The 115,343-nt window shown below is 59.0% G+C and carries 81 protein-coding genes, 1 tRNA gene and 1 riboswitch (2 of these 83 cut by a window edge); of the genes, 47 read left to right on the top strand and 35 right to left on the bottom strand.

All coding sequences use genetic code 11. The annotated features are described in order from the left end of the window. The 3 genes from DNI29_RS20195 to DNI29_RS20185 form a co-directional block, all read right to left on the bottom strand. On the bottom strand, positions 1-937 hold the 5' portion of the coding sequence (locus DNI29_RS20195; RefSeq protein ID WP_110979945.1) for a T9SS type A sorting domain-containing protein. 935 nt of this gene lie to the left of the window's left edge; only the first 937 of its 1,872 coding nucleotides appear in the window; its start codon is at positions 935-937; the stop codon falls past the left edge of the window. Between the two features lie 117 nt (positions 938-1,054). Further along, the gene (locus DNI29_RS20190) at positions 1,055-1,840 is read right to left on the bottom strand and encodes a PASTA domain-containing protein (protein WP_110979944.1); all 786 of its coding nucleotides are present in this window, start codon (positions 1,838-1,840) and stop codon (positions 1,055-1,057) included. Positions 1,841-2,035: 195 nt separating this feature from the next. Beyond that, the gene (locus DNI29_RS20185) at positions 2,036-4,810 is read right to left on the bottom strand and encodes a D-alanine--D-alanine ligase family protein (RefSeq protein ID WP_110979943.1); all 2,775 of its coding nucleotides are present in this window, start codon (positions 4,808-4,810) and stop codon (positions 2,036-2,038) included. Positions 4,811-5,018: 208 nt separating this feature from the next. Between DNI29_RS20185 and DNI29_RS20180 the strand changes: the two genes are divergently transcribed. Beyond that, the gene (locus tag DNI29_RS20180; protein WP_110979942.1) at positions 5,019-6,203 is read left to right on the top strand and encodes a phosphoglycerate kinase; all 1,185 of its coding nucleotides are present in this window, start codon (positions 5,019-5,021) and stop codon (positions 6,201-6,203) included. 63 nt (positions 6,204-6,266) lie between these two features. Here the strand turns inward: DNI29_RS20180 and DNI29_RS20175 are convergent, their stop codons facing one another. The 4 genes from DNI29_RS20175 to DNI29_RS20160 all read right to left on the bottom strand — a co-directional run bounded on the left by DNI29_RS20175 (position 6,267) and on the right by DNI29_RS20160 (position 9,524). Further along, entirely contained in the window at positions 6,267-6,920 is a 654-nt protein-coding gene (locus tag DNI29_RS20175; protein ID WP_110979941.1) for a hypothetical protein, read from the bottom strand. Positions 6,921-6,950: 30 nt separating this feature from the next. Next, a complete protein-coding gene (locus DNI29_RS20170) occupies positions 6,951-7,547 on the bottom strand; it encodes a hypothetical protein (protein ID WP_110979940.1) in 597 nt (198 codons plus the stop codon). 101 nt (positions 7,548-7,648) lie between these two features. Beyond that, a complete protein-coding gene (locus DNI29_RS20165; protein ID WP_238388158.1) occupies positions 7,649-8,902 on the bottom strand; it encodes a site-2 protease family protein in 1,254 nt (417 codons plus the stop codon). After that, positions 8,862-9,524: an HAD family hydrolase gene (locus DNI29_RS20160; protein ID WP_110979939.1), complete on the bottom strand. Its 663-nt coding sequence runs from the start codon at positions 9,522-9,524 to the stop codon at positions 8,862-8,864. Before DNI29_RS20160 ends, DNI29_RS20165 begins: the two co-directional genes overlap by 41 nt. A gap of 117 nt (positions 9,525-9,641) precedes the next feature. Between DNI29_RS20160 and DNI29_RS20155 the strand changes: the two genes are divergently transcribed. Then, positions 9,642-9,715 (top strand) — tRNA-Ile (locus DNI29_RS20155). A gap of 290 nt (positions 9,716-10,005) precedes the next feature. Next, positions 10,006-10,566 carry a hypothetical protein gene (locus DNI29_RS20150; RefSeq protein WP_110979938.1) on the top strand — a complete coding sequence of 187 codons (561 nt, stop codon included), beginning with the start codon at positions 10,006-10,008 and terminating at the stop codon, positions 10,564-10,566. A 213-nt stretch (positions 10,567-10,779) separates the two neighbouring features. Here the strand turns inward: DNI29_RS20150 and DNI29_RS20145 are convergent, their stop codons facing one another. The 4 genes from DNI29_RS20145 to DNI29_RS20130 form a co-directional block, all read right to left on the bottom strand. Continuing rightward, positions 10,780-12,198 (bottom strand): alpha-amylase family glycosyl hydrolase, encoded by a 1,419-nt coding sequence (locus DNI29_RS20145; protein ID WP_110979937.1) that lies wholly within the window; start codon positions 12,196-12,198, stop codon positions 10,780-10,782. Positions 12,199-12,274: 76 nt separating this feature from the next. Next, a complete protein-coding gene (locus DNI29_RS20140) occupies positions 12,275-14,386 on the bottom strand; it encodes a glycoside hydrolase family 97 protein (protein WP_110979936.1) in 2,112 nt (703 codons plus the stop codon). 1,218 nt (positions 14,387-15,604) lie between these two features. Continuing rightward, on the bottom strand, positions 15,605-17,230 hold the full coding sequence (gene susR, locus DNI29_RS20135) for a SusR family glycan utilization regulator (protein WP_110979935.1): 1,626 nt from the start codon (positions 17,228-17,230) through the stop codon (positions 15,605-15,607). A gap of 224 nt (positions 17,231-17,454) precedes the next feature. Continuing rightward, entirely contained in the window at positions 17,455-18,435 is a 981-nt protein-coding gene (locus tag DNI29_RS20130) for a Na/Pi cotransporter family protein (RefSeq protein ID WP_110979934.1), read from the bottom strand. A 527-nt stretch (positions 18,436-18,962) separates the two neighbouring features. Between DNI29_RS20130 and DNI29_RS20125 the strand changes: the two genes are divergently transcribed. Further along, the gene (locus DNI29_RS20125) at positions 18,963-19,319 is read left to right on the top strand and encodes a hypothetical protein (RefSeq protein ID WP_110979933.1); all 357 of its coding nucleotides are present in this window, start codon (positions 18,963-18,965) and stop codon (positions 19,317-19,319) included. 27 nt (positions 19,320-19,346) lie between these two features. Here the strand turns inward: DNI29_RS20125 and DNI29_RS20120 are convergent, their stop codons facing one another. The 3 genes from DNI29_RS20120 to DNI29_RS20110 form a co-directional block, all read right to left on the bottom strand. Next, complete coding sequence (locus DNI29_RS20120; RefSeq protein ID WP_123823342.1) at positions 19,347-19,769, bottom strand: hypothetical protein; 423 nt, start codon at positions 19,767-19,769, stop codon at positions 19,347-19,349. Positions 19,770-20,411: 642 nt separating this feature from the next. Continuing rightward, positions 20,412-21,437, bottom strand: coding sequence for an LLM class flavin-dependent oxidoreductase (locus DNI29_RS20115; protein WP_110979931.1), 1,026 nt, complete (start codon positions 21,435-21,437; stop codon positions 20,412-20,414). A 3-nt stretch (positions 21,438-21,440) separates the two neighbouring features. After that, a complete protein-coding gene (locus tag DNI29_RS20110) occupies positions 21,441-22,472 on the bottom strand; it encodes an ATP-grasp domain-containing protein (RefSeq protein ID WP_110979930.1) in 1,032 nt (343 codons plus the stop codon). 397 nt (positions 22,473-22,869) lie between these two features. Next, a riboswitch (SAM riboswitch) is annotated at positions 22,870-22,964 on the bottom strand. 839 nt (positions 22,965-23,803) lie between these two features. On the opposite strand from DNI29_RS20110, the gene DNI29_RS20105 reads away from it, so the two are divergent. The 9 genes from DNI29_RS20105 to DNI29_RS20060 all read left to right on the top strand — a co-directional run bounded on the left by DNI29_RS20105 (position 23,804) and on the right by DNI29_RS20060 (position 34,946). Next, on the top strand, positions 23,804-25,207 hold the full coding sequence (locus tag DNI29_RS20105) for an exopolysaccharide biosynthesis polyprenyl glycosylphosphotransferase (RefSeq protein WP_110979929.1): 1,404 nt from the start codon (positions 23,804-23,806) through the stop codon (positions 25,205-25,207). A 97-nt stretch (positions 25,208-25,304) separates the two neighbouring features. Then, complete coding sequence (locus DNI29_RS20100) at positions 25,305-26,087, top strand: WecB/TagA/CpsF family glycosyltransferase (RefSeq protein ID WP_110979928.1); 783 nt, start codon at positions 25,305-25,307, stop codon at positions 26,085-26,087. Between the two features lie 249 nt (positions 26,088-26,336). Then, positions 26,337-27,227, top strand: coding sequence for a glucose-1-phosphate cytidylyltransferase (gene rfbF / locus DNI29_RS20095; RefSeq protein ID WP_110979927.1), 891 nt, complete (start codon positions 26,337-26,339; stop codon positions 27,225-27,227). A gap of 116 nt (positions 27,228-27,343) precedes the next feature. Next, positions 27,344-28,435 carry an NAD-dependent epimerase/dehydratase family protein gene (locus tag DNI29_RS20090; protein WP_110979926.1) on the top strand — a complete coding sequence of 364 codons (1,092 nt, stop codon included), beginning with the start codon at positions 27,344-27,346 and terminating at the stop codon, positions 28,433-28,435. Positions 28,436-28,479: 44 nt separating this feature from the next. Continuing rightward, entirely contained in the window at positions 28,480-29,034 is a 555-nt protein-coding gene (rfbC, locus tag DNI29_RS20085) for a dTDP-4-dehydrorhamnose 3,5-epimerase (protein WP_110979925.1), read from the top strand. Positions 29,035-29,147: 113 nt separating this feature from the next. After that, positions 29,148-30,494, top strand: coding sequence for an NAD(P)H-dependent oxidoreductase (locus DNI29_RS20080; protein WP_110979924.1), 1,347 nt, complete (start codon positions 29,148-29,150; stop codon positions 30,492-30,494). A 47-nt stretch (positions 30,495-30,541) separates the two neighbouring features. Next, entirely contained in the window at positions 30,542-31,876 is a 1,335-nt protein-coding gene (locus DNI29_RS20075) for a class I SAM-dependent methyltransferase (protein WP_110979923.1), read from the top strand. A 354-nt stretch (positions 31,877-32,230) separates the two neighbouring features. Beyond that, on the top strand, positions 32,231-33,553 hold the full coding sequence (locus tag DNI29_RS20065) for a DUF4910 domain-containing protein (RefSeq protein WP_110979921.1): 1,323 nt from the start codon (positions 32,231-32,233) through the stop codon (positions 33,551-33,553). Between the two features lie 31 nt (positions 33,554-33,584). Further along, entirely contained in the window at positions 33,585-34,946 is a 1,362-nt protein-coding gene (locus tag DNI29_RS20060) for a glutamate-1-semialdehyde 2,1-aminomutase (protein WP_110979920.1), read from the top strand. Between the two features lie 343 nt (positions 34,947-35,289). Here DNI29_RS20060 and DNI29_RS20055 read toward each other — a convergent pair whose 3' ends face one another. From DNI29_RS20055 to DNI29_RS19990, 14 genes are all read right to left on the bottom strand, one after another. Then, entirely contained in the window at positions 35,290-37,254 is a 1,965-nt protein-coding gene (locus DNI29_RS20055) for a glycosyltransferase family 2 protein (RefSeq protein ID WP_110979919.1), read from the bottom strand. A gap of 35 nt (positions 37,255-37,289) precedes the next feature. After that, positions 37,290-38,525, bottom strand: coding sequence for a glycosyltransferase family 61 protein (locus tag DNI29_RS20050; RefSeq protein WP_110979918.1), 1,236 nt, complete (start codon positions 38,523-38,525; stop codon positions 37,290-37,292). 44 nt (positions 38,526-38,569) lie between these two features. Beyond that, positions 38,570-39,520, bottom strand: a complete 951-nt coding sequence (locus tag DNI29_RS20045) for a GDP-L-fucose synthase family protein (protein WP_110979917.1) — start codon at positions 39,518-39,520, stop codon at positions 38,570-38,572. Positions 39,521-39,637: 117 nt separating this feature from the next. After that, on the bottom strand, positions 39,638-40,750 hold the full coding sequence (gmd, locus tag DNI29_RS20040) for a GDP-mannose 4,6-dehydratase (protein ID WP_110979916.1): 1,113 nt from the start codon (positions 40,748-40,750) through the stop codon (positions 39,638-39,640). A 271-nt stretch (positions 40,751-41,021) separates the two neighbouring features. Next, on the bottom strand, positions 41,022-43,682 hold the full coding sequence (locus DNI29_RS20035; RefSeq protein ID WP_110979915.1) for an Ig-like domain-containing protein: 2,661 nt from the start codon (positions 43,680-43,682) through the stop codon (positions 41,022-41,024). Between the two features lie 864 nt (positions 43,683-44,546). Then, positions 44,547-45,686: a hypothetical protein gene (locus DNI29_RS20030; protein WP_123823341.1), complete on the bottom strand. Its 1,140-nt coding sequence runs from the start codon at positions 45,684-45,686 to the stop codon at positions 44,547-44,549. A gap of 126 nt (positions 45,687-45,812) precedes the next feature. After that, positions 45,813-46,685 carry an O-fucosyltransferase family protein gene (locus tag DNI29_RS20025; protein ID WP_162303679.1) on the bottom strand — a complete coding sequence of 291 codons (873 nt, stop codon included), beginning with the start codon at positions 46,683-46,685 and terminating at the stop codon, positions 45,813-45,815. Between the two features lie 47 nt (positions 46,686-46,732). Further along, a complete protein-coding gene (locus DNI29_RS20020; RefSeq protein ID WP_110980006.1) occupies positions 46,733-47,572 on the bottom strand; it encodes a glycosyltransferase family 2 protein in 840 nt (279 codons plus the stop codon). Positions 47,573-47,617: 45 nt separating this feature from the next. After that, positions 47,618-48,934, bottom strand: a complete 1,317-nt coding sequence (locus DNI29_RS20015) for a glycosyltransferase family 4 protein (protein ID WP_110979912.1) — start codon at positions 48,932-48,934, stop codon at positions 47,618-47,620. Beyond that, a complete protein-coding gene (locus DNI29_RS20010; RefSeq protein WP_110979911.1) occupies positions 48,931-49,986 on the bottom strand; it encodes a nucleotide-diphospho-sugar transferase in 1,056 nt (351 codons plus the stop codon). Before DNI29_RS20010 ends, DNI29_RS20015 begins: the two co-directional genes overlap by 4 nt. Further along, the gene (locus DNI29_RS20005) at positions 49,973-51,271 is read right to left on the bottom strand and encodes an O-antigen ligase family protein (protein ID WP_110979910.1); all 1,299 of its coding nucleotides are present in this window, start codon (positions 51,269-51,271) and stop codon (positions 49,973-49,975) included. The genes DNI29_RS20010 and DNI29_RS20005 overlap by 14 nt, the downstream gene beginning before the upstream one ends. Positions 51,272-51,284: 13 nt before the next feature. Continuing rightward, entirely contained in the window at positions 51,285-52,835 is a 1,551-nt protein-coding gene (locus DNI29_RS20000) for a lipopolysaccharide biosynthesis protein (protein ID WP_110979909.1), read from the bottom strand. A gap of 48 nt (positions 52,836-52,883) precedes the next feature. Continuing rightward, the gene (locus tag DNI29_RS19995) at positions 52,884-55,274 is read right to left on the bottom strand and encodes a polysaccharide biosynthesis tyrosine autokinase (protein ID WP_110979908.1); all 2,391 of its coding nucleotides are present in this window, start codon (positions 55,272-55,274) and stop codon (positions 52,884-52,886) included. Positions 55,275-55,330: 56 nt separating this feature from the next. Then, positions 55,331-56,125 (bottom strand): polysaccharide biosynthesis/export family protein, encoded by a 795-nt coding sequence (locus tag DNI29_RS19990; RefSeq protein ID WP_110979907.1) that lies wholly within the window; start codon positions 56,123-56,125, stop codon positions 55,331-55,333. A 281-nt stretch (positions 56,126-56,406) separates the two neighbouring features. On the opposite strand from DNI29_RS19990, the gene DNI29_RS19985 reads away from it, so the two are divergent. The 4 genes from DNI29_RS19985 (at position 56,407) to DNI29_RS19970 (ending at position 61,267) form a co-directional block, all read left to right on the top strand. Continuing rightward, positions 56,407-57,084, top strand: coding sequence for a response regulator (locus DNI29_RS19985; RefSeq protein WP_110979906.1), 678 nt, complete (start codon positions 56,407-56,409; stop codon positions 57,082-57,084). 118 nt (positions 57,085-57,202) lie between these two features. Continuing rightward, on the top strand, positions 57,203-58,609 hold the full coding sequence (locus tag DNI29_RS19980) for a sensor histidine kinase (protein ID WP_110979905.1): 1,407 nt from the start codon (positions 57,203-57,205) through the stop codon (positions 58,607-58,609). 180 nt (positions 58,610-58,789) lie between these two features. Then, on the top strand, positions 58,790-60,397 hold the full coding sequence (locus DNI29_RS19975) for a SulP family inorganic anion transporter (protein ID WP_110979904.1): 1,608 nt from the start codon (positions 58,790-58,792) through the stop codon (positions 60,395-60,397). Between the two features lie 96 nt (positions 60,398-60,493). Further along, the gene (locus tag DNI29_RS19970) at positions 60,494-61,267 is read left to right on the top strand and encodes a carbonic anhydrase (protein ID WP_202910543.1); all 774 of its coding nucleotides are present in this window, start codon (positions 60,494-60,496) and stop codon (positions 61,265-61,267) included. A gap of 229 nt (positions 61,268-61,496) precedes the next feature. Here the strand turns inward: DNI29_RS19970 and DNI29_RS19965 are convergent, their stop codons facing one another. Then, positions 61,497-62,330 (bottom strand): hypothetical protein, encoded by an 834-nt coding sequence (locus DNI29_RS19965; protein ID WP_110979903.1) that lies wholly within the window; start codon positions 62,328-62,330, stop codon positions 61,497-61,499. Further along, positions 62,315-62,821 carry a glycine-rich domain-containing protein gene (locus tag DNI29_RS19960; protein WP_202910541.1) on the bottom strand — a complete coding sequence of 169 codons (507 nt, stop codon included), beginning with the start codon at positions 62,819-62,821 and terminating at the stop codon, positions 62,315-62,317. The genes DNI29_RS19965 and DNI29_RS19960 overlap by 16 nt, the downstream gene beginning before the upstream one ends. 130 nt (positions 62,822-62,951) lie before the next feature. Between DNI29_RS19960 and DNI29_RS19955 the strand changes: the two genes are divergently transcribed. Continuing rightward, complete coding sequence (locus DNI29_RS19955; RefSeq protein WP_110979902.1) at positions 62,952-63,899, top strand: NAD(P)-dependent alcohol dehydrogenase; 948 nt, start codon at positions 62,952-62,954, stop codon at positions 63,897-63,899. Positions 63,900-64,106: 207 nt separating this feature from the next. Here the strand turns inward: DNI29_RS19955 and DNI29_RS19950 are convergent, their stop codons facing one another. Then, positions 64,107-64,535 (bottom strand): EamA family transporter, encoded by a 429-nt coding sequence (locus DNI29_RS19950; RefSeq protein ID WP_110979901.1) that lies wholly within the window; start codon positions 64,533-64,535, stop codon positions 64,107-64,109. A 163-nt stretch (positions 64,536-64,698) separates the two neighbouring features. Here DNI29_RS19950 and DNI29_RS19945 point away from each other — a divergent pair, with 163 nt between their 5' ends. Further along, positions 64,699-65,667: a formylglycine-generating enzyme family protein gene (locus DNI29_RS19945; RefSeq protein WP_110979900.1), complete on the top strand. Its 969-nt coding sequence runs from the start codon at positions 64,699-64,701 to the stop codon at positions 65,665-65,667. Positions 65,668-65,954: 287 nt separating this feature from the next. Here DNI29_RS19945 and DNI29_RS19940 read toward each other — a convergent pair whose 3' ends face one another. Beyond that, a complete protein-coding gene (locus DNI29_RS19940; RefSeq protein ID WP_110979899.1) occupies positions 65,955-66,785 on the bottom strand; it encodes a DUF1206 domain-containing protein in 831 nt (276 codons plus the stop codon). A 456-nt stretch (positions 66,786-67,241) separates the two neighbouring features. Between DNI29_RS19940 and DNI29_RS19935 the strand changes: the two genes are divergently transcribed. The 9 genes from DNI29_RS19935 (at position 67,242) to DNI29_RS19895 (ending at position 83,440) form a co-directional block, all read left to right on the top strand. After that, positions 67,242-68,240, top strand: a complete 999-nt coding sequence (locus DNI29_RS19935) for a hypothetical protein (RefSeq protein ID WP_110979898.1) — start codon at positions 67,242-67,244, stop codon at positions 68,238-68,240. A 117-nt stretch (positions 68,241-68,357) separates the two neighbouring features. Beyond that, the gene (locus DNI29_RS19930) at positions 68,358-70,892 is read left to right on the top strand and encodes a type IA DNA topoisomerase (protein WP_110979897.1); all 2,535 of its coding nucleotides are present in this window, start codon (positions 68,358-68,360) and stop codon (positions 70,890-70,892) included. Between the two features lie 89 nt (positions 70,893-70,981). Further along, a complete protein-coding gene (locus DNI29_RS24265) occupies positions 70,982-71,965 on the top strand; it encodes a DUF6438 domain-containing protein (protein WP_123823340.1) in 984 nt (327 codons plus the stop codon). Then, positions 71,962-72,189, top strand: coding sequence for a DUF2905 domain-containing protein (locus DNI29_RS19920; RefSeq protein ID WP_110979895.1), 228 nt, complete (start codon positions 71,962-71,964; stop codon positions 72,187-72,189). Before DNI29_RS24265 ends, DNI29_RS19920 begins: the two co-directional genes overlap by 4 nt. Positions 72,190-72,450: 261 nt before the next feature. Then, positions 72,451-75,417, top strand: a complete 2,967-nt coding sequence (locus DNI29_RS19915) for a SusC/RagA family TonB-linked outer membrane protein (RefSeq protein ID WP_110979894.1) — start codon at positions 72,451-72,453, stop codon at positions 75,415-75,417. 33 nt (positions 75,418-75,450) lie between these two features. Further along, positions 75,451-77,106: a RagB/SusD family nutrient uptake outer membrane protein gene (locus tag DNI29_RS19910; protein ID WP_110979893.1), complete on the top strand. Its 1,656-nt coding sequence runs from the start codon at positions 75,451-75,453 to the stop codon at positions 77,104-77,106. Between the two features lie 57 nt (positions 77,107-77,163). Continuing rightward, complete coding sequence (locus tag DNI29_RS19905) at positions 77,164-79,500, top strand: glycosyl hydrolase family 28 protein (protein ID WP_110979892.1); 2,337 nt, start codon at positions 77,164-77,166, stop codon at positions 79,498-79,500. 200 nt (positions 79,501-79,700) lie between these two features. Continuing rightward, a complete protein-coding gene (locus tag DNI29_RS19900; protein WP_110979891.1) occupies positions 79,701-81,641 on the top strand; it encodes a DUF4350 domain-containing protein in 1,941 nt (646 codons plus the stop codon). A 176-nt stretch (positions 81,642-81,817) separates the two neighbouring features. Further along, complete coding sequence (locus DNI29_RS19895; protein ID WP_110979890.1) at positions 81,818-83,440, top strand: glycoside hydrolase family 43 protein; 1,623 nt, start codon at positions 81,818-81,820, stop codon at positions 83,438-83,440. An 84-nt stretch (positions 83,441-83,524) separates the two neighbouring features. Here the strand turns inward: DNI29_RS19895 and DNI29_RS19890 are convergent, their stop codons facing one another. Beyond that, on the bottom strand, positions 83,525-84,574 hold the full coding sequence (locus DNI29_RS19890; RefSeq protein WP_110980003.1) for a LacI family DNA-binding transcriptional regulator: 1,050 nt from the start codon (positions 84,572-84,574) through the stop codon (positions 83,525-83,527). Between the two features lie 312 nt (positions 84,575-84,886). Here DNI29_RS19890 and kduD point away from each other — a divergent pair, with 312 nt between their 5' ends. From kduD to DNI29_RS19805, 16 genes are all read left to right on the top strand, one after another. Then, entirely contained in the window at positions 84,887-85,657 is a 771-nt protein-coding gene (kduD, locus tag DNI29_RS19885; protein WP_110979889.1) for a 2-dehydro-3-deoxy-D-gluconate 5-dehydrogenase KduD, read from the top strand. A 92-nt stretch (positions 85,658-85,749) separates the two neighbouring features. Continuing rightward, positions 85,750-86,580: a 5-dehydro-4-deoxy-D-glucuronate isomerase gene (gene kduI / locus DNI29_RS19880; RefSeq protein ID WP_110979888.1), complete on the top strand. Its 831-nt coding sequence runs from the start codon at positions 85,750-85,752 to the stop codon at positions 86,578-86,580. Positions 86,581-86,624: 44 nt separating this feature from the next. Then, positions 86,625-89,882: a SusC/RagA family TonB-linked outer membrane protein gene (locus tag DNI29_RS19875; RefSeq protein WP_110979887.1), complete on the top strand. Its 3,258-nt coding sequence runs from the start codon at positions 86,625-86,627 to the stop codon at positions 89,880-89,882. Positions 89,883-89,912: 30 nt separating this feature from the next. Then, positions 89,913-91,763 carry a RagB/SusD family nutrient uptake outer membrane protein gene (locus tag DNI29_RS19870; RefSeq protein WP_110979886.1) on the top strand — a complete coding sequence of 617 codons (1,851 nt, stop codon included), beginning with the start codon at positions 89,913-89,915 and terminating at the stop codon, positions 91,761-91,763. 89 nt (positions 91,764-91,852) lie between these two features. Next, positions 91,853-92,191: a cupin domain-containing protein gene (locus tag DNI29_RS19865; RefSeq protein WP_110979885.1), complete on the top strand. Its 339-nt coding sequence runs from the start codon at positions 91,853-91,855 to the stop codon at positions 92,189-92,191. 28 nt (positions 92,192-92,219) lie between these two features. Further along, entirely contained in the window at positions 92,220-94,379 is a 2,160-nt protein-coding gene (pelA, locus tag DNI29_RS24985; protein ID WP_238388157.1) for a pectate lyase, read from the top strand. 12 nt (positions 94,380-94,391) lie between these two features. Continuing rightward, positions 94,392-95,924, top strand: a complete 1,533-nt coding sequence (locus DNI29_RS19850; RefSeq protein ID WP_110979884.1) for a tagaturonate reductase — start codon at positions 94,392-94,394, stop codon at positions 95,922-95,924. Between the two features lie 58 nt (positions 95,925-95,982). Then, on the top strand, positions 95,983-97,635 hold the full coding sequence (locus DNI29_RS19845) for a UxaA family hydrolase (RefSeq protein WP_110979883.1): 1,653 nt from the start codon (positions 95,983-95,985) through the stop codon (positions 97,633-97,635). Positions 97,636-97,906: 271 nt separating this feature from the next. Continuing rightward, a complete protein-coding gene (gene uxaC, locus DNI29_RS19840; RefSeq protein WP_110979882.1) occupies positions 97,907-99,343 on the top strand; it encodes a glucuronate isomerase in 1,437 nt (478 codons plus the stop codon). Positions 99,344-99,543: 200 nt separating this feature from the next. Beyond that, a complete protein-coding gene (locus tag DNI29_RS19835) occupies positions 99,544-100,554 on the top strand; it encodes a sugar kinase (RefSeq protein ID WP_110979881.1) in 1,011 nt (336 codons plus the stop codon). Between the two features lie 144 nt (positions 100,555-100,698). Further along, positions 100,699-101,355 (top strand): beta/alpha barrel domain-containing protein, encoded by a 657-nt coding sequence (locus DNI29_RS19830; protein ID WP_110980001.1) that lies wholly within the window; start codon positions 100,699-100,701, stop codon positions 101,353-101,355. 75 nt (positions 101,356-101,430) lie between these two features. After that, positions 101,431-102,798 (top strand): MFS transporter, encoded by a 1,368-nt coding sequence (locus tag DNI29_RS19825; protein ID WP_110979880.1) that lies wholly within the window; start codon positions 101,431-101,433, stop codon positions 102,796-102,798. A gap of 19 nt (positions 102,799-102,817) precedes the next feature. Then, entirely contained in the window at positions 102,818-103,291 is a 474-nt protein-coding gene (locus DNI29_RS19820; protein ID WP_238388156.1) for a nuclear transport factor 2 family protein, read from the top strand. 265 nt (positions 103,292-103,556) lie between these two features. Further along, positions 103,557-104,597 carry a class 1 fructose-bisphosphatase gene (fbp, locus tag DNI29_RS19815; protein WP_110979879.1) on the top strand — a complete coding sequence of 347 codons (1,041 nt, stop codon included), beginning with the start codon at positions 103,557-103,559 and terminating at the stop codon, positions 104,595-104,597. A gap of 117 nt (positions 104,598-104,714) precedes the next feature. Continuing rightward, positions 104,715-106,256 (top strand): aldehyde dehydrogenase family protein, encoded by a 1,542-nt coding sequence (locus DNI29_RS19810; RefSeq protein WP_110979878.1) that lies wholly within the window; start codon positions 104,715-104,717, stop codon positions 106,254-106,256. Between the two features lie 84 nt (positions 106,257-106,340). Further along, the gene (locus DNI29_RS19805; protein ID WP_110979877.1) at positions 106,341-108,314 is read left to right on the top strand and encodes an alpha/beta hydrolase family protein; all 1,974 of its coding nucleotides are present in this window, start codon (positions 106,341-106,343) and stop codon (positions 108,312-108,314) included. Between the two features lie 10 nt (positions 108,315-108,324). Here the strand turns inward: DNI29_RS19805 and DNI29_RS19800 are convergent, their stop codons facing one another. Then, positions 108,325-110,148 carry a prolipoprotein diacylglyceryl transferase family protein gene (locus DNI29_RS19800; protein ID WP_110979876.1) on the bottom strand — a complete coding sequence of 608 codons (1,824 nt, stop codon included), beginning with the start codon at positions 110,146-110,148 and terminating at the stop codon, positions 108,325-108,327. Between the two features lie 539 nt (positions 110,149-110,687). On the opposite strand from DNI29_RS19800, the gene DNI29_RS19795 reads away from it, so the two are divergent. Further along, a complete protein-coding gene (locus tag DNI29_RS19795; protein ID WP_438834632.1) occupies positions 110,688-112,955 on the top strand; it encodes a TonB-dependent receptor in 2,268 nt (755 codons plus the stop codon). A gap of 82 nt (positions 112,956-113,037) precedes the next feature. On the opposite strand, the gene DNI29_RS19790 is transcribed toward DNI29_RS19795, so the two are convergent. Next, positions 113,038-113,640, bottom strand: coding sequence for a sce7726 family protein (locus DNI29_RS19790; protein WP_123823339.1), 603 nt, complete (start codon positions 113,638-113,640; stop codon positions 113,038-113,040). Positions 113,641-113,834: 194 nt separating this feature from the next. Between DNI29_RS19790 and DNI29_RS19785 the strand changes: the two genes are divergently transcribed. Next, positions 113,835-114,026 (top strand): hypothetical protein, encoded by a 192-nt coding sequence (locus DNI29_RS19785; protein ID WP_110979873.1) that lies wholly within the window; start codon positions 113,835-113,837, stop codon positions 114,024-114,026. A gap of 78 nt (positions 114,027-114,104) precedes the next feature. Next, positions 114,105-115,343, top strand: the 5' portion of a protein-coding gene (locus DNI29_RS19780) for an ArnT family glycosyltransferase (RefSeq protein ID WP_162303678.1). It continues 402 nt past the right edge of the window; the window shows 1,239 of its 1,641 coding nt (coding positions 1-1,239); it begins with the start codon at positions 114,105-114,107; its stop codon lies off the right edge, out of view.

The raw sequence follows: 115,343 nt of genomic DNA, 5'->3' as shown, positions 1-115,343 counted from the left end.
TGGAAGCCCCACCGCTCAGGAACTGGCTGGTGGGGCCACCGGGCAGCACTTCCAGGGTTCCGGTCCAGCGGATAGGGGTAGGGGCTGGCCCTACATCAAAGTTGTTGGCAGTAGTGCTGGTGCGGTCTGTGAGCTCCTGGGTAGCATTTTGATTGAACTGGGCCACAGGCATAGCCGTGTAGCGCTTCAGAGCACTGGGCAGGGCCCGGCTGGTAGCAATGTCGCGGAAGGTAGAATCAGTAGCGGTGCGGTTGCGGTCCAGGCGCACATAGTCCACGCTCCAGGCGTCGCGGTTGTTGTACACGCTCCCATTCACCCGAAACCGAAACCGAAATTTGCCGTGCAGGTATTGGGCCTGATTGAGGGGTAGGGATTTAAACCGGAAGATGGAGGTGTCGCCGGGGCTGTTGAGCTGCCATACCTGCTGCCATAATTCGTCCCGATTCATGAAATCAACATACAACGCAATGGGCCGGGAACCACTGGCCTCCGGCGGTCCGATGATGGAGCCGGCCTGCCAGAAAAAGCTTAAAAATACGTTGTCGGCTGCCGTCAGGGCGCTTAGGTCCAGGGGCTGGGAGGTTAGTGTGTCACCGGCCCCGATAAACGAAATAGGCCCCCGCGAGGTGCCCAGCTCGTTCAACCCATCGAGGGTGGCTACCCCCTTGGTGGGCGGGCGCCGTGGGAAGCGGTTGTTAATCAGGGCACCCCCAGTCGTTTGCCAGCGCTGCTCGTCCGGGCGACCCTCGGGCTGGCGCGAGAAATCATCGAAAAAGGGCAGACTCAGCACGGCCGGCCGGCGAGCTGCCGGAGCCGCGGGGGCCGCGTGCGCTGGTTCTGAACCGAGCGGCTGAATTACGGCCTGCCCCCGACTAACCTGGGGTAGCAAGCTCAGCAGTAGGGTTGCGCCGGCAAGAAGGGGTAGTAAACGAATCATCAGAACAAAGTAAGGGAAACCAGCCGGAGTAAAACGCCCGTGCTGCTCTCACGGACAGAAACAGAAAAAGGTTCGCTGCTAACACAACGAACCTTTTTCGCGGGTATTTCAACCTGACTATTGAACTGCCTTCACGGGCTCCTGGCCAGCCACCCAGAGGTCAACCAACTGGCCCATCCGGATGGTAGTGCCGGGGGTGGCCACGGGACGTTGCTTTACTACGGTGCCTTCCGTCTGGCCTTCTTCGGGTTCCTGATAGAAAATTTCGCCTACCTGCAGGCCCTGGCCCACGAGTAGGGTAGTAGCTTCATCGACGGGCATGTTCACCAGGTTCGGCATGGGGAATTCCTGATTGCCCAGGCCGTCGCCCACCTCCAGATCTACGCGGGTGCCTTTGGTGATGGCCGCGCCCGGTGCTACCTCCTTGCCGCCCACAAACTGCCGCAGTACGGCATCTTTCTGGATGTTGGGCACGAGCTTAATCTGGCCCACAATCAGGTCATAGCTTTTCAGAATGAGCTGGGCGTTTTTCAGGGAGCCGTCCGTCAGTTTGGGCATCTTGATGACGGGCGGGTTCTTCATGGCCACCGAAATATAAATCTTACGGCCTTCCTTCACCTTTTCGCCTGCCTTGGGCTCCTGGGTCAGCACAGTGCCGGGTCGGATGCTGGCGTCGTAGGTGCTGTCATCCACGAAATAGGCCAGGTCCCGCTCGTCGAGGTAGTCCTCCAGTTCGGCCTGACTCATGCCCGTTACCTTGGGTACCACAATGGTTTCGCCGTGGTTGGTGGTGATGGGCAGATACACGTAAAAGAACCCGAACACCAAGATACCCGTCGCCAGCAAAATCACCAGCACATGCTTGAGCAGGTCGGCGGGAGTATCGGATTTAAAGAAAGACATCAGGGGAAAGATTAATAACTGAAGGCTAGAAGCAACAAAGCTAGAAATTAGAAGGCTAGTGCTAGTTTCTGTCCTCAGATGAGGAAGGGCTAGGGGTAGTTGACCGAAGCATTGAACGAATACTAGTTCTAGTTTTAGCTCTAGTCCTTCAACCACCCCTAACCCCTCCTCAGCTGAGGAGGGGGAACTAGTATGCTAACTCTGCACGGCAGTGGCCTTCTCGGTCCGCTGCTTGCCGAACTCTAGAATCCGGTCGATGAAGTCGTAGGGGGTGTAGCCGGCCAGGGCGGTTTGGTGGAAGATGCAGGTGGCGGGCGTCATGCCGGGTAGGGAGTTCACCTCAATGATAATCACCTCCACGGCCCCGTTCTGGCGCACCCGCACAAACGCATCAATGCGGGCATAGCCCTGAATATTCAGGATTTCAGCCACCCGGCGCAGCTCCTTCTTCACTTCCTCCGACACGCGCTGGCGCTCCGTGAGGTCCGTAGCGTAGCGGGCCGGGGTAATATTCTGGCCTTCGCCGGCCAGGAATTTTTCCTCCAGGCTCAGCACCTCGCCGGTGGCCAGGGCCTCGGAGGCTTCAAACACTTCAATCTGCAACTCACCGCCGTCAGTCCAGTGAGTGAGCAGACCGCCCGTAATTTCCAGGAAGTGCGCGGCGCCGTCGCGGTCAATCAGGGTTTCTACCAGGAAAGCATCCTTCTGCGGGAATTCCTCCTTGAAGCCCAGGCTGAGGGTAGTAGCTTCGGCCTCGCTGAGCGCCTCCTGGTCGCGGAAGATGAGGCGGGTGAAGGCCTCCAACTCCTGGCGGTTCTTGATTTTCTTCACGGCCGAAGAGCAGCCGTCGTCGGCAGGCTTGGCAATGAAGGGGTAGGGGAACTGGGTTTCCAGGCTGCGGTAGAAGCCTTCGTGGTCAGCGTCCCACTCCAGGCGGTTAGCCATGCGGTGCTCGGCCACGCGCATGCCGGCTTCGCGCAGGCGGCGGTTGGTCTCGAACTTATTGATGGTAATGCTGGAGCTTTCCACGCCCGAGCCGTTGTAGGGCAGGCCATATTTTTCCAGCTCCCGCTGCAGGGCGCCATCCTCGCCGGGGCGGCCGTGCAGGGCAATAAACACCTCATCCACCATCTGTGCCAACTCATCGAAGGATACGCGGCTGGGCTGGGCCGTGGGCTGCCCGGCGTAGGTGCTAGTAATAGCCGAAGCCTCACGACGAATGCGCTCCAAGATGGGGTGCAGGCCGTGGCCGGCCTCCATGTGCTCCACTTTCTCCCGAATGTCGTCGGCGTTGTCTTTGAGCATCACGTTGATGGGCAGCACGTAAAGCCGGAACTCCTGGCTGCTACCCGTCAGAAACACCGGAACCGGCTCGTACTTCACCGAGGAGCTGAGCTTCTCGTAGATGTTGCGGCCGCTTTCCACCGAAATGTGCCGCTCCGAGGAGTAACCGCCCATAATCACGGCCACTTTGGTGCGGGTGCGCTCCTCCGAGGCTCGGGCCGCTACGGCTGCATCCAGTTGGGTGAGCAGGCCGGCCAGCTTCACGGGCCGCAGCCCTGCCCGGCGCCGCGCCGCCAGGGAGGTCCGAATCAGGTAAGTCAGGAACTGCGAAGGGTTCAGCCCAATTTCAGCGGCCTGGTGGAAAAAGAACGAGGCCGGCAGCATACCCGAGGTCGTATTCGGGTCATTGAGGAACAGCTTGCCGTCGGCGCCAATGAAGCCGTCGAGGCGGGCGTACACCTGGAAGCCGAAGGTGCGGAACATCTCCTCACAGGCTTCGCGGATGCGCTGAATATCAGCTTCGGGCAGATCAATGGGGGTGACTTTACGCGAGAGGCCAGGCAGGTATTTCGAGCGGTAGTCGAACATTTCCTCGCCCTTTACAATCTCCGTGGGGGGTAGGGCCAGGGGCTGCCCGGTGGGGTCTTCCACCACAATGCACGAAAACTCGCGGCCCTGCACGAAGCTTTCTACCAGCACCTGGGTTTCGCCTTCCACGCTGGTCAGGCGTACCGCTTCGGCGGTTTGCAGCTGCTCGTTTAGCGTGTTCAGGAGTTGCTCGGGCTGATAAATCAGTTGCGAGTTAGCAGTTGCCGGTTGCCAGTTGCTGGCAGTGCTGTCGTTGCTTGCACCTGACAGCTGAGAACTGCTAACAGGCAACTCCACCACTACCGGCAGGCCAATCCCCTCGCGGATATCCACCAGCTGCTGCAGCCACACCGTTTTCTTTTGCTCCGATAGGCCCTGCCACTCCTGGCGCGTTACGGTTTTGCGGAACAGGCTGCGCTCCACGGCCGTGGCGAATTTTGCTACGTTGGCTTCGCGCAGAATGCTCACGCCAATGCTGCTACCCTGGCGCGGGGCCTTAAACACTATCGGCAAGCCCAACTCGCGCACCAGGTAGTCGAGGGTAGCCTGTGCGTCGGCGGCGTCCCACTCTTCAGCCGTGATGAGGCGGAAGTCGGGGGTAGGGCGATTCAGGGCTTTTAGGAGCTTTTTCTGGGCAATCTTATCGATGCCGAAGGCCGAGGGCAGAATGCCGGAGCCCGAGTACGGAATGCCGTACCATTCCAGCAAGCCCTGAATGGCGCCGTCTTCGCCCGCCGGTCCGTGCAGAGCCAGGAAAGCAAAGTCCATGAGGCTGCTCAGCTCTTGGGGCTGAATGCGGCGGCCCACTTCAGAAATGATGCGGTCCTGCTCCTCCAGGCTTAGTTCGCCCAAGCTCTCGAAGTACATCTGCACCGGCAGCTCCGTGCGCGGCAGCGCCGATACGGGCGGGTAAAAGTCCCGGATGGTGCCTTTATAGATATACTCCCAGTTGAGCTGAATGAAGTTGCCGCGGCTGTCCACAAACACGGGAACGGCCTCAAACAAGGACTTATCCAGGTTATCGTACACGGTGCGGCCGCCCGCGAAGCTGATTTCCCGCTCACGCGACGGGCCGCCGAAGAAGATGCCTATTTTCATACGTAGGGGCAAAGGTAGTATTTCGGGAGGTGAGGACGTAACGGATACGCAACGCTTGCTACTGCGCACCAACAAAGAGCCTAGGCAGAATGTGTCAAGTAGAATCCGTGAACCGTAATCTTCCTGCTTTTCGCGTATGCGTTTTCCGACTACCCCCTCATTGTCTCAAAATCTTACCTTCGCCCCAGCCAAACCCATTTCCTTTTCCATGAAAACCCTCGATCAGTACAACTTCGCCGGCAAGCGTGCCGTGGTGCGCGTGGACTTCAACGTGCCGCTGGATAAGAGCTTCGCCATTACCGATGACACCCGCATCCGGGCCGCTACCCCTACCATCAAGAAAATCCTGCAGGATGGTGGCTCCGTGGTGCTGCTCTCGCACCTGGGCCGGCCCAAGGGCGGACCGGAAGAAAAATACTCCCTGAAGCACATTGTCGCCCGTCTGGGCCAGGAGTACGGCCAGGAAGTGCAGTTTGCCGATGACGCCCTGCAGGCTGAGGAAAAAGCCCAGGCCCTGCAGCCCGGCCAGATTCTGCTGGTAGAAAACGTGCGCTTCTACGGCGAAGAAGAAAAAGGCAACGCGGAGTTTGCCGCCAAGCTGGCTAAACTCGGTCAGGTGTACGTGAACGATGCCTTCGGGGCCGCGCACCGCAAGCACGCCTCCACCGCGGTTATTGCTGAGAGCTTTGCGCCCGAAGACCGGGTAGGCGGCTACCTGCTGCAGGGCGAGCTGGACAACGCCAAAAAGGTGCTGGAACAAGCTGAGCGCCCCTTCACCGCCATCATGGGCGGCGCCAAGATTTCCGACAAAATTCTCATCATCGAGAAGCTGCTCGACAAGGTAGATAACCTGCTCATCGGGGGTGGCATGGCCTACACCTTTGCCAAGGCCCAGGGTGGCCAAATCGGCAATTCCCTGCTGGAAGCCGATAAGATGGACCTGGCCCTGGAGCTGATCGAGAAGGCTAAAGCCAAAGGCGTAAACCTAGTGCTGCCCACCGACAGCGTCATTGCCGACAAGTTTGCCAACGACGCGGAAACCAAAGTGGCCCCCAACAACCAGATTCCGGATGGCTGGCTGGGCCTCGACCTCGGCCCGGAGTCTATCAAGGCTTTCTCCGACATCGTGCGCCAGTCGAAGACCATCCTGTGGAACGGCCCCATGGGCGTGTTCGAAATGAGCAGCTTTGCCAAAGGCACCGAGTCCGTAGCCCAGGCCATTGCCGATGCTACCCAGGGCGGCGCCTTCAGCCTCATCGGCGGCGGCGACTCGGCAGCGGCCGTAAACCAACTGGGCTTCTCGGAGCAGGTTTCCTACATCAGCACCGGCGGCGGCGCCCTGCTGGAGTACATGGAAGGCAAGGAGCTGCCCGGCGTTACGGCGCTTGGGTAAGCAGGTAGCTATCTAGCATAACAAAGAACCCGCTGGCAGCACTGTCAGCGGGTTCTTTGTTATTTAATTTTCCGATGGTGCCAGCCCGTGCTCACTACCGAGAATATTTTCGCTCCCATAAAAACGTCCAATCAACCGAGTTTTTAGGTTGTGGAATTGGCTTTCAGTAAGAACACCCAATGAATGTAGCCATTGCAGGCGGCTGAGCTGAGGCTCAGCAGGCAGTAAGGCATCAATGATAGCATAGCGGTTGAGCAGGGCCGCATGAGTATGATCACGCAAGGTGGTCACAAAGGATTCGAGAGCCACACGGTTCCGCCGGCTATCAAAGAGGATGATGTTACCTCGTCCGGTAGTCAGCAGAAAATCGTGCCGCCAAAGCTGCAGGGCTTGATAAACTACTACCGCTAACACTCCTAGCAAAAGTAGCAAAAGCCACCCAGCCGACTCGCGATGATTAGGCTGCATAATCAGCATATACACTGCCTTCAAGCAGCCAAACCCAACGAAGAGGGCCGCTAGTGTAAGTCGGAAAGGGAAATTGTGGTGCCGGCCCCTGCCAATAGGAAGTAGATCTTCATATGGAATCAGGAGTTCGGTGCGGTTGAAGAAGCGGGTCTGCTCCACGGATAAGCCTGCCTCTCCCAAGGTAAGATGAGTATAGCCAACGAGAGGGTATGATTGTCTGAGTTCCTGGTGGACAAGGCTATTAGGCATAGAAGAACAGGATAAGAACGCAGTAATAACTTAGTTTACATAGGGTGTTTCCAACTCCTGGCCCATGAGCGTAAGCGGGTCGAGCGAGAGGCGGCCGGTAAGGCGAGTGCTGAGGCTCTTAAGCTCGGCGGCAGAAAGAACCTCCAGGTGATGCAACCACTTGAGGCGGTGAAGCTGCAATTCTATGGGGCCCAGAGGGTTAATTTGAGCGTACTCTTCGCGCAGATAACCGTGAGCCCGTTGGCGGAGCTCCTCCGTAAAGGCCTCCAGAGCCGCGCGCTGGTTTTTCTGGTCGCGGAGGGTAATACGGATGCGGTTGGTGCCCAGCGTAACGGTACGCTGCAGGTAGCGCCGCACCAAGTAAACTGCACTAAGGCCAAGCACAAACCCTATGGCTCCTACCCATACCAGCTCCTCAGATAGTTGAGGCTGAGTTTTCAGGAGTTGCACCAGCACCTGCAGCACCACCCAAATGCCTACCCAGCTCCCGAGGGAGGGTGCGCGGAGCGGACCGGGCGCGGCGTACTCAAGCCCTACTGGTAGCAGCTCTTCGTAAGGAATTTCAGTTTCCAGCCACGCAACCCCGCGTCGGTTGCGCTGGCTTACATACAGTCCGTGCTGGCGCATGAGCAACAGCGTGGAGCCTCGGAAAAAGTGAGATTGAGAAAACTGAAGAAATGTCATTCGCAAAGCCGGCACTAGCCACGCGGCCTATCCGGCAAATAGCTTTAGCGGATAATAAAAGGGAAAGGCGTAAAGCAGAGCACAAAAATAACCAGCATTAACCAGCCCAACACTTTTCGGCCCGTAGAAAGTGGGCGCTCATCAGGAGCTGGCGGGTGAAAAATGCCGGTTAGCCGGGCCAGCATCAGCCCAAACAACAACCAGCCAGGGTTGCCCTCCAAGCCCGGAAACAACGACGCCAAAGCTATCTGAGCCGCCCACACACCAGCCCCCAGCAGCAGCGCACGCCTCAGGGTGGGCACTACCCGCCGGAATACCGCCACCAGATACGCACCGTAGGGTAGCGCCCCATACAGCCACACATCGGAGTCGGAGAAGGTGGAGAAAAGCCCTAGCCCAGCGTAAAAGATAAAGGCCGTGAACAGCACCACCGACACCCGTGCTGCACGCTGAGGGCCTAACAGACCATACACAATGTGTCCCCCATCAAGCTGACCAATGGGCAATAGATTCAGAGCCGTAAAAAACAACGACAACACTCCAGCTACCAACAAGGGGTAGTGCAGCAGTTCGTTGGGGTGGGGCATCAGGGTAGGGTCGGCCAACAGGGAGGCCATGCCTTGAAACAGCAACGGCTGCGACAACACGTAGCCCACCGGTTGCCCCGGCTGGTAGGCGTGCTGGGCATACGCCGCACCGTAGAAACGGTACTCCGGGTGTATGCCATACAGGTACTCCAGCGGCGGCAGGTGGGTAAGCCCGTAGGCCAATATACCCACCGCTACTACCAAGCCCGCCAGCGGACCGGCTATGCCCACGTCAAAAAACTCCCGCCGCGAAAAAATTCGGTCCTTGATTCGGATAACGGCCCCGAACGTGCCGAAGCCCATCGGGAAGGGGATGAAATAAGGCAGCGTCGTCCGGATTCGGTTGTAGCGGGCCGTGAAGTAGTGCCCAAACTCATGTACGGCCAGCACCCCCAGAAAGGGCACTGAGTACCAAAGCCCTGGCTCCAGAAACTGAGGCCATTGCGCTACCGGAACTCGCCAGAAAAGCTGCACCGGTATAAAGTCAACAGTACCCGTTTGCAGAGAAAAGCCGGCAAGGGTAGCTGTCAGGAGCGTAACAAGGAACAGCAGCAGGTGCAGGCCGTAGCGCCACCAGCGGGGGCGGGCTGGCCGCTCGTAGCGGGTAAAGGCTGCCTCAGCTTCGCGGGCAGCCAGGGCAGCATGGGTAAGCGGAAACGGGACCTCGCGCTCAGGCGGGGGTAGGGGCGGAGTATTCTCGGGGAAAGGCACGAAGGGCAGCGGGCAAAGCGTCTTGCAGCGTGAGCGGCGGAGTCAGAAATAAGGTGCGCAGCCCCAGCCGGCGAGCCGTTTCAATGTGCTGGGGGCTGTCTTCAATGAATAACGTTTCTTCGGCCTTCCAGTTCATCTGCTCCAGGGCGTGCCGGAAAATTTCCTCACCAGGCTTGCGCCATCCTACCTCCTGGGAGTAAAATACCCGATCCAGGGCATCGGCAATGCCGTGCTCGAAGCTGTACTGCTCGCGCAGGCGCCGGTTAATCTCCTCAATATGAATCTGGTTGGTGTTGGAGAGCAGGGCGGTCTGGTGACCCTGGGCACGTAGCTCCGCAATCAGGGCTAGGCGCTCGGCGGGCACATCCAGCAGCATGGCGTTCCAGGCAGCATCCAATTCGGCATCGGTAGCCGTTAGTTGGTAGTGTTCCCGCAGTCCCTTCCGGAACTCCTCCGGAGTGAGACGGCCAGTTTCCATCAGGTCAAATAGTTCGGCCTGGGCCGCCTGAGTAAACTCAATGCTGGCGCCGTATCGGCGCATGGCCTCGCGGGTCAGGGCGTAATCGATGTTGATAATAACGCCTCCAAAATCGAAGAGCAGGTTAGGCAGTTTGGTTGACATAGCAGAAGGGGGCAACGAACGGTTTGCGGGAAGTCAGGGGGTAGGCTTTGCAAATCTGCCGACAAAAGTCGAAGTTTGCACAGCTGGAACCAACCACTTGATGGTTGCGCAAAGCAAGGGCCTATAGCTCAATCGGTTAGAGCAACTGACTCATAATCAGTAGGTCGCTGGTTCGATTCCAGCTGGGCCCACTTTTAATAGCAGCAAAATTCTGATGTTCAGAGTTTTGCTGCTATTTTTTTGTTGTGCTGGGGCGTTTTATGGGACAAGATTTCCACATTACTGCCTCAACAAATCATTTGGTTGGATTAAGTCCGTTAAACAGGAATCTGGCACACAGGTCAGTCGCCTAGTTGATGTACACGAGCATTTAAACCGTGCCAGGGTAGAAAAAACAATCCTAACAAGACCAACAAAGTGCACACAAGTGATACAGTGAGCTTTGTACTTACTATCCCACGGTGCCTTCCTATCTCTTAAGATGCAAAAACGTTATACCCTGTTTTATCTCTTGCTGCTATGCGTAGCAGCCTCTTCATTCCGTATTGCTGATTGGAATTCTTTTGCTGTGGATGAACGTCTGTCCGTACGCCTGCCGGCACAGCCTCAGCAACAAGAAATGCCGTCCCCCGTCAAGATGTTCACCACGAACGACGTCAACGGGAAGTATGTCATCGTCCGGACAGAACTGGGCCCTGCTCCTTCCGGAAAAGAACAAGATTGGTCATCTCCTGACAGGTACTATGATGCTATTCTCGATGGCTTTGGTGAGCGGAGCGGTGCTGTCGTCTTAAACCGTTCAACATTTACCCTAGGTGGATTCAACGGGATTGAATTTGATTCCAAAGCTATTACGCCTACTTACACGGGAAGGCCAGCGTATATCTGTGTTCGGTGCTTACTCGTGAATGATGTGGTATATATGCTTCAATTTATACCAACTGATGCCACTGGCAAGACTAGCAAGATCCAGCGCGCACCGTTCTTCAACTCTCTTGTATTAAAGCCGGGTAGTGCGCCCGGAAAGCAGCCTACCCACTAAGCCAGTTGCTTAGTGGGTAGGCTGCTTACTTAAGTAATTTCCTGAGGAGAGTAGGTATGCTCCTACACGTACGTACTGCTGGACAATCTAGCTGGCGTCTGGATAGGTGCAGCAGTATCAGGGCGTAGACTCATAGGCTTTGTACTCCCTTAACTAATCCTAGTCTCAAGCCTCTTTCCACACCGAAAAGAGGGTTGAGACTAGGATTTGCTTTTATTTTTTCAGGACCAAGTAGCCGTAAGGAGAGAGGGAAACTTGGCTACCCAGCGTGATAGTACCACCCTGCAGCGCGTTGGTCCAAGTACCGGCTAACGCCGTAGGGACGGTATACGTCTGGGAGGTATTGCGCACGTTCACTAGCACCAAGGCTTGCTCAGAGCCAGCCGTTTTAGTGAAGGCGCACACGTTGGTGGTGCTGTAAGCGGTGGGCGTGCCCGTGCGTAGGGCGGCGCTGCCGGCGCGGGCCGCTAGCAACTGCTTGTAGGCTCGCTTTACGTCAGGATTGGCGCCCCAGGCTACTTTCACCCCGGTAAAAGGGAAAGGAATGCGCTGACTCATGCCTGCTTCCTGCCCATTGTAGATCATGGGCACGCCCTTGTAGAGGGCCGTTATTACAAAGGCCGACATAGCCCCCGCCTTCCCGCCGAACAGCTCGACTGGTGTACCGTCGGAGCCGTTTACGTCGTGGTTGGTGATGTAGCGCACCACGTTCTGGGTACCGGTAGCGCCATTGTACTCAGTGGTGTTCAGCCCATCGAAGGCGGTAGCGGCTGCCCCGTTTTTATACACTTGGTAGATGCCGCCATACCAGTTGAAGCCGAAATTGTAGTCGAAGCCGGAAGCGAAGTTGGAGGAACGGCTGCTCTCGGCCAAAAGCAGCAGCTTGTGCGACTTAACATTGCGCAGCGTGTCAATGGCTTGTTTCCAGAAGTCGTTGGGCTGGAAATCGGCGTAGTCGAAGCGGAACCCGTCTACGTTGGCCGTGTATACCCACGATTTCAGGGCCGAAATCATTTCCAGCCGCATAGCCGCGTTGCTGAAGTTGAGCTGGGCCACATCGTTATAGGTAGTGCCGTTGTTGGATACGGAGGTAATGGCGCCGGCCGCATTTTTCTGGTACCAGTCGGGGTGCTGGGTTATCCAGGGGTGGTCCCAGCTGGTGTGGTTGGCTACCCAGTCGAGCATCACGGCCATGCCGCGCTGGTGGGCCCCATCTACCAACGTGCGCAAGTCCGTGAGGGAACCAAACTCAGAGTTTACCGCGCGGTAATCCTTCACGGCATACGGCGAGTTTACTGATTTGCTGTCGGTGCCGATGGGGTAAATCGGCATCAGATAAAGCACGTTCACGCCTAGGTCCCGGATGGAGTCGAGGCGAGCCGTAACGCCGGCAAAGTTGCCTCTCTGGCTAAAGGCGCGCATGTTTACTTGGTACATCACGGCATCCTCGCGGGCGGGCACGCCCGTGAATGGGGTGCCATATTGGGTGGGCGTGGGCGAGGTAGGAGTAGTGGGCGGCGGAGTTGGGTTTGGGGCAGGTGCTGCCGGAGTATCCGATTTGCAGGCGCCTAGCAGCCCGGCAGCCAGTACAAACGCTAACCCATTGTTGTATGCAGTTTGAAGCAAAGACATTACAGAAGAAGATAGGGAGTATGGGAAGTTGAAAACGAAGCAGAAGCGTTGAAGCGCCCGCTCGGTTACACTGTTCTTATTTATTAACCGGCTTGAGGCTGATGGCCGCGCCTCCCCCGGCAGCGAGTTGCAGTTTCAGCGTGGACTTGTTACTGACTTTCTGACGGCGGATTTGGTAAGCCTGTGGGTTCTTGTCCCAGCTGGCACCTTTGCCATCGGCGTAGATAGTGGCTTCGTAGGTAGTGCCAGGCGTGAGGAAATCGAGCGTAATGGTTTGGGTACGGGCCTTTTCATCCGTGATGGAGCCCACGTACCACTCTTCAGTGCCTTTGGCTTTGCGGGCCGTGGTGAGGTAGTCGCCGGGCTCAGCCAGCAGAATGCGCGTATCGTCCCAGTCTACGGCTACGTCCTTGATGAACTGGAAGGCATCCAGGTGCTGCTCGTAGGCCTCGGGCAGATCGGCGGCCATCTGCACGGGGCTGTACATGGTCACGTACAGGGCCAGCTGCTTGGCCAGCGTGGTGTGCACTTGCTTGCCCTGGTTGCGCTCAGGGTTCCAGCCTTCCAGCTTGATCTGAAAGATGCCGGGTGTGTAGTCCATGGGGCCGCCCATCAGGCGGGTGAAGGGCAAAATGGTTTCGTGCTCGGGTGGGTTGCCCGTGCTCCAGGCGTTAAACTCATTGCCGCGTGCTGCTTCCGAGGCCAGCCAGTTGGGATAAGTGCGGTGCAAACCCGTCGGGCGCACCGACTCGTGCATGTCCACCATCAGCTGGTTTTCGCCGGTTTTCTGGGCCGTGCGGTTGTAATGATTTACCATCCACTGGCCATCGTGGTGCTCCCCGCGCGGGATGATGCGGCCCACATAGCCGGTTTTCACGGCGTCGTAGCCGTACTGCTTCATGAAGCGGTAGGCGGCATCCTGGCGGCGCTCATAGTTCGTGACCGAAGAGCTGGTTTCGTGGTGCATCATCAGCTTCACGCCCTTGCTGGCGGCGTAAGTCTGAAGCTCCTGCACGTTGAAATCGGGGTAGGGCGTCACGAAGTCGAATACCTCTTCCTTCCAGTTGTTGGCCCAGTCTTCCCAGCCCACATTCCAGCCTTCTACCAGCACGCTTTGCAGGCCATGCTTAGCGGCGAAGTCGATGTAGCGCTTTACGTTGGCGGTGTTGGCGCCGTGGTGGCCGTTGGCTTTCAGCTTGCTCCAGTCGGTGCCAACCAGCTTGATGTTGCTGGTGTCGGCGTAGTTCCAGCTGGCTTTATTCACGTGCATTTCCCACCACACGCCCACAAATTTCTGGGGCTTAATCCAGTCGGTAGTCGGGAACTTGGTGGGCTCGTTCAAGTTGAGGATGAGCTTGCTGCCCAGCACCTCGGGGGCTTTGTCGCTGACGATGATGGTGCGCCAGGGCGTGTGCTCAGGTGCTTGCAGGTAAGCCGCTGCACCGGTGGCCGAGGGCACCAGCTGGCTGCTCAGGCTGAAGCTCTTGGTGTTCACGTTCAGCATCATGGCCGGATAGTTGACCAGCGCCGCCTCATGGATGTTCACGTACAGTCCGTCGTCGGACTTGAGCATGAGTGGGGTTTGGATGCGCTGGGCCGCGGCCTTTAGCTGAATAGGCTCAATCGGCGTGGTATTTACCTCGCTCAGGCGGGTGGTGCTGTAGGTATACTCGTTGGAGTCGTAGTCGCCGGGTATCCAGAAGGCTTTGTGGTTGGCCGGCAGGTTGAACTCCGTTTTCTCCTGCTGCACCACGAAATAAGTGAGATTGGGCTGCTGCGGAAACTCGTAGCGGAAGCCTACCCCATCGGCAAACACCCGGAACACTACATCGAGGCGGCGGCCGGGAGCCTGGGGCTGACGCAAGTGCACCGTGAGCTGCTGGTAGTGGTTGCGGATGGTTTTCACCTCTCCCCACACCGGGTTCCAGCTTTCATCTACGTTCTTGGTCTCGGAGCCGGTCACTTCCAGGGGGCCATCGAAGCCTTTGCCATCGGCCAGCTCCAGGCCCAGGCGGGAGGTGTTGATGACGGGTTTCGGGCCTAACTGCACGGCGTAGGTAGGCCGCCCGTCGGGGGACAAAGCAAACGTCAGGCTGACTTTATCGAGGCGGGCGGTAAGCGGGGCCGTGTTCTGAGCGAGGGCGGGTAGGCCAGCCGCCAGCAACACAACAATTAACGAATTTTTCATTCAGGTAAGTATCGGGGAGCGGAGCCGCTACGGTTGGTTAGCGACCGGACTTCCCGGGTTGGGTTTGCAGAATAAGGTACTGGTAGGGCTGCAGCGATACGGTACCCTGCACCGGCGTTGCTCAACCGTTCAGGGCATTTATCCAGGTAGTATGGTTCAGGGCGGACTGCACGGGGTATAGGCGCGCCCAGTAAGTAGAAAAAAGAGTGGCTGGGTTGAAAGCGTGGGATACTGGCCGCGCTTCTGGCCCGGCTTCTGCTCCGGGAATCATTAGCGGGTTACAGCCAGACGGCGCGTGGCTAGCTTATTGCCTACCTGCACTTGGCAAGAAAAGGTGTAGCTGCCTTGGGTTGGGTTTGGAAACACGCTCATAGCGAACACCGCGTCCTAGGGGTAGCAATAAGCCTCAGGCCGTTTGCTAACGGCGAGGTAGGGGTAGTAAGGGTACCGACATAGGAGTGGGATTGATGGCGGGAACAATGGGTTGATGTGTTACCCAAGTGCTGGCGGAAGTAGCCATTGTGGCCGGCTACCCCTCTCGTTCAGCACCTAGCTCAAGACAAATGAATGGCCCCTTGGTGGTACCCAAAACTTATCAAAACCAGATCTAGAAAATATTAAGGTGTGTAGCTTATATGTTGATGATATACAGGTGCTTGTGCTAAATAAAGTATTGATAAATATGAAAGAAATATGACCTGTATTTTCTGCTTTTATGACTGCAGACGTTCCGGTAGCAGGGCATTTACAGGTTGAGTAACTCAGTATTACGATTAATAGTAACAACTCACTTCTTTGGTGAACCAACCAGCAAGGGGCAGGAACAGCCAGCCATATTTCAGCTTAAGTCAAGGCCAGAAACAGGGTGCTGTTTACCCGAATGTGCCGCTCAATAGGGAGGAGCCCGGCTGAGAAAACAACGGCCTGTGGGACGGAGCGACGGAGCTACGCATGCGAGTATGCGTGGCATCCGCCAGTTGTGGTAGCCCTGCCACCTTTACTGTTGAGTTAGTGGAAAGGTGCACATGGGCCAGAACGCCCAGCCACAGGGGTAGCGCTACGGATAGAGGGTCACAGGAAAGCAGGGTGCTGGCAGCCGACTTGTAAACTGGGCGCAGCCGGTATAAAGGGCCGCCACCGCTCAGAGCAGGAGCCTAGTTATTTTGGGTAGGCGGAACCTGAGCCAGCCACCGTAGCTGGCCCTATTGCCACGGAACCTCAGATTGCGTTGATGGCTAAAATCCGGGCCTCGAACTCTTCGTTGGGAATAATGGAGCGGTTTTTTACCCGCGTTTTGTAGGTATAGATGGTGTTGATAGAGTAGCCCAGCATGCGGCTGATCTGCTCGCTGTCGGTGATGCCTAGCCGGATGAGGGCAAAGATGCGCAGCTCCGTTGGCAGCAGCTGCTCTTCCGATACATGATACTGGTCTTCCTGCTTAAACAAGCTGTTGAACTGCTCTATAAAGTGAGGAAACAGCCGCAGAAAGACAGTGTCAAACCCTTTGAATAGCTCATTGCGCTGCTGCTTGATGTTGATAGCATCAACCAGCTTCCGGACGGCCCCATACTGCTTGTTTTCCAGTTGCGTGTCCAGCGCCTTGCGTAGCACATCCAGCTTGTCAATCAGCTGGGAGTTGTTGTGGAAGTAGTAGGCAATGTATTCTTCCTTGATCTTGTTGGCCTCGTTCAACCCCGTGTTAAGCTGGCGCAGCTCGTGGTTGCGCTCCTGCAGCTCCCGGTTGGTCACTGAAATCAGCTGGCCGGCTTTCTGCAGCTTGCGGAGTTGCTGGAAGATAATAATCACAAACCCAATGGCGAACAATACGAGCACCGTCACGGCCACCGCATAAATCTTCAGGGAGCGGCGCTGGTTTTCAATAATGTTGATCTTCTGGGCTTCAATGACGGAAGAAATATGGCTTATCTCTATCTGGCGCTGGCGAGCCTTGTAAAACGCTGCCTGGGCCCGGGCCTCCTTAATGTAGGCGTACGCGTTTTCCAGGTCGCCGTGGCGGTAGCAATAGTCTGAAAGCTGAAAGATGGCTACTGTTTCCTTGGTTGCCGACTTCACATCAGCCGTGGCCGATACCAGCAGTAACTCATAGGCTTTCTCCTCCTGCTGCAAGAGCGTGTAGATATACGCAGTGGTACTGGCGCTGACGGCTAGTTGGTGAAGCGTCAGGTTAGGAAGCGCGCGAATCTGACGGTACAAGTCAACGCCCTCCTGTAAGGCACCGGATTTTACTGCCTGGAATTGCCGGATGGCCAGATTATCGTAGGTGCCAGGCTGGCTAAACTGCAAGGCCGTATCGGCATAGGCCTGAGCCTTAGTATTATAAGCCGGTTGGTAGACTTGGTCTTGATTGAAGACCCCCAGGTCGCTGTAGGCCCGGGCTTTCAGAAAGTAATAGTCCAACTTATCGGCCGAGCTCAGCCGATTGGGCCGGATAGCGTCGATAGTTTCAAACGTTTCTTTGAACATCCCCGACGAGAGTAGAATAAAAGCCAGCTTGAGCTTGGCTATTTCCGTTTTTTCGGGGTTGTTTAGGCGGTGGGCTACTTGCGTTATCTTCTGGCTATAGGCGAAAGCCGAGTCGTACTTAAAGGCCTTATACTCGTCGTAGATGCGAAGACCAAGGTCAAACTTCGCCTCGTTGTCTTTCTTGTTGGATGCATACGCGGCCGTCAGAATGGCAATGCGGTTCCTCCGCTGGGCATCATACTCCTGCTTGTGCTGCAGGGCCTGCTTCAACTCCTGGTGCAGCTGGCCGCGGCTTCTAGAGTCGGCCACAGAGGAGTGCAGGCTGAGCAGGAAAATACCAAACAGGAAAAAGAACTTCACTAGGAAAACCGGAGCGTGAGAACAGGAAATATCAAAAATAGTGATTAGTTAAGTAAGCCACCTGCGTAAGCTGGAGTGTTTGGAAAAGGGTATAAATCGCCCCGTTATACTATGCACTATACGCTTGCTCACTTCCCTGTTAGCTGGCACAGGAGCAGTGCTCATCAGTAAGATGTTCATTACAATATGATAAAGACGACACAGTTTGACTGACCTAAAACGGCTTAAGCTGACTGCACGCTCAGTTGTGGCCGCAGCGGGCTAGCTTCGGGTAGCCAGGCATCGAGCAAGCGCTGACAAAGCGGTAGCAGAGGCGCAAAGAGCAGCACCCCGGTTACGTTGAACAGCACGTGGGCGTGGGCCAGCTGGCGGGCTACGTCGGCTTGGCCTGCCAGCCGCAGCACAAGCGCCGTGAAGGGCTCAAGCAGTAGCAGACCCAGGGCAATAGAAATGGTGTTGAAGCCCAAGTGGAAAAGACCCGTCTTCAGCGCGGCCCGGCCCCGGCCCAGCGTAGCCAGCAGCGTATCAGAACAGGTGCCCAGCTCGGCCCCGAGCATGACTGCAATTCCGGCCGGTAAGGTCACCAGCCCCTTGGCGGCCAATTTGATGACCATGCCCAGCGTGGCGGAGGAAGACTGAATGAGCAAGGTCACGATAGCGCCTACCCCCGCTCCGCGTATGGGATTCTCCAACCGGAGCAGCCACGCTTGCACCCCCGCGTAGTTGCGGAGGGGGGCGGCGGCTTCCCCGATCAGAAATAAGCTGAAAAACAGCAGCCCAAAGCAGAATAGGGCCCGCCCCGCGGTGCGCCCCGCTCGCTTCTTACTCAGCAGCAGCAACAGTAACCCAGGTAGCATGGCGACAATAGCGTAGCGGCCTATATCAAAGGCAAAAAGCTGACTGGAAATGGTGGTGCCAATGTTAGCTCCCAGTACGATGCCCAGCGAGTTGCGGAAGGGGAGGGCGCCCGCGCTGACCAGCGCAATAGCCAGAATAATAACAACGGAAGAAGAATCCAGTAAGGTTGTAACAATTGTGCCCGTGAGAATAGCTAGGGGAATGGTGTGGGTAAACCGATGCAGCACGTCCTGTACCCGTTTTCCCGCTACGTGTCGTAACGCCAGTGCCAGGCGGCTTACGGCGTATAGAAACAGGACCAGCCCGCTACTGGCCAGCAACACAATTGATACCAGAGAGGACGCCATAGAAAGAGTAGCCACCAAATAGCAGCCTAGTCTTCAACGCTCTACCCGCCAGATCCATCGCCTGGGGCAGGTGAAGAAATTGTTACTACAGCGCTTTGTGCTCCCTGGCTTGCGGTTTTGCGCAACCTGGATGAAGAAAACGGCTGTTGGGCCCATAGCGGTAGCTGCCGTGCTAGGCATAGTAGCAGAAGAAACAGACATGGTCAGACAGAGAGGTAAACCATCAATGTCGGGCTTCTCCTCCAGCCAGACTGACAAGATGAATTAGTATGGTTCGTTAAGCACCCAGCAGGCCCGTTGCTAGGGCTGCTTTCGCATTAGGTCGCTGGCGTTATCTCCCCAATGGAGGGCCGAGTCAAGCCGACGTATCCTATTTCCAGCTTGAGTGCCTCTCACATTGATTTTGTGCTAGTATTAATACGTGTTTTTCTTGTGCGAATACGAGAATACTCGGAGGCGTTTACAGCAAATTTGATCGGACCTTTGCCCGGTGAAAGCTTCGCGCTAGATAAGCCACCTCCCGCCTCATGAACACGCCTTTTACTCTTCAGCTGGAGCACCACCAGGGAGCCACCGGCCTTCGCCTGCGGGGCAATTGTTGCAGTTCGGCGGAGGCTACCGCGTTAGTCGAGGCCATTCAGCATCTGATCCAGGCTGGCACCCGCATCCTGTGGCTGGATTGCCACCAGATCAGCAACCTGGCCCCAGCCGGCCAGCACGCCGTGTTGCAAATCGAGCAGCTAGCTGCCTTCCACCAACTTGTGGTCTATTGGTGTGGCTTTAGTGGCCGGGTGATTCAGCAGCTCTCAGCCTCGGGCCTGTACTTGTTGCTACGCAACCTGCCTGCCAGTTCCTACTGGGCCGGCAACGACAACCCGGCGTGAGCGGTTGGCTTCTCTGGTGAGCGGCCATCAGGGAGCCGTTTCCACTGCGCTGGGCTTTTCCAGCCATTGTCTGGCCTGCTCGGGGGTAGCAAAAAACTGACTTTTGATGCCGTAACGCCGCCGCCCTTCCGTGCACACATCCACGGCCTGCAGCCGCAGATCAAGGGGCAGAGCGGCCACAACGGCTACGTGTGTCAGCAGCCGGTTACTACCCACCTGGGTAAGCCAGTCCGAGAGCAGCCAGCCTATATACTCTTCGGTGGCTGTGGCCCGTAGGCGCTGGTCAGTCAGCAGCTTGCGATAGCCGGTAGCTTGGAGAAGGTGCAATACCTGAGTGAACACCGCTTGTGCTGCTGCCGAATCTCGGGAGCCAGGTCCCCAGACCAGGTGCAGGTAGCCTTCCGGTCGGATCCACAACTCCCCCGCAGGCAAACAATAGTACGTAGTCATTGAGTGCGTGCAAAAAATGAGTGGCGAAAGATAGGGCACTTCCGCCCAATAGCCAGTGCGTAAGGCAAGCAGTAGGTCACTACCCGCTGGAACCGGTGCTGCACGGACATAGAAAAGAGTCTCTTCCCGCGACGAGTATGGTAACCCGACGCGTTGAACTCGTAGACAATCCTTTAAGCGGATCCCGTTAATCCAACAACCAATAAAAGGTCATCATATTCCCATCGAGCAGGGGGTAGCGTTTTCTAACCATCTCGACTACTAGCTCTTTCGGCTTTTACTCTGCCGAGCATGGCTATAAATAGCGTACCTATTCTTTTTCAGCTGCGGTGGCGCGCTCAAATTTCTCTTAAACCTAGGCCAATTCGGACCTAGTGCCAGCGTAGCAGTAGCACTGTTGGTAGTAGGGCTGGGTGTAGCCAGAGTTGGCCGGCCCTTGCTTAGAAGCGAGGAAAGTTTCCCGAGGTTTTCTAAGTAGTACTCGCGGTAGTGAATAGGCAGAGTTGGATGACAGTGGAGCGCGGGGTAGTGGATTAATGGCACGGAGTAGGCATAAGGAAAATCATCTGCTTTCCTTATGCCAAAAGCGAAGGCCCCGCTAACGTAACCGCTAGCGGGGCCTTTTAACGACTATCGGCGCTTCTACGCCAGCACCTGGATGACGGCTTCTGAGAAGCGCTCCATCTCCTCTAGCTGCGGGCTACACTGCAGGAGGAACAGATCTACACCTACGGCTTCGAACTCACCGATGCGGTCAGCAACTTGTTGGGGCGTACCCGTGAGGCCGGAGCGCAGGCCCCGGTTAGAAACCGAGTAGTCCTGCAGGGAAACCTGGTTTTCGAGCTGGGTGCCGGCCAGCCACTGCTGGTAGTTTTTGTAGCCGGCCGCCGAGCCCTGCACGTTGGTAATGCGCTCTAACTCCTTCTTTACCTCTGCTTCGGTGTTGCGCACCACAGAGTAGGCAGCTACCCCAAACTTCATGGGTGGCAGGCCCAGCCGGTCGCGGCGCTCCTGAAGGTCCCGGATGCGGCGGCCAATGGCGGCGGGCTCGTCGCCGTGCATCACGTAGCCGTCGCACTGAGCCGCAATCAGGTTCTTGGCCGCTTCCGATTCGCCGCCGGCGTAGATGAACGGCCGTGGGCGCGATATGGGCTTGGGCTGCAGAATAGAGTCGGTTACCTTATAGAACTTGCCTTCAAATGTGAAGTGGTCCTGCTTCCAGAGGTTGTCTACTACGTACAGCCACTCGGCGGTGCGGGCGTAGCGGTCATCGTGTTGCTCGAAGTGCACGCCGTACTTCTTGGCCTCATCCTGCCACCACGACGACACCACGTTCAGGGAAATTCTACCCCCGCTGATGTGGTCAATGTTAGCAGCTTGCTTGGCGAGCAGGGCCGGTGAGTGGAAGGTAGGGCGCACGGCTACCATCAGCTCAATTTTCTTCGTGACGGCGGCCAGGGCAGCGGCCGTGCTCCAGGCATCCAGCGAGGGGGCTTCCTCTCCCTTGATGTCGTTGAGGTTTAGCTCAGCAATCAAGGACAAGTCGTAGCCCAGGTCTTCGCTGCGCTGGGCTAGCGTCTTCACGTAGTCCCAGTCGGCGCGCATGTTTTCGTCTTCTACGTTGCGCAGCCACCCGCCAAAAACGGGCATCCAATATCCGTACCGCATGGCTTAGTGGATTGAAGCCGCTACCGGCTGTTGGATGGAGGACGCAGAAACGGAAGCAGCCAGCGGCTCAGCTGAGGTGGTACCTATCTGGGTTTCGAGGTAGTCCACAAAGCGGGCGTAGGGGTCGAAGCCCACTACGTTCACGGCATCGGCCACGAAGTTGGACAGGGCATTGATGTCGTAGAATAGCACGTCGCCAGTGCGGTCATCAATCAGGTATTCGATGCCGCCCACATCAATTTTGGCGGCGGCCACGATGCGCTCTACGGCTTCTACTACCTCCGCGGGAGGCGTGAAGGCTTCCACCTGAATACCTTTCTTAGGCGCTTCCGTGAGGCAAAAGTCGCCGGCGGCCGGCTCCTCCGGAATCTGGCAGATTTCGGCGGGGCACAGGTTGAAGCTTTCCCCAGTGGTGTACACCTTCATGGCGTAGAGGAACTTGCCGTTGAGGGTTTCCACGCGGTGAATGTTGCCGCCACGAGGCGTTACATATTCCTGTACCAAGGCGGTCTGGTCGATGCCCAGGTCAATCTGCCCGGCAGCTACAGCGGCTTCTACCCCTTCTATGGTATCAAAACGGATGATACCCGCACCGCTACCCCCGATGTTTACTTTCACTACAATGGGGAATTGCAGTTGTCGGGCTGCATCAGGCACCCGCGAAGCGTGGTTTATCACGAAGGACTTCGGGAATTTCAGGCCCAGAGATGCAAACAGGCTGAGCTGGCGAGCCTTGTTGGTTTCGATGGCCGTGGCCGCTGAGCCGTTGATGATGCGCGTGCCGATGCGCTCCAGGTGGGTGGCGTAGCCGGCCGTGTGGAAGATACCTTGGCCGTGTCCGCGGAGGTAGGCCGAGGAGCTCATCCGGTTAACAACCAGGGAGTAGCGGCTTTCGGTTTCGGAGGGGTCGAAGAGATGGTGAGCGGCGTCGATTTTCTCGTAGGGAAGGCCCCGGCGGTCCAGCTCGGCAAACAGCGGCTTAAACCATTCGGGGTGCTCGAAATAAATGCCAATTGGCTTTGAAGGCTGCGACATGAGAAGGGAAGAAGAAATAGAAAGTTAAAGTCGATGGGAAAGGCTACCCCCTATAACAGCCAGAACCTCTAGGAGTTGGCCCAAGATTCAGGTAAGCAACGCAGCCGCGTAAGCCCGAACAGGTTTCGGGTTGAGCACGCATGAGGGGGTAGGGAGGGGGCCAGTTAAGGCGGAGGAGAGCTAGCGCGTCAGGCCGCAACTATTGCCCCGCCTTGGCAGCGGTGGCAGCACCTCCAGAACTCAGAATTGCCCCGGCTAGGGCCAGTGAACCGACGGGTTCTTACGCGGCCAGCGGCGTACAGACGGCCCAACACCACATGCCACAACAGCCATGCTGTACGGGAGCAGGGGTGGCAGAAGCTGGGGCGAAGTGCAGGAAGCGGTTCACGATGCGTTGTTTTTATATGGTCAGGAGTTGGCACCGTTTCCGTACTGCTACGGAAGGTTGCCGGCGTTTCGTCGAGCCTGTCTCTCCACGCCTCTGTATAAAAACAATCCTTTCAGGTAAAGAATTGAGTGCGGCAAAGGTAAAGCGCCTTCCCCCAGACCGCCAAATTTTCTTTGTCAGCTAGGGTAGCTGGCTATTTACCTAGCTGAGGAGCACCCTCAATAACCTAGGGCTGTATATAGCTACCAGAGGCTACACTGAGTATGTGACTCCGCCGACTTTCGCCAACAGTGGGGCAACAGTAACGACGCGTGCATATCCAAGGTGCCGTTGGCAACATTAGTGGCGTGCTGCAAATGGGCAACAGCAACACCACTATCGTGCGGCAGAACCGCTAATTTCTTTTGGCTCTGCCGGCCAGCAAAGCCTGCTTCCTAACTAAGAGGCGGGGTTTGTGATGGTGAGCTTTTATTCGGCGCCAACGGAGCTTAAGCTGAAAGTCTCAAAGAAGCAGTCCTAGCTAGGCATACAAAAAGCCCCGGCTCATGAGTCGGGGCTTGTGTAGCAATAGGCGCAGCTCTTGCCGACTGACACACACCTGTAACAGTCGGCAGGCAAACCTACGAATTTAATCGGGGTAGGGTTACAGTTGAACCCGCACTTTCTACGCTTCATCGAATTACTACCCTCTTGCTCAAGCTCAACCCTGCTTAAAGTTCAGGATACTGCTACCTCCTAAAGACAGCTTACCGGGCAACTTTTGTATATCAGCTGCGGTGTAAGGTACTGAACCATTCAAAGTTGGTTTTTACTTATTTTAAAAATAAGTTATATTTATTATTGATTAAAGAATAAATATTGTTTCTTTGTTTATACAGGTCCAGCCTAGCTTTCAGCCTATTTCCAAGGTTTAGTTTCCTCCGCTCCTCTCTTTCCCACCCCTATGGAACGCTACAGGCATTACGCTGACACATCCCGGTTTATTCTGCCCGCTACTGACGTTCTGCTCATCTTCGCGGCCTTTCGCGCGGCTGGTTATTTATACCTGGGCAACTGGTCCTTTACGGGGTATTACCCTTTCTTCTACGCCATCTTCGCGCTGCTCTGGTGGATTCTGTCCGGACAGTTTGCCAACCTCTACCGCACCGACCGGCTAATTACTTACCCCGAAAAGCTGCTATACCTGATGCGCACCTTTCTGCTGCACGCGGGGGTAGTGCTGGTGGGGGTGGTGGCCATGCGGATGTATTGGCTGCCGGCGCGCTACCTATTTGCTGTGTACAGCTTCTCGATGACAGCTGTGGTGGCCGGGCGCTTTCTGATTACGTTTTTCTACCGCGCCTACCACACCCACTTGGCCCGACCGCACAGCCGCTTCGTGATAGTGGGGGCGGGGCCCAGCGGCCAGGAGCTCTACCGCTTCCTGGAGTCGCACGACCCGATTGCCAACCAGTTTATGGGCTTTTTCGCCGATAGCACGGAGCCCGTGCCGGCGGGCATCAAGCCCTTGGTACGGGGCCGGCTGGCCGAGTTGAAAAACTACTGTCTGCGGGCCCAGATTGATGAAATCTACTTCGCTATGCCCCTTGACCGGCGGCAGTTGATTGAAGACCTCTCCCGCTTCGCCGACGAGCATTTCCTCTCCTTTCGTATCGTTCCTGATTTCCGCGGCACCGTCCGTAAAGATGTGAATGTATATTTCTACGACCACCTCCCCATCCTGACCATCCGGCACGCGCCCCTGGGCATTCGCACCAATCAGGTGCTGAAGCGTCTGTTCGATATTGCCTTTTCGCTGATCATTATTCTGGGCGTGTTCCCGATTGTGCTGACCGCGCTGGCCATTCTGATTAAGCTGGACTCGCCGGGGCCGGTGTTCTTTAAGCAGCTACGGCCCGGCAAGCGCAACCAGCTGTTCCCGTGCTATAAGCTGCGCACCATGCGCGCTAACCACGGCCAAACGGAGCTGCAGGCTACCAAAGGCGACTGCCGGGTGACGCGGGTGGGGCAGTATCTGCGCAAGTATAACCTCGATGAGCTGCCGCAATTCTTCAATGTGCTGCTCGGGCACATGTCGGTGGTAGGGCCCCGGCCCAACATGATTTCGCAGCTGGAAGAATATAGCAAGCACATCCGTACCTACCAGATGCGCCACGCCGTAACGCCCGGCATTACAGGCTACGCCCAAGTGAACGGCTACCGCGGCGAAACCCGCGAGGCCGGCACTATGGAAAAGCGGGTGGAGTACGATCTGAAATACGTGGAAAACTGGTCGTTCGGGCTCGACATGAAAATCATCGGCCTCACCGTCTGGAACATGGTCAAAGGCGAAAAAAACGCCTACTAGGGGTGAAAGAGTGGTTTGCTTTCAAGGCTCTCATGAACCTGATACTATAAAAGAGCACCACCCATCCTGCACGCAAGCCGAATAATAAACTGACCATATGCTGCCAAAGCTACCCGTATTGGATTCCTGGATTTCAACCGGCTCGGTAGCTGATTTTGTGGCTACGATACTGAAGCTGGGAGCGGCCCGAACGTCGGCTTACGTGTGCTTCGCCAACGTGCACATGGTGGTAGAAGCCCAGCGCGACGCCGAGTTTCGGCAGATTTTGCGCGGCGCGGCTGTGGTGGCCCCCGATGGCAGCCCGGTAGCCGCCGCCGTGCACTGGCTGAACCCGGCTACAGCGCCCCAAACGCGGGTAGCCGGCATGGACCTGCTGCCTACCCTGCTGGAGGCTGCCGCCCGCAGTAGGCAGTCGGTTTATTTTTACGGTACTACTGAGGAAGTGCTAAGTGCCATGGTGGCCCGCGCCCGGCGCGAACTGCCGGAGCTGCGTATAGCCGGCACCCACTCACCGCCTTTCCGCACGCTTACTCCCGAGGAGGACGCCGCCGAAGTAGCCGCCATCAACGCCGCCGACCCTGATCTGGTGTTCGTGGCGCTGGGCTGCCCGCGCCAGGAAAAGTGGATGGCGGCTCACCAGGGGCGCATTCAGGCCTGCATGCTGGGGGTAGGGCAAGCCTTTCCGGTGTACGCGGGTCTGGAGCCTCGCCTACCCCTCTGGGCCCGCCGGCTCTGGCTGGAGTGGGCGTATCGGCTGTGGCTGGAGCCTCGTCGGCTCTGGCGCCGCTATCTGGTTACTAATACCCGGTTTGTATATCTGCTTGCTCGGCGTGCTGCCGCTCAGCTTGCCGGTCGTCATGCGCCCCAGCAGTTAGCATAATTACAGCAAAGCCCGTCCCTAAAATGCAGTTTCCTGCGAATAGCTGCAGGACGGGACGATATAAACTATAGACAGGATTAAATCTATCTTTACTTTACTTTTATTTAAAAATATTGATAAAGAATATTGACAACATTATAAATAAGGGTATATTTCAACAACCTTAGCTCACTATAGCCAGTGCATCAACTGCGGGTTGAGCTCTTCTCTTTGTCTTCTCTCCCGATTTCTTATTTCAACCCGAAGCATATGAAAGCTGTGATTCTGGCGGGTGGCTACGGTACCCGAATCAGCGAGGAAAGTGGCGTGCGGCCCAAGCCTATGGTAGAAATCGGGGGTAGGCCGATTCTGTGGCATATCATGAAGATTTATGCCCACCACGGCATCCGCGACTTTGTGATTTGCTGCGGCTACAAGGGCCACATGATCAAGCAGTACTTCTCGGATTACTTTCTGCACAACTCCGATGTAACGTTCCGCATGGACCGCAACGAGATGCAGATTCATCGTAACCACGCCGAGCCCTGGACTGTGACCCTGGTAGATACCGGCCAGGAAACCATGACCGGCGGGCGCCTACGCCGGGTACGCGAGTACGTGGAAAACGAAACCTTCTGCCTGACCTACGGCGACGGGGTAGGGGACGTGAACATCCGGGAGGCCGTGCGCTACCATCGCCAGCAAGGCGCATTGGCTACCCTTACCGCCGTGCGCCAGCCGGGCCGCTTTGGGGTGTTTAACCTGCAAGACACCAGCAGCTTGGTTTCGGGGTTCACTGAGAAGCCCGAGGGTGGCGAAACGCCCTGGATCAACGGGGGCTTTTTTGTACTGGAGCCAGCCATTTTCGATTACATAGACGGCGACGATACGGTGTGGGAAAAGGCCCCACTGGAGCGTCTTGCCAACGAAGGCCGCTTGGCTGCCTTCCGTCACACGGGTTTCTGGCAGCCCATGGACACCCTGCGCGACAAGAACATGCTGGAGGAAATGTGGCAACAGGGAAAAGCGCAGTGGAAGGTGTGGAGCAACACCCCCGAATCGGCGGAGCCCGACCCCGTGCTAGCCGACATCCTGGCTACCCCGGTAGTGGCTTCACTCAATGAGCGAGTAGCTGCTCCCACCATCATGCCCGCCGATTGATGGCGAAATAGTGAGGTGGTGAAATGGTGAGTTTGATGGTCAGACCACGCCACTTGCACTACCTGAATAATTCGTGCCGCAGGCACTGCAAACCCACCATTTCACTGCTCTACTATATGCGTATTCTCATTACTGGTAACATGGGCTACGTGGGCCCGGGTGTGGTTCGTCATCTGCGGCAGCAATTTCCGCAGGCCGAGCTGATTGGGTATGACATGGGCTACTTTGCGCATTGCCTGACAGGTGCACGCCGCCTGCCTGAGTCGCGGCTGGATCAGCAGATTTTCGGCGACATCCGCCACCTGCCCGAGGGCCTGCTGGAAGGCGTGGACGCGGTAGTGAACCTAGCGGCCATCAGCAACGACCCCATGGGCCAGACCTACGAGCAAGTGACGCTGGATGTCAACTACCTGGCCGGGATTGAACTGGCTCGTAAGGCCAAGGCGGCGGGGGTAGGCAGCTTCGTGTTTGCCTCGTCGTGCAGCATGTATGGGGCCGGCGGCGAAGGTGCGAAAACGGAAACCTCCGACCTAAACCCCCTTACGGCCTACGCCCGCTCCAAGGTGATGACCGAGCTGGACCTGCGCCCCCTGGCCGACGACAACTTCGTGGTGACTTGCCTGCGCTTTGCTACCGCCTGCGGCTGGAGCGACCGGCTGCGGCTGGACTTGGTAGTAAATGACTTTGTGGCCGGGGCCGTGGCCGCCGGTGAAATCAGCATTCTGAGCGACGGAACGCCCTGGCGCCCCCTGATTCATGTGCAGGATATGGCGCGGGCTATTGAGTGGGCCTTGGGCCGTACCCCCGAGGTAGGCGGCAACTTCCTGGCCATCAACACTGGCTCGGAGCAGTGGAATTACCAGGTGCGCGAGCTGGCCTACGCCGTGGCTGACTCCCTGCCCGGCACCAAGGTTAGCCTGAACCCCAGCGCCCCCCCCGACAAACGCTCCTACCGGGTCGATTTCAGCCTGTACCGCGAGCTGGCCCCGGCCCATCAGCCCCGCCGCACCCTTGCAGACACCATTGACGAGCTGCGCGACGGACTGCTGAGCATGAACTTCCGCGATGCAGCTTTCCGCTCCTCGGAGCTAATGCGCCTGCGGGTGCTCACGAGCCTGCGCGACACCCACGAGCTAGCCGACGACCTGAGCTGGGCGCGCACCGCAGTAGCCCGCCCCGTAGCGGCACCTCAGCCGGTAGTAGCGTAAGCGCGCCTGCCTTCTTCTGCCAACCAACTCCAACACCTGAACCTATGATTTTCACTGAAACCGAGCTGCCCGGTGCCTTCATTATTGATGTGGACCGCATGGCCGATGAGCGCGGCTTTTTTGCCCGCTCCTGGTGCGCCGATGAGTTTGCGGCCCATGGCATTCTGATGCCGCCGCTGCAAGCCAACGTATCGTCTAACCCGAAGCGTGGTACCCTGCGCGGCATGCACTTACAGTTGGCCCCCCACGAGGAAACCAAGCTGGTGCGCTGTACCCGCGGCGCCATCTACGACGTGATAGTGGACCTGCGTGAAGAATCGCCTACCTACGGGCAGTGGCTGGGCGTGGAGCTAACCGCCGATTCGTTCCGGATGCTGTTTGTGCCCGGAGGCTTCGCGCACGGCTTCATTACCCTTCAGGATAATACCGATGTGTGCTATCAGGTATCGGCTAAGTACGCGCCCGGCTTCGAGCGGGGCCTGCGCTGGAATGACCCCGCCATCGGGATTCAGTGGCCCATTGAGCCTACCCTTGTATCGGAGAAAGATCAGAGCCACCCCGACTTTCAGTTGCGGGTTCCAGAGGTAGTAGGGGGGTAGGTAGCCGCAACCAGAACGGACGCACGGGAAGTTGGAGCAGTAGGTGATGAGCAGGTTTCTGGCTGCGCAAGAGGCAAACAATCAGTCAACTGTACTTATTAAAGTAAAACAATATGCTCATCATCGATACCGCATTGCAACAGCGCCAGCGCGAAGGGCGGCCCATCCGGGTGGCCATGGTGGGGGCAGGGTTTATGGCCCGGGGCGTGGCCCGGCAGATTTGCTGCTACGTGCCCGGCATGGAGCTGGTGGCCATTGCCAACCGCACGCCCGAAAAAGCCCGCGCTATTTACGCCGAAGCAGGGGTAGCCGATGTAACGGAAGTAAGCTCGGTGGCCCAGTTGGAAGCCTGCGTAGCCCAGGGCCGCCCCGCCATCACCGACGATGCTTTGCTGCTTAGCCGGGCCGCTGGTATTGAGGCAATTATTGAGGTGACGGGAGCCGTGGAGCACGGGGCGCATGTAGTGCTGGAAGCAATTCGGCACGGCAAGCACATCATCCTGCTAAATGCCGAGCTTGATGGTACCGTGGGGCCCATTCTGAAAGTGTACGCCGACCGCGCCGGGGTAGTGTACTCCGTAGCCGACGGCGACCAGCCGGGTGTAACCCTAAACTTAGCCCGCTTCGTGAAGGGGCTGGGCGTAACGCCAGTGCTCTGCGGCAACATCAAAGGCCTCCACGACCCCTACCGCAACCCTACTACCCAGGAGGGCTTTGCCCGGCAGTGGGGCCAAAACCCTAGCATGGTGACCAGCTTTGCCGATGGCAGCAAAATCAGCTTTGAGCAGGCCGTAGTTGCCAATGCCCTGGGCATGCGCGTGGCCCGCCGGGGCATGCTGGGCCCCACCGTTGAAACCGGTACGCCCATCACGAAAGCCGCTGAATGGTACCCCCACGAGCTGCTGCTAGGCGGTGGCCCCGGCATTGTAGACTACGTAGTGGGCGCGGAGCCCGGACCCGGCGTGTTTGTGCTGGGCACCATTGATGACCCCGTGCAGCAGCACTACCTCAAGCTCTACAAGCTGGGTCCGGGCCCCCTGTACTGCTTCTACACGCCCTACCACCTCTGCCACTTTGAAACCCCCACCACGGTAGCGCGGGCCGTTCTGTTCCAGGATGCGGCGCTGGCTCCGGCCGGACCCATGTGCGTGGAGGTGGTAACCGCCGCCAAGGTACCCCTGCTGGCCGGGCAGGTGCTGGACGGCATCGGGCATTACCACACCTACGGCCTGGCCGAAAACGCCGACGTAGCGGAGCGCGAAAACCTGCTACCCATTGGGGTGGCCGAAGGCTGCATTCTGCGCCACGATGTGCCCAAGGACCAAGTACTTACTTATGATGACGTGCTAGTGCCCGAAGGCCGGCTGATTGACCAGCTGCGCCAAGAGCAAGCCGCTTATTTCCAGAAAACCAGTCAACAGGTAAGCCCGTCGGCGGCTTCTACCCCCTTCGCGGTGTAAAAGCCCGAAAACCGCCCCGCCCTATCTGCCCTTTCCTCCCCTCTAGTATGGAACAGCTTTCCTCATTCGTTCTCAGCGGGGCATTAGCTGCCGAGTGCCCGTCACTTCCCGAACCGTTTGGTCTGGCCCCTCAGCCCCTGGAACCACCTGCCAGCCCGTGCCGGTTCTGCGGGGCGCCGCTCGATTATACGTTCGTGAACCTGGGCACCTCGCCGCTGTGCCAGAACCATGTGCGCACCCACGAGTTCAACCGGGCCGAGGCCTTCTACCCCCTGCATGCCCGCGTGTGCCGCAGCTGCTTTCTGGTGCAGCTCGATGAGTTTGTGACCTCCGAGGAAATCTTCCAGAACGACTACGCCTACTTCTCATCGTACTCGGCCTCCTGGCTGCGCCACGCCCGCCGCTACACCGATATGGCCACCGAGCGGTTTAAGTTGAACAGCAACAGCCTGGTAGTAGAAGTGGCCTCCAACGACGGTTACCTGCTGCAGTACTTCGTGGAGAAAGACATTCCGGTGCTGGGCATTGAGCCGGCCACCAACGTGGCCGGCCACGCCCAGGCCAAGGGCATCAACACGCTGGTGCGCTTTTTCGGGACGGAAACGGCCCGGTACGTGGCGGGGCTGTCGGGGCAGGCCGATTTGCTGCTGGGCAACAATGTGCTGGCCCACGTTCCCAACATCAACGACTTCGTGGCTGGGATGCGCATTCTGCTCAAGCCGGAGGGTGTCATTACCATGGAGTTTCCGCACCTGCTGCGCCTGATGGAGGGCAACCAGTTCGATACCATCTACCACGAGCACTTCAGCTACCTGTCGTTCTACACGGTGGAGCGCATTTTTGCCCACCACAGCCTTACTCTGTTTGATGTAGAAGAGCTGCCAACCCACGGGGGCTCCCTGCGCATTTTCGCCCGCCATGCTGCCAACCCGGCCTGGCCCGTAACGAAGCAGGTTGAGGCCCTGCGAAGCCGGGAGCTAGCCGCCGGCATCACGGATCTGGTGTACTACAGCGACTTCGAGGAAAAGGCCAAGGAAACCAAGCGCAAGCTCTTGGAATTTCTGATTGATGCCAAACGCGCCGGCAAAACCGTGGTGGGCTACGGGGCTCCCGGTAAGGGCAACACGCTGTTGAATTACTGCGGCATCCGAACTGATTTTCTGGACTATACCGTGGATGTCAGCCCGCACAAGCAGGGCAACTTCCTGCCCGGCACGCGCATTCCCATCTGCCACCCCGACCGTATCCGTCAGACCCAGCCCGATTATGTGCTGATTCTGCCCTGGAACTTACGCGAGGAAATTATGGAGCAGATGCAGGACATCCGGGCCTGGGGCGGCCGCTTTGTGGTGCCCATTCCGGAAGTACAGATTTACGAATAGCGCGGGTAGCCCCGGCTGCCGCGGCGGTTGGGGCTACACATAAGGGTAGGGGCAGCCGGGGCTGCCAGCACGATTTGCACCAGGACTACCGTCTGGTTTCGGAGCTGACCTGGAATACGAGGTTCCGAAGTACAACGGCGATTTGGGCAACCCAGCGGCTTTCGTGGAGCTGTCCGCCGAGGTGCTCAGCCAGAAGCTACAGCTGCTGCGGAAAGGCTTCCCGGCCCATGCCGCCAGGCACTGGTACGACGACGAAGCCTTCAGGGCCTTGCCTTCCAGAGTGCTACCGCCTACGCTGAGGCTTTTCACGTTCGCAAGCTCCTGCTTGGCTAGTTTTTCCTACCCCCGCCGCTGATGCCAACCGCTGCCCTACCTGCTACTCCGCCCCAAACGCTGGCTACTCCCGGAGCTGCTATGCATGCCCTCATGGCCCGGCTGTATCCTATTTGCCGCAGCATCACGGGCAACGGGGTGCGCGAAACGCTGGCTGTGGTACAAGAGCATCTGCCGGAATTACAGGTGCACGAGGTACCTAGTGGCACTCCCGCTCTCGACTGGACCGTGCCCTCCGAGTGGAATATCCGCGACGCCTGGGTGAAAAACGCGGCCGGCGAGCGGGTCATCGACTTCCAGAAGCACAACCTGCATGTGCTGCAATACAGTACGCCGGTGCGGGGCTGGTTTTCGAGGGCCGAGCTGGAAGAGCACCTGTTTTCCCTGCCCCAGCAGCCCGACCTGATTCCCTACCGCACCAGCTACTACCAACCCAACTGGGGCTTCTGCCTGAACCAAAACCAGCGCGAGCAATTGCAGGATGAGTATTACGAAGTCTGCATTGATAGCACCCTGGACGAGGCCGGCTCCCTAACCTACGGGGAATTGGTGCTGCCCGGCACTACCGAGGAAGAGGTGTTGCTTTCCTGCCACTGCTGTCACCCGTCCCTGGCCAATGACAATCTTTCGGGGCTGGCAGTGGCGGTATTTTTGATGCAGGAACTGGCCCGGCAGCCGCGCCGCTACACCTACCGGCTGGTGCTGGGGCCGGGCACTATTGGCTCTATTGTGTGGCTGAGCCGCAACCCTGAAGCTGTGCAGCACATCCGGCACGGTCTGGTGCTCACGCTATTGGGCGGCCCCGGTGCTTTTACCTACAAGCAAAGCCGCCGCGCTACCGCCGAGGTGGACCGCGCCGCCTGGCTGGTACTACGCGAGTTTGGCGCGCCGCATGAGATAAGACCCTGGTTGCCCTACGGCTACGATGAGCGCCAGTACTGCTCGCCGGGGTTTAACCTGCCGGTGGGTTGCCTTTCGCGCACGCCCTTCGGGGAGTTTGCCGAGTACCACACCTCCGCCGATAACCTAGACTTTGTGCGGCCCGAACAGCTCACCGAAAGTCTGCAGCTGGCTGAAGCATTGTGCGCCGCCCTGGAAGCCAACCGCACCTACCGCAACCTTAGCCCCTACGGCGAGCCGCAGCTGGGCCGTCGGGGGTTATACAAGGGGGTAGGCGGCGGGCAAGAAGGCGCCGACTGGCAGATGGCGCTGCTCTGGCTGCTCAACCTCGCCGACGGTAGCCACAGCCTGCTGGACGTAGCCGAGCAGTCGGGGCTGGCGCTACCCCTGCTGCACCGCGCCGCCCGCGCCCTGGAAACCGCCGCACTGCTGCAACCGCTCTAACCTCTTACCACCGGCTTTGGCCGCTCCCCTCATGGAATCAATCCTGACCTCTGCCGCCCTGCCTACCCCTGCTCCGGCCGCAAATCCTTCTTTCGAGCGCTCAGAGGCGCTGCGCCAGCGGTTTCACGCGGTTATTCCGGGCGGGGCGCACACCTACGCCAAAGGCGACGACCAGTTTCCGGAGCGCATGGCACCCTACATCGTGCGGGGCAAAGGGTGCCGGGTGTGGGACGCGGATGGTAACGAGTTCATAGAGTTTGGGGCTGGACTCCGCTCCGTGGCGCTGGGGCACGCCTACCCCCCCGTGGTAGCGGCAGCCGCGCAGGAGCTAAGCCGTGGCTGCAACTTTGGGCGGCCAGCCATACTAGAGCTGGAAACCGCCGAGGAGTTTCTGGACTTCACCGCAGCCGGCGACATGGTGAAATTCGCCAAAAACGGCTCCGACGTGACGAGCGCCGCCGTGAAGCTGGCCCGTGCCTACACCGGCCGCAATCTGGTGGCCATTTGCCAGGACCACCCGTTTTTCTCTGTCGATGATTGGTTTATTGGTACCACGGCAATAGGGGCCGGTATTCCGCAGGCCGTGCGCGAGCTGACAGTGGGTTTTCGGTACAACGACCTGAGCAGCCTGGAAAACTTGCTGAGCACCTACCCCGGCCAGGTAGCCTGTGTGCTGATGGAAGTAGAAAAAGAGGTGCCCCCGGCTCCGGGCTTTCTGGCGGGCGTGCAGGCCTTGTGCCGCCGAGAGGGGGGAGTGCTCATTTTCGATGAAATCATTACCGGCTTCCGGTGGCACAATCAGGGCGCGCAGGGTTTCTACGGCATTCGGCCCGACCTCAGCACGTTCGGAAAAGCTCTGGGCAATGGGTTCAGCGTGGCCGCCCTGGCCGGTCGGCGAGAATTGATGGAGCGTGGCGGGCTGCATCATTCGCACGAGCGGGTATTCCTGCTTTCCACCACCTATGGGGCCGAAACGCACGCCCTGGCCGCCGCCCGCGCCGTAATGCAAGCGTACCGCCAGGAGCCTGTAACGGACTACCTGCGCCACATCGGGCAGCTCTTGGTCGATGGGCTGCACCAGTCGGCAGGGGAGCATGGGCTCAGCCAACAGGTGCGGGCACTGGGCCAACCCTGCTGCCTCATCTACACTACCCGCGATGCTGAGGGACAGCACTCCGCCGCCCTCCGGACTTTGTTTCTGCAGGAAACCATGCGCCGCGGCCTGCTCATGCCGTCCCTCATCGTTAACTACTCCCACACCGAAGCCATTATTGGGCAAGTACTGGAGCAACTGCATGAGGTGCTGGGCGTGTACCGCCGGGCCCTGGACGAAGGGGTAGAGAAATACCTGCAGGGTGCGCCCGTGAAGTCGGTGTATCGGCGCTACAATTGATACGGTAAAGTGTGTGAACAATAGACAAAGGCCGGTCATGTCGAGCCTGTCGAGACATCTCGCGTGCTTTTCCAGAACGTCATGCTGAGCTTAGTCGAAACATCCCTCCCTCTGGCTAATCAATGGCGCCTCAACGAAGCGGTAGAACTACTTCAACTGTGCTGAGCATGACAGTTGTCTTGGCGACGCCAGCCGGGCGAAATGTCTCAACCAATTTGATATAACGACCTTATACCGGTTACTCATTTCACCTAAGATCAGCAGGCAGCCATCGAAAGCCGCAAGGCCGCATCCTTCATGTGAGAAAGGATGCGGCCTTGCGGCTTTGAAAAGCTGAGTGGAGCTACGTGGTGGGAACAACCCAACTGGTATTGGTAGGTAGTGGGGGAGTAAGGTTCAGGCGGGCCAGGGTGCTGAGCCCTACCCGCACCGGGAGCCAGCGGGCGGGTATAGGCAAGTGACGAAGGGCAGGCAACTCCAGCAGTTTTAGGGTGCGGCGCGCGGAAGCGGCATCGTGGTGTTGCAGGGCCCGGTAGGCGCCAGCCAGCACAAACTGGTGGAAAAATTGCGCTTCGGCCCGCCGCAGCCGCGTTTCAGGCAACAAGCGCTGAGCGCGGGCTTTCTGGAAGATGCGCTGTAACAGCCGGATGTTCTGCTCGTGAAAAACGCCGGTGGTCAGGGCCCCATCATGCACGGAGTAGGCAGCCGTGAGCGTGGGTACCTGGTTGAGGCCGGCATAGGCAAACACCCGCAGCCACAGGTCGGTGTCGTCGGTGTCGTGCTGGGCGGGGTCGGGGCCGCCGGTGTGCTGGTACGCTTCGCGGCTTACCACCAGGCCCGGAATCCGGATCATAGAGGAGTTGGTAAGCAAAGCTTCCACAGCTGCTTCGGGGTTGAGATAAGCGGCGCGGGTAGGCACTTGGCGGCGCAGCTCCCGGCCCTGACCATCTACCACGCTCACCCCAAACAATACCGCATGTTGCTGGCCCTGAGTTTGGCGCAGCGTCTGGAGCATAGCGGACAGGCCACCCGGCACGAGGTAATCGTCATCGTGCAGCATGAGCACATAGCGGCCCCGAGCGCGCTCCAGGCAGGCCACCCAATTGGTGGCGGCGTTGCCGCCGGGCGGGTTGCGGTGGTAGCGCCAGCGGGCCGGCGGCTGATTGCCCAGCGCCTGCCAGGTTGCGTGCTCACTATCAGTATTGCGAGTTGAGTTATCCGACACAATGACCTCCACGTCCGGGGGGAGCTCGCCAAGGGAGCGTAGGGCGCGGGTCAGCAACTCAGGGCGGTGGTAAGTCGGGACGCAAATGCTTAGCAGTGGAGTTGCATCTGAAGTTGGCTCCGGCGGGGCCGGCTGCCAGCCCTGCCGGGCCCGCGCCTGCACCAGCTTGCGCGTAGCCAGTACTTCGCGCCAATGCTGCCACAGATAGCGCACAGCCCGCAGTGAGGCCCGCTCCGCCAGCAGGGCGTAGGCCACGATGCCCACTTGGCGGGGTAGGGCGCGCAGTAGAAGGCTTGGCGCTTGGTCAGGGGTAGTATTTTTCAGCAGCAGCAGCCACTGGTTTTTCACGGCATCGGCCTTGATAGCGCCATTCAGGCGGCGGCGCAGGCGCAGATTGGCAGGCAGAAACTGACGCGGATGCAGGGCCCGGCAAGCCGGCTCGAACACGGTGTGCCACCCGTAGAGGCGGCCCCGCCAGGCAATGTCCCAGTCTTCTTTATGGGCGAAGAAACGAGAATCAAAGAACTCTCCTTGTACCCGCAAATCATCAATAAACCGCCGCCGAAACAAGGGCAGGGCCCCATCGGCCCCATCTACGTAGGTAGGGGCCAGGGGGCCGGCCTCGCTCAGTCGCTGCCCATGTAGGCGTAGGGCAAAGCGGCCATCGGGCAGAGCCACCATACCGGCGCTATCAATGCGCGGGTCCTCGTCGTGGCTTTGCAGCAGTAGGCCGCACACGGTGCCGATGCGCGGGTCGCGGCCGATGGCGGCAATGGCCTGGGCTAGGTAGTTGGGCTGCATTTCCACGTCGGGGTTTACCAGCAGCACCAGGTCCGTATCGGTGTGGTCGAGGGCGTAGTTGTGGCCCCCGCAAAAGCCGGTGTTCTGACCCAAACGGTGCAGGCGGATGCGCCCATCCGTAGCGGCCAGCGCCGCTACCCGCGCGCAGGTGTCGTCGTGCGAATCGTTGTCTACCACCCACAGCTCAAAATCAGTCCAGGACTGCGCCAATACGGAACGCAGGCAGGCCTCAATGGAATCAGCGCTATTCCACGATACCAGGGAGAGCAGAACGGAAGGCATAAGCAGGAAGGCGTAGGGGTAGGACAGCAGCGGACCTACAACGCGGCCGGCTCGGGCAGGCGTTGTAAGGCGTTTTCAATGAGGGGACGCAGGGCCTCCAGGTCCACAGCCAGGTGGTCGCGCTGGGCGCCTGTGCGGGTAGTGCTGGGGTCGGGCGTTTCGCAAACCAGATACTGGTGGCCTACCCCGATGCGGGAGGTAAACTCCAGGTAGTCGGCCACCACGAAGCTGCTGGGGAACAGCTCAATCAGATGCGAGCCGCGCGGACTTACTACAATGTTGGCTAAGCCTGCCCCCACGGCCGACACAATGACTTTGGCCTGCGCGAACAGGGCTGTTTTCTCAGCCTGCGTGTACGGCGTGAGCACATGGGTTTCGAAGCCGTATTCGCGCAGCATTGCCTCCAGGGCGTCTTCGTTGAGGATGTGGCGGCCCGGCGCGTCGCGGCGACTGATGTAGATGTAGGGGCTGAAGGCTCGATTTACGACGGGTGGCGGCAGTAGTAGCGTCCGCAGAAAGTCGCAGGCCCAGGTAGGGGTGTGGGTAAGGTTGCCGCGCACGCCAGGGGTAGCCAGTAGGCAGCGGGCCCGAACGTGTGGATTCTGGGTTACATCCACCAGCTTCTCGGGCCCGATGCCCAGGGCAGCCATTGTATCGAGCACAAACCGCTTCGACTTGTCATACACCAAAAAGTAGTCGACGGCATTCAGCAAGCCAGCCTCCTTCACCAGGTGCAGGCGGGGTAGGGAGTCAATCAGCCAGTGGTAGTAATTGCCGCTGGCCGCCCCGCCACCCGAAAGCAGAGTGCACACGGTGCCGGGCAGCTCCACGGGCTCCACAAAGTAGCGCTGCCGGAAGATGTTGTTAGCTTCCGGCGGCGTGAGGTCCCAGCGCGCACCGTCGTACTGAAATGATACGTCGCCGACCAAGTGGTTATCGGCCGAAATGATGGCTACGCTGTTGAAGTTATCGGCGTACACGCGGCCATCAATCAGTTCTACCACAAAGGCTGCCGGTACCTTTTCCTGGCGGTGGGGCTTGTCGTGCAGGCCCTCGTACACGGAGGCCTGCTCATAGAAATCATCCGGTACGGCCAGGTAAGAAGTGTAGGCGGGCACCACCCCAAAATAGGCTACCCCTCCGCCGGGCCTGGAAGCCAACTCCCGACTGCTAGGGTGTACCCCCACGGGCCGATAGTGTAGGTTCTGAGGAATCCATTCGCGCAATAAGCGGCCCGCCTTACGCCGGGCCCGGAGTACAACATCGTGCATAGGGATAGGGGTAGTAAAGAGAAAAAAGGCCGGCCGGGCTCCCGCTACACCAGCTGAATTTGGGCGGTAGCCTGCTGCCAGTCAGATGACTGCAGCACGGCCGTAATGCCTTCGCGCAGCCCAATAGTATGATGCCAGCCCAACCCGTGCAGCTTGCTTACGTCCAGCAGCTTGCGGGGCGTGCCGTCGGGTTTCGAGAAGTCAAATAGTATTTCCCCTGCGTAACCGGTCAGCTCGGCTACCAAATCGGCCAGTTCCTGAATACTGATGTCGCGGCCTGTCCCGATGTTTACGGGCTCGGCGCCATCGTAATGCAGCATCAGGTGAAAGCAGGCATCGGCCAGGTCATCAACGTGCAGAAACTCGCGGCGCGGAGTGCCCGTGCCCCACACCGGCACGCGCGGCAACCCCAGGGCTACGGCCTCCGAAAACTTGCGAAGCAGTGCCGGCAGTACGTGCGAGTTCCGGATGTCGTAGTTGTCGCCGGGGCCGTAGAGGTTGGTGGGCATGGCCGTAATGAAGTTGCAGCCATGCTGGGCGCGGTAGGCTTCGCACAGCTTCAGGCCGGCAATTTTGGCAATGGCGTAGGGCTCGTTGGTGGGCTCCAGGGCCCCCGTCAGCAAGTATTCTTCCTTGATGGGCTGCTGGGCCATACGCGGATAAATGCACGAGGACCCCAGAAACAAGAGCTTGCGCACCCCGCACCGCTGGCTTTCCCGCAGCACGTTGCTCTGAATCATAAGGTTGTCGTACAGGAAGTCGGCGCGGTAGGTGTTGTTGGCATGAATGCCGCCTACCTTGGCGGCGGCCAGCAACACATACTCGGGGTTTTCCAGCGAGAAAAAGTCTTCAACGGCTGCTTGGTCGCGCAGGTCCAGTTCCTTAGAGGTGCGGGTTATCAGGTTGTGGTAGCCTGCGCGCTGAAGGCGGCGCACAAGGGCCGCGCCCACCATGCCGCGGTGGCCGGCCACGTATATTTTAGAATTGAGTTCCATAAGGGAGAGAGAGAATTAGCGCCTAGTGATTAGGGCTTGCATAGGTGGTAGGCACGCAACTGCTAGTGCATGGTGCCTGGAATGGGGTAGAACAAACGAAGCATTATGCGCTGCGCTCTATTCATCATGATACATAATCTGGTGGCCGGCTTCCAGCAGCACGGCATCCCGCTGGAACAGTCGAATATCGGCCTGCACCATGTCCTGCACCAGGGCCGGCAGGTCGTAGCGGGGTTCCCAGCCCAGTTCCGTCTTGGCGCGGGTTGGGTCCCCGATGAGTAGCTCTACCTCAGTAGGGCGGAAGTACGCGGGGTCAACGGCCACTACCTCCTGGCCCACGGGCAACTGGTAGTCGGGGTGGTGGCAGGCTACTACAAAGGCAGTTTCATCGGCACCGTTGCCGCTGAAACCCAGCTCAATGCCCAGCTCAGCAAAGGCCAAACGCACAAACTCACGTACAGTTGTAGTGACACCAGTGGCCACCACGTAGTCGCGGGGCTGCTCCTGCTGAAGCATGCGCCACATGGCTTCCACGTAGTCCTTGGCGTGGCCCCAGTCGCGCTTGGCATCCAGGTTGCCCAGGTACAGCTTCTGCTGCAGGCCCAGGGCTATGCGGGCGGCAGCGCGGGTAATCTTGCGCGTTACGAAGGTTTCACCGCGCTGGGGGCTTTCGTGGTTGAACAAGATGCCGTTGCAGGCATACATGCCGTAGGCCTCGCGGTAGTTGACCGTAATCCAGAAGCCGTAGAGCTTGGCCACGGCGTAGGGCGAGCGGGGGTAGAAAGGCGTGGTTTCGCGCTGGGGCACTTCCTGCACCAACCCGTACAGCTCAGAGGTGCTGGCCTGGTAGATGCGCGTCTTGTGCGTGAGGCCCAGAATCCGGATGGCTTCCAGCAGGCGCAGCGTGCCTACGCCGTCCACATCGGCCGTGTACTCAGGTGTATCAAACGACACCTTCACGTGCGACATGGCCCCCAGGTTGTAAATCTCATCGGGCTGCACTTCCTGCACAATCCGAATCAGGTTTGTGGAATCTGAGAGGTCGCCGTAGTGGAGCTTGAAGCGTACGTTTTTCTCATGCGGGTCCTGGTAGAGGTGGTCAATTCGCTCGGTGTTGAACATAGACGAACGGCGCTTGATGCCGTGAACTTCGTAGCCTTTGCTCAGCAGCAGTTCGGCCAGATAGGACCCATCTTGGCCCGTGATACCCGTAATAAGTGCGCGCTTCATAAAACAGGGAGAAGGAAGTGTGAAGAGAGCAAAGTAATTTAACTCTGCTTTATAACTTTAACGACAAATTATTGCATTCGAAGTGTAATAAGCAATCAATTGTGTAGAAAAATTTATTATAAATATTGAATAAGTTAAAAAACAGGGCTCGAAAAGCCATTTGCAGCTCTCTAGGCCATTATTCGGGCATGAAAAAAGCCTGACTTCTCAGGCGAGAAGCCAGGCTTTGAAAGGCACTTTGGTCGGGCTCAGGTAGTTGCCCGTCGTATGATTAGCTCAACCGCCGGCGAGAATCCGAGGTGGCAACTGCCATCCACTTGGGGCGCAGCACCACCGATGCGGAGGCCGGAGCCGACAGCGGGTTGTTGGCGGCCGGGGCCAGTACCAGACCTGGGAGGGCCGGAGCTACCGGCTGAAAAGCGGTGCTGGTGTTTTTTCGCCACACTTCCACGCCTGAAAGGTTGAAGTCGCCGCCGGTGCTGGTGAGCTTGATGGTGCCGTTGGTTACGGCTACATTGTACGGCCCTATTTTCTTCCAGGTGCCTGCTGAGCCAGTGTTATGATTGCTCAGAACGGTTTGGTCGTTGAGGCTGATGCTCACGTTCTGGGCGTTGTTATCTTCCCAGATGTAGGCGTATACCTCATAGGAACCGTTCGGCACATTCGTCATCGTGAAGTTCAGGCTCCGCGAGTACACCGAAGACCGGATCATCTGGGCCCGCGTATTGTCGGTGGCGGGGCTCAGCGCAACACCCTGGTTAGCGAAGACAGTACCGTTGGTAGAGTAGTTGCCAGCCGTACGGCCTTCCCAGGTCTTGCCATCAATGGTAGTTGCTGAGCCGCCAAGGCTGATAGCCCGGTAGAAGGTAGAGCCAGTAGCGACTACCGGAGCCGTAACGCTGACATTCACTGCACCCGAGGTGGTAGTAGCTCCGGCGTTATCAAAGGCGCGAGCCGTCAGCGAAGCAGTGCCAGTGGCCGTGGGTGTCCAGTTCAGTTGGTAGGGCGCCGAGGTGTCTTCGCCTAGTTTAGTTGAGCCGTTGTAAAACTCTACGCGGGTAACTGAGCCATCAGCGTCGGAAGCAGTAGCCGTCAGGGCCAGCGTCTGATTAACGGTTACGGAGCTGTTGGCGGCCAAGCTTACCTTGGGCGCTTGGTTGGCGGCTGGTGCAGGGGTAGGGGCCGGAGCCGGTGTGGTGGCCGTTGAGCCCGCCCGCCAAATCTCAATACCCGAAAGGTTGGCATCGCCACCGGAGGTAGCAAGGGTGATGTTGCCATCCGTTACGTTGGCCGCAAACGGACCTAGTCGCTCCCAGTGGCCAGGGCTGCCGCTGTTGTAGTTGCTCTTCACCGTCTGGCCTTCCAGGCTCAGGCTGTAGGTCTGGGCATTGTTATCTTCCCACACGTAAGCATACACTAGGTAGGAGCCATTGCTCACGCTAATGTTAGCACGCAGGGCATTGCCGTACCAAGAGGATCGAATCATCTGGGCGCGGGCATTGTCAGTGGCAGGATTCAGATTGATGCTTTGGTTGGCAAATGTCTGGCCGCTCACTTGCACACCGTTGGTGTTGCCAGCATCCCACGTCTTACCGTCAATGGTAGTAGCACCGCCATTGAGGTTGATGGCCCGCACGAAGGTGGCGTTGGCCGGCATGGGTGCCGGGGTAGGAGGCGTGATAATGGGGGTAGGAGCTGGGGTTGGTAGCGGAGCCGGGGCCGGTGCACTGGTAACCGGAGGCGTAGAGGCAGTGCCGGCACCTACCTTAACGTTGTTCTGCTGTAGCTTCTGCTGCCACAAGGTCCATTCGCCTTCCTCCGTCTGCAGGGTAATAGGGTTAGGCAGGTGGTTGGTGTTGGCACAGTTTGGGCAAGCACCGGTGCTGTGGTCCTGGCGGTCCTTGTAAGGCGAGTTGCCGCCCCAGTGCACAAAGCCAATTACATTGTTCTCGAAGCTGTTGTTAAAGAACACGTTGCTGGGCTGCTGGTAGGCATTCCAGAGGCCGGCGGCCGCATAGTTGGCTACCAGTTTCTCACCGTTTTTGGTGTAGCCACTGGTAATCATGCGGTTGTTGTAGTACTTGATGTCGTGGCCGGCGGCAATGTTCATGGCCGCGCAGGTAGCTACAAACTGGTTGTTGTAAGCCTGCACCCACGCCGAGCTGGTAGCAGCCGTCATGTTGCCGCCATCAGTAATGAAGCCAGAACCCGAGTACTGCTTGGCAGTGGCGGGGTAGGGGTAGGCCCCGAAGATGTAGTTATCATGCACGCGGGCCGGCGCGGCCTGGGTACCGCCGGAGTTGTAGAAGTTAATTACATCTTCTACCAGCGAGTTATTGGCTTCGTTGATTACTTGGTTCCAGGCAATTTCGATGCCGGGCACTCCGTATGCGCCATTCAGGCCCAGGAAGTTGACCCACTGCCCACCCCCGTTGCGGAAGCGGCCATCAATATTCTTAGCGTAGTTACGCAGTACTTTCAACGTCTGGTCGGCCGAGCCGTTACCGCCCCACTGGTACACTGTAATGCCGCGGGTATGCTCGAAGTAATTGTCCTCGATGGTCAGGGCGCGGGCCGAGTTGGCTTCCAGGAAGTGACCATGCGGGATGTTGTCTTGGGTAGGGGTCAGGCCGTAGCCTTTGCAGCCCCGTACCGTCAGGTTAGCGTAGACCGGGCGGGCATCAATCAGGCGGCCGGGGCCAACCAACACCGCGTTTTGAATAATAACCGGTTCAGTCGTTTCTACTTTAATACAGGCAACGTTCGAGTCGGAACTGCGGAAGTTGCCAGTGTACGTGCCGCCTTTGGTAATAACAATAGGGGCAGAGTATGTAACATTAGGTGCTTGGGCCCGAGCTGCGAAAGGCAGTGCAACGGTGAAGAGCCAGCTTAGTGCAAATAAGAAAGAAGTTTTCCGGTTGTTGTGCAACATACGAAGCAAACTGTTTCTGGTGTTTTTTTGCATTATGTTGGTTTTAGGAGAAAGAAAGGGTGCTAGGTGATGCTGCCTTCACTGGTTCTCAGGACAGACGAAACGGACACGGGCAAAGTGAGAGGAGTGCGTTTGCGCACAGAAAGATGATGCCCTCCGACTGTTCAACTTCCAAGGGGCCCCGCGCAAGCGTATGGTACTGCTGCTTGCGCAAGGAATGCAGGCCTAAAGCGTGAATGCCTGTTCAAAGACAACTGCTAAAAGCTTATTGACAACTAAGGTTCAGGGTTTTGATACTTCCCACAATTCCAACTACGTCCCCCGGCAGGCTGGTGCACGGGCAAAAATGAACCTTCCCTGCTTTCTCCGAAGCGCGTAAAATACTGGGCTTACTTCGGGCTGAGGTGAAGAATTCCATCAGCTATTCATGACAAAAGGTAATAGACTGATTTGCTGACCTCAGAACAAAGATAGGAAAGGAATTTTGAAACTGATCAAGCGTAGTATGTATGAGAAATAGTATTTTTCTAATTGTGTATTTTCAATGAAGCCGAGAATGTGTATTTTTAAAGTCATATCACATTTTTTATGCCCCCGTTGAGAGGGCTGAAAAAAATGCAAATGCCAAAATAATGTTAGTGCATTAGTAGTCAATGAGCTGCCTTCTGTCGCTGCCTCGCGAACCTTATCATCTACACTAAATGCGGGCTCTAGGCAGCTTAACGGGTGTTTCGCCTGCTTATTGCCAAAGCAGCAATTCACCTAGATACTGCTGATGATTGTTCTACTGCCAGTAATGGCGGCAAATAGACTCTGCTGTTCGGGCTGCCAAGCCTTGCATGTTAGCGTTATGCTGGCGAAATATTACTTCTTGACGCCGGGCTTAATGTGGTAGCGCGCCAGTTTCTGCTGCCAGAACTCCCACTCCTGGTGCTCCGTTTCCAGGGTAATGGGGTTGGGCAGGTGCTCGGTTGCGGTGCAAGGCTCGCACGCACCCTGGCTGAGGTCGTGGCGGTTAGAGAAGGGCTGGTTATAGCCCAACTTTACAAAGCCGATAGTATTCTTCTCCATGCTGTTGGCAAAGAACACAGTGCTTGGCTTCTTGTACTCGTTCCAAACTCCGGCACCGGCATAGTTAGCGGCCATCTTTTCGCCGTTGGGCAGCAGCCCGCTGGTGACCATGCGGTTGCGGTAATAACGCACATGGTGGCCGGCGGCAATGTTCATGGCCGCGCAGGTAGAAACAAACTGGTTATCGTAGGCTTCCAGGTAAGCCGTGGTGGTAAGGGGGGTAGCGCCGTCGCCGTCGGAAGTGAGGCCGGAACCTGCGTAGCGGGGGGATGTGGCGGGGTAGGGGTAGGCTCCCTGAACATAATTGTCGTGGATGCGCAGGGGGCTGCGGGCCGTGCCCGACGAGTTGTAGATGTTGATGTTGTCTTCTACCAGCGAGTTGTTTGGCTCATTGCGCACCTGGTTCCAGGCCACTTCCATGCCTGCTACCCCTCGCACCCCAATCAAACTCACAAAGCTGACGGTGGTGCCGCCGCCGTTGCGGTGGCGCCCATCCAGATTCTCGACGCGGTTGTAGCGGATGCGCAAAGTCTGGTCGGGCTGGCCGCTGCCCTGCCACAGGTAGGCCACGATGCCGGCTGTCTGCAGCAAATCGTTGTGCTCCACCCACAACCGGCGGGCCTCGTTGGCTTCCAGAAACCGGCCCCGCCGGATATTATCGGCGGTGGGGGGTAGGCCCCGGCCGGTACAGTTACGGATTTGCAAATCGGCATTGCCGCCGCGGGCATCAATCAGGTTGCCCGGACCTTCCAGGTAACAATTCTCCAGAATGACCGGCTCTTCGGTGGCAATGAGCACGCAGGGAACTTCGGAATCGGTGCTGCGGTAGGTGCCGGAGTACGTGCCGCCGTGGCGGATTACGAGCACCCCGTTCTGACCTGCGCACTCGGCCGTGAGTAGTAGAGTAATGGCCGCGCATCCAAGCAAATTCAAAGCGCGAAGAAGAGAGGTGCGGCGCATAGCAATCAGCATAAGCAGGCTCGGAGTATTATGCTGCTGGGATTCAGAAGCTGCTGGTGGTTAAAGGCTTTCGCCAATAGGCAGGGGGGGTAGGGGAAATTAATCGGTATACACCTCGAACTGGCTAAGCTCCACTGCCTGCTGCGCGTGGTGCAGGTGCAGCAGGGGAACCTCGCCGTAAAAGGAAGCCCACATAGAATAGGAACTGGGCGGGCCCAGCACGTAGTCGCAGGCGGCCAGTGCGTACAGGTCTTCGATGAAATGCCCCGTAGGCTGGTGTACCGTCAGGCCAGCATAAGCGGTCAAGTCAACGGGCTCATTGGAGCAGAGCAGGAAAGCCACGCGCTTGTGTGCGGGTAACTGCGCCAGCAGCTCGTGCAGGGTGCGGGCATACGTAGCGTCATCATAATAATACCCACCGTTGTTGAAAACCGCATAGTCGCCGCGCCGGATGTGCACGCCCACCAGAATATCGGTGGTTTGCCGAAGCCGGTTGATGAGGGCGGCCACGGCGGTGCGGTGCTCGGCGATGGGGCGGAACAGGTGGCGCAGCAAGGGCGCGTGCTTGGCGAAGTGGCTTTTGTCGCGGAATTGCCAGCCGTGCACCAGTACTGTGCGCTGCTGGGCGGCTGCCAGATACTCGGGGTTGTTCAGGTCGAAGCTGTCGTCATCGTGCAGGTAAAGCAGCTTGGGGTGGTTAGCCGGCAGGGGCAAGCGGCGGTAGCAGCGCTGCACATAGTCGAACACGGGTGGGCGCTGCACCAGCTCAAACACCGAATCGAAAAAGGGCCGCCGGAACCCGTTCAGCCGAATCGGCAGGCCATCGAAGTCGCCGGTACTGGTGGCCTCAAAGTAGCGCGCGTAGCCGTTGAAGCTAGGGTTAGCCAGCGCGTAGCCGTGCTCCACGGCATTGGCCACAAAGTGGCTGAACAGAAATAAGCGGTTGCCCAGTTGCCCGAAGCGTTTGATCATGATAACCATGCGGAGGTAGCAGGAGCCGGGAAGGGGTAGGAAAACGGTTAGTGCATGAAGTAGCCCACCAGGCGCCGGGCGTAGCCATTGAGCAGGGACAACGGCACGAGTGGGGTAGGACAGTTTTTGAGCGTGAAGTGGGTGAAGTTGCGCAGGTTGCCGCCGCCCCGAATCCCGAACAGGTGCTGGTAATAGCCCTTTAGGCTGCGGTGCCGGCGCGTTTGCTCCTGGCCACTTTCATCGGGGTAGGTGCGCAAGTGGGCATCGTAGTTGATGTATACCGGAAAGCCGCGCCGCCGCACCACGCTGGTATAGTCGTAGTCGGCGAGGTAGTGGGGCAGGCGCTTTTCATCAAACAGCCCTACTGTTTCCAGCACTACGGCCGGAATTAACAGGCCCCGGCCGGGTAGGTAGGTAACAGGGTGCAGGCCGCGCCGGGCAGCCGTGGGTAATTCGTGTAGTAGTTCTTTCCGGGTGTGAGTCAGCCAGTTAAACCGCTCGCCGCCGTACACGGGCTCATTGGTGGCCACGTCCAGCTCCAGGGCACCCAGCACGGCAGTGGGGTACTCATCGGCCCAGTGCAGCATCTGGGCTACAAAATCGGGGGTAGCCAGCACGTCGTTGTTTAGGGTCATGACGCGGGTAGCTCCTTGGGCCAGGGCCCGCCGGATGCCCCGGTTTACCCCGGCCGTCCAGAACAGCATGCCCGTGCCAGCTACTACCTCTACTTCGGGAAACTCGCGGGCCAGGGCTTCAGAAGTGCCATCGGTAGAACCATCATCGACCACAATCACCCGAAAATCGGGGCAGGTTTGGGCGCGCAGGGAAAGCAGGCAGGCCCTGGTAAACACCAGGCGGTTGAATACGGGAATAACAATGTACAGCATACGCAAAGCGCCCCGGCGGGCCATGCAAGGAGAAAACAGCAGATTTCAGGAAGCCAGTAAATCGGGCTCTGGGGCAAACTGCTCAGCCGCCGGAATGCTGGGTACCGGCTTGGCTGCGTGCTGGGGGGGAGGCACTACCCCCAAGGTGTCGAGCAAGGTCAGGAGCTGCTGAATGCGGGCCGGCCAGGTTTGTGCACAGGCAAACTCGTAGCTGGCCCGGCCCATGCGTAGGCGTTCGGCTGGGTGCGAAGCTAGGTGCTCCACGGCGCGGGCCAGAGCCGCCGTAGTAACCGACGGCACTTCCACGGGCACCTTAATGGCGGCTGCGGCTGGCAAGAAGGTGCGGGCGCCCTGGTGGTTCAGGGTGATGATGGGCAGGCCAGTGGCCATGGCTTCCATGAACTGTGAGGCAAACGAATCGCGCAGGCTGGCAAACATGAACACATCGTGGGTTTCCATAAGGCTGCGCACGGTCAGCCAGGGCACCTGCCCTACCCAGGTTACGCGGTCGGTAACCTTGTATTGCTCCAGCCAGCCTGCTACCCGGTCGTGCATGGGACCGTCGCCCACCACAGTCAGGTGCCAGGCCACGCGCTTATCCACCTGCGACAGGGCATCGAGTACCAGCGGCAGGGCCTTATTGGGGTAGAGGCGGCCCACCCACAGCAGGCGCAGCACCGGCCCTGGCTGGCGGTCTGGCATCACAGCGCCCTGAAACTTGTCGGGCAGGCCGGTATCCAGAAACACCTTTACCTGCTGGGCGCCCAGGCGGCGGGCCAGCTCAGCCGACTCATCGTTGGAAGCCAGCACGAGGGTAGCGTGCTGGAGGTTTTGGCGCAGGTTCAGGTCGAAGCGAGTCAGTACCCAGGTGAAAGCCGAGCGCAGGGTTTCTGTCCGAAACCAATCGGGCACGTACTGGCGGAAGGCTATGGGTGCCCGTTGAGCCCCGCCTACCGGCCCATACACCATGGGCTTGCCCAAGCGCCAGAGCCAAGAACCCATTTTCAGGCTGCTGTACGTGGCATGGTGCACCAGGTCGAACTCGACGTGGCTGCTGAGCTCCCGGGCCCGGCGCCAAGCCAGAAACTGCCATACCATATAGTGTAGGTACACGCCAAACTGCCAGCGGTAGAGAAACTGCACCAGCGCTGGCACATGGAGGTAGTAAAAGGACAGGCGGTGGCTGGCCGGATCGTGGGCATGGTCGGTCAGGAAGCGGGTGGTAGCGCCTTCATTCTCGGGGGTAGTGAAACACCACACGCGCTGGCCGCTTTGGGCCAGCTCCCAGGCCCAGTGAAAACCGTTCCCATCTTCCCCTCCGTGCTCAGGGTTGCAGGCGTAAGCTGAAAGAATAATGTTCATGATACATCGGCGTTGGCAGGAGAGACAGACAGATGGGCGGGAACTGAGGCAGACAAAGCAGGAGACGCAGGCGAAGCGGAGGGGGTAGGCAGCCGCGGTACCAAACGGCGCAACCAGCGCCGGCCAATGGCCTGCACCCGCCCCAGCAAAAACCGGCGGAACTGGTACTGGTCGCGGCGGTGGTCGCGCAGCACGCGCAGGGGGTGTTGCAGTGGAAACAGCAGATCTTGGGTAGGCACGGCCGCGAAGTCGTCTTCGGCGTCGTGGGTGTGGGTAGCGGCGGCCCCAAACCCGATGTTACCCACCAGATTAGTGGCCGGCACGATGCACAGACCCGAGTGGGCCGCCACCGCAAAATGCCACTGGTAGTCCCACACATGGGGCGGACTGGAAAGGCGCATCACCCCAGCTATTTTAGCCAAGCGGTAACGGGCCTCCAGGCCCGAGCTGTAGGCCCGGCTCAGGCTGCCACTGCTCCTGATTCGTTCAAAATCCGTCAGGTGGAAGTCGTAGAGTTGCCAGGCCCGGCGCCAGGTAGCCCAGCCCCAGCTATTCACCTGCGACGAGAAGTAGTAGGAGGGCTCCTCGGGCCGGAGGACGTGGTTGGGTGCCCCAAAGTTGTTACCGCCAATGTGCATGATGCGGGTATCGTGGCGGTAGCGGGCCAGCATTTCCTGGCAGAACGGGAAGAAGCTACCGGTGGGCACGCAGTCATCTTCCAGGATAATGCCTTCTGCCTCGTGCCGGAAAAACCAGCTGATGGCCGTGGCCGGCCCTACCCCACAGTTGAGGTTGGTAGGCTGAAAGAGGGTGTGCACTTCGCAGGGCCAGTCGATGCTGTTAAGCACCAGCTGGCGGGTTTCCTGGCAGAGGGCAGCATCGGTGGGTCGATCGGGGCGCGGACCATCGGCGGCCACGTAGAGGCGCGCCGGCTGGGCACGGCGCAGGGCTTCCAGCACCTGCTGGGTGGTAGAAGGGCGGTTAAAAATTAACAGCAGTACCGGCGTAGTCAGGCTGCCGGCCGCCGAGGGCGTAGCGTCAGGGTGCAGCATATGCGGGGGCGGTTAGCACGGAAGGATTGAGGGAGGCAGGAGGGGTAGGGGACGCAGGCGGAGCAGCCGGAGCGGTGGTTGGTACCAGCGCCACCGAGGCCAGGCCCAGGCCCAGCAGCCCGTAGAGGTATAAGGGCCAGTCAAAGGAAAATCCGTACTGCAGACTGCTTCCGCTGAAGGCTACCAAAGCCAGCACCACCGGCGGAATGGGGCCGGGCCGCCGCAGAAAGCGCACTACCAGCAGAAACGGCGCCGCAATAGCCAGCAGCACACCCAGGATGCCGAAGTAAAACAGCCGGTCCATGTAGAAGCTGTGAAAGTGGTGACCCGTCCGATCTTCCCACACCGGCGCATCATCATCGGAGCCGTAGAACTGCACGGGCAGCTCGAAACCCTCGTTGCGCCAGCCGGCCACCGGGCGCTCCAGAATAAAGGGCACGTAGGCCTCAAACTGCTTGAGGCGCCAGCTGCCGGTACCCTGCTTATCCACGTGCTGAATATCATCGAGGCTGCTGCTGAGCTTACGCAGCACTTGCGGATCATCCAGCACCACGGCCAGGCCCCCGGTGAGGCCCAAGAGCATAGGCACCAGCAGCAGAGGCGTGAGCCGACGCAGCAGCAACTGAGGCGGCCCAATTCGGCGCGCCAGAAAAGCCGTGAGCAACAGGGCCAGAATGGTGCTCAGCCACACCGTGCGGTGCTGCAAAAACAGAATCATGGCCAGGCAACCCAGGCACACCAGCATAGACACCACGCCGCCCCCGGCAAAATAGCGGTTGAGGTAGTAGAGGGCAGGCAGAAGAAATAAGTACGCCGAAGTAACCGTGAAGCCCCGCTCATTTTCAAGGAAAGCTCCCAGGCTCAGCGCCTCCGGGTGGTTCAGGAGTAAGCTGCCGAACAAGGCCGTTAGCAGTAGCACCATCAGGGTGCCCATGGGGGGTAAGCCGAAGCGGTAGTAGAAAGCAAAGAAGCCGAGCAGGGTCAACAAATCCGTCAGCTTGCTGAATACGTGCGGGTACGCCATCCAAGCTCCCCATTCGGCGTACGATTCCAGGGCCAGCAGCCCGTGGGCCAGCAACACCACCAGCAGCCAGCGCCACGCCAGCTGTGGCAGGCGCCGGCCGTACAGCACCAGGCTCACCACCCCAAACCCCAGCAGAGCATAGCGCAGCTGTCCGGCCAGAGGGGTTTCTTCATCCGGCGTGATAAACTCCAGAAAGGCCGGGTCCGTGAGCAGGAGCACCAACAGCGGCAGCAGCAGTAAAAACCGGAAGTTGATTTTCATGGCGAAGGGCAGATTAGGCCAGAGACCAGAACGGGCGACGGGCCAGCAGGCGCTGCAGCCGGGGCACACCCGGCAGGGGCAAATGGTGCAGGTGGCTGCTGACCTCGGCTCGGAGGGCAGAGAGGGGTAGCACCAGCACCAGCACGGGCAGGGCCAAGGCCCCGGTCAGTAGCTCGGCCCCCAGCAGCACTAATGCCGGCAAGCTCAGCGGCCGCAGCCCATGGGCCGCCAAGGCAATACTGGCCGCTACCCCCGCGCCCAGCAGCAGGCCCGGGCCGTAGTTGGCCAGCAGCGCACCAAGCGAAAGAGCCAGTACCCGCCGCATCAGCAGCAGATAAAACAAAGTCCGTAGTACTTCTCCGGCCAGCACCGCCCAGGTGATGCCCACCAGCCCTACCTGCCGCAGGGCCGCAAACAGCACCAGTAGCAGGCCGGCATGGCCCAGGGTTAGTAGCAGCTTGCGGGGTAGGGCGGCGGTGGCGTCGCAGATGGAGGCGGCCAGCATGTTCAGGGTGCTCAAGGCAAACACCCCGCACACCACCCGCACCAGGGGCACGGCTGCGGCCCACTGGCTGCCCAGCAGTACCCGAACCAGCTCGGGGGCAGCAACGGCGGCACCGGCGCACACAGGCATCAGGGCGGCACCCGTGAGCAACACCCCCCGGCTGTAAGCCTTGCGCAGGCGCTCCGGCTCGTGCTGTACCTGGCTGAAGGAAGGCAGCGCTACCCGGGTAATGCTGGCTGCCAGCTGGTAGAGGGGTAGGGCAATCAGCATCCAGGCGCGGCCGTAGAGGCCCAGGGCCGCGGCGCCCCATATCCGGCTGACGCTCATCTTGTCCAGCTCGCCGGTCATATACTCGCAAAACCCAATCACCGATGACCAGCCACCGTAGCGGAGCAGGGGTTGGTAGGTGGGCCAGTGGAATAAAGGTCGTACCGAGTGGCGGGTGGTAGCGTAGCTGAACAGGGCCAGCAATAAAGCTTGGCTGAGCTGAGCTCCAACCAAACTCCAGGCACCCCAGCCGGCCCAGGCTAGGGCCACGCCTACTCCCATGTAGCCCAGCGTAAACGAGCTAACCTCGGCCACAGCTAAGGCCCGGAACCGCATGGTTCGGCGCAATAGGCTCACGGGGGTAGCATATAGGCCAGTCAGCACCAACCCCAGGGCCAGAGCCCGCACCACCGGCACCACGTTAGGCTGCCGGAAGGCGGTACCAGCCAGCGGAGCCAGCAGAATCAGGGCCCCGCCAAAAAGCACCGCCAGCAGCACCGCTGAGGTAAAAGCGGCTCGCACGTCGCGGGTGGTTAGCTCGGGCTTCTGAATCAGGGCCTGCTCCATGCCCATGGCCGCGAAGTAGCTCCCGAAACGCAGTACAATACCAGCCAACGTTACCAGCCCGAAATCGGCGGGGGCCAGCAGGCGGGCCATAATGGCGGTGTAGCCCACCTGAATGGCCGCCATGAGCAGGGTGGCTCCCAGCGTCCATTGCACTCCTCGCACGGCACTGGCCATCAGGCTGCGCGGGGCAGTGGAAGCGAGGGGAGGGGCGGCAGCAGTTTGCATAAGGAAGGAGAGGCTTACAGAACGAGGAGGGGGTAGGGACCCGCGAGGCTAGTACCCGTAGGAGTAGGCCTTCTGCTTGTGGCGGTACTCGTAGGTCTTAGTGAAGTGCATATCGTTGATAATGGTGTAGATATGCTTGATCTTCTTCTCCTGGTGCAGCTCGTTGATGTGGCTAATCAGGCTCCGCTCGGTGTAATTCTGGCGCACCACGTAAATGTTGGCCTCCATGTACTGGGTCAGAATGAAGAACTCAGCCACATAGCCTACAGGCGGGGTATCTACAATCACGTAGTCATACTCGGAGCGGATTTGCGCCACCAGTTCCCGCATACGGGCGCTTTCCAGCAGCTCCACCGGATTAGCCGGAATGGGGCCGCAGCACATCACCGTAAGGTTGGGTACCACGCAGGCATGGCGGCTTTCATCCAGGGTGCTCAGGCCCATCAGGTAAGAGCTCAGGCCGTGTTCGGTGCAGGTCGCTTCCAGCCCGAAATACCCGGCTACGGTCGGCCGGCGCAGGTCGCACTCCATGAGTAGCACGCGCCGCCCGCTGTTGGCAATTTCCGCTGCCAGGTTCACGGCGCAGAACGTTTTGCCCTCACCTGGTACCGAGGACGTAACGCCGATAATGCGCTTATCCAGACCTGCCGACAAATACTGCAGATTCACCCGGATGGAGCGGAACGACTCGGCAATGGGGCCTTTGGGCGAAGTCAGCATCTGGAGCTTGTCCTGGCTGGAGCCGTGGGCCACTACCCCCAGCATGGGAATAGTAGTGATGCGCGAAAGATCCTCCTTGCTTTGAATGCGGCGGTTGGCCTTGTCGAGGAGCAGCGTGATGCCCAGCGGAATGCCCAGCCCGGCCAGCAACGCCAGCAACGAAACCAGCGCTGGCTTGGGTGCAATGGCCCCGTTGCCCATCATTGAGGCTTGGTCTACTACCTTTTTATCGGTGGTGTTGGTGGCCAGCAGAATGCCCGCTTCGGCCCGCTTCTCAATCAGGAACTGGTAGTTTTTGTCGTTGAAGTCGGTTTTGCTTTTCAAGGATGCCAGCTGCCGCTCGTTTTCGGGCAGTTGGCTCATGGTGCCGCGCACCCGGCTCAATTGGCTGTCCAAGTCGCGCAGGGTGATATCGGCGGCCCGGTTCATGTTAGCCAAGGTCTGCGTCAACGATTCCTTGGCCGTACGAATGCGTTGGTCCAGAATAGTTACCAGGGGGTTCTCTGCACTGGCATTCACGCCTAGGGCGGCCCGCTGGCTGTTCAGGTCGGCGAGCTGCAGAATCAGGTTGTTTACTACCGGGTCCTCAATGCCCACGCTGCTCGGCGACACAATCTGGCTGGTGCCCTGGTTGGCTTGCAGGTAGTTAAGCATGTTCTGGTAGTACTTGCGGTTGGTTGCCACCTTGGCCCGTAGCATCTCCAGTTCCCCCTGCTTCTGAATGCCCGCCGTCGATTGAGCCCCTACGTCCACCATACCCCTGGCAGCCCGGAACGAGCTAAGGGCCGCTGCCGACTGCCGCAACGAGTCAGAAAGATGTCCGATTTGCTGATCGAGGAACGCCACCGTCTTGTGGCCCGTCAGGTTCTTTTCGCGCAGGTCATCCTCCACGTATACCTGCATCAGTGTATCCAGAAACTGTACCTCGTGCTCCGGCACGTTGCCCTTCACCGTCAGCTCAATAATGCGCGACTCATGATCAATAGGGCGTACCACGAGGCGGCTCTGGTAGGTTTCTGTGAGGCTAGCTTGGTCGTTGAGCTGAATAAAGTAGCGCTCTGAGGCTTGGGTGGGCACGCCGGGCACGGCGTGCAGCACCGCCGTGAACAGGGCACTCCGCAGCGTGTCGCCGGAGCGCACGGTTTCGTTCAGGTGGGGCTGGCGCACCTCGCGTAGCAACTCGCCGCTGCTCAGGTCGCGCAGCTGGCCTACCCCGGCATCGGCGCGCACCGTGAAACGACCATCCGACAGGGGCTCTACGTAGAGGCGCACGCCCGTTAGTTGGGGGGTGTTCGGCACGGGCTCTACCCGGAAGGGCATGGAGGTAGCCGTGCGCTCCTGCACTTCCAAGTCGCGCAGGGAGTTCAGCCACGTATTGGGGGCGGCAAAATAAGAAACCGCGAACGGCAGCCGGCTGATGGCCCGTTGTACCACATCGGCCGAGGTTATCATGCCAATTTCGTCTTCCATCTTAGGCCCCTTATCCTTCATGTCCAGGGCTTGCAGCAGTTCCTGGGCGCGCTTGGAACCCGTGTTCTGGTCGCCGAGCAGCATGGTGGCCCGGAAAGCGTAGGTAGGGGCTTTCACGCGCAGGTACACGAAGGCTGCCGCTACGGCCAGCAGCAAGCCCACTACAAACAAGGGCCAGCGGTGCCGGAGCCGAAAAAGAAGTTCGTGCAGATCTACTTCGGAAGAGGAAGGGGAGACGCGCTGTTCCATAAACAAGGAGGGCAGTTAGAAGGATAGAAGCGAATGCAGGGGTAGGGTGGCCCGCATCAGAGCACTTTCAGGTAATTGAGCACCAGCACTACCGCCGAAATGCCGGCGAACACCAGCGCGAGGTTGTTGGCGTTGCCACGGTCGGTGCGAGCTTTCATCGGCTCCACGTACAGGGCATCATTGGGCAGCAGAAAAAAGTAGGGCGAGCGAAGCAGGTTCGGGTCGGCGAGGTTCAGCAGCACTACTTCCGAGCCCTTGGCCGTCTGGCGGATCAGTTTCACGTTCTGGCGGTTACCAAACTCGGTCAGGTCGCCGGCCAGGCCCAGGCCTTCCAGCACGGTGCACTGGGCGTTGTACACGAAGTAGCGGCCCGGATTGCGGACTTCGCCGAGCACGGTAATCTTGAAGGAAATCAGCTTGACCAGCACGTTGGCGTCGCGCACAAACTTGGTTACCTGCTGCTGGGTCAAGGCCTGGGCTTCGTCTACCGTGAGGCCCTGCATCTTGAGGCGGCCCACGGTGGGTAGGTTGATGTTCCCGAATTCATCCACCGAGTACCCCGTGAGGTACAGGTTGCCAGGGTCGCCGCTGAAAACGGCCTTGCTGTCATACGTGTTGAAAATATCGTTGAGCTGGGGCTGCACGCTCTGCACCCGTATGCTAAGCACGTCGCCCGGCTGAATGCGGTAAGGTTGCCGGTTGTTTTCGGCCAGCACCGGAGTCTTAGTCGAGTAGTTTGTGCCCTGGAGGTAGGGTAAAGTTTTCTGAGATATACAGCCCGACATAACCAACAAAATCCACAGAAACAGGAAGGGGGTGACACGGCCGAAACGGCGGAGCATGGACAACATAGCAGCAGCGGGAGAGAGGTGGAGCGGGAGCAGACGCCTACTATTGAGATTCTGAGAGAGAAGATAAAAGCTGAGTTTTATCCATAGGCGCGGTATTGAATATTTCCATAAACGTATTGGATTGAATTTGTAATGTCAAGATATATTTAAATTATATTAATAAATTTTTGCATTGATAGTGGAGTAATTTTGGTGCGCTTTTAGATGGAAATAAGCGAGGTTGACCTGCGGTAGGGGCAGAGGCGCTACCTTGCTGCCCTGAATCAGCGTATAGCCTGCCCATGAAAATTCTGTTGGTTGAAGACGAACCGAAAGTTGCCTCCTTTCTGCACCAGGGCCTTACCGAGCAACACCACACTGTAGATCTGGCGGCCGATGGTTTGCTGGGTCTGCGTCTGGCCCAGGGTGGCAACTACGACCTGCTCATTCTGGATACTCTGCTGCCGGGTCTGAGCGGGCTGGAGGTATGCCGGCAAGTACGCGCCCAGGACACCAGCGTGCCCATCCTGATGCTCACGGCCCTCGGAGAAACCGATGACAAAATCCGGGGACTTGATGCTGGGGCCGACGACTACCTCGTGAAGCCTTTTGCCTTCCAGGAACTGCTGGCGCGCATCCGGGCTCTGGCTCGCCGCCGCCACGAGTCGCCGGCCGCGGAAGCTGTGCTACGCCTAGCCGACCTGACCCTGGACCCCGTGCGGAAGGTAGTACAGCGGGCCGGACAGGTAATTCAGCTTACCGCCCGTGAGTTTGCTTTATTGGAGTATCTGCTCCGCAACCAGAACCGGGTAGTCTCGCGGGTTGATATTTTGGAGCAGGTTTGGGAAACGTCCTTTGATACCGGCTCTAACGTCATTGACGTGTACATCAACTTCCTGCGCAAAAAGCTGGATAAAGATTTCACTCCCAAGCTTATCCATACCCTGGTGGGCATGGGCTACGTGATGAAAGAAGAATAGGAACAGGGTTCTTAAGAGCTCTTTTCTGCTTCGCGCGCCTACCCCCATTGAACCCCGCAACCCTGCTTCCTGCCTGCTATATCCCTGTTTCGGTAGCTCCCACTCATAACTCCTCGAAATGACCATCCGTACCCGCCTGACGCTGCAGTTTGCCCTTATTCTGGCGGTTACCTTGCTGATGTTCTCGCTGGCGATTTACTACTTTACGTATTTCTCGCGGCGCGACTTCTTCAGCGAAAGTCTGTTTGACCGGGCGCGCATCGTGGCTCACGTTTACCTCGATGGTACCAACCGGGCGGATGAAGTCAGCCGGGCGTCGTATCGGCGCTACCTGCGGCAGTTCTACCGCACCCTACCCGAAGAAGAGGTGCGCGTATTCGACGCCCAGAACCATGTTGTGTTCAAGGAAGGCCGCAACGGGCCCGGCCCCATTCCGCAGGAGCTGTTGGCTACTGTGCGCCGGGAGGGGCAGGAGGTGGAGCTAGAAAGTGACTACCGCCAGACCGTGGGCCTGCTCTACCGCGACGCTCAGCGTGGCGACTTTGTGGTAATTGCGTCCTCCGTAGATGCGGACAGCCGGCAGAAAATGAACGACTTGCTGACGGTGCTGGTCACTGGGCTAATGTCATCCTTTGTGATAGTGGGCATTGGGGGGTTCTTCTTCGCGGGTCAGGCCCTCAAGCCTATGCAGCGCATTATTCAGGAAGTAGACAGCATCACGGCCTCCGATTTGCACCGTCGCCTCTCCCAGGCCGATGGACAGGATGAAGTATCGTTGCTGGCCCAACGCTTCAACAGCCTGCTCAACCGCCTCGAAACGGCCTTTGCCGGTCAGCGCACCTTCGTCCGCGACGCCTCCCACGAGCTCCGGACACCTTTGGCAGCCATCATCGGGCAACTGGAGGTGGCCTTGCTACAGCAGGAGCGTACTACCCAGGAATACCGCCGCGTACTGCAAGGCACCCTCGATGCGGCCCGTCTGCTGAAAGACCTCACCAACGGCCTGCTCCAGATTGCCCGCGCCTCCGACGACCCCTCCCAAGTACCCCTATCCTTGGTGCGGGTGGATGAGCTGCTGCTGCAGGCCCACGAGGAAGTGCACCGCCGCCACCCTACCTGCCGCATCGACCTGGATTTCAGCGAAGCGGCCGATAACCGCCGCCAAGTGCCCTACGTGGTGCGGGGCAACGAAGCCCTACTGCTGTCTGCATTTCTAAATATTATGGAAAACGCCTGCAAGTTTTCGGCAGGGCGCCCCGAGCCGGTGGTGGCTACCCTTACAGCCTCGCGCAACCGTGTAATACTCGTTGTGCACGACCAGGGGGTAGGCATGACGGAAGCTGACCGCCAGCAGGTGTTTGTTCCCTTCTTCCGGGCCGAGGCCGTGCGCAATGTTCCCGGCCATGGCATTGGCCTGCCTCTTACTGCCAAGATCATGGAGCTGCACGGCGGCGAAGTGCGGGTAGAAAGTCAGTTGGGCCAAGGCACCTCGGTTACGCTGGATATGCCGGCGGCTGCAGCATAAAATTGCCGCGTGCAAATAAGCTTAAGCATCTTACCGAAAGGTGGTTAAAGAAAGTAAATCTGTTTTAATCTGCTTTTAACTTGCTTTTAATTAGGTCTTAACGAGTGGGATGTAGACTTGCAGATGTTCTAGGGAAACCTATTTCCCGGATGTGTTCCGTCTACTCAACTCCCCTCCCGTATGATAAAGACCACTCCGGCACCCAAAGGGCCTGTGATTAAGCGCGCAAGCAGTGCGCCTTCCTCGCCCTTTCAGTCCCTCGGCAAAGACCTGCCCTCTGGCCTAGTAGTATTTCTGGTGGCCCTACCTCTGTGCCTGGGCATTTCCTTGGCCTCTGGTGCGCCACTACTCGCCGGTATCATTGCTGGTATCGTAGGTGGTGTAGTGGTATCATGGCTAAGCGGCTCCCAGCTTAGCGTAAGTGGCCCGGCAGCAGGCCTGACGGCCATTATCATTTCGGCCATCAGCACATTGGGCACCTTCGAGGCTGTGTTGGCGGCTACTGTTATTGCCGGCGCCATTCAGTTGGGGCTAGGCTTAGCCAAGGCAGGTATTATTGGGCTCTACTTTCCTACCTCCGTTATTCGGGGAATGCTGGCCGCCATTGGTTTGATCCTGATTCTGAAGCAAATTCCTCACTTCCTGGGGGCCGATGCCGACTACTTCGAGGATACCAACTTCCTGCAGATAGACGGTCAGAATACGTTTTCGGCAATTGGCTTGGCTATTAAAGGCCTGAGCCTAGGTTCGTCCTTGGTAGGCTTTCTCTCATTAGGGATATTGTTGCTCTGGGACAATGTGCTGAGCAAGCGCCTTGGAGGGCTGCGCCTAGTGCCAGGAGCACTTATTGTGGTGGTGCTGTCAATTGTGCTCAACAATCTATTCAACATTGGGGCACCGGTTCTGCAGATCCGGCAGGAACACTTGGTAAATCTGCCTTCTATCAACAGCTGGCAGGATTTTACCAATGTATTCACCGCGCCCGACTGGTCGGCCTTCAGCCGCCCCGCTACCTATACTGTGGCGTTTACCATTGCTATTGTGGCTTCTTTGGAAACGCTGCTGAGCGTGGAAGCTGTTGACAAGCTCGACCCCCATAAGCGCGTAACCCCTACCAACCGCGAGCTGCTAGCCCAGGGCGCGGGCAACATGCTGAGTGGCCTGCTTGGTGGCCTGCCCATGACGGCAGTAATCGTGCGTAGCTCGGCCAACATCAATGCCGGCGGCCAAACCCGGATGTCAGCGTTTTTCCATGGGCTGTTGCTGTTGGTTAGCCTGCTGTTTCTGGGCCCTATTCTCAACCAGATTCCGCTTTCGGCCTTGGCGGCTGTGCTGCTGGTAGTAGGCTACAAGCTTACCAAGCCGGCCCTGTACCGTACCCAGTGGAACCTGGGGTGGCAGCAGTTTCTGCCCTTCATTATCACCATCATTGCCATCCTGTTTACTGATTTGCTGAAGGGGGTAACCGTTGGTTTGGTTGTGGGCGTGTTCTACATCCTGAAGGCTAACTACGAATCGGCATACTTTATCACGCGTCCTACAGCCAAGCCTGAAGGTCCTATTCACCTCAAGCTTTCCGAACAGGTATCATTCCTGAATAAGGCCAGCATTGTAAAGGTGCTCGATGAGCTTCCGCACGGTAGCCATGTACTGGTTGATGGTTCTGAGTCTTCCTACATCGATTACGATGTGCTGGAGGCCATTGAGAACTTCCGTCTTTCAGCTCCGGAGCGCAATATTACCCTGGAGCTGCACGGTATTCAGCAAGTGCACGTATTAGGCCATTAAATGGCCGGTAGTTACGTAAGTCATCGTTCGGACCTGTTTGGTCCGGCAGTGAACGTCATCTACCTATCTTCATCCCTCCCAAAAACACCCTAGTATATGAAAGGCATCGAGCCAATCCTGGAAAATAACCGCAAGTGGGTCGACGAAAAGCGAGCCAAGGATCCAGACTTCTTTAACCGCCTGGCCAACGGCCAGCAGCCCAAGTACCTGTTCATCGGCTGCTCCGATTCGCGCGTACCAGCTTCGGCTATTACTGGCACCGGCCCCGGCGAAATGTTTGTGCACCGCAATATTGCCAACCTGGTAATTCACACTGACTATAACCTGCTGTCGGTGCTGCAGTACGCCGTGGAAGTGTTGGGTGTTGAAGATATCATGGTCGTTGGCCACTACGGTTGTGGCGGGGTAGCTGCCGCAGCAAGCAACAAACAGTACGGGCTGATTGACGGCTGGCTGACCAACATCCGCGACGTAATTCGGGTGCACGAAACGGAGTTTCTGCGAATTGCTGATGAAGAAGCGCGCCTGCGTCGCCTCGTGGAGTTAAACGTCATTGAGCAGGTGCGCAACCTAGCCAAAACCAATATCATTCAGAACGCTCGTAAGGGCTCCAAGCCACCGCGCCTGCACGGACTGGTATATGATATTAAAGAAGGCTTGCTCAAAGATTTGAAGGTAGAGGAAGACCTGATTGTGGAGTTGGAGCACATCTATGGCCGGGAGGCAATTAACCACGCTGCCGAGGTGCTGGAGAAAGAAACCGACCAGCCCACCCTCACCGACGACAAGCCAAACCGCACGGATGCCCCAAACTCGAATGGCAAGGGTAATAAGAAAGAAGGGCAGGAGCTACAAAACCAGCCCAGCTAAGTCATACAAACATCAACTGAATCATCGGGCGTAGTCTGAGGGGAGTGCGCTTTCGATGTGTAGAACCACCGCAACCTTTGGATGCGGTGGTTTTTGCGTATCTGTATTAGTGCTGAAACCAGGAGGCCAGAAAGCAAGCAGGCAAAAGCCACCTAGCCTGAGCGGGCTTTTCAAGACTCATCGTGCAAGCTCATGACTAGTGCTAACTACAGCGCGTCGGCAGGAAATCTTAATCGCCGCCACACCCTCCGCAGCCCGAGCAGCCTGAGTCGCCTCCGCAGCCGCTGTCGCCGCCACAGCCCGAGTCCCCGTGGTGGCCCCCGCAGCCGTAGCCGGCCGCGTCGGCATGGCTATCGAAGTGGTGGCCGCAGGTGTCCCAGGAATCAATGCTACCTCCCTCGCCACCAGTAAAGGTGCCGGAGCCGTCTTGTTCCCGCTGGGCCCGGTATAATTCCTGATCCAGCTGGTGGCCTAGCGGTGAGCGGAACGTGGGCAGCAGAAACAGTAATCCGCCTAATTCGGCCGCTAAGGCAGTTGCGGCCCTGCTGTCTCGTTGGGCAAGGCGGTTTAGGTGAATATCATGGTTATCTAAGACCTTATACACCAATTCTCTTATGTGTTCGCCGGCGGGTGTGAGTCGACGCATCTTAAGAAGTTGCCTCCACCAAGAGCGGTAGTACAGGGAAGACAGGGGACCATCTGAGCAGACTACGGTAAGTACTCGTTCTGCATATTGAGCCCGCTGGTAGGCAAACTTTACAAAATGGCGTAGTTGGAGCTGGCTGAATTCCTGGTTGTGGAAGGGCTGGAGCAACAGCATTTCGTAGGCGCGGGGCTGGTAGTGGCGCCACGCCGGACCAGGTAGCACGTAGCTGACCAGCCGTTGCGGGTTCCGGGGGTGTGGCTGAATAGGACGGTTTTCCAGCACGAGCACCTGCTGGCGCAGTAGATCCAAGAAAGTGATGCGTAAGAGCTGGCGCAGCGGTGGGGGAGCGGTAGCCAGGAGCACCAGTAGTTCAGTGGGCCGCGCTTCGGTGAGAAAGGCGTTCAACGAGTGCGCCATAACGACGACAGTTTAGGAAATAGCCAATGGGTAGCGAGGTTAACACGGCGGAAAAGCGCTGGTCCGAACCGAATAGCAGGCGGGGGCCATATGTCCGCGGGTGGAGGCATGCTGAACACCTCAGTGTAGCGGCGCAAGGTGTGGGAGTACCAGTCGTCAAACTTACTTTGCTCCTGAGCGCCGCCCTGGGTAGGCCCATGATGCATGGGCTTACCCAGCGTATGCTGGCAGAAATCAATCCAGTAGGAGCGGGTATAGAGCAAGTGCAGGTGCCACACCTGATCTACCTCATCGGAGGGCGTGAGCGGCTGTTCGGTGACGCACAGCAGGAACATGAAGCGCTTGTACTCTTCCACGGCCCGAAGCGCGAAGGCCAGCGACCAGCCGTTTTCACGGGCCAGCCGATCAGTAAAGGAGAAGGCCGCAGCCGGATCATCCAGCTCGAAGCGGCGGATTTTCTCCCACAAAACAGAGGATAGCGTAGGCGTCACGAAGGGCGCGGCTAAGAGTAGGTGAAATTCCGTTGCCAACATACTCAGAAGCCCGCACACTACCTACCAATCGAACCTTGGCTCCGGCTTTGCCCGTAGGCAGGCAATAACTCACGTTAGTTTTTTGCTGATGAACGCCATTTATTTTGAAGAATACGGCCCCGCCGATGTGCTCCGCTACGGTCCGCAGCCTACCCCTGTACCCAAGCCCAACCAGATATTGGTGCGCGTGCGGGCCAGCAGCGTAAACCCGGTGGACTGGAAAATCCGGCGCGGCGACCTGAAGCTGATTACGGGCCAGAAGTTTCCCAAAATTCCGGGGCGCGACGTGGCTGGTGAGGTAGCTGCCGTCGGGGCCAATATCACCCGCTTTAAGGTAGGCGACCGGGTGTACGGCATGCCCAATGACGGTACCGGAAACGCCAATGCCGAGTATGCCCTGCTGGCTGAATCGGTGGCTGCTTTCATCCCCGAAAAGCTGAGTTTTGAAGAAGCTGGCGCCGTGCCTCTAGGAGCCCTCACAGCGCTACAAGGCCTACACGACTATGGTCAGCTGCTTTCCGGCGACCGGGTGCTGGTTAATGGTGCGGCCGGTGGGGTAGGGGTATTTGCTGTGCAGATTGCTCGGGCCCTGGGAGCCGGCGAAATAACCGGCGTCTGCGGGCCCGACAACGCCGACCTGGTACGCAGCCTTAGCGCCGACCGGGTGCTCAACCACCGGGAACACGACTTCACGAAAGACCAAAGCCGCTACGACCTTATCTTCGATGCAGTAGGAAAAAGCAGCTTTACGGCCAGCCAGGGCGCTTTGCGCCGCAACGGCCGCTACGTTACTACTACCCCCGACCCAGCTGCCGTGGTGGCCGACAAGCTGGCTTCGGCCTTTTCCACCAAATCGGCGCATGTGTTCATGGCTAAGGAGCGCGGCACCGATCTGGCCCTGATTTCGGCCTGGCTGCAGGCGGGAGCCGTCCGCGTCGTCATCGACAAAACCTTTCCGCTTCGGGAAACAGCCGAAGCGCACCGTTACAGCGAAACCGGCCGCGCTGCCGGAAAAATTGTGCTGACGGTAGAGTAACATCTGCCAAAAGCCTTGCCCTCTCTTTCTGCTAAATATGTCAGCAGGAGGAGAGGGCAACGAGCCTAAAAGCAGGTCATGCGGAGCCAAAGCATGACCGGCTTGTGTTCGGTTTTAGCTTTCATAGGGGCGTCCGCTCCGGGAAATGCAGGGCAGAAGTCAGGGCCAATGGCCGGAGGTTTCGGACAGGAGAGGGGGGTAGGCGGCTTAGTTACTCTCGCGGGTAAAGGCAATCAGTACGGCTCCGCTGGCCATAAGCACAGCGCCCAGAATAACCTGCCAGGTCACTTTCTCTTTCAGGAAGAATACGGCCAGCAGAATAGAAAACACCAGGGAAATTTTGTCGAAGGACGACGTGCGCGAGGCTTGTCCCATTTTCAGGGCCTGAAAAGAGAACAAGGAGGAAAGACAGGTGATAATGCCGGCCGCAATGAGAAACAGCCAAGTGCGCCGGTCAATTTCGGCTACTTGCCCCAGGTGGCCCTGCCAAGCCACTACCCCCCAGGCTACCCCCACAATCAGCACCGACTGAATAGCAAAAGCTACGCTCGACTCAATATTCTTTACGCCTACCTTCGACAGGGTAACAACTACAGCCGCCGACAGAGCGGCCAGCAAGGAAAACATCCACCACATATTTTACCTACAGGATAAGTTGAACAGCAATACGCAGTTCGCCCGCATTTAGCCGAAAAGCAGACCCGTTACCACCGCCCGCGAGGGTAGGCGCTTTATATTTGATACTACCCGGACTGCCGCTGGTTAACGCAGCCGGACTGCATTTCTGTCAATTGAGATTATGATAAATCGGAACGTGTTGCGCTTGATGCTAGGAATATGGCTGCTCCCCCTTGCTGGTTGGGCCCAGCGTGGCCGCGCGGTGGCTGGTACGCCCGCGCTGCCAGAGCCTCCGGGCACGGTGCGCGTGGCCGATAATCTATTCATGGATGAAACGGAGGTAGCCAACATCCACTGGCTAGAGTACCTGCGTTTCCTCCAGCGCGACTCCACGCTGGCGCACTACCGCACCCAGTTGCCTGACTCCACCGGCTGGAAACCGCTGGTAGCCCCGGGGCAGACATCCCAGTCCTACTTTCGAGCGCCGGGTTACTACTTCTATCCGGCCACCAACATTAGCTACGAGCAAGCCCAGGCGTACTGCCGCTGGCGTAGTGCCGTAGTCAATAGCGTGTACTTTCAGGAGGCTGCCTTTCGGAAGCAACATCCTGAGCTGCGCGACTATACGGTGACGGTTGAATACCACTTACCCACGGAAGAAGAGTGGCAGTTGGGAGCGGCCGGAGGGGTAGGGCCCGGAGCACGGCCGTTTGAAGTGGTGCAAACTCAGCCTATCCGCAAGCCTAAAGGCCAGAAGCTGGCCGGGGCCGAGGACCTCACGGCTTGCCTGGAGGCACTGCAGTTGCCGCACCCGGCCACCGAAATAGCCTATGAGCTACCCTTCAATCTGCAGGAAAACTACTATCTGGCTGCCAGCAACCACGTATTCTACTGCGCACCAGCCAAGGAAAAATTTCCCCTGCAATCTATCACTGCTGGGCCCGCCAATACCTTCGGATTGCAGAACGTCATCGGCAACGTGGCTGAAATGACGGCTACTCGCGGCGTGGCGAAAGGCGGCTCGTTTAAGACATCGGTACAAGGCCTGACGCTGGCTACGCGCCAGGCCTACCAAGAGCCACAGACCTGGCTAGGATTCCGGTGCGTGGCTAGCGTGCGTATGCAGAAAAAAGCGGTTAATGCAGAGTGACTACCCCCGTTGGAAAATCGGATTTACGGTAGAACAGCATCCGTATCGGTAGCAGTAAACGGGAATGAATTCGAAGGAAAAATCAGTAATCATCTTTTCTAACTGCGGTTTGAGAGGCTCGTAAAGACAACGGATCAGCCAGACCACAGCTGGAGGTGAACTTGACCTCCGAACACGACCACTATTCACAGCACGAGTGACAAGAAGGGTTGCCAACAGTACTTCAAGCGCATAAGGCCGGGCATACAGCCCGGCCTTATTTTATTATATGAGTGAGGATATGCAGCTCAGATACCGCGCAGAACGGGGAACCGGGCTTGTACCAGCAGATACGCGCCATAGATAACGAGTCCAACGGCTACCGCTGCCAGCGCCGCCGAACCAAGGGCTTGCAGCGCATTGAAGCAGCCCTGCGTGTCACGTATTTCGTTGACGTTGGCGTGGTGAGCGGCCAGAAAGCAGAAGTACCCCATAATGCCCAGCACCACGGCGCGGGCACTGTAACCGATTTGCCCCATCCGGTACACTAGTCGGCACTGAGCCGCGCTGAAAGGTGTGCCATTTACATCAGTGTCGAACCGGCCAGACCACGCCCGGTACAACTGAACCAGGCCGGCGCTAAGCACTACCAGGCCAATCAGGGCTAGCACACCTTGTCCGTGCGGGTGGTGCAGCAGCTTTTGCAGCACCGATCTGCTGGTGTCTTCTTCTCGTGGAAGGCGACCGTACCAGGCCATTTTGCCGGCATAATAAGCCAGAAAACCGTACAGCAGCCCGCTAAAGAAATAAAACCCCCGAACCGCCAGTCCCGAAAGAGCAGCTCCCCGACTCTCCGTGTCGAGCAGGGCCTGCGCAAACCGCCAAGCCACGTAGCCCAGCAAGCCGGCTGCTACCAGCCATAGCAATAGTTGCCCCAGGGGCAGGTGCTGAATGGTCTCAAACACCTCCTGCTGATTAGGCGTCGAACTGCCTCTTACCCCCAGCGCCGCCATAGTAGCCAGTACGCCCAGCACCAGATACACAAAGCCCAGCGAGGCAAAGCCCAGCCGCGCCCAGGCCCGCAAGCCAGCCGCCGGAGAAGGAAGGGAAGCCGGAATATATGATGCGGAGGAGCTCATGAACGCACAGGAAAAGGCTTTTCTACGCAGCAGGCACGCCCCGAGGTTGCCGGGCCAAAAGGGGGTAGGGAACCAGCGTGTAAAGGAAGCATTTCAAGCACAACCAGAAAGCCTAGCGTGCTGACTATCGTAGCTAAGCAACTTGATTCCAAGGTTCTTAACTGCATCCAGCAGCCAATGCTCTGTCACTTTTCACCCGTTCTAGCAAATACATAACGGCCCTGTGGTTTGCAATGAGGCAAACGGCTTGCGGCTAATGAGCCAAGGTCTTGACTATTTGGAAGGCTATAGAATGCTGTTATGGATTATGAAAAACGCTGTATATCAGTGGAATAGTGAAAATGCATAAATTGAATAGAATGTGATTTTATTCACTATATATTGCATTCTTAATTGTTTTAAATTGACTATGTTATACTATATTGCCGCATAATACAAAGTTATAGTGTCGCTCACATGCACGGCTTACGGAGGATTGAAGAACTATTCGCCTATGACTCCCTGGTTCAACTGGCCAATGAGGTAAAAAAGCAGGAAATAGAATACCGCGGTGCCTTTCTGCAGGGTGCCCAGGAAAATATTCCCTTCGGGCTCTATGTTCTTCAACTGGCCGATGAGGGCCACCCCTGTTTTTTCGGTCTTAACGCTGAAAATGAGCCCCAGGTAATCACGCTGCCACTAAACCAAGCGAGCCGGTTCACCTCTATCGGCTACTACATGAGCAGCGAAGCGGGCACGTTTCGGCTGCACCGCACCACCTTGGCCTTATGGGTGGCCAGCCTGAGCTTTAGTCAGCTGAAGCGCTACTACCCCCGCATCTTCGAGGGTAACAACTCCTCTACCATGGTACTCACGCCGCCCGATGAGTTTGGCGTGTTGCTACCCCCTGATACCCGCTGGGGGCAACTCCACGTTGAGCAGCCGCGCTACGAGCAAGAACTGCAGCAGGTGGCGGCCAAAAGCGGGGTAGTGGTAACCCACAACGAGCAACAGAACCTGTTCGGAATTTACCACCGAGGCAGCCTTGTAGAACAGGCCCCACAGCTGGAGGTAGAGCACCTGGTAAAGCTGATTACCCACCGCCTGAATACGCCCGTTGTCTACCACCGCGTAAAGCAGAAAGTGCTGGATGAACGCTACGCCAGTGCTTTCCCTGCCGAGCTGGACAACTTCGATAACTGGGACGGCGAAATTCGGGAGCACCGGCAGTTTCCGATGGCCAACCTGTTCTATGTACGCGTGCAGGCCGCTTCGGAAACGGCTGCCCTGCATATTGCCCGCGAAGAAATCATCCTGCAGCGTAAACTGAACCCCGTGCGCGTGGTAGCCCGCGGCCTGTCGTTTGAAATCGAAAGCGTAGTGATGCTGGACCGGGTTTCCGACGCGGGCTTTTATGAGGTGCGCTACCATTTCATTACGGCCCCCGCCCAGTTGGAGCTGGCGTCGGCTTCCTGAAGGCCGAAAACGGCTAAAACTGGGCGCTTCGGTACCGACTTTTTCTCCTGTTATCTTTGTTGATTCCTTGCTACCCCGCCTTGGGGTAGGGTATCCATCAGCGAGAATTAGTCAGTAGTGAAAGTTTGCATTGCCGAAAAGCCCAGCGTAGCCCGCGAAATTGCCCAGGTGCTGGGTGCCAACCGCAAAATGGATGGGTATTTTGAGGGCAACGGCTACCAGGTCACCTGGACGTTCGGGCACTTCTGCCAACTGCGCGAGCCCGAGGACTACCGCCCCGAGTGGAAGCGCTGGAGCATTCATGATTTGCCCATGCTGCCCGAGAACTTCGGCATCAAGCTCATGCGCCGCGACGACGGGGTAGTGCGCCAGTTCACCGTTATCAAAAACCTGCTGGCCGGCGCCGAAGAGGTGATAAACTGCGGCGACGCGGGCCAGGAAGGGGAGGTGATTCAGCGTTGGGTGCTGCTAGAAGCCAAGTACCGCAAGCCCATCAAGCGCCTCTGGATTTCCTCGCTCACGGAAGAAGCCATCCGCCAGGGCTTTCAGAACCTGCGCGATGGTTCAGAGTTTGACTCACTTTACCAGGCTGGCAAAAGCCGCGCCGTCGGCGACTGGCTGCTGGGCCTGAATGCTACCCGCCTGTTTACGCTGAAGTACGCGCCGGGCCAGCGCCAAGTGCTCAGCATCGGGCGGGTACAGACGCCTACCCTGGCCCTGCTCGTGGACCGCTACCACGAAATCCAGAACTTCCGCCCCGAGCCCTATTGGGTGTTGCGCACGGAGTACCGCGGCACCATGTTCAGCCACGTAGCCGTGGTGAAGAAAGGCAAGGAGGACGACGAGCCCGACGAAAAGGCCCGCCTGAAAGCCCGCGGCTACTTCGTGACCCAGGAAGAGGCCGACGCCGCCCTGGCGGCCGTGAAGGACGTGCCCCTGACGGTAACCAACGTCGAAATCAAGAAAGGGCTGGAAACGCCGCCGTCGTTGTTTGATTTGACCTCCCTGCAGGTGCAGTGCAACAACCAGCTGGGCCTTTCTGCCGAGGACACGCTGAAAACGGTGCAGGCACTCTATGAAAAGAAAGTGGTGAGCTACCCCCGCGTAGACACCACTTTCCTGCCCGATGACCAGTACCCTAAAATCCCCGGCATTCTGCGCGGGTTGGGGGCTTATAACAGCCTCACGGCCCCGCTGCTGGCTGGTAAAATCAAGAAGTCGGGCAAGGTGTTCAATAACAACAAAGTCACCGACCACCACGCTATTATTCCCACCGGGGCCAGTGCCAGTGGCCTGGGCGGTACCGAGCACAGCGTCTACGACATTATCGTGCGCCGTTTCCTGGCCGCTTTCTACCCCGATTGCGAAGTATCAAACACCACCGTAACGGCCGAAGCGGCGGGCCGCACCTTCCGGGTACGGGGCCGGCAGATTCTGAACCCCGGCTGGCGCGTGGTGTACGGCGACCCGGAAAAACAGCAGGCCCCCTCGGCCCCCAAAGCTGCCGGCGAGGGCGACGATGACGTAGTCAGCACAGTGCTGCCCAGCTTCGAGAAGGGCGAAAACGGCCCTCACAAGCCCCGCCTGGACTCCAAAATGACCCAGCCTCCGCGCGAATACTCGGAGGCTATGCTGCTGCGCGGCATGGAAACCGCCGGCCGCAACGTGGACGATGAGGAACTGCGCCAGGCCATGAAGGAAAACGGCATCGGGAGGCCCTCCACCCGCGCTGCCATCATCGAAACCCTGTTCAAGCGCGGCTACATCCGCCGCGACAAAAAGAAGATTGTGCCCACCGCTACCGGTGTGGAGCTGATTGGCCTGATCCGGAACCCCACCCTGAAATCGGCGGAGCTAACAGGGCAGTGGGAACGGAAGCTGCGCCAGATTGAAAGCGGCCAGCTAGACCAGGAGCAGTTTCTGGGCGAGCTAAAGCAGTTGGTGCGCGAAATGGTGCACGAGGTAAAGCAAGATGGCTCAGGCCGTGCCGTAACGGTAACTTCCGCCGAAGCTACTACCCCCGCTAAAGGTGCAAATCCTCGCCCCTTGCCCGCTGCTGCAGCTACCCCGGCTGTGCCTGGTGCGCTAGGTCCGTGCCCGGCCTGCGGGAGTGGCCACGTGCTGCGCGGCAAAACCGCTTTCGGCTGCTCGCGTTGGCGCGAAGGCTGCCAGCTGCGCCTCCCTACCTCGTATGAAGGCAAGAAGCTTACCGATAAGCAAGTGGGAGATTTGCTCAAAAAGGGCCGTACCCAGGTGATGCAAGGGTTTCTGGATGATGCGGGCAACAAATACAGCGCCGCCATCAAGCTCACGCCCCAGCACACCCTGGAGCTGGTGCGCGCCGCCGAAAGCAAGCCCACTACCGCCACTGACCCCGGCCAGATTCCGTGCCCGGTGTGCCGCCTGGGCCAGATGCTGAAAGGCAAAAGCGCTTGGGGCTGCTCCCGTTTCCGCGAGGACTGCCAGTTCCGCGTGCCCTTCGAGTGGGGCGGCAAAACCCTCACCGACGCCCAGATGAACCAGCTCCTGCGCAAAGGCAAAACCGGCGTCATCCGGGGCTTCATCTCCTCCAAAACGGGCAACCGCTACGAAGCTGCCCTGCAGGTAGGCGCGGAGGGTAGGATAGAGCCGGTGTTTGATAACAAGGGGTGATGGGCAGATGGCAATTGAGCGGGTTGCTGGTGCAGCTAGTAGCATGGCTGCTATTGCTGAGTTATAGTGCTACAGCGCAACCGTCGAGAATGAGCCGCTCAGCTGCCGTTACAGCTTTAACTTCGCGTATAGTTGTTGCGCGCATCCCTAACAGCATTGATTCACTACGCACTAATGCTGATGTAGAACAATGGGTTAGAAAACACGCTGTGTGGCGAAAACACAGTTATTTCTACCCGGCTTTTCAGTTGGATACCGCGTTGATAAACTATAGTGCTGACTGTCAGCAATACTGCGCTGCTTTGCCCGTAAAGTCCTGGTCAGTTGTTGATTTAGATGGGAATGGTCGAAGTGATTTGATAGCTTTTCGACTGAGAAAATCTTTCGGACGGTTCTCGCATGAGCCCTATATCTTCTATGACTATGGAGCGAATGACGGCATCCGAACTGAGTACTTGCAGGGGCGGGGAGCAGGGCCCTGCGAAATAGTGTCCGTAACGCAGCTAGATGGACGGCCCGCCTTAATATTTGTGCACCACGTCACACCACCGCAATCAGACGGCTTTTCTTCACCACCAGTACTACAAATGGATACTCTGGTGCATCGTTTCGGCGACTTGGTGGAATATAATACTTCTCCTGCTGCCCCACGTTTCAGCCGCCTAGAAGTAAGTTTTGGGTTTGACTGTTGCGCTAGCTTTACTGTTACTGTACACGCCGATCGTAAGCTGGAATATCAGGTGGGATATACCAGTGGTAGTGAGTATTATTTATTTAACGGGGAGCGAGGTAAATTCCAGAGTGAGTTAGACAGCGCACAGTTCGAGCAGTTGCAGCAACTCTTTCAATACATAAAGCCCGATAAGTTAGCTAAATCCTACGCAGTGAACTGGACGGATGCAGGTACGGCATGGCTAACGGCTGAATATGGCAACGGCAAGATTGTACGTGTTAAGGATTATGGCGAACGGGCAACCTGGGGAATAAGTAGGCTTTACGAACTGATAGCCTACCTCCGTACTCATCAGCGCTGGTATTCCGTTGAACACCCATATGACGTCCCTGTTCGATGACTCCCCAACTTGGTAAAACTCTAGTCATCCTCGGCCTTATGTTGGTGGCCCTCGGGGCGTTTGTGTGGCTGGGTGGGGGTAGTCTGCTCGGCTGGTTCGGGCGGCTGCCGGGCGACATTCGGGGGGAGCGGCCGGGGTTCCGGTTTTACGCACCTATTGTGTCCATGCTGCTGGTGAGCTTGCTGCTGAGCCTGATCATGTGGCTAGTGCGGCGGTTGAGCTAGTGTATACTCGGTAAGTGCAATTATTAGCAGCCTCGGCAGGAGTTGGCCGTTCAGGTTGGGGTGGGCTGCAGGGGTAGGGAAGTTGGGTTGAAGAGAGTGCGAAGAAGCCTGTTGGGCGGCATTGGCAACGTTCCCGACAACGATTGCGCAAATAATCAGGGCCTTGCTAGGTAGAATGCGGTGGGTATTCGCCTAACATTAGTGAGGGCTTACTTCGGTGCGCCCGGCTGCTCTTTCTTCGACCAATCAAAATTCCCCACCATGAGAAACGCTTTACTAGTAAGTGCCCTGGTGCTGGGTACAACGGTGGCTGCCCAGGCGCAGCAAACCCGCCAGCTTCAGGGACGAGTGCTCGATGGTACCACGGGTGAGGCCTTGCCCGGGGTGACGGTGGTAGTGAAAAATACCACCATTGGCGCTACCACGGACGGCGACGGCAAGTTCTCCCTGAGCGTTACGGAAGGTGGGGATGTAGCTCTCACGTTCAGCTACATCGGCTACCTGCCCCAAACGGTAAGTGTCGGCTCACAAACCCAGCTAAAGGTGTCGCTGAAGTCGGATGAGAAGGCGCTGGACGAGGTGGTGGTCATCGGCTACGGGCAAGTGAAGAAGAGCGACGTGACTGGCTCCATTGTGTCGGTGAAGGAAGAGGACCTGAAGAAAGTGCCTTCGGCCAACGTGATGGAAACCCTGCAGGGCCGTTTGCCGGGCGTGGATATTACCCGCAGCAGCGGCTCGGCGGGCTCGGGCGTGAACATTGCCGTGCGCGGTAACCGCTCCATCACGGCCCAAAACGGCCCCCTGTTCATTGTGGATGGGGTGCAGTACAACTCCATTCAGGACATCAACCCCAACGACATCCAGAGCATGGAGGTGCTCAAGGATGCGGCCTCCACGGCCATCTACGGCTCAAGGGGTGCCAACGGGGTAATCATCGTTACGACGAAGAAGGGGGCGGCCGGGCAGCCCCGGGTGACCATCAACTCTTATTACGGCATTACCGATGCCGTGTACTACCCCCGCGTAAATGACGCGGCCGCCTACGTGGCTCAGAAGCGTGAAGCCAATCGCACCACCGGCACCTGGACCGGCCCCGCCGACGACCCGAAGATTTTCACGCCCCTGGAAATTCAGAACATTGCCAACGGCGTGGGCACCAACTGGATGGATATGCTGCTGCGCCAGGGCGTGCAGCAGGAACACCAGATTGGCCTCTCGGGCGGCTCGGATAAGACCAAGTTCTACACCTCCTTCGACTACTTCAACGAGCAGGGCCTGTTCCGGATGGACGATTTGAACCGGTACTCCATCCGCTTGAACCTTGATCAGGAAATCAACAACAAAGTGCGGGTAGGCCTGCAGAGCCAGCTCACCTACTTCAACCAGGACCGCCGCCGCGACCCGACCAACCAAGCCAACAAAATTAACCCCTTGCTCACACCTTACGACGAGAATGGGCAACTGTCGGTTTTTCCCAACGCCGGCAACTTCATCAACCCCCTGATTGACGAGCAAGAAGGCAATTACCAGAACAACGTGCGCACCACGCGCACCTTTGTTACGGGCTATGCTAGCTACCAGATTCTGCCCAGCCTGAACTTGCGCTCCAACCTCGGCCTTACCTTATCCAGTGCCCGCACCGGTATTTACCAGGGCTCGAACACCCTGGACCGCAACGGGTCGGTGGCGCAGTCGGCGTACGGGACGGAGTTTATCACCAACTGGAGCTGGGAGAATATCCTGAACTACAACAAGACATTCGGCAACCACGCCATTACGGCCACGGGCGTTACCTCGCTGCTGACCTTCAACACCGAAAACTCCAACGCCCAGGGCCGCAACCAGCTGCTGGACTACCAGGGCTTCTACGCCCTGGCTAACGCCAACCAGCAGGTGGGCATCAACAGCGGCTACGTGAACAGCAAGCTGATTTCGTTCACGGGCCGGGTGCAGTACAACTTTAAAAGCCGCTACCTGCTCACGCTGACCGGCCGCTCCGACGGCTCCTCGGTGCTGGCCCCGGGCAACAAATGGGCCTTTTTCCCCTCGGCCGCCGTGGCTTGGCGCATCATCGAGGAAGACTTCATGAAGGACCTCACGCCGATTACGGATCTGAAGCTGCGGGCTAGCTACGGCCGGGCCGGCAACTACGATATTCCGGCGTATTCCACGCAGTCCTTGCTAGTGCGCATCCCGTTTGCCTTCGGCGAGTCGTCGGCCCCCGCCTACACGTTTGCCAACCGCATCGGCAACAGGGCCCTGGGCTGGGAGCTGTCGAACACCCTGAACTTCGGGCTTGATTTCGCTCTGCTGAACAACCGCTTCACGGGCACCGTGGACGTGTACGATACCCGCACCAGCGACTTGCTGCTGAACCGCGTGCTGCCCGCTACCTCCGGCTACCAGGTGGTAACTGAAAACGCCGGCAAGACCCGCAACCGTGGCATTGAGGTAGGGCTGAACGCGCTGGTGCTAGAGAAGAACGACTTCCGCTGGAACGCCGGCCTGACCTGGTTCAAAAACAAGGAGGAAATTACGGCCCTTACTGTGTCGGGTAACGACGTGACGAACCGCTGGTTTATCGGCTCGCCGGTGAACGTATTCTACGACTACGAGAAGATTGGCATCTGGCAAACCAATGAAGCCGATGCCGCCAAAGCCTACGACCAAAAGCCGGGCCAGATTAAAGTGCGGGACCTGGATGGCAGCAACACCATCACAGCGGCCGGGGACCGGAAAGTGCTGGGCTCTACGGTGCCCAAGTGGAGCGGCTCCTTCAACACCGATGTCAGCTACAAAGGCTTCGATTTGTCGGTGCAGCTCTTCGCCCGCATCGGGCAGATGCTCAACTACGAGTACAACGGCTTCTTTGACCCCCAGGGCATCGAGAACAGCTCGCGCCAGAATTACTGGACGCCCGAAAACCCCTCCAACGACTACCCCCGCCCCGACGCCAGCCTTTCGAAGAGCACCCTGCAAAACGCCCTCTACGGCACCACGCTGCTCTACGAAGACGGCTCTTATGCCAAGTTGCGGGCCGCTACCCTGGGCTACACGTTCCCGGCGGGCCTGGCCTCGCGCCTGCATATGTCGACGCTGCGGGTGTACGTGCAGGGCAAAAACCTCTACACCTGGAGCCACATCGACAACTACGACCCCGAGCGGGGCGGCGCCATCACCACGCCCATTCCGCGGGTGCTCACTGCTGGTATCAACCTGGGTTTTTAAGCGAGTAGCGGTAGTTTTAGCCTAATCAGAACGATGAAATTCCCCACGAATCATACGCTGAAGTTGCTGCTGGCCGCCGGGGTAGCAAGCCTTGCCCTGCCCGCCTGCGAAAAGCAGCTGGAAGAATATAACCCCTCCGGCCTCACGGCCGATGCCGTGTACACCACGCCCGCCGGCTTCGAGACGCTGGTAAACGCCGCCTACTCCTACAACCGCTGGTGGTACGGCAAGGAAAACGGCTATAGCATCTCGGAAATGGGCACCGACCTCTGGCAGCGCGGAGCTGGCGACGTAAACCCCGACCTGACCGAGTACACCACCCTGCAAGGCAGCTCGGCCGCCCTCACCGATCTCTGGAACCGCCTCTACGCCGCCGTAAACGTGTGCAACGCAGGCATTGCGCGCATCGGCAACTCGGGCATGTCGGATGCGCTGAAGAAAACCCGGGAGGGGGAGCTGCGCTTCCTACGGGCCTTCTACTACTGGCAGATTGTAGAAACCTGGGGCGGGGTGCACTTCACTACCGAGGAAGTGACGTCCATTGCCAACACCGCCAACCGCACCCCCGTCGAAACCTTTTACAAGCAGATTTTCGAGGATCTGAACGTGGCGGTGACTAATCTGCCCACCACTACCGTGGATTATGGCCGCGTGACCAAGCCCGCCGCCGAAGCCTTCCTGGCCAAGATATACCTGACCCGCGGCCAGGACCGGCAGGCCGCCGACCTGGCCCAAAAAGTCATCAGCAGCTACGGCTACGCCCTGCAGCCCCGCTTTGCCGATTTGTGGTCGATGACCAACCTGGAGAACAAGGAAATTCTCTGGGCCGTGAACTACTCCAAGGACCTGAGCCTGAACGATAGGGTAGACGCCACGCTCTACCCCGACGGCCACCCCCGTGGCGGCAACAACGGCCACCTGCTGTTCCTGATGAAGTACGACGACCAGCCCGGCGTCATCCGCGACATTGCCTACGGCCGGCCGTTCAACCGTTTCATGCCCTCGCTCTTCTACCTGAACCTGTTCAACGAGAAGATAGACTCGCGCTACGCTGCTACCTTCCAGACGGTGTGGCTGGCCAACCGGGCCGTAACCGGCATTGCCGTCGGCGACACGGCGGTGGTAGCCAGCAAGTACATCATTCCGGAGGCTACCAAGGCCCAGAAGAAGTACCGCATCTGGGACCAAAGCGCCGTGTACCGCCCCAACGGCACCATCAGCGGGGACCGAATCCACTACATGACCATGAAGAAATTCATGGACCCCACGCGCCCTACCATTGCCGAGGAGCAAAGTGCCCGCGACGCCTACGTAATTCGCCTGGCCGATGTGTACCTGACGGCCGCCGAGGCCGAGTTCAAGGCCGGCAACGCCACCAAAGCCGCCGACCTGATTAACGTGGTGCGCCGCCGCGCCGCCCTACCCGGCAAGGAAGCCGACATGCTCATCAAGCCCGCCGACGTCACCCTGGACTTTATCCTGGATGAGCGGGGTAGGGAGCTGGGCGGCGAGCAGCTGCGCTGGTTTGACCTCAAGCGCACCGGCAAGCTGCTGGAGCGCGTGAAGAAGTACAACCCCGATGCGGGGGCCAGCATTCAGGAGTTTCACCTGGTGCGGCCCATTCCGCAGCGTCAGCTCGACGCCGTTTCCAACAAGGGCGACTTCACCCAGAACCCCGGTTACAGATAACATTTCCTACCCTGGTCGGGCCGACAAACGTTGGTCTGACCAGGCTTTTTTACTTCTATGAAACAACTCACCGTTCTGTTTCTTGCCGTCCTGCTGCTAGCTTTCCGGCCCGCCGCGGACAAGAAAACCACCATTTTCCTGGTCGGCGACTCCACCATGTCCGACAAGCCCCTGGACAAAGCCGAGCGCGGCTGGGGCATGTACTTCAAGCAGTACTTTGATGAGGGCGTGACCATTCAGAACCACGCCATGAACGGCCGCAGCACCCGCAACTTCCGCCACGAGGGCCGCTGGGCCAAAGTGCTGGAGCAAGTGAAGCCCGGCGACTGGGTATTCATTCAGTTCGGCCACAACGACAGCAAGCAGGAGGACACCGCCCGCTACGCCGCGCCCAAAACCGCCTACCGCCAAAACCTGACCCGCTACGTGCAGGAAGCCCGCGCCAAGGGCGCTAACCCGGTGCTGCTCACGCCCGTCGGCCGCCGCTACTTCGATGAGCAAGGCAAGCGCAATGACGACCACGGTGACTACCCCGGGGTAGTAAAGGAAGTAGCCAAAGCCCATAAGGTGCCGGTAATCGACCTGCACGAAACCAGCTGGGCGATGTACTCCCAGCTCGGTGACGCGGGTAGCAAACCCCTGTTCTGGAGCTACCAAAACGGCGCCAACAACACCAAGCTCGACAACACCCACTTCTCGGCCTACGGAGCCGAGCGCGTGGCCCAGCTGGTAGCTCAGGATGTGAAGAAGATGAATCTGGGCATTGCCAGTCATCTGCAGCCCTTGGCGTTCAACGGCAAGTATGCCTTCGACCTACCCGTGGTGCTGCAGCCCACCTTCCGTAAAGACACCTTCAACATTGTGAAGTACGGGGCCGTGGCCGATGGGCAGACCCTAAACACGGAAGCCTTCCGCAAAGCCATTGACGACTGCAGCAAGCAGGGTGGAGTGGTGCTGGTACCACGCGGCCTCTGGCTAACTGGCCCGATTCAGCTGAAAAGCAACGTGAACCTGCACGTGGCCAAAGGCGCCCTGGTACAGTTCAGCAACAAGCTCTCCGACTACCAGCTCATCAAAACCAATTGGGAAGGCGAGGATGCCGTGCGCAACCAGTCCCCCATTTCGGGCTACGACCTTGAGAATATTGCCATTACCGGCCAAGGCACCTTCGATGGGGCCGGCGACGCGTGGCGCATGGTGAAAAAGGAGAAGCTGAACGCCGGCCAGTGGCAGCGCTTGGTGAAGTCGGGTGGGGTAGTAGATGAGAAGGGCACCACCTGGTACCCCTCGGCCAGCTCCCTGAAAGGCTCCACCCTCAACAAGCCCTGGACCATTCCGGCCGGCCAGCAGCCCGACTACAGCAAGTATCAGGAGTTCAAGGATTTTCTGCGGCCCAACATGCTCAGCCTGCAGCGCTGCAAGCAGATTCTGCTGGAAGGCTTCACCATTCAGAACTCCCCGGCCTGGACCATTCACCCCTTGCTTTGCGACAACATCACCCTGCGCAACGTGACGGCCAAAAACCCCTGGTACGGCCAGAATACCGACGCCCTGGACCTGGAATCGTGCCGCAACGGCTTGGTAGAAGGCTGCATTTTCGACGTGGGCGACGACGGCATCTGCATCAAGTCGGGCCGCGACGAGGAAGGCCGCAAGCGCGGTGTGCCCACCGAGAATTTCATCATCCGCGACACGAAAGTGTACCACGCCCACGGCGGCTTTGTAATTGGCTCGGAAATGTCGGGGGGCGCGCGCAACCTCTACGTGAGCAACTGCACCTTCATGGGTACGGATGTAGGCCTGCGCTTCAAGACTACCCGGGGCCGCGGCGGGGTAGTGGAAAACATCTTCGTGGACGGTGTGGACATGACCGACATTGCCGGCGAGGCCATCCTGTTCGATATGTACTACGCCGCCAAAGACCCCGTGCAGGTAAACGGCGAGGCCTTTGGCATTCCCGAAATCAAGGCCGAGCCCCTGAACGAAGGCACCCCACAGTTCAAGAGCTTCCGCATCAAAAACGTGACGTGCAAAGGCGCCAACACCGGAATTCTGGTACGCGGTCTGCCGGAAATGGCCATTCAGGACGTGGACATTGAAAACGCGGTACTGGAAAGCAACAAGGGCCTGGTGTGCCAGGAAGCCGATGGCATCCGCCTGAAAAACGTGACCCTGCTCTCCAAGCAAACCAACCCGGTAATGGAGGTGCAGAACAGCCGCAACATCAGCCTCGACAACATTCGCTACGCCCCCGGCGCCGACCTGCTCCTGCGCGTGACCGGCAGCCGCAGCAAAGCTGTGAGCCTACGCAACACCGACACTAAAGCCGCCAAAAAAGGCCTGGAAACTGGAGATAAGGTAGCGAAGAAGGTAGTGACGGTTTCTCAGCGGTAAACCAGCATCTGCTAAGTTCATCGGCTCTTACCCCGTTTGTCATCCTGAGCGGAGCGAAGGACCTCTACAGAAGATAACTACTCACGGTAGAGGTCCTTCGCTCCGCTCAGGATGACAAACGGGGTAGTAGAATTACGTGACGCATGATATGTCACTCAATAACTTGTCTGCTAGACGTCAGTCCAATACTCTCCCTACCCATGCTCTCCCGCCGCTTCTTCTTTTCTGGCCTGCTGCTCGCTTCCCTATCAACCCAGACGCAGGCTCAAACCTCGCCCGCTACCGCGCGTCCCATGTCGCAGCGCATGGCGGATGCCTTTATCAGCTGGCACCCCGATTCCATCCTGATTGGTAACCGCAAAACGGCCCGCTGGGACTACGAGCAGGGGCTGATGCTCAAGGCCTTGGAACGGGTATGGCAGCGCACCGGCGACGCCCGTTACTTCACCTACATTCAGAAAGACCTCGACCAGTTCGTGCGTCCCGATGGCACCATCCGGACCTATAAGCTGGAAGACTACAACCTCGATAACCTCACGACCGGCCACGCCCTGCTCACGCTCAGCCAGATGTCGGTGCCCCAGGCCGAGAAGTACCAGAAGGCGGCCCAACTGCTGCGCAAGCAGCTGGAAGGGCAGCCGCGCACCAAGGCCGGCGGCTTCTGGCACAAAAAGGTGTACCCGAACCAAATGTGGCTCGATGGCCTCTACATGGCCGAGCCTTTCTACGCCGAGTACAGCAAGGTATTCAACCAGCCCGCCGGCTTCGATGATGTAGCCAAGCAATTTGCTCTCATCGAGAAAAACCTAGTGGACCCCAAAACCGGCCTGCTCTACCACGGCTACGATGAAAGCCGGGAGCAGAAGTGGGCCAACAAAACCACCGGCCAGTCGCCGAACTTTTGGGACCGGGGCATGGGCTGGTACGCCATGGCGCTGGTAGATGTGCTCGACTATTTCCCGCAGAACCACCCGCAGCGCCAGCAGCTCATCAAGGATGTGCAGCGCTTGGCTCCCGTGCTGGCCAAGTATCAGGACCCGAAAACCGGTACCTGGGCGCTGGTGGTCGACCAGGCTTCGCGCAAGGGCAACTACCAGGAAGCTTCGGGCAGCAGTATGTTTGTGTACTTCCTGCAGAAGGGCGTACGCATGGGCTACCTTGATAAAAAGTACGCCGATGTGGCCCGCAAAGGCTACGATGGTCTGCTGAAAACCTTTGTAACCACCGAAACCGGCGACGCGCTGGCCTTCAACGGCACGGTGAGCGTAGGCGGCCTCGGCGGTAATCCTTACCGCGACGGTAGCTTCGAGTATTACCTCTCCGAGCCGCTACGTAAGAACGATTTGAAGGGGGTAGGACCGTTTATTCTGGCCAGCCTGGAAATGGAAGTAGCGGCGGAAAGCAAGCTGGGCAGCGGCAAAACTGTGGCTGTTGACAACTACTTCAACCACGAGCTGCGCAAGAACTCCCTCAGCGGACAGGAGGAAACCTGGCACTACACCTGGGAGGAGCGCACCCACGGCGGCTTTTACTTCTGGGGCCAGCAGTTCCGCGACCTGGGCGCCAAAACCGCCACCATCAGCACTGCGCCTACTGCTACCTCTCTCAAGGGGGTCAATGTCTACATCATCGTGGACCCCGACACCAAAAAGGAAACGCCCCGGCCCAACTTCGTGCAGCCCGCCGACGTGCAGGCCCTGACCAAGTGGGTGAAGAACGGCGGCACGCTGGTGCTTATGGCTAATGACACCAGCAACTGCGAGATTCCGCGCTTCAACACCCTGGCCCAGGCCTTCGGCATCCAGTTCAAGCCCCTGAACCTGAACATGGTAAAAGGCAACCAGTTTGAGCAGGGAAAAGTAGCGTTTCCCGCCGGCAACGCCGTGTTCAGAAACGCCCGCACGGCCTACATCAAGGAGCTGGCCCCACTGGAAGTGAAGGCCCCGGCCCAGCCCCTCATCACCCAGGACGGGCACGTCATCATTGCCACGGCTAAAGTAGGCAAGGGCACCGTTTTCGCCGTCGGCGACCCGTGGCTGTACAACGAGTACGTGGATGGCCGCAAGATTCCGGCCGAGTACCAGAACTTCCAGGCCGCGAAGGACCTGGCGACCTGGCTGCTGCAACAGGCAGGTCGCTAAATAGGTAGCGCCCCGGCAACCGACTCTGATGAGTAAAGTAGTTGTCGGGGCGCGTTGCTTCGTGTCATTCCGACGCAGGAGGAATCTGAGTCAAGCCATTAGATGAATAACCCAGATTCCTCCTGCGTCGGAATGATAGTTCTTCTTGCTTCTTCGCTACCCTGTCCTTGCTGCCGATGCACCGACTTCTTTCTCTACTACTGCTGCTCTTGCCGCTGGGCTCCTGGGCTCAATCTTCCTTGTCGAAAGTGTGGGTGCCTGACTTGGGCAACGGCACCTACAAAAACCCGGTCCTCTACGCCGATTACTCCGACCCCGATGTGGTGCGGGTAGGGGAGGATTACTACCTTACCTCGTCGAGCTTCAACGCCGCGCCGGGCCTACAGATTCTGCACTCCCGCGACCTGGTAAACTGGACCATCATCGGGGCGGCGTTTACGGAGCAGCTGCCCAAAGCCCGCTACAATGAGCCCCAGCATGGCAACGGTGTGTGGGCCCCGGCTATTCGCTACCACCGCAAGGAGTTCTACATCTACTACCCCGACCCCGACCTGGGCATCTTCGTGACCAAGGCCAAGAACCCGGCCGGGCCCTGGAGCACGCCCGTGTGCATCAAAGAGGCCAAGGGCTGGATTGACCCCTGCCCGCTCTGGGACGAGGACGGCCGCGCCTACCTGGTGCACGGCTTCGCGGGCTCCCGGGCGGGCATTAAAACCATCCTGGCAGTGTCGCCGATGGCCCCGGACGGACTCAGCCTGACCGGCCCCGACGCGCTGGTCTTCGACGGACACCAGGGCCACCCCACCCTGGAAGGGCCCAAGTTCTACAAGCGCCGCGGCTACTACTATATCTTCGCTCCGGCTGGGGGCGTACCTACCGGCTGGCAGCTGGTGCTACGCTCCAAGAACGTGTACGGCCCCTACGAGGAGCGCATTGTGATGGACCAGGGCAAGACACCCATCAACGGTCCGCACCAGGGCGCTTGGGTTGATACCAACGCCGGCGAAGACTGGTTTCTGCACTTCCAGGACCAGGGGCCCTACGGCCGGGTGGTGCACCTGCAACCCATGCAGTGGAAAAACGATTGGCCCGTTATTGGCGAAGACCCCGACGGCGACGGCAAAGGCCAGCCGGTGCTAACCTACCGCAAGCCCAACGCCAAAGGCAAGCCGCAACCCCTTGCTACCCCCGCTACCTCCGACGAGTTCAGCAGCAACCAGCTCGGGCTACAGTGGCAGTGGCACGCCAACCCCCAGGATTACTGGGCCTACCTCAACGGGCCCCAGGGGTACTTGCGCCTCTACGCCATGCCACTGGCCGAGGGCTATAAAAACCTCTGGCAACAGCCCAACCTGCTACTGCAGAAGCTACCCGCCGAGGCATTCACCGTCACGACTAAGCTGCGCTTCGACTCCCGCCTGGAAGGCGAAAAAGTGGGTCTGCTACTAATGGGCCTCGATTACGCCTACCTCTCCCTAACTAACCAAGGCGGCAAACTGCAGCTCAGCCAAAGTACCTGCCTGAACGCCGACAAAGGCACGCCCGAAACCACTACGCCTACCGTGGAAGTGCCCGCCGCCCAGGCCCGGCAGCCGCTTTACCTGCGCGTGGCGGTGAAAGCCGGCGCCAAGTGTCAGTTTAGCTACAGCTACGATGGGCAGACCTTCCAGCCACTCGGCTCAGAGTTTCAGGCCCGGGAAGGCAAGTGGATTGGAGCCAAAGTGGGGCTATTCGCTACCCGCCCCGGCAAGTTCAACGATTCCGGCAACGCTGACATCGACTGGTTCCGGGTGGAATAGGCCACTGTTTACTACCCCTTCTACAAAGCGCAAGCCCCTACTCTCTGCACATGAGGGTAGGGGCTTGCTGTAGGAGCAGAGAAATTACTTGGAGGCGTACACCAGCGGCTCGTTTTGGTCGATAGTGCGGGTAGAGCTGCGCACGATAAGCTCCGTCGGGATTTTAACGGTTTCAATGGGGAGGGCGCGGTGCTTGCGTTCAATCTGGTCGATGAGGCGCTCGGCTGCTATCTGCCCAATTTCAGTGGCGGGCTGCACCACGGTACTTAAGGGCGGAGCCAGAAAATCGGCCACGTTAAGGTTGGTGAAGCCGATCAGCGACACATCCTCCGGAATATGCAGGTTGCGCTGGCGCAGGGCCTGCAGACAGCCCACGGCCAGGCGGTCAGAAGCCGTAAAAAACGCATCGGGCGGCGATGAATAGCGCATGAGCTCATCCACCATGGGGCCTACCTCATCGGGACCAAACGTGCCGTAGCGAATCAGGCTTTCATCGAATTCCAAACCGTGCTTCTCCAAGGCGGCGCGGTAGCCGGCCAGGCGCTCCTGCGTGATGCTGAGCCAAGGCTGAATGGTGAGGTGAGCAATACGTTTGCGTCCCGACTGAATCAGGTGCTCAGTAGCCGCGAAGGCGCCGCCGAAGTTGTCGGCTACCACCTTGGTCACGTTCAGCTCGGCCGAAACCCGATCAAACAACACCAGCGGTACGTTCTTATCGAGCACTTCCTGCAGGTGGGCCACGTCGGCGGTTTCACTGGACAGAGACATCAGCAGCCCATCCACCTTCCTCGACATAGATTGCTGCACGTTGGCCACTTCCCGCTCGTAGGACTCCTGGCTTTGGAAGATGATGACGTGGTAGCCCCGGTTATAGGCAATGGCCTCAATGCCATTGATGGCCTGGGAGAAGAAATAGTTAGCAATCTGGGGCAGAATAACCCCAATGGCCCGGCTGGCGCTACCCTTCAAGCTTAAGGCAATCGGGTTAGGGCGATAGTTCAGGCGCTCAGCGCACTCCATCACCAGGCGCTTAGTCTCAGGGTTGATTTCATAGCTCCCGCGCAGCGCCCTGGATACAGTAGAAGTGGAGATGCCCAGCTCGCGGGCAATGTCTTTAATGGTGTAGGTTTCCACAGGCAAGGGCAACAGGAAGGTGGGACGAGGAAGGAGAGTGGGTACTTACTAAAGTCCAAGAAACAAGCCGGGTTCAACCGGTGGGTTCCGGCGCTGGAAATTAGAAAGACCAGCCGGATGTAGGGCCATTACCGCTGCCAGAACCGCGCAGATGGCCGAATGGCAACGTTCCCGACATCGTTTGCGCAAATTATTAAGATCATACTCTTCCTTTTCGGAAAGGCATCTTTTAACCTTAATCATGCTGACGGAAAGTCGGCTGTTTCAAAAGTACACCGGATTTCTCCGAAAAGTTTATAAACCTCCCTGCGTATGTCCACTGCTTCCTGGTTCGATTTGTCTGGTAAAATAGCCCTCGTGACGGGCTGCAACAAAGGAATCGGGCAGGCCATGGCACTGGGGCTAGCGGAGGCCGGCGCCGACATTATTGGGGTATCGGCTTCACTGGCCCTAAGCGGCAGCGAAACCGAGCAGCAAGTGCAGGCCCTGGGCCGGCAGTTTCACGCTTATCAGGCTGATTTCAGTCAGCGCGAGCAGGTAGATGCCTTTCTGACCCAGGTACAGCAGGATTTTCCCCGCATTGATATTCTGGTGAATAATGCCGGCACCATTCAGCGTGCCCCTGCTGCTGAGCACGGCGATGAGCTGTGGGACAACGTGCTGGCTATTAACCTAGATGCCCCGTTCCGGCTGGCCCGCGCCCTGGGTGGCCGCATGCTGGAGCAGGGTGGAGGCAAAATCATCTTCACGGCTTCGCTGCTCACCTTCCAAGGCGGCATTAACGTGCCGGGCTACGCGGCCAGCAAGGGCGCCATTGGCTCCCTGGTAAAAGCTCTGGCTAATGAGTGGGCCAGCCGCGGCGTGAACGTGAATGCCATTGCCCCCGGCTACATCGCCACCGACAATACCCACGCCCTGCGCCAGGACCCCGACCGCTCCCAGAGCATTCTGGCCCGCATTCCAGCCGGGCGCTGGGGCACGCCCCAGGACTTTAAAGCACCAACGGTTTTTCTGGCTTCGGCCGCTTCCGACTATGTCCACGGCACCATCCTCACCGTCGATGGTGGCTGGATGGGCAGGTAGAAGGGGAGGTAGTAAGATGGTGAAATAAGCGAGTTGACGACTCGGTATCCCATCTTACAAGCTCACCAATTCACCCTTTCACTAATTCACAGATGACCCAACGATATGCCATCGGGCCCCGCGAAACGGCGGGCATGACCTCCGCCGAGCTGCGCGAAAATTTCCTGATTGAAAGCCTCTTCGTCTCTGGCGAAATTGAGCTGGTTTATACCCACTATGACCGCATGATTGTGGGCGGAGTGATGCCTGCCCAGGAATCCATTGCGCTACCCTGCCCCGAAAACCTGAAGGCCGACTACTTCCTGCAGCGCCGGGAGCTGGGTGTATTGAATACCGGGGCGGCCGGCACCGTAACCGTTGATGGCACCGCCTACGAGCTGGGCCGCCAAGACTGCCTCTACGTGGGTAAAGATGCCCGCGAAGTAACCTTCGCCAGCCAGGATGCTGGTCAGCCCGCCAAGTTCTACCTGCTCTCTACCCCTGCCCATGCCGTGTACCCCACTACCCGCATGACCCAGGCCGAAGCCACACCGGTAACCATGGGGGCGCTGGAAACGGCCAATCAGCGCACCATTTATAAGTACATCTACTCCGAGGGTATTCAAAGCTGCCAGCTCGTGATGGGGCTCACGCAGTTGCACAGCGGCAGCGTCTGGAACACCATGCCCGCCCACACCCACGACCGGCGCATGGAGGCCTACCTCTACTTTGATTTGCCCGAGGGCCAGCGCGTGCTGCACCTCATGGGCCAGCCCCAGGAAACCCGCCATCTGTGGGTTGCCGAAGGCCAGGCCATTCTTTCCCCACCTTGGTCTATTCACTCGGGCTGTGGTACGGCTGGCTACACCTTTATCTGGGGTATGGGCGGCGAAAACCAGGAATACACCGACATGGACCCCGCCCCGCTGACCGACATGCGCTAACCCCACCGCGCTCCAATTCCCACACAATTCCCACACACTACGTCATGAAAAGAAATCTACTGTTGCTGGCTCCGCTTTTAGCGGTTGCGGCACCGGCCTGGGCGCAGCAACAGCGCGTTCAGGGCGTCGTTAAGTCGGATAAGGGCGAGGCCCTGCCCGGCGTAACGGTAGTGGTAAAAGGCACCAGCGCCGGCGCCAGCACCGATGCCGACGGCCGCTTTAACCTGGCCGTGCCGGCTGGTGCTACCCTGCGCTTCAGCTACATCGGTTTCCTGCCGTATGAAGTAGCCGTAGGAAGCCAAACCGAAATCAGCGTAACCCTGAAAGAGGACAGCAAAACGCTGGATGACGTAGTGGTAATTGGCTACCAGGCCGTGCAGCGCCGCGATGTTACGGGCTCCGTATCGTCGGTAAATGCTCAGCAGATCAAGGACATTCCGGTGAACTCCGCCGCCGAAGCTCTTACGGGGCGCTTAGCCGGGGTGCAACTCACTTCCTCGGAAGGCACACCCGGCAACCTTGATGTGCGGGTGCGGGTACGCGGTGGCGGCTCCATCACCCAGGACAACTCCCCGCTGTACGTGGTGGATGGCATTCAGATCGAAAACGCCCTGGCTGTTATTGCGCCCCAGGATATTGCTTCCGTTGACGTGCTGAAAGATGCCTCGGCCACGGCTATCTACGGGGCCCGCGGCGCCAACGGGGTAGTCATCATCACCACCAAAAAGGGCATTGAAGGCAAAACCGTAATCAGCTACAACGGTTTTGCCGGCTTCCGCCGCATTGCCAACAAGCTGGGCGTGCTGAAACCCGCCGACTACCTCAACTACCAGTTTGAGCGCGCCCAGCAGGTAGGCGCCACCGGTAGTGCCGGGCTCGATTCGTACCGGAAGCTGTTTGGTAGCTCCAACTACCTCAGCGATACGCTGGTGCGGGCGCGCAACTCGCCGTTCCTGGATTGGCAGGATGAAGCCTTCGGGCGCGACGCCTTCCAGCAAACCCATAACGTGTCGGTATCGGGTGGGGTGAAAGGCACTACCTACTCGCTGAGCCTGACCCATAACGACGAAGACGGCATTCAGCGGGCTTCAGGCTACACCCGGAACCTGGTTAACTTCCGCTTTGATACCAAGCCCCTGGAAAAGCTGCGCATCGGCCTGAACATGCGCTTCAACGACCAGATTGCCAAGGGTGCGGGTACTTCCAGCTCTGGCTCGAACACCACCTCCCGCCTGCGCAACTCGGTGCAGTACCTACCCCTCTCGGTGCCCCGAAGCTCCGGAGTGCTGCTCGACCCGAACGTCTTCGACCCGGAATTCTTCACGACATCCTCGCTGGTAAACCCCATTGTGGCCATCGACAGCGAGTTCCGGGATGATAAGCGCCGCACCTTCAATATCGGGGCTAACCTGGCTCTGGACCTTGCCAAAGGCTTGGTGTTCCGCTCTACGGCCGGCTTCGATATCAATTACTCTGAGCTTAATACCTTCAACGGCCGCAACTCGCCTACTATCCGCCAGCCCGCCGGGGGCTACAACGAGCTGCCGTTTGCTACCATCACCACCGGTAATCAGCTAACCATTAACAACTCCAACGTGCTGGACTACAGCACCGTGAAGGGTAAGCACAACATCGGGCTCTTGCTGGGCGAAGAAACCTACCAGCAGCGCAACCGTCAGCAATACATCCAGACCAACTACCTACCCCTGGATATTACCGCGGAGCGGGCCTGGGCCAACATCAACCAGGGCGTGCTGCCTACGGGAGTAACTGCCCAGCCTGTGCTGCCCGGCACGGGCATTCCACAAGACTACACCTTGCTCTCGGGCTTTGGGCGCCTGACGTATTCTTACGACGATAAGTATCTGTTTACCGGAACCTTCCGCGCCGATGGCTCCTCGAAGTTCAAGCCAGATAGTGACAACCAGTGGGCGTTCTTCCCGGGTGCTTCGGCCGCGTGGCGTATTTCCAAGGAGAACTTCTTCTCGGGCATATCGACCATATCGGATCTGAAATTCCGCTTTAGCTACGGGCAGGCCGGCAACAACCGCATTGGCGACTTCCTGTACGACCAACTGTTTGCGGCTGGTAACGCGCCGTACTACCTCAATCACAACCAAGTGCTGGGTGCTTCGGCTACAACTCTGCCTAACCCCAACCTGAAGTGGGAAGTAACCACCTCCCGCGACTTTGGTGTGGACCTGGCCCTGCTGGATAACCGGGTGCAGTTCACCGGCGACATTTACTACAACACTACCTCTGATCTGCTCATCAACGTGCCCATTCCGCCGTTCTTGGGGTATACCAGCCAGCTGCAGAACGTGGGCAAAACCTCGAACAAGGGTATTGAACTGCAGCTGACGGGCACCATCTTCAACAAGCCCAACTTCAGCTGGACGGCTACCGCCAACGCCTCCCTGAACCGCGGCCGCATTGAAAGCCTGGGCAGCAACCTCCCTGAAATTACGCCCATCACCTCCGGCTGGGCCGGCTCTAACTTCGCCTCTGCCTCTGACTACAAGGCGCGGGTAGGGCGCCCGGTGGGGGAGATGTATGGGTACGTGACCGACGGCTTCTACACCGCCGATGACTTCGAGGGCTTTGACGCTGCCACCAACCTCTGGATTCCCAAGTCGGGGCTGCTACCCTCGGGCACGGCGGTAGGGCAAGTGGCGCAGCCGGGCGTAATCCGGCTGAAAGACCTGAACGGCGATGGTACAGTAAATGACCTCGACCAGACGGTTATTGGCAATGCCAACCCCAAGGTGACGGGCGGCCTGAACCAGCAGTTCACTTACAAGAACTTCGACGCCAGCATCTTCCTCAACTTCGTGTTGGGCAACGATGTGTACAACGCCAACAAGATTGAGTTTACCACGAACACGCCCAACACTGTGTTCAGCAACCTGCTCGATGTGATGGAGGACCGGTACCGCACCATCAATGCCGATGGTTCGCGCATCACCGACCTGAACACCCTGCGCGAGGTAAACCAGAATGCCAAAATCTGGACGCCGACCCAGCGCTACTTCCTGCACTCCTGGGCCGTGGAAAATGGCTCGTTCCTGCGCATCAACAACCTGACAGTAGGCTATTCCCTGCCGAAAACTCTGATTCAGCGGGTGAAGATGAGCCAGGTGCGCTTCTACGTGACTCTGAACAATCTGTACACCTTCACGAAGTACACCGGCTACGACCCCGAGGTGAACACCCGCCGCTCGTCGCCGCTCACGCCGGGCGTTGACTACGCCGCCTACCCCCGCAGCCGCGCCTTCCTGTTTGGCGTGAACCTAGCCCTGTAATTCCCACCCACTGCATTCCCACTTCAGCATATGAAATCCTCATTCCCCTTCCGGGCCATAGCTGCCGCCGTGGCGCTTACCGGAACCGCCGGGCTGGTATCTTCCTGCAAAGATTTCTTGGATGTAGAGCCGGTGGCCCTCAACACTACGGCCTACGTGTTCAGCACCGTGGCTGGCGCCACTACCGCCGTTATCGGGGCCTACGACCCGCTTTCCGGTGACAATGGCTACGGCCAGCGCATCAGCCTGTACTACTCCGTAGACACCGACGAAATGATTGGCTCGCCGGGCGCGCCTGATGGGCAGCGCCGCAGCATTGCCCGTTACAAAGCGCTGGCTACCAACACGGAAATTACCAACCCCTGGAACCAGCTGTACCAGGGTGTGGAGCGCGCCAACATCTGCATTCAGCAGATTCCGCAGATGACGCTGTACACCAGCGGCTCGGCCGCCGACACGGCTGCTTTGCACCGCCTGCACGGCGAGGCCCTGACCCTACGGGCGCAATATTACTTTGAGCTGATCCGGAACTGGGGCGACGTGCCAGCGCAGTTTACGCCCTCGGTATCAGGCCAGGATTTCAACTTGCCCAACGCTGACCGCAATGAAACTCTGACCCGCCTCATTGCCGACCTAGGCCAGGCCCAAAAGCTGGTGCCGTGGCGTTCCGCTGCCGGTACCGCCAACGAGCGAATTACCAAAGGCGCCGTGAAAGCCCTGCGCGCCCGCTTGGCTTTGTACCGGGGCGGCTACTCGCTGAAAGGTACCCAAATGGTACGCCCGGCCGACTATCTGGACTACTACCGCATAGCCCGCCAGGAGTGCGCCGAGCTCATGGCCAAGCCCAATGAGCACAAACTGAACACTACGTTCCTGGAAACCTTTCAGAGCATCAACCAGCAGCGTCCCGACGCGGCCAATGAAATCATGTTCCAGGTAGGCTCGGGCGGCTCTACGGCGGCCTCCGACAGCAAGCAGGGCTATTACAACGGTCCGCGCCTGCAGAACGCCAGCAGCCCCTATGGCTCAACCCAAGGTGCTATGGTAGCGGCCCCTACCTACTTCTATGCCTTCGACTCCACCGATACCCGCCGCGACGTAACCCTGACGCCTTACGGCATGGCCAGCAACAGCACCTTCTTTTCGGGTGTGGCGCTGAATGTAGTAACCGACGGCAAGTTCCGCCGCGACTGGCACAACCCCCTCGTGACGGGCTCCAGCAACTACCTGGGCTACAACTGGCCTCTGATTCGCTTTGCCGATGTGGTGCTGATGTTTGCCGAAGCTGAAAACGAGCTGAATGGCCCCACCCAGGCCGCCAAAGATGCCCTGCTGCAGGTGCGCACCCGCGCCTTCGGCAACGCCACCAAAGCAGCTGCTGGTCTGAACCTGGCCTCCAAGGAAAGCTTCTTCAATGCCCTGGTGAATGAGCGCTACCTCGAGTTTGGCGGCGAAGGCATCCGGAAGTATGACCTGATTCGTTGGAACCTATTCGCTACCAAGATTGCCGAGGTGAAGGCCAATATCGAGAAGCTGGCTAAAAATGAGGCTCCCTATCAGAACGTGCCTCAGTACATGTACTTCAAAACGCCGGCCGCCGGACCCGTACAGTGGACCCGCTCGTTCTACCGGCCTTCGCCTACGCCCAACACGGCTCCGGCTGGCACCGTGCGCGTGAACTGGCGCCAGGCCATTGATGCCGCCTACCTCGCCAACCTGCGCCCGGCCGGTACTTCCTATACCCTAGGTACTACCACGGCTTCCAGCACCGGCACTGGCCTGGCCGCCGAGTACGTGCCCGGCCAAGGCAAAGAACTCCTTCCAATTCCACAAAGCACCCTGGCTTCTGACCCTGCTCTGGTTCAGAACACGGGCTACTAACAGGTGCATGCACGAGAGGGTCAGGCTGAACTTTCCTACCTCGTGCTTCCTGCCAGACCACTTCCTCGCAACCCTCATTCCCCTCCTGCATGAATACGAATCAACCAGCATTTCCTGCCACTGAAACCCTCACTTGGCTCACGGTGGGCGAAGGTGTGCAGCGCCGCATTCTGGCCTATGGGCCTGATCTGATGCTGGTGAAAGTAGCCTTCGAGACCGGCGGAATTGGGGCGCGGCACCACCACGTGCACTCCCAGATTACCTACGTGGAAAGCGGCGTGTTTCGGTGCACGGTAGGAGAGGAGGAGCAAGTGCTGCGGGCCGGCGACACGTTCTACGCCGCCCCCGATGTGTGGCACGGCGTGGAGTGCCTGGAAGCCGGCGTACTGCTCGATTCCTTCAGCCCCATGCGGGAAGATTTTGTGTAACGGCCGGGGGCTGCTTGTGCGCTGCACTATGAAACAAGTATTGATACTGCTGTTCCTGCTGGTGGGGGTTGGGGAAATGGGAATCTTATCGGCCCGGGCCCAGCAGGTAACGGTGTCGGCGGATGGTTCGGGTGATTTCCGGACCATCCAGGCCGCCATCAACAGCCTACCCAACGCGGCAACCAAGCCGCGCACGGTGTATATCAAGAATGGCACTTACCGCGAAAAGGTCTTCCTCGATGGCAAGCAGAACATCATCCTCAAGGGCCAGAGCGAGAAGGGCGTCGTCCTGACGTCGGCCCAGGCCCGCGACGCCTGGCGCTGCGACCCGGTAGCCGGCCAAGACGACTGGGGCGTGGCCACGCTAAACATGCGCAACTCCCCCGACATCACCCTGGAAAACCTCACCGTCATCAATAGCTATGGGTTTGATGCCCCGGGCGAGGTAGTAATCGACTGCCCCACGGAGCCCAGCGGCAAGAAGACCATTAGCAAAACCGGCCACCAAATGGCCCTGCGCACCATGCCCGGCACCACCCGTCTGGTAGTAAAGCACTGCACCTTCCGTGCCCTGGGCGGCGACACCGTCAGCCCCTGGGACGTGGATGCGGGCCTGTACTACTTCAAGGACTGCACTATGGAAGGCGGCGTGGATTTCTACTGCCCCCGGGGCTGGGCCTACGCCGAAAACTGCCGCTTCATTTGTCACAACACCTCGGCCGCCATCTGGCACGACGGCTCCAGCGACGAAGACTCGAAAACGGTGCTCAAAAACTGCGTTTTCGAGGGCGACGCCGGCTTCAAGCTGGGGCGCTTCCACCGCGAGGCCCAATTCTACCTGGTGAACTGCACGTTTGGAGAAAACATGGCCGATGCCGACATCTACTGGGCCCAATCGGGGCCTGGGGCCAAGCAGTGGGGCCGCCGCGTGTACTACCACAACAACCACCGCAAAGGCGGCGACTACGCCTGGTTCAGCAACAACCTAAGCTCCGCCAAAAACGCCCCGAAAGCCCGCAAAATCAACTCTGACTGGACCTTTGGGGGCCGCTGGTACCCGAAGTCGGGCAAGCCGGCCACGGTGCCGCTGAAGCCCTCCAACCTTGGCGGGCCGGATAAATATTCGACGGCGCCCAAACCCGAAGCCACCGCCGTAGCCTCAGCCGGCAACCCTACCCCCGCTGCGGCGCCCAGGGTCGATTCAGTGGCCGAGCGGATGCTGGTCTACCAGCGCACGGTCGGCGGCTGGCCCAAGATGGTGAATAACATCAAGGTGAAATACGACCACCCGATGACGGTGGCCGAAGAAGCCGCGACCCGTGACGACGCCGGCCGCAACGACGCCACCATCGATAACGAGGCCACCACCCGCGAGATTCGCTACCTCGCTAAAGCCTTCAAAGCCACCGGCAACGCAACTTACAAAGCCGCCGCCGAGAAGGGTATTCGCTACCTGCTCCGGATGCAGCAGCGCACCGGCGGCTTCCCGCAGTACTACCCCGATTCCAGCAGCTATCGTCACTACATCACTTACAACGACAACGCCATGGTGCGGGCCCTGCAAGTGCTCCGCGACGTGAGCCGCCGCACTAGTGGTCTGGAAGTAGTGGATGCCAGTCTGGTTGAGCCGGCCACCCAGGCTGTAACTCGCGGCCTTGACTGCATCCTGAAAACCCAGTACGTGCAGCGCGGCAAGCTCACGGCCTGGTGCGCCCAGCACGACGAGAAAACCTTCCAGCCCGTGAAGGCCCGCGCCTTTGAGCTGCCCTCCCTGAGTGGCATGGAAACCGTGTCCATCGTGCAGTTTCTGATGGACACCGAAAACCCTACCCTCGCCATCAAGAAAAGCGTTGAAGCGGCCGTGGCCTGGCTTGATGCCGTGAAAATCACGGGCTACACCGTCAAGGACCAGCCCGACCCCAAACAGCCGAAGGGCTTTGATCGGCTGATTCTGCCCGAAGCTGGCTCCACCATCTGGGCCCGCTTCTACGACCTGCAAACCAACCAGCCCATCTACGTCGGCCGCGACTCCAAGCCCCGGCCCAAGCTCTCCGATATCGAGTACGAGCGCCGCACCGGCTACGCCTACGCCGGCGTGTGGCCCGCCAAGCTGCTCAGCCGCGACTACCCCCGCTGGCAGCAAAAATGGAATAGCACCGCCCCGTCCACCCCGGGGAGCAAACAATAAAACGGTTTTACCATGCCGCAACTATCCAAACAACTGGTTTCGCAGGCACCCGCGGCTTCTGGGGTGCTGCCCTCGTCCGCCCTGCTGGAACTCCCCGAAAAAGTCCTCCAATTTGGCACCGGCGTGCTGCTGCGCGGCCTGCCCGACTACCTCATCGACAAAGCCAACCGCCAGGGCATCTTCAACGGCCGCATTGTAGTCGTGAAAAGCACCGACGGCGGCGACATCGACGCCTTCACCCGTCAGGATGGCCTCTACACGCTGGGCATCCGCGGCATTGAAGACGGCCGCGAGGTGTCGGAAAATGTGGTGTGCTCGGCTATCAGCCGGGTGCTGTCGGCCAAAAGCCAGTGGGCCGACATTCTGGCCTGCGCCGCCAACCCCGAGCTGACCGTAGTTATTTCCAACACCACCGAGGTAGGCATTCAGCTTGTGTCCGACGACATCAGCCAAAGCCCGCCCCAGTCGTTTCCCGGCAAGCTGCTGGCGTTTCTGCTGGCCCGCTACCAGGCCTTCAACGGCGCCAAAGACAAGGGCCTCGTGATTGTGCCCACCGAGCTGATTCCCGACAACGGCACCAAGCTGGAAGCCATTCTGCTGGAGCAGGCCCACCGCAACAACCTCGACGCGGAGTTCATCGACTGGCTGGAAACCGCCAACCAAGTGTGCAACTCCCTCGTGGACCGCATCGTGCCGGGCCGCCCCGACCAGGCCACGCAAGCGGCGCTGCAGGCCGAGCTGGGCTACGAGGACGAGCTGCTGACCATGTCGGAGGTGTACACACTCTGGGCCATTGAAGGCGACGCGCGGGTAAAGGAAGTGCTCAGCTTCGAGCAGGCCGACGCCGGCGTCATTGTACAGCCCGACATCAACCTGTTCCGGGAGCTGAAGCTGCGCCTGCTCAACGGCACCCACACCCTGAGCTGCGGCCTGGCTTTCCTGGTGGGATTCCCCACGGTGCGCGAGGCCATGAACGACGCCAACATGTCCGGCTTCATCCACAACCTGATGCTGGCCGATTTGCTGCCCGGCATCCCTTACCAGGTAGATGACAAGATGGGCCAGCGGTTCGGCATGCAGGTGCTCGACCGGTTCCGCAACCCCTCCATCGAGCACAAGTGGCTGTCGATTTCGATGAACTACACGGCCAAAATGCAGATGCGCAACGTGCCCACGCTGCTACACTACTACCAGAAACTGCGCGCCGTGCCCCATTACATGGCCCTGGGCTTTGCCGCCTACCTGCTCTTCATGCGGGCAACCCGGCAGGAGGGAGGCAAGTGCTACGGCGAGCTGAATGGGCAGGCTTATGAAATTCAGGACGAAAAAGCAGGCTACTTCTTGGACCTCTGGGCCCGCCTGGAGCCGACCGAGCTCGTCCGGACCGTGCTGCACAACCAGGCCCTCTGGGGCCACGACCTCTCGGCTCTGCCCGGCTTCACGGAGTGCGTTACGCGCTACCTCGAGAATCTGCTCGAACACGGCGCCCGCGCCACCGTGGCTCACGCCCTGAACCGTAGTGTGGAGCAAAACGTGGCCGTGTAAACTCATCTGCTTTTCCGGCAGTTGTACGGCCAGCAATACCACTTTAGAACACAATCCAATGAAACATTTGGTAGCCAAAATTCACCCCGACGATAACGTGCTCGTTGCCCTCACGGACCTGCCCATCGGCACGCCCGTTACCTGGGACGGCACCACCGTCACGACTACCGATAAGATACCGGCCAAGCACAAGCTGGCCCTGCAGTTCCTGGCCCCCGGCGACCCAGTGCACATGTACGGGGTGCTGGTGGGCACGGCCCGCGAAGCCATTGGGGTAGGCGGCCTGCTGACGACCAGCAACATTAAGCACGCCACCGACAGCTACGACGAGCACCACCAGCGCCGCCAGGACTGGCAGGCCCCGGACGTAACCAAGTGGCAGGAACGCACCTTTATGGGTTTCCACCGCCCCGACGGCCAGGTGGGCACCGCCAACTACTGGCTGGTGATTCCGCTGGTATTCTGCGAAAACCGCAACATTCAGGTGCTGGAAGAAGCCCTAGTAAATGACCTCGGCTACGCCCGCCGCAAAAGCTACCAACCTCAGACACAGGAGCTGATTTCGCTGATGCAAGCCGGTAAGTCGGTGGAGGAAATTCTGGCCACGGACCTGCACTCGGCAGAAAATGGCCACCAGAAGCCCAAGCTGTTTCCCAACGTGGACGGCATCCGGTTCCTGAGCCATGAGGGCGGTTGCGGCGGTATCCGCCAGGACGCTCAAACGCTCTGCGGACTGCTGGCTGGTTACATCACCCACCCCAACGTGGCCGGCGCTACGGTGCTGAGCCTGGGCTGCCAGAACGCGCAGGTGAGCATGCTCCAGGACGAAATCAGTAAGCGTAGCCCCAACTTTCAGAAGCCGCTTTACATCCTGGAGCAGCAGAAAATTGGGACCGAGGAAGCTCTGGTGAGCACCGCGCTCCGCCAGACGTTTGCCGGCCTGATGATGGCCAACCAGGTAACGCGCCAGCCGGCCCCGCTCAGCAAGCTCTGCATTGGGCTGGAATGCGGCGGCTCCGACGGATTCTCGGGCATCTCGGCCAACCCCGCCGTAGGCCACGTTTCTGATTTGCTGGTAGCCCTCGGCGGCTCGGTTATCTTGGCCGAGTTTCCGGAGCTGTGCGGAGTAGAGCAGGAGCTGGTAGACCGCTCCGTGGACACGGCCACGGCCGAGCGCTTCAGCTCCCTGATGAAAGCCTACGGCGACTCGGCCGTGGCTGTGGGCTCCGGCTTTGACATGAACCCCTCGCCCGGCAACATCCGCGACGGGCTCATCACCGACGCCATGAAATCGGCCGGGGCGGCCCGTAAAGGCGGATCCTCGCCGGTAGTGGCCGTGCTCGACTACCCCGAGCTGGTCACGAAACCCGGCCTGAACCTGCTCTGCACCCCTGGCAACGACGTGGAATCGACGACGGCGGAAGTGGGCTCGGGTGCTACTGTGGTGCTGTTTACCACGGGCCTGGGTACGCCCACCGGCAACCCCATTGCCCCGGTAGTGAAGATTTCCAGCAACACGGCTCTGGCCCGGCGCATGCCCGACATTATCGACCTGAACACCGGTACCGTCATCGACGGGGAAGAAACCATTGAGCAAGCCGGCGAGCGAATCCTTGACTACGTGATTCGCGTGGCCAGCGGGGAGGAGGTAGCCGCCGTGCGCCACGGCCAAACCGATTTCATTCCGTGGAAGCGCGGGGTTTCGCTGTAAACTGTCATTTCCATTTCTTGTCATCCTGAGCGGAGCGAAGGACCTCTACTGCTTCGTTGTAATAGTAGCTACCCCCGGTGGAGGTCCTTTGCTCCCGCTCAGGATGACAGAGGTGAAGATGGTTTTTGACACCCCGCCTACCGGTATCGTTTCCGTTAAAAAAACGGGTAAAACCGGTTGAAAACTGGTCAGAAGCTGCTGCTGTCTGGATACCTTTACCCATCCCGCTCCCACTATTCTGCGGGTACCGCCCACTTCATTCGAGTTGACTATGAAGCCATTTCTCAACGCCGATTTCCTGCTGCAAACGGCCACGGCCAGCACGCTCTACCACGAGTATGCCAAGCAGATGCCCATCATCGACTACCATAACCACCTGCTGCCTGACCAGATTTCGGAGGACAAGCAGTTCGATACCATTACCCAGGTGTGGCTCTACGGCGACCACTACAAGTGGCGCGCCATGCGGGCTAACGGCATTCCGGAGCGCTACATCACCGGCGACGCTTCTGATTGGGAAAAGTTCGAGAAATGGGCCGAAACGGTGCCCCAAACCGTGCGCAACCCCCTCTACCACTGGACCCACCTGGAGCTGCAGCGCTACTTCGGCATCACGGAGCTGCTGAATAAAGACAGCGCCCGCCGCATCTTCGACCAGTGCAATGAGAAGCTGCAGACGCCCGAGTACTCGGTGCGCAACCTGCTGCGCCGCATGAACGTGGAAACCCTCTGCACCACCGACGACCCGGCCGATTCCCTGGAACACCACCGCGCCATCCGGGAAAGCGGCTTTGAGGTGCAGGTGCTACCCACCTTCCGCCCCGATAAGGCAATGGCCCCGGAAGACGCCGCCGGCTACAACGCCTACCTCGACAAGCTGGGCCAATCGGCGGCTGTGGACATTAAGACCTACCGCGACCTGGAAACGGCCTTGCGTCTGCGCCACGATTATTTCGCCGCCCTGGGCTGCCGCTTGTCGGACCACGGCCTGGAGCAGATCTACGCCGCTGACTACACCGACGCCGAAATCAGCGCCATCTTCGCCAAGGTGCGGGGAGGGGAGACGCTAGGGGAGCAGGAAATCCTGAAATTCAAGTCGGCCATGCTGGTGCTGCTGGCCGAAATGGACTGGGAGAAAGGCTGGACCCAGCAGTTCCACCTGGGTGCCTTGCGCAACAACAATTCCCGGATGCTGCGCGAGCTGGGCCCCGATACCGGCTGGGATTCCATCGGCGACTTCGCCCAGGGCCGCGCCCTTTCTAGCTTCCTCAACCGCCTCGACGAGCAGGACAAGCTGGCCAAAACCATCATCTACAACCTGAACCCCGCCGACAACGAGTTGATTGCTACCATGATTGGTAACTTCAACGATGGCTCCGTAGCTGGAAAAGTGCAGTTCGGCTCCGGCTGGTGGTTCCTGGATCAGAAGGACGGGATGGAGAAGCAAATCAACGCCCTGAGCAACATGGGCCTGCTGAGTCGCTTTGTGGGCATGCTCACCGACTCGCGCTCCTTCCTGTCGTACCCGCGCCACGAGTACTTCCGCCGCGTGCTTTGCAACCTCTTCGGCAACGATGTAGAAAACGGCGAGCTGCCCGCGGATATGGAACTGCTGGGCGGCATCATCCAGAACATTTGCTACGGCAACGCCAAGCAGTACTTCGGCTTTGCTGTAGTAGCCCAGCCGATTGAAACGGCGGTAGTCTAAAGCCAGAAACTAGCTCCTCTCCTCAGATGATTCCGCGCATCAAGCGGCGTGGGGCCGGGGGTGGTTGACTTGCAGTTGAACATCCCAAAAACTAGCTCTAGCATCTCCCTACCCCATCAACCACCCCCAACCCCTCCTCCGCTGAGGAGGGGAGCTAGCTTTACGTAGCGGCCTTGGATTCTAACTTCTAGCTCCTTTCCATGAAGCAAGTTGTCACCTTTGGTGAAATCATGATGCGGTTGTCGCCGCCGTTGAACTACCGGTTGTCGCAGGCCAGCTCGCTGGAAATTACCTACGGCGGCGGCGATGCCAACGTGGCGGCGGCTCTGGCTTACCTGGGCGTACCGGCGGCTCATGCGGGCTGCTTTCCGGATAATGCCGTGGGGCGAGCCGCGGCCCAGCAGTTTCAGCACCACGGCGTGGACATGCGCCACTGCGTGTTTCAGGGCCAGCGCCTGGGCCTGTACTTCTTGGAAGTAGGCGCTTCCTTGCGGGCCAGCCGCATCGTGTACGACCGGTACGATTCGGCTTTCGCCAACCTGCAACCGGAGTGGTTCAACTGGGACGAGATTTTCAGCAACGCCCAGCTTTTTCACTGGACCGGCATTACGCCCGCCATATCAGCTTCGGCGGCGCAGGCCACGCAGGAAGCCATTGCCGCGGCCCGGCGGCTGGGCCTCACTGTTTCGGCCGACGTGAATTACCGCCGCAACCTGTGGCAGTACGGGCAGCGCGCCCAGGATGTAATGCCCGATCTGGTAGCGGGCTGCGACCTGGTGGTGTGCACCGAGGGCGACGCCGAAGACCTGTTTGGCATCAAAGCGGAAGCCGGCGCCGAGAACAGCTTCGTGTCAATGAGCCAGCAGCTAATCCGGCGCTTCCCCCAGATTCAGCAGGTAATTGCTACCCGCCGCAAAACCCAAAGCGCCTCCCACGAGCGGATTAAGGGCATTGCCTTCAGCGGCGGCCAGTACCACGAAACCGAGTTCTTCGATATCAACCCGGTAGTAGACCGCATTGGCGGGGGCGACTCCTTCATTTCGGGCTTCATCTACGGGCAGCTTACTTACCCCACTCTGCAGGAAGCCCTGACGTTTGCCACGGCCGCGTCTGCCCTTAAGCACACCATTCACGGCGACATCAACCTGGTGACGGCCGCCGAAGTGGAGCACATTGTGGCCGGCAATACGTCGGGCCGCTTGCTCCGGTAGGAGTAAGAGTAGTGTCATGCTGAGCGCAGCCGAAGCATCTCTACCTCTGGCTATATCAATAAAGGTAGCATTGCAACGAAGCGGTAGAGATGCTTCGACTTCGCTCAGCATGACAATGACTATTTGATGATTAACGTAAATAACATGTCCCGATTCTCCTCTGCCGCTGCCCTGGAAACCGTACTGCGCTACCCCGTGGTGCCGGTATTTTACCACGCCGACGCAGCGTACACCAAGCGCATTCTGCAGGCCTGCTACGCCGGCGGGCTGCGCGTGTTTGAGTTTACCAACCGCGGCACCAACGCCTTCGAGGTATTCCAGGAACTGGTGCCCTTCGTTCAGGAAAACTGCCCGGATATGCTGCTGGGTATCGGCACTATTTACACCGCCGCCGACGCGGAGCGCTTTATTCAGGCCGGGGCCGATTTTGTGGTGCAGCCCTGCCTCACGACGGAAGTAGCCGAGGTATGCCGCCAGCACAACACGCCCTGGCTGCCCGGCACCATGACCATTTCCGAGGTGTACCAGGCTACCCAGCTCGGGGCGGCCATCGTCAAAATATTCCCCGGCAACGTGCTCGGGCCGGGATTCATCAAAAGCCTGCGCGGCCCCATGCCCACGGTGCCTTTGATGGTGACTGGGGGGGTAGAGCCCACCGAAGAAAGCCTGCACGAATGGTTCACGGCCGGCGTGAACATAGTGGGCATGGGCTCCCAGCTCTTCAAAAACGCCGATGACACCGAGGCTCTGAGCCGGCAGATTGCCGGGCTGCTGACCGTTGTGGACTCCCTGAAAAAGTAAGGCTCCCAGGCCTGCGCTTTCGCCTTCCGTACTGCCGCCTTTCCCGAGTATCTCCCACCGAATTCCCTGAACTCGATGATACCATCCGCCACTCAATCTCCGCCCGCCCCCCCGGCTCCCGTGTCGGGCATGGGGAAATACCGCTGGACCATTTGTGGTCTGGTGTTTTTCGCTACCACGGTCAACTACCTCGACCGGGCGGTGATTTCTCTGCTCAAGCCCTACCTCGAAACCGAGTTTCATTGGAATGCCGGCGACTACGCCAACATCGAAATAGCCTTTAAGCTGGCGTACTCGCTGGGCATGCTGGGGGTAGGCCGCGTGATTGACAAGCTGGGTACCAAAATTGGGTATGCGCTTTCCACGTTTCTGTGGAGCCTGGCTGCCATTGGGCACGCTTTCGTGAGCACCACGCTGGGTTTTAGTGTAGCGCGGGCCTTTCTGGGCGTAACGGAGGCCGGCAACTTTCCGGCTGCTATTAAAACCACCGCCGAGTGGTTTCCGCAGAAGGAGCGGGCCCTGGCAACGGGCATTTTCAACTCGGGCTCCAACGTGGGGGCCATCATTGCCCCGCTAACAGTGCCCCTGATTGCCGAAACCATTGGCTGGAAGTGGGCTTTTATCATCACGGGCGCTATTGGCTTTATCTGGCTGGCGTTGTGGTTTTGGCTGTACGAAGTGCCGGCCCGCCACGCTAAGCTCACGAAAGCCGAATTCGACTACATCCACAGCGACGTAGATGACCTGGCGGCGGCTGCCATTGAGACGGAGCCAAAAGTATCGTGGTTTAAGCTGCTGACCTTCCGTCAGACCTGGGGTTTCGTGCTGGGCAAGTTCCTGACCGACCCCGTGTGGTGGTTTTACCTGTTCTGGCTGCCCGACTTCCTGAGCAAGCAGTACGGCCTCAAAGGCACCGATATTGCCTTGCCCGTGGCCATGGTATACATGCTCTCGAGTATTGGCAGCGTGGGCGGTGGCTGGATTCCCCTGAACTTCATCAAGCACGGAATGCCGGCTTTCCGGGCCCGCAAAACCAGCATGCTGCTCATTGCCCTGTGCGTGTTCCCGATTGTGTTTGCCCAGCAGCTCGGGCAGATTAATATGTGGCTGGCCGTGCTGGTAATTGGTATTGCCGCTGCCGCCCACCAGGCCTGGAGCGCCAATATCTTCACCACCGTGTCGGATATGTTCCCGAAGCGCGCCGTGGCTTCCGTAACCGGCATTGGCGGTATGGCGGGCGGCATGGGCGGCATTGTGCTGTCGGCGCTGGTGCAGAAGCGCATGTTTGTGTACTATGAAAGCATCGGGCAGCTGGATAAGGCCTATTTCATCATGTTCTGGATTTGCGGCGGGGCCTACCTGCTGGCCTGGGTGCTAATGCATTTCCTGGCCCCCACCATGAAGCAAATTAACCTGGACAGCTCAACTTCAGCGACTCGCTAACCCTTTGTTTTTCTGTACTATGAAAAAACTGCAGTTGCTATTCATGCTACTGGGGCTGGCCTTGCCTACCCTCACGTTTGCCCAAACCAAGAACGATCAGGCCGCTGCCAAACAGGTAGAAGCCCTGGAACGGCAGCGCTTCGAGGCCCAGGTGAAGAAAGATTACGCCGTGCTGGAAAAGGTCTTCTCCGAGGACCTGGTGTACACCCATTCCAATGGCAAGCAAAACAACAAGCAGGAGTACCTCCAGAGCATCCGCGACGGCAAAAGCCAGTACGATAAGATTGACGTGGAGGCCCTGAACGTGCGCGCCTACAACGATGGCAAGGCCGCCGTAGTCAACGGCACCATTACCATCACCCTACCCCCCAAACCCGACGGAACCCTTAATCTGGCCCACCTCAAGTACGTGGTAGTGCAGATAAAAGACCCTAAAAAAGGCTGGCAGGTAGTACTCTGGCAAAGCCAGAAACAGCCCGAGGTCAAGAGCTAGGCTGGTATAGAGACGCAATAGGGTGTCTCAATCATCGAGGGCCCAACCCAGCTCGTCATTCCGAGCACTCTGCACATCAAGCAGAGACGAGGAATGATAAAATAAACAACCTCAGCAACAACGCAGACGCGACGCTTCGCGCCTCTCACTCTCTAGCGTTACGACGTAGCCTTCCTTATCACTCAGCTTACCTCACCAGACTTCGCGGCGGCTTTCTAGAAAAGCAGTGGCGCAGGCTGCGGGAGCTTTTGTACCCCTACCACGCATGAATATTTCTACTGAAAACACTATTGCTCAGCCGGTTGGTACTACACTGGAGCGCTACATCATGCGGAAACAGGCCGAGTTTCCCTTCGCCACCGGGGAGCTAAGCCAGCTGCTGCGCGACATTGCGCTGGCCGGCAAAATTGTGAACCGGGAAGTAAACCGGGCGGGCCTGACGAGCATCATCGGCAGCATGGGTCAGCAGAACGTGCAGGGCGAGGCCCAGCAGAAGCTTGATGTAGAAGCCAACATTCGCTTCATCCGGGCCCTCACCAACGGGGGCGAGGCCTGCGCGGTACTCTCGGAAGAAGAGGACGATATCATTCACACTGGCAACTGCCAGGGCAAGTACGTGGTAGCCATTGACCCCCTGGATGGTTCCTCCAACATCGATGTCAACATCAGCATCGGCACTATTTTCAGCATCTACCGGCGCGTAACGCCGGTGGGAGAGTCGGCCACGCGCGAAGATTTCCTGCAGGGCGGGCGGCGGCAGGTAGCGGCGGGCTACATTCTGTACGGCTCCAGCACCATGCTGGTGTACACCACCGGCCACGGGGTAGCGGGCTTCACCTACGAAAACTCCTTGGGCGAATTCTTTCTATCCCACCCCAGCATCACCATTCCTACCTCCGGCACGGTGTTTAGCTGCAACGAGGGCTACTGGTTTGACTACCCCCAATACGTGCGCAACTACCTGATGCAGTGCAAGCGCGAGGGACAGAGCGGGCGCTACGTGGGTTCCCTGGTGGCCGACTACCACCGCAATCTGCTCACGGGCGGCATTTACCTGTACCCGCCCACCGGCAAGAACCCCAGCGGTAAGCTGCGGGTGCTCTATGAGGCTTTTCCGCTGGCTTTCTTGATTGAGCAAGCCGGTGGCCGCGCCGAGTCGGGCACGGGCCCTATTCTGGATATTGTGGCTACTGAGTTTCACCAGCGTACCCCGCTGTTTGTGGGCTCCCCGGCCTTGGTAGAAAAGTTGTTGGCTGAAACCGAGGTAGCACCGAAGGAAGAAAGCGTAGAACAAAATCACGCCTAATCTGCTTACTTAGCCCGGCTGGCGGCAGATGGCTGCCACCAGGTACCTTGTCGGCCGTGGGCCGTGCTTTTCCAGTGGGCGACGCCGGTTTGTCGTCCTTCTACTCTTTCCCCAACCATGCCTAAAATCGTTTCCCCTCAGGTAGAGTTTGGCTACCTACTCAACCAAACCAAAAGTGTAACTCCCGAAATCTTCACCCCCGATGGCGCCGGCTTTCTGAACCTGCTGGAAGGCCGCTGGCAGGAGCCCGGCAAGCCTCGCCCGTTCGTGTCGCCGGTAGATGGCTCCGAAATCGGCTCCTTACCCATGCTCGACCACGCTACCGCCCTGCGCGCCGTGGTAGCGGCCAAGCAGGAAGCCGCTGCCTGGGGTGCTACCGACCTGGATGAGCGCAAGCGCCGCGTGCAGGACTGCCTCGATCAGCTGCGCCCGCAAGTGGACCTAATCGGCAAGCTGCTGATCTGGGAAATCGGCAAAACCTTTAAGCTCGGCTTCACCGACATCGACCGCGCCATCGACGGGGTGCAGTGGTACGTGGATAATATCGAGAGCATGCTGGGCCAGCGCAAGCCCCTGGGCCTGGTGAGCAACATTGCTTCCTGGAACTACCCCATGTCGGTGCTGCTGCACGCGGTGCTGGTGCAGGCCCTGTGCGGTAACTCGGTTATTGCTAAAACCCCTACCGATGGCGGCTTCATTTCCCTGAGCCTGGCCTTTGCCATTGCCCGCCGCTGTGGCCTGCCCGTGACGCTGGTGAGCGGCTCGGGCGGGGAGCTGAGCGACGTGCTGGTAAAGCACGAGGCTGTGGATTGCCTGAGCTTTGTGGGCGGGCGCTACAACGGCCGCAACATCGCCGATGCCCTCAGCCAGGAGCACAAGCGCTACATGCTGGAAATGGAAGGCGTGAACACCTACGGCATCTGGAACTACTCTGACTGGACCTCCCTGGCCGATCAGCTCAAGAAAGGCTACGACTACGGCAAGCAGCGCTGCACCGCCTACGTGCGCTTCGTGGTGGAGCGTCGCCTGTTCCCGCAGTTCCTGGAAACCTACTGGAGCACCATCAAAGACCTGAAAGTAGGCAACCCTACCCTGGTGGACAACGCCGAGGACAAGCTGCCGGAACTGGCCTTCGGACCCGTCATCAACGCCCGCCAGGCTGAGGACCTGGACCGCCTCTACGCCGACGCCCTGAAAACCGGCGCTACCCCCATCTACGAAGGCAAACTCGATGAGAGTCTGTTCTTGCCCGGCCAGGACATGAGCGCCTACCGTGCCCCGCGGGCCCTGGTAAACCTGCCCCGTCAGAGCGAACTGTACTTCAAGGAGCCCTTCGGCCCCATCGACAGCATTGTGCTGGTGGATAGGGTAGAGGAGTTGGTAGGCGAGATGAACATTTCGAATGGGGCCCTGGTAGCCGCCGTAGCTTCCGACGACGAGAAGTGGGCCGCCCGCACCGCCAAAGAAGTGCGCGCCTTCAAAGTGGGCCTGAACAAGCTTCGCTCCCGCGGCGACCGGGAAGAAGTGTTCGGCGGCCTGGGCGAATCCTGGAAAGGTGCATTCGTGGGCGGCGCCCTGCTGGTAGAAGCCGTAACGGAAGGCGAAAAAGCCATTCTGGGCAACTTCCAGGACGCCACCCTGCTGCCGGAGAAAATCTAAAGCGGCTTCCGGAGTTGTTTGATTTTGAATACGCACAAGCCCTTTCTGCTCGGTAGAAAGGGTTTGTGCTTTTCTAGCCTCTACATGAAATCTGCGTTTGTTGTCTTGGCAGCCCTCAGCCTGCTGCTGCCTACCCCCGCCGCCGCGCAAAAGGCCTACAACGTCATTGACTGGAAAGCGCCGGCCACGCTCAGCACCTACCTGCTGCAAGAGCTGCACGGGCGGTACGACCAGCGCCGTGCGGCCTGGGGCCAGGCCACGCAGTCGGCGGAGCGGATGCGGGCGTATCAGGACAGCGCACGGGCTCGGTTTCGGCGGGTGTTAGGGCCGCTGCCGGCACGTACGCCGCTCCGGGCGCGGGTAACGGGCACGTTGGCCCGGACCGGGTTTCGGATTGAGAAGGTTATTTACGAAAGCACGCCCAATCACCACGTAACGGCCAACCTGTACGTACCGGATGGGAAAGGCAAACGGCCGGCGGTGCTGCTGTTCTGCGGGCACGAGCAGGAATCGAAAGCCACGGAATCATACCAAAAAACGGCCATTCTGTTCGCGCAAAATGGTTTTGTGGTGCTCGTTATCGACCCTATTTCTCAGGGGGAACGAATGCAGCTAACCGATGCCGCAGGCAAGCCCCTTACGCGGGGCGGCACCACAGAGCACACCCTGCTCAACGCTCAAGCGGCACTGCTGGGCCGCTCCGTGCCAGCCGCCCAACTCTGGGACAACGTGCGCGGCCTCGACTACCTCCTTACCCGCCGCGAAGTGGACGCCGCGCGCATCGGCTGCCTGGGCAACTCGGGCGGGGCCACGCAAACCGCCTATTTCCTGGGCTTCGACGATCGGGTGAAGGTAGCAGCTCTGTGCAGCTACGTGGCCGCCGGCGAGCGAAACCTAGAGCTGACCGGCCCCGCCGACGGCTGCGTGATGCTGCCGGGTGCTGGTCAGGCTGGCCTCGACTTTACGGAGTATCCGCTCATCTTCGCGCCCAAGCCCCTGCAGCTGCTCGCCGGCCGCTACGATTTCGTGGACTACGCCAGCATGCAGGCTACCCACCAAGAACTACAGCAGGCCTATGGCCTGTTCGGCCAGCCGGAGCAGGTAGGAATGTTCACGTATGACGATGGGCACGGAATCTCCCAGCCCAAGCGCGAGGCCGCGGTTACCTGGTTTCGAAGGTTCTTGCTGCAGGACGCTACCCCCGTGCGGGAGCCCAACCTTGCCACGCTACCGGAAAAAGACCTGTGGTGCACGGCCACCGGGCAGGTAAACACGGCTTTTCAGCAGGAAGTAACTCTACCCCAAATCTACGCCGAAGAGGCCAAACGGCTAGGTCAAACGCGCCCACCGCTCACCGCGGAACAGCTTCAAGCTCACGTGCAGCAGCAACTGCAGCTGTCGCCTACCACACCCGCCGTGGCAGAGGCAAAGGAAGAAACGACTGTAAAAGGAATTGTCTGGCAGAAACTGCTACTGCGCCGCGCCGGTGAATCCCCTTTACCCCTGCTGCTGGCGCTACCGGCCGCCGGTGTTGCTCCGCAGAGAGTGGTTATCATGCTATCCGATGGCGGCAAAAACACGCTTGCCGATAGCTCTGCCTACATTCAAGGCTACCTCCGGCAGCAAACCGCCGTGCTGCTGCCCGACCTGCGTGGTCTGGGCGAAACCACCGACCCCGCCGCCTTCAACGACCCCAAATACTACAACCGCGAGTACCGTCCGGCTCTGCTCAGCCTCCACATCGGGCGCCCGTTGCTTGGCCAGCGCGTTACCGATATCCTGACGGTGCTGGATTGGGTAGGAAGCAAGGCCGGGCTGCAAGGCAAGCCTCTGGAAATGCGGGCGCGGGGCCAGGTAGGGGTGGCAGCCCTGCACGCCGCCGTGCTTACGGAACGTATCAGCAAGCTGGAACTGCTGCAAGCGCCGGCGTCATTCCAGGATGTGCTGCGGGAACCAACCCGCAAAGACACCTACTCCTGGGTGCTGCCGGGCGTGCTGCGCCGCTACGATTTACCCCAGCTCCGGCAGGCGCTGGGGCCGCGGCTCACGGAAAAGTAAGCCCCAGACACTAGCGTGCACTCAGGCGGCGACTTAGCCGCAACCCCACTTGCTGCTGGTTGGGGTTGCCGAAGAGAGCAAACGAATTGATCTGCCAGGCGGGGGTAGGGCGGAAGCCCGCTTCCGCAAACCCCGACCACCGACTGGCTCCCTCCTGCACATCGTAGCCTTTGCTGCTGGCCGCGCCGGCCAACAGCTGCCATTTGGAGCCACCTAGCCCCGTGCCGATGCCAAAGCGTTGCTGTGGATTGGCGCTGCCGTAGTTGAGGTAGTTATAGTCAGCCAGGGCGTACACTTTCTCGCGCTGTCCCACCCGCACCGAGGCTTGCATATCAAATACACTGACCTCATCTCCGGATATGTACCGATGGTAGCCCAGGTTGCCGAACATCATGCCCACCCCGACACCCACCCAGGGGCGGTCGAGCTGCACGTAAGGGTTGAGGGCGAACAGGGTGGTGCGGCGGTTGTACGGGCCCGCGCCCAGGGGCGTTTCCTGGTCGCCGCCTACGTGGAGGCGCACGCCCAGCGTTCTTTCGGCCATGTGTACATCTCCATCCGGATCTGCGCCGGGCGTTTTGGTCCGGGAAAAGTCGATGGTGCCGGTGGCGTAGCGGTGGCGGTAAAGTTCCAGGGGCGTACTACCGCCGCAGCCGCCCTCCGTGTTCTGTTCCCGCAGAAAACGGCCCGAGCTGAAGCTGCCGCTGAGGGTGTAATACTTCTCGGGGGCGGTAGCAGACTGGGCCGTATCAGGCGAAATCTGGCTGGTCAGCACAAACACCGTGCTGGCCAGTACCAGGGGTAGCGCCGTCCGCACCGGCCGGGGTGTGGAGGCCACACTCAGTAGGTAGGCCCCGAGCTCGAGCACCAGCACGATCAGTAGCAAAGCCTTCACTACCAGTACTTCCGGAAGGCTCAGTGCCCAGGGTCCTAACCAAGCAGTGAGCAGCAGTAGGCCCATAACTGCCAGCAGGTTCCGACCCGTAAAATTGGCAGGGGCCAGTTCTGCCTCGAAAGCAAGCTGGCGTGCCCGCCGAACCTGCCACCACCAGATACCCAGCGTGGCCGGAGCCAGCAAAAGCAAAGCCCACTGCAGCTGAAGCAGCGTCAGGCCGCCATGTGTATGAGCCGAAGCGCCTACTGGCTCACTGGCCGGGTCGCGCCAGAATTCCAGCACAAAGCGGCCGGCCAGTAGCAGCCCTACCTGTAGCCAGCGGCGACTACCACCTGGCCATACGCGGTGGCGCGTGAGCAGCAGCACAATGCCTACCCCCGCGCAAAGTACCAGGGCATAGAGCTGGGTAGGGTGGGTAGGAAGCGAGGCAGTGGCCCCCGCCGGAATTAGCCCTTGGTATGCCTGCACGAGGTAGGGTAAGGTATCGGGCCCGTAGGTGAAGCCCCAACCACCCGCTGTGGGCACCCCAAAGCAACAGCCCGTCAGCACACAGCCCACACACTGCACCACCAGGGCCGCGCACAGGGGTAGGGCAAACGCGTCGTACACATGGCGGCCGTAGCCGAACGCCCGCCGCAGCAGCGGCAGCACCATTCCTGAGGCCAGTGCCCCGCCCAAAACGGAACGGGCTTCCGAAGCTGGCAACTGGCCGCTGCTCATCAACGCTGCCCATTCCGGACCCGACAACGCCAGCAGCTTGGTACCCAGAATAAACGGCACGGCCACGCAGGCCAGCAACAGTAGCCAGGAGCGGAAGGGGTAGCCGCGCTGCCGACCTTCCCACAACAGCAGCGCCAGGTTCACGCCAAAGCCCAACACATAGAACAGTGCGTAATAATCGGGGCCGTGCGGAACGGCGACAACAGTAGACGGAAACATAGCGGGAAGAGTAAAACAGGGAAAGTCAGATGCTTAGCGCGCAAATCAAGCTTTACTAAAAACCGCCGCCCCGCCCCCGGAACGAGGCAAAGGCGGCGGCTAGGATGCAGCAATAAAAACCGGTAGGTAACGAGGGAGCCCAAAGGCCCGTCACGAAGGAATAGGAAGGCGGATAACGAGTTGAAGGTAGGCCGCCACCGGTGACACCGCATAACGAAAGTAAAGCGCTGTCAGACTTTACAAGCGTAATAATGGACGTGTTAGTGGTTGGCTAATAATAACTTAGGTAGTAATAGGGTAGGCTTTTAAAATCAGATATAACTGCGCCGTCAGCCCGTTTGTGGGTATGGCTAATGCCACGAGTGGTGTGCTCGACCTGCGGGGTAGCACTTGCTCACTTGCTAAATGAACATGCTTTCAGAGTAAGCAGGCCGTACTTTTGCCTCCATTCAGGGAGGCAGGCATACTGCTTTCTACTTCTCTCTTTTCCGAAGCCAACAGAGCACAGCAGTGCTGCTGGCTGCTTTATCCTACCTCTATTGAAACACCTGTTTACCTTCTTGCTCTTCCTGTTTTTATTTCCTGTCTGGGCGCTGGCGCATAATAGCGGTGCCATTAGCGGGCGGGTATCTGACGCGACTACTCAATTGCCGTTGGGCGGTGTAGCAGTGCGGCTGTTGGCGCCCAGTCGTAGCACGTTTACCAATGCGCTGGGGCAATACCGTTTTACTAACCTGCCGGCCGGTACGTATCAGGTAGCCCTTTCGCACCTGGGTTATCAGAGCATCAGGGCCACTATCACGGTGTCGGAAGATCAGACCACCCAAGTCCAAACCCGGTTGGTAACAGCCCAGGTTGAGCTGAAGGAAGTGTCCGTTTCGGCCGAGCGGCCCCAGGAGCAGCAGCTTATCAGCGCCCTCGACATTCGGCTGCGGCCCATCACCAACTCCCAGGAAATTCTGCGGCTGGTGCCTGGCCTGTTTATTGGGCAGCACGCAGGTGGTGGCAAGGCCGAGCAGTTGTTTTTGCGCGGCTTCGACCTCGACCACGGCACGGATATCCGGCTATCGGTGGATGGCATGCCCGTGAATATGGTGTCGCACGCCCATGGGCAGGGCTACGCTGATCTGCACTTCGTGATTCCGGAGTTGGTGCAGGCCGTAGATTTCGGCAAAGGCCCCTATACCCCTGAGCAGGGCAACCTGGCTACGGCCGGCTGGGTAAACTTCCGCACCCGCACCGCCCTCGACAGCTCTTTTGCCAAGCTTGAGGCCGGCCAGTATGACACGTACCGCGCCGTAGCTGCTGTTAACCTGCTCGGCGCTGGGGCCCGCGCCAAGGAGCAGTCGGCCTACCTAGCCTCGGAGTATTCCTTTTCCAATGGCTACTTCGACAACCCCCAGGACTTTAACCGGCTTAACGTGGTAGGGAAATTCCACGGCCACCTCACGCCCAGCAGCCGCCTGACGCTCACGGGCTCTACCTTCTACAGCAAGTGGAACCACTCGGGCCAGGTTCCGGACCGGGCCGTAGCGCAGGGGCTCATTGGCTGGTTTGGCTCCGTGGACCCCAGTGAAGGCGGCGAAACCAGCCGCTCGAACCTGAATGCTGAACTGGTGACGATGACGCCCGCCGGCAATGTGCTGCGCAACCAGCTTTTTTACTCTCGCTACGGCTTCGAGCTGTACTCCAACTTCACCTTTTTCCTGCAGGATTCCCTCAACGGTGACCAGATCCGGCAGAAGGAGCAGCGTCACCTTTTCGGCTACAATGGCAGCTACAGCCACGCCCACCGCCTCGGCTCCCTACCCCTTACTTCGAGGCTAGGCCTGCACTACCGCCACGACCTCACCGCCGATACAGAACTCTCCCACACCCTGGGCCGCCGCGAAACGCTGGAACAGCGCCAGCTGGGCGACATCAACGAGCTGAACGCCGGCCTCTACCTCGATGAAGTGCTGCAACTAACCCCGCGCCTGAACCTGACGGCCGGCGTGCGCCTGGATATATTCCGCAACCAGTACCGCAACCAGCTAGAAGTGCCTGTGAGGCTCCGGCGGGCCACAGCCGCCATCGTGTCGCCGAAGCTGAACCTAGCCTATACGTTCTCGCCCAACCTGCAGCTCTACCTCAAGGCAGGTAAGGGCTTCCACTCCAACGATACCCGCGTGGTAGTGCCACAGAACGGCCGCCAAGTGCTGCCAGCCGCCTTCGGCACCGATTTGGGGGTAGTGGTGAAACCTGCTCCGCGTCTGCTCTTGCAGGCGGCAGCGTGGTACCTGTGGCTGGCCCAGGAATTCGTGTACGTGGGCGACGAAGGGGTAGTAGAACCTGGGGGGCGCACCCGCCGCCAGGGCCTCGACCTTTCGGTGCGCTACCAACTCACGCGCCACCTCTACGCCGATGCCGACCTGAGCGCCGCCAAGCCTCGCGCCCTCGGCGAAGAAGCCGGCAACAACTACCTGCCGCTAGCCCCCAGGCTTACTTCGGCGGGTGGGCTGAGCGTGCAAAACTGGCACCGGCTCAGCGGCTCCCTGCGCTACCGTTACCTAGCTAACCGGCCCGCCAACGAGGACAACTCCTTGGTAGCCAAAGGCTATTTCGTGACCGATGCGCAGGTGAATTATACCCGTTCGCGCTACCAACTGGGCCTTTCGGTGCAGAACTTGCTCAACACTCGCTGGAAAGAAACTCAGTTTGCCACCGAAAGCCGTCTGCGCAATGAGGCCACGCCGGTAGAGGAAATCCACTTCACGCCCGGTACGCCCTTCTTTGCCCGCCTGAGTGCCACCCTGTTTTTCCGTTGATTGTTTTTGCCCGATAAATTACCGCGCTAAAGCTGCTGGCCGCCTACGTAGGCAGCTACACTCCAAGCAATGCCGGCGAGCCTTATTTTCGCTTGGGGCGCTTGCGCCGACGGGCTGCTACCCGTTCCCGTTCGGCTTTACGTTCGGCCCGGAAGGCCAGGCGCTCATCCATCCGGCCCATGAGCTGCCGCCGGACGTGGTGAGCTAGGGCCGAAAGCGTAACCAGCTGCGTAGTGCGCAAGAAATTCAGTACGTCGCGGCGGCGGTAGGTGCTCACGCCCGCCAGCCCCTGGGCCAGCAAAAACTGCTTGATTTCCTCCAGCCGCAGCAAAGCCGCTACGGCCGGGCGCTCCACAGTTGCATTGTACAGGGCCGGGCGGTACGGGCGCAACCCCTCCGCCGATGCCACCAGCACACCCACCCACTCGGGCAGCAGGGGCAGAAGCTTGGGCAAGTGCTTTTCCGTGACGACGAAGGTGACAAAGTCGTAGGCCCGGCCGTAGCAGGGCAGCTGCTTGGCCACCCGCTGCAGCGTGTCGCCGTCGCCTTTCAGCTCGTAGCCGTGCATAAACTGCTCCGTGATGTGGACGACATCGGCCCGGGTGGTGCCAGTGGGCAGCTCATCCACGTACACGCCGCCCGTTAGGAGAGGGTAAAGAAGCGCCCGGATTTCAGGATCATTCACAATTTAAGGCATGTAAACAAGCCGCAAGGTACGGCGCGGCCGGCAGTAGGCGAAGTTCAAGGCCGGGGAGGGGGTAGGAAACAAACTCCCTGAACAAGTGGGTAGCGGTACCTCTCCTAAACTCCTGGCTGCTCCCTACCTCCCTGTGCCGGCCAGATAGGTACTCCGGCCAGAGTTTTGTATGTTGGGTAACCATGACAACGCCCCGCCGTTTCCGTTTCACGCCGCTGTTTTTTGTCGGCTTTCTGTTTCTGGTTCTGGGTCTGACCAACCCGAAGCGGCTGGCTTTCGCGGGGGTAGGGGCTGTGTTTATTGCTCTGGGCGTAAAGCGAGGCCAGGGGCTGCCGCCCGATGAGGAGCCGGAGGAGCCTATGCGGGGCGAATAGGGGTAGGGTTGCCGCCGAAAGCCGGCTTTGTGGCTACCTTCACGGCGGTTTTACCCTGTTCTGATTATGCCCTTCCCAATGACCTCCCGCCGCTGGCTCTGGCTTTTTCTTCTGGTACTTGGCGCCGCCTTTTTGTGGCAGCTGGGCAGCTGGGGGCCTCTGGAAAGCAGTGAGGCACGCTACTCTGAAATAGGCCGGGAAATGCTGGCAGGCCAGGATTGGCTGCACCCGCGGCTGTTGGGCATCCAGCACTTCCACAAACCGCCCCTCACTTATTGGCTTACCGCAGCGGGGCTGGGGTTGTTCGGCGAGAATACGTTTGGCGTGCGCCTGCTGCCGGTGCTGGCCGTGCTGCTGCAAGTAGTGCTGATGTATGGGCTAGGGATGCTGCTGTTTCAGCAGGACCGCGCCCGGGCGCTGGCTGCCTCCGTTATCTACGGCACGCTGCCCGTCGTGCTTATTTCGGCCCTCAACGTTACCACCGATGCCTACCTGGCTACCCTGGAGCTAGCCGCCGCCTACGGCATTCTGCGCTACTACCACGGCGGCGGAGTGCGGTGGCTGTACCTGTTTTGGCTGGGGCTAGGGCTGGCCTTCCTCACGAAAGGCCCGGTAGGTTTTGTGTTGCCGCTGATGGTAGTAATTGGCTTTTACTTTAAACAAGGGCAGACCAAGCGGCCGTTCACCCTGCATCATGCCCTGGGCTTTGCGCTGTTTGTAGGGGTAGGGCTGAGCTGGTATCTGTACCTGATAGCCGAAAACCCAGCCTTCCTTCGCTATTTTTTGTTTGAGCACACCGTAGAGCGCTTTGCCAACGCGGCCACCTTCAACCGGGCCAAGCCCTGGTGGTTTTACCTGGTGCTGGCTCCGGCCACCAGCCTGCCGTGGGCCGTGGCGCTGGTAGCGCGGGCCGTGCGCACGCCCTGGAACTCGGTGCCGCGGGAGTGGCGCAATGTGCTGATCTTCTGGGTGCTGGTACCGCTGCTGTTTTTTTCTCTCTCCAAATCCAAGCTCTTGCTCTACGTGCTACCCATTTTCCCAGGGGTAGTGCTCCTGACGGTGTACTACCTGGGCCGCTGCACCGAAGCTGCCCTGCACCGCTGGTACGTGGGCATCGTGGCGTTCTACGGGTTTCTGCTGGGTGCCCTGTGCCTGCTGCCCATCCTGACGACAGTAGTAAACCTCGGGTTTGAGGTGAAGCCGTTCACGGCCATCTGGCCCGCGGCCGGAGTGGTGGTGCTGGTGCTTACACTCACGCTCTGGAACCAGGTGCGGATTGCCCCGCGCCTGCTGGTGGCTACCACGCTGTTCACGGTG

This window comes from Hymenobacter sediminis (genome assembly GCF_003231285.1).
Taxonomy (GTDB): domain Bacteria; phylum Bacteroidota; class Bacteroidia; order Cytophagales; family Hymenobacteraceae; genus Hymenobacter; species Hymenobacter sediminis.
This window is presented reverse-complemented; position numbering and strand designations above follow the sequence as displayed.

Coding starts and splice junctions, on each gene's coding strand:
- DNI29_RS20130 (WP_110979934.1), bottom strand. CDS start 18,435: ATGGCGTCCTCTCTGGTATCAATTGTGTTGCTGGCCAGTAGCGGGCTG.
- DNI29_RS20010 (WP_110979911.1), bottom strand. CDS start 49,986: ATGCTGCACCCTGACGCTACGCCCTCGGCGGCCGGCAGCCTGACTACG.
- DNI29_RS19905 (WP_110979892.1), top strand. CDS start 77,164: ATGAAACAACTCACCGTTCTGTTTCTTGCCGTCCTGCTGCTAGCTTTC.
- rfbC (WP_110979925.1), top strand. CDS start 28,480: ATGATTTTCACTGAAACCGAGCTGCCCGGTGCCTTCATTATTGATGTG.
- DNI29_RS20100 (WP_110979928.1), top strand. CDS start 25,305: ATGCTGCCAAAGCTACCCGTATTGGATTCCTGGATTTCAACCGGCTCG.
- DNI29_RS20190 (WP_110979944.1), bottom strand. CDS start 1,840: ATGTCTTTCTTTAAATCCGATACTCCCGCCGACCTGCTCAAGCATGTG.
- DNI29_RS19915 (WP_110979894.1), top strand. CDS start 72,451: ATGAGAAACGCTTTACTAGTAAGTGCCCTGGTGCTGGGTACAACGGTG.
- kduD (WP_110979889.1), top strand. CDS start 84,887: ATGTCCACTGCTTCCTGGTTCGATTTGTCTGGTAAAATAGCCCTCGTG.
- DNI29_RS19870 (WP_110979886.1), top strand. CDS start 89,913: ATGAAATCCTCATTCCCCTTCCGGGCCATAGCTGCCGCCGTGGCGCTT.
- DNI29_RS19805 (WP_110979877.1), top strand. CDS start 106,341: ATGAAATCTGCGTTTGTTGTCTTGGCAGCCCTCAGCCTGCTGCTGCCT.
- DNI29_RS20005 (WP_110979910.1), bottom strand. CDS start 51,271: ATGAAAATCAACTTCCGGTTTTTACTGCTGCTGCCGCTGTTGGTGCTC.
- DNI29_RS20160 (WP_110979939.1), bottom strand. CDS start 9,524: ATGTCAACCAAACTGCCTAACCTGCTCTTCGATTTTGGAGGCGTTATT.
- DNI29_RS19935 (WP_110979898.1), top strand. CDS start 67,242: ATGCACGGCTTACGGAGGATTGAAGAACTATTCGCCTATGACTCCCTG.
- DNI29_RS19895 (WP_110979890.1), top strand. CDS start 81,818: ATGCACCGACTTCTTTCTCTACTACTGCTGCTCTTGCCGCTGGGCTCC.
- DNI29_RS19825 (WP_110979880.1), top strand. CDS start 101,431: ATGATACCATCCGCCACTCAATCTCCGCCCGCCCCCCCGGCTCCCGTG.
- DNI29_RS19965 (WP_110979903.1), bottom strand. CDS start 62,330: ATGGCGCACTCGTTGAACGCCTTTCTCACCGAAGCGCGGCCCACTGAA.
- DNI29_RS19910 (WP_110979893.1), top strand. CDS start 75,451: ATGAAATTCCCCACGAATCATACGCTGAAGTTGCTGCTGGCCGCCGGG.
- rfbF (WP_110979927.1), top strand. CDS start 26,337: ATGAAAGCTGTGATTCTGGCGGGTGGCTACGGTACCCGAATCAGCGAG.
- DNI29_RS20145 (WP_110979937.1), bottom strand. CDS start 12,198: ATGTCTTTGCTTCAAACTGCATACAACAATGGGTTAGCGTTTGTACTG.
- DNI29_RS20020 (WP_110980006.1), bottom strand. CDS start 47,572: ATGCTGTACATTGTTATTCCCGTATTCAACCGCCTGGTGTTTACCAGG.
- DNI29_RS20105 (WP_110979929.1), top strand. CDS start 23,804: ATGGAACGCTACAGGCATTACGCTGACACATCCCGGTTTATTCTGCCC.
- DNI29_RS20065 (WP_110979921.1), top strand. CDS start 32,231: ATGCCAACCGCTGCCCTACCTGCTACTCCGCCCCAAACGCTGGCTACT.
- DNI29_RS20115 (WP_110979931.1), bottom strand. CDS start 21,437: ATGCGGTACGGATATTGGATGCCCGTTTTTGGCGGGTGGCTGCGCAAC.
- DNI29_RS19820 (WP_238388156.1), top strand. CDS start 102,818: ATGAAAAAACTGCAGTTGCTATTCATGCTACTGGGGCTGGCCTTGCCT.
- DNI29_RS19980 (WP_110979905.1), top strand. CDS start 57,203: ATGACCATCCGTACCCGCCTGACGCTGCAGTTTGCCCTTATTCTGGCG.
- DNI29_RS19950 (WP_110979901.1), bottom strand. CDS start 64,535: ATGTGGTGGATGTTTTCCTTGCTGGCCGCTCTGTCGGCGGCTGTAGTT.
- uxaC (WP_110979882.1), top strand. CDS start 97,907: ATGAAGCCATTTCTCAACGCCGATTTCCTGCTGCAAACGGCCACGGCC.
- DNI29_RS20050 (WP_110979918.1), bottom strand. CDS start 38,525: ATGCACGATGTTGTACTCCGGGCCCGGCGTAAGGCGGGCCGCTTATTG.
- DNI29_RS19940 (WP_110979899.1), bottom strand. CDS start 66,785: ATGAGCTCCTCCGCATCATATATTCCGGCTTCCCTTCCTTCTCCGGCG.
- DNI29_RS20035 (WP_110979915.1), bottom strand. CDS start 43,682: ATGTTGCACAACAACCGGAAAACTTCTTTCTTATTTGCACTAAGCTGG.
- DNI29_RS24265 (WP_123823340.1), top strand. CDS start 70,982: ATGAGCCGCTCAGCTGCCGTTACAGCTTTAACTTCGCGTATAGTTGTT.
- DNI29_RS19970 (WP_202910543.1), top strand. CDS start 60,494: ATGAAAGGCATCGAGCCAATCCTGGAAAATAACCGCAAGTGGGTCGAC.
- DNI29_RS19845 (WP_110979883.1), top strand. CDS start 95,983: ATGAAACATTTGGTAGCCAAAATTCACCCCGACGATAACGTGCTCGTT.
- DNI29_RS19800 (WP_110979876.1), bottom strand. CDS start 110,148: ATGTTTCCGTCTACTGTTGTCGCCGTTCCGCACGGCCCCGATTATTAC.
- DNI29_RS20150 (WP_110979938.1), top strand. CDS start 10,006: ATGCAAAAACGTTATACCCTGTTTTATCTCTTGCTGCTATGCGTAGCA.
- DNI29_RS19920 (WP_110979895.1), top strand. CDS start 71,962: ATGACTCCCCAACTTGGTAAAACTCTAGTCATCCTCGGCCTTATGTTG.
- DNI29_RS20185 (WP_110979943.1), bottom strand. CDS start 4,810: ATGAAAATAGGCATCTTCTTCGGCGGCCCGTCGCGTGAGCGGGAAATC.
- DNI29_RS19955 (WP_110979902.1), top strand. CDS start 62,952: ATGAACGCCATTTATTTTGAAGAATACGGCCCCGCCGATGTGCTCCGC.
- DNI29_RS19835 (WP_110979881.1), top strand. CDS start 99,544: ATGAAGCAAGTTGTCACCTTTGGTGAAATCATGATGCGGTTGTCGCCG.
- DNI29_RS20090 (WP_110979926.1), top strand. CDS start 27,344: ATGCGTATTCTCATTACTGGTAACATGGGCTACGTGGGCCCGGGTGTG.
- DNI29_RS19785 (WP_110979873.1), top strand. CDS start 113,835: ATGACAACGCCCCGCCGTTTCCGTTTCACGCCGCTGTTTTTTGTCGGC.
- DNI29_RS19830 (WP_110980001.1), top strand. CDS start 100,699: ATGTCCCGATTCTCCTCTGCCGCTGCCCTGGAAACCGTACTGCGCTAC.
- DNI29_RS20175 (WP_110979941.1), bottom strand. CDS start 6,920: ATGCCTAATAGCCTTGTCCACCAGGAACTCAGACAATCATACCCTCTC.
- DNI29_RS19975 (WP_110979904.1), top strand. CDS start 58,790: ATGATAAAGACCACTCCGGCACCCAAAGGGCCTGTGATTAAGCGCGCA.
- DNI29_RS19945 (WP_110979900.1), top strand. CDS start 64,699: ATGATAAATCGGAACGTGTTGCGCTTGATGCTAGGAATATGGCTGCTC.
- DNI29_RS19850 (WP_110979884.1), top strand. CDS start 94,392: ATGCCGCAACTATCCAAACAACTGGTTTCGCAGGCACCCGCGGCTTCT.
- DNI29_RS20080 (WP_110979924.1), top strand. CDS start 29,148: ATGCTCATCATCGATACCGCATTGCAACAGCGCCAGCGCGAAGGGCGG.
- DNI29_RS20055 (WP_110979919.1), bottom strand. CDS start 37,254: ATGCCTTCCGTTCTGCTCTCCCTGGTATCGTGGAATAGCGCTGATTCC.
- DNI29_RS20060 (WP_110979920.1), top strand. CDS start 33,585: ATGGAATCAATCCTGACCTCTGCCGCCCTGCCTACCCCTGCTCCGGCC.
- gmd (WP_110979916.1), bottom strand. CDS start 40,750: ATGAAGCGCGCACTTATTACGGGTATCACGGGCCAAGATGGGTCCTAT.
- DNI29_RS19875 (WP_110979887.1), top strand. CDS start 86,625: ATGAAAAGAAATCTACTGTTGCTGGCTCCGCTTTTAGCGGTTGCGGCA.
- DNI29_RS19995 (WP_110979908.1), bottom strand. CDS start 55,274: ATGGAACAGCGCGTCTCCCCTTCCTCTTCCGAAGTAGATCTGCACGAA.
- DNI29_RS20015 (WP_110979912.1), bottom strand. CDS start 48,934: ATGAACATTATTCTTTCAGCTTACGCCTGCAACCCTGAGCACGGAGGG.
- DNI29_RS19865 (WP_110979885.1), top strand. CDS start 91,853: ATGAATACGAATCAACCAGCATTTCCTGCCACTGAAACCCTCACTTGG.
- DNI29_RS20170 (WP_110979940.1), bottom strand. CDS start 7,547: ATGCGCCAGCACGGACTGTATGTAAGCCAGCGCAACCGACGCGGGGTT.
- DNI29_RS19810 (WP_110979878.1), top strand. CDS start 104,715: ATGCCTAAAATCGTTTCCCCTCAGGTAGAGTTTGGCTACCTACTCAAC.
- DNI29_RS20075 (WP_110979923.1), top strand. CDS start 30,542: ATGGAACAGCTTTCCTCATTCGTTCTCAGCGGGGCATTAGCTGCCGAG.
- DNI29_RS20120 (WP_123823342.1), bottom strand. CDS start 19,769: ATGACTACGTACTATTGTTTGCCTGCGGGGGAGTTGTGGATCCGACCG.
- DNI29_RS20110 (WP_110979930.1), bottom strand. CDS start 22,472: ATGTCGCAGCCTTCAAAGCCAATTGGCATTTATTTCGAGCACCCCGAA.
- DNI29_RS20045 (WP_110979917.1), bottom strand. CDS start 39,520: ATGGAACTCAATTCTAAAATATACGTGGCCGGCCACCGCGGCATGGTG.
- DNI29_RS20000 (WP_110979909.1), bottom strand. CDS start 52,835: ATGCAAACTGCTGCCGCCCCTCCCCTCGCTTCCACTGCCCCGCGCAGC.
- pelA (WP_238388157.1), top strand. CDS start 92,220: ATGAAACAAGTATTGATACTGCTGTTCCTGCTGGTGGGGGTTGGGGAA.
- DNI29_RS19900 (WP_110979891.1), top strand. CDS start 79,701: ATGCTCTCCCGCCGCTTCTTCTTTTCTGGCCTGCTGCTCGCTTCCCTA.
- DNI29_RS19985 (WP_110979906.1), top strand. CDS start 56,407: ATGAAAATTCTGTTGGTTGAAGACGAACCGAAAGTTGCCTCCTTTCTG.
- DNI29_RS19990 (WP_110979907.1), bottom strand. CDS start 56,125: ATGTTGTCCATGCTCCGCCGTTTCGGCCGTGTCACCCCCTTCCTGTTT.
- DNI29_RS20125 (WP_110979933.1), top strand. CDS start 18,963: ATGAACACGCCTTTTACTCTTCAGCTGGAGCACCACCAGGGAGCCACC.
- DNI29_RS20025 (WP_162303679.1), bottom strand. CDS start 46,685: ATGATCAAACGCTTCGGGCAACTGGGCAACCGCTTATTTCTGTTCAGC.
- kduI (WP_110979888.1), top strand. CDS start 85,750: ATGACCCAACGATATGCCATCGGGCCCCGCGAAACGGCGGGCATGACC.
- DNI29_RS20180 (WP_110979942.1), top strand. CDS start 5,019: ATGAAAACCCTCGATCAGTACAACTTCGCCGGCAAGCGTGCCGTGGTG.
- DNI29_RS20140 (WP_110979936.1), bottom strand. CDS start 14,386: ATGAAAAATTCGTTAATTGTTGTGTTGCTGGCGGCTGGCCTACCCGCC.
- fbp (WP_110979879.1), top strand. CDS start 103,557: ATGAATATTTCTACTGAAAACACTATTGCTCAGCCGGTTGGTACTACA.